Raw genomic sequence first — 115,343 nt, 5'->3', positions numbered from 1 at the left:
AATATCGAAAAACGCAACGTGCTGGTGCAGGTCGGCGACGGTTTGGCCGCCGTCTACAGCGTGGCGGGCAAGGTGCGTTCCCGTGGCCTTGAGCTGGACGCCAGCGGCCAGCTCACCGACAACTGGAGCCTGATCGGCAGCTACGCCTACACCGATGCCGAGGTGACTGAAGACCCGACGCTCAAAGGCAATCGCCTGCAAAACGTGGCGAAAAACACCGCGTCATTGTCGGCCGTGTATGACTTCGGCAGCATCCTCGGCGGCGACCAACTGCGGGTGGGCGCCGGGGCACGTTACGTGGGCGAGCGGGCCGGGGACGCGGCCAACAGCTTCGAACTGCCGAGCTACACCGTGGCCGATGCGTTTGCCAGCTACGACACCAAAATCGACGGGCAGAAGGTCAAGTTCCAGCTCAACGTGAAGAACCTGTTTGATCGCACCTACTACACCTCGTCGGTGAACACCCAGTTTGTGTCCATCGGCGATGCGCGGCAGGTGTCGGTTTCCAGCACCCTGCAGTTCTAAGACAGGCGATATCCTGTGGCGAGGGAGCTTGCTCCCGCTGGGCTGCGAAGCGGCCCCTGCTCTTTGCTTTAAGCGCATGGGACTGCTACGCAGTCCAACGGGAGCAAGCTCCCTCGCCACAACAGGTCAGATCCCACAGCAGCCACGCTCGCCACAACGGCGTTGAGCTGGTAGCGTTGCCGCCACTGAATATTTTGCGGGAAAACGGTACTGATGCAGTTGGGTCGATGGATACACACCAGCGCGATGCTGGTGGGCTTGAGTTTGTTACTGGGTGGTTGCGCCACGCCTTCGAAGACGGCTACCGGCCAGAGCCTCGACCAATTGCTGGCCGACCCGGCGCTGCAGGGTGCTTCGGTCTCGCTGATGGTGCGGGACGCCAACAGTGGCGCCACGCTGTATGAGCACAACCCGCGTACGCGGCTGGTGCCGGCTTCCAACCTCAAACTGCTGACCACGGCCGCAGCCATGGATGTGCTCGGGCCGCAGTACCGTTTCGCCACGCAACTGCTGAGCAACGGCATTCGCCAGGGCGACCGTCTGACCGGCAACCTGTACCTGCGCGGCCTGGGCGACCCGACCATTCAGTTCGCCGATTACCAGGCGTTGGCGGCGCAGTTGGCCAGCCAGGGCGTGCGTCAGGTGCAGGGCGATCTGGTGTTTGACGACACCTGGTTTGACGCCGAGCGGCTGGGTGTCGACTGGTCCCACGATGATGAAACCACCTACTACGGCGCACAGATTTCGGCGCTGACTGTGTCACCCAATACCGATTTTGATGCCGGCAGCGTGCTGGTCACCGCCAAGGCGCCAGCACGGGCCGGGCAGGCCGTGAGTGTCGACATCTTCCCGCCGACCAACTACCTGCAACTGAGCAACCGCGCGGTCAGCGGGCCGGGCAACACCTACGGGATCAACCGTCGCCATGGCACCAACCTGCTGCAACTCAGTGGCGCCGTGGCGCCGGGGCGACAGAGCGAGCAGCTGGTGAGTGTGTGGGAGCCAACGCAACTGGTGGCCAACCTGTTCGAGCAAGCGCTGGCGCAGCAAGGCATCACGGTGCTTGGCCGTCGAGTGATGGGCGGCGCAAGCCCGGCGGCGGTGACGGTACTGGCCGAGCATAAATCGGCGCCGTTGCAGGAATTGATTACGCCGCTGCTCAAACTCTCGAACAACAACATGTCCGAAGCCTTGCTCAAGGCCATGGGCCGCCAGACGGCCAACAGCGGCACAGCGGCAGCGGGTGCGGTGGCGGTGGCCGGGTTTCTCAAGCGCCAGGGGCTGGACACGGCGACGCTGAGCCAGGTCGACGGCTCGGGCCTGTCGCGGCGTAACCTGGTGTCGTCACAAAATCTTACCGACCTGCTGCTGGCCGCGAGCAAGCAGCCGTGGTTCAACGCCTGGTACAACGCGTTGCCGATTGCCGGTAACACCGATCGCATGACCGGCGGCAGCCTGCGTTATCGCCTGCGCGGTACCGCGGCCGAGAACAACCTGCATGCCAAGACCGGCTCCATGGGCGGCGTGTCGTCCTTGAGCGGTTACATCACCGATACCAAAGGGCGCAAGCTGGTGTTCTCGATGCTGAGCAACAATTACGTGGTGGGCGGCGCGCAGGTCAAAGCCGTGGAAAACCGCGTGGCGTTGGCCCTGTCACGCTGGGACGAGTGATTCAGGGCTGATAGCCCATGCGCCAACTCACGGCCCGGGTCGCCGCCAGCAAGCGCTGCGCCGCCGGGCCATCTTCATCGGCATGGAACAGTGAGGTGGGGCCGACCACGGTCATCACCGCCGCCACGTGCCCGACCGCATTGAACACCGGCGCCGACAACGCATCGACGCCGGGCATCAGCAAACCATGCACAAAGTGCAGGCCACGGCTGCGGATCTGTTCACAGGCGCTGGCGTAAGCCTCGTCGTCCGCCAGGGCATGGGCAGTCCCGGCCTGAATCTCGCGTTCGCGCAATTCCACGGTTTCCCGAGAGGGCAGGTAAGCGCTGAACACCAGCCCGGTGGACGAGCTGAGCAGCGGCAACACTGAGCCCAACTGCGTCACCACAGTGACGGCACGCACCGCCGGTTCGATCTGCACCACGGTCGCGCCCTGGTTGCCCCACACCGCCAGAAAGCAGGTTTCGTTCAATTCATCGCGCAGTTCTGCCAGGGGCATCGCGCCGACTTTCAACACGTCCATGCTGCCCAGCGCCGCCAAGCCCACGCGCAACGCCTCGCGGCCCAGGCCGTAGTGGTTGGTGGCGGTGTTCTGCTCGGCAAACCCCGAAGCGATCAGCGCCTGCAAATAGCGGTGGACCTTGCTCGCCGGCATCTGCACATGTTCGGCCAGACGCGACAGCGAGGTGGCGGGGGACAGCTCGGCCAGCGCCTTGAGGATATCGGTGCCCACTTCGGCCGAGCGGACTTTCTGTTTACCGGTGTCGCGGGGCTTTTCCATGGAAGGGCGAGAATCCGAGAGATGAATGGGCGTCTTTATAGCTTGACGGTCGATAGTGATCAAATTACGTTATGCGTAACTGGATTACGATAAAAACAACTTGCGCACAGAGGACGGTCCATGAACCTCGAATACCAGTCGGGTTTCGGCAATGAGTTCGCCAGCGAAGCGTTGCCCGGCGCATTACCGGTCGGCCAGAATTCCCCGCAAAAAGCTCCCTACGGCCTCTACACCGAGCTGTTCTCCGGCACGGCCTTTACCATGGTGCGCAGCGAAGCCCGCCGCACCTGGCTGTACCGCATACAGCCGTCGGCCAACCACCCGGCGTTTATCAAGCTGGAACGGCAACTGGCCGGTGGGCCTTTGGGTGCGGTGACGCCGAACCGCTTGCGCTGGAACCCGCTGGATATTCCCGGCGAACCGACTGACTTTATCGACGGCCTGGTCGGCATGGTCGCCAACTCCGGGTCGGAAAAACCCTCAGGCATCAGCGTCTACAACTACCGCGCCAACCGTTCGATGGAACGGGTGTTCTTCAACGCCGATGGCGAACTGTTGATCGTCCCCGAGCAGGGCCGCCTGCGTATCGCCACCGAGTTGGGCGTGCTGGACGTCGAGCCGCTGGAAATCGTGGTGCTGCCCCGGGGTCTGAAATTTCGCATCGAACTGCTGGATGCCCAGGCACGCGGCTACGTTGCGGAAAACCACGGCGCGCCACTGCGCCTGCCGGACCTGGGGCCAATCGGCAGCAACGGCCTGGCTAACCCGCGTGATTTCCTCACACCGGTCGCTCACTACGAAGACAGCAAAAAACCGACCACGCTGGTGCAGAAATTCCTCGGCGAACTGTGGGGCTGCGAACTGGACCACTCGCCGCTGAACGTGGTCGCCTGGCACGGCAATAACGTGCCGTACAAATATGACCTGCGCCGTTTCAACACCCTCGGCACGGTGAGTTTCGATCACCCGGACCCGTCGATTTTCACCGTACTGACCTCGCCCACCAGCGTGCATGGGCTGGCCAACCTCGACTTCGTGATCTTCCCGCCGCGCTGGATGGTGGCCGAAAATACCTTCCGCCCGCCGTGGTTCCACCGCAACCTGATGAACGAATACATGGGCCTGATCCAGGGCGCCTACGACGCCAAGGCCGAGGGTTTCCTGCCGGGCGGCGCGTCACTGCACAGCTGCATGAGCGCCCACGGCCCGGACGGCGAGACCTGCACCAAAGCCATCAACGTGGCGCTGGCGCCGCACAAGATCGATAACACCATGGCCTTCATGTTCGAGACCAGCCAAGTGCTGCGCCCCACACAGTTCGCCCTTGAGTGCCCACAACTGCAACCTTCTTACGACGCGTGCTGGGCCTCGCTGCCCGCCACCTTCAACCCGAACCGGAGATAACCCATGACTCAGCCAACACTTGCCCGCAGTTGGGTAGCCTCCGCCAACGGCCACCGGGATTTCCCCTTGCAGAACCTGCCGTTGGGCGTGTTCAGCATCAATGGCTCGGCCCCGCGCAGTGGCGTGGCGATTGGCGATTCGATTCTCGACCTGCACGCTGCGCTGGACGAGTTTGAAGGTGAAGCACGCCGTGCGGTCGAAGCCACTGCCGGTGGCCAACTGAACGGCTTTTTCGAACTCGGCCGTGGCCCACGCGTAGCCTTGCGCGAGCGCCTGCTGGAACTGCTCGCCGAAGGCAGCAAGCTGCACACCCGTGAGGCGCAGGTATTGCACCGCGCGGCGGATTGCCAGATGCATTTGCCGGCGAAGATCAATGATTACACCGACTTCTACGTCGGCATCGAACACGCGCAAAATATCGGCAAACTGTTCCGTCCCGACAACCCGTTGCTGCCCAACTACAAGTACGTGCCGATTGGCTATCACGGTCGTGCCTCGACCATTCGCCCCTCGGGCACGGACGTACGTCGGCCTAAAGGCCAGACGCTGCCAGCCGGCCAGACCGAGCCAACCTTCGGCCCGTGCGCGCGCCTGGATTATGAGTTGGAACTGGGCATCTGGATCGGCCAGGGCAATGCCATGGGCGACTCGATTGCCATTGGCGACGCCGCTGAACATATTGCCGGTTTCTGCCTGCTCAACGACTGGTCGGCACGGGATATCCAGGCTTGGGAATACCAGCCGCTCGGCCCGTTCCTGTCGAAAAGCTTCATCACCAGCATCTCGCCGTGGGTGGTCACTGCCGAAGCGCTGGAGCCGTTCCGCAAGGCCCAACCGGCACGTCCCGCAGGTGACCCGCAACCGCTGCCGTACCTGCTGGATACGCGTGACCAGGCCACGGGAGGCCTGGACATCGAGCTGGAAGTGCTGCTGACCACCGCCGCGATGCGCGAGCAAAACCTGCCGGAACACCGCCTGGCCCTGAGCAACACCCAGCACATGTACTGGACCGTAGCGCAGTTGGTTGCACACCACAGCGTCAACGGCTGCCAGCTGCAGGCCGGTGATTTGTTTGGTTCGGGCACCTTGTCCGGGCCGCAACCGGGGCAGTACGGCAGCTTGTTGGAAATCACCGAAGGCGGTAAAAAGCCGATTGAACTGTCCTCCGGCGAAGTGCGTAAATTCCTTGAAGATGGTGACGAAATCATCCTGCGCGCCCGTTGCAACCGTGAAGGTTTTGCCTCCATCGGTTTCGGCGAATGCCGTGGCACCGTGAGCGCAGCACGCTAAGAGGGCAGGGCGATGCAACTCTATACCTACTACCGTTCTACGGCGTCGTACCGGGTGCGCATTGCCCTGGCGCTCAAGGGCCTGGACTTTACCGCCGTGCCGGTTAATTTGCTGGTGCCGCCGGGCGGCGCGAATCGCCAGCCCGACTACCTGGCGATCAACCCGCAGGGCCGTGTACCGGCGCTGCGTACCGATGAGGGTGAACTGTTGATCCAATCACTGGCCATCATCGAGTACTTGGAAGAGCGTTATCCACAGACGCCGCTGCTCTCCAAGGACTTGGCGGCCCGTGCCCATGAGCGGGCGGTGGCGTCGATCATTGGCTGCGATATCCATCCGTTGCACAACTCCAGCACGCAAAACCTGCTGCGCAAATGGGGGCATGACGAGCCGCAAGTGCTCGAGTGGATCGGGCATTGGATCAGCCAGGGCCTGGGCGCGGTGGAACAGTTGATTGGCGATGAAGGTTTTTGTTTTGCTGACCAGCCGGGGATGGCGGATGCGTTTCTGATCCCGCAGCTGTACGCGGCTGAGCGCTTCAAGGTGCCGTTGGGCGCGTACCCACGTATCGGGCGAGTGGCCGCGCTGGCGGCGCAGCATCCGGCGTTTGTGCAGGCGCATCCGGCGAATCAACCTGACACCCCTGACACACCCTAAATCAATGTGGGAGCTGGCTTGCCTGCGATAGCGGTCTATCAGTTGATAATGCACTGGCTGACACACCGCTATCGCAGGCAAGCCAGCTCCCACCGTTTGATCCGCGTCATCCTTATAAAAATAACAGGTACCTTGCGATGCACAATCAGATTGCCAGCTTTCGCGCGGCACTCGACGCCCGTGCGGTGTCGCGCTACCAGTGGTTGATTCTCCTGTTGCTGGCGCTGCTGCTGGTAACCGACGGCTATGACGCCCAGGTGCTGGGCTACGTAGTGCCTGCATTGGCCAAGGATTGGGGGCTGGAAAAAGCCGCGTTCGGCCCGGTATTCAGCGCCAACCTGTTGGGCCTGACCCTGGGCTCATTGCTGGTAACGCCGCTGGCCGACCGCTTCGGCGTGCGCCGCATCCTGCTTGGCTGCGTACTCATCTACGCGAGCCTCACCGTGCTGATGGTGTTCGCCAATTCCCTGACTACCCTGATGGCTGCGCGGTTTATCTGCGGCATCGGCATGGGCGGCGCGATGCCCAGCGCCATGGCGTTGATGTCTGAATATTCCCCGCCGCGCATGCGCACCCTGATGGTGACCCTGGCCGCCTGCGGCTTCTCGTTCGGCGGCGCGGCGGGTGGGTTTGTGGCGGCCGGGTTTATCGAAGGTTACGGCTGGCAGGCGGTCTTCCTGGCGGGCGGGGTGACGCCTTTGCTGCTGTTCCCTTTCCTGGTGTGGTTGCTGCCGGAATCCTTGCCGCGTTTGCTGCGGGATGCGCCGCCGTATGCGCGGTTGCAAAAGGTCACGGCGCGCATGCTGCCCGACTGGCAGCCGCCGCTGGCGAGTGGGGCAGAGAACCTTCAGGAGCAGGGCAGCAAACTCACGGTGGTGGAGCTGTTTCGCAACGGCTATGCGCGCCCGACCTTGCTGATTTGGGCGACCTTTTTTGTCAGCCTGATCCTGCTGTATTTCATGATCAGCTGGCTGCCGACGCTGCTGCTGGAAAGCGGCCTGGCGTTGAAGCAAGCGAACCTTGTGACCTCGATGTTCCTGTTTGCCGGCACCTTGGGCGCCATCGGCATGGCCTGGTTTGCCGACCGCCTGAAAAGCAAAGTGCGGTTGCTCTCCGGCGTGCTGGCGGCGGCGGCGGTGTGCACGATTTTGCTCGGGCTGAACCACGACAACCCGCGTTATCTGGTGGCCTGCGTGTTCGCGGCCGGCTTCTGCATTATTGGCGGGCAGCTGACGCTCAACGCCTTCGCCAGTAATTTCTACCCCGCGCACGTGCGCGCTACCGGCACCGGGTGGGCCTTGGGTGTGGGGCGCTTCGGTTCAATCCTGGGGCCGCTGTTTGGCAGCCTGTTGCTGGCGATGCATATTCCGGTGGAGCAGATTTTCTTCTTCTGCGCGATTCCGGCGGTGATTGCGGCGCTGTTGATCATTCAAGTGCGCTCGCCTGGCTCCAACGCGCCGCAGGGCCCATTGCACAGCGAAATGCTCAAGGCGCCGGCCAATCACTGATTTTTTGGCTGGGCAGGTTCTGTGGCGAGCGGGCTTGCCCCGCGTTGGGCTGCGAAGCGGCCCCAAAACCCGCCACTGCGGTTTGTCTGGAAAAATGCGGTGACTGTCTTGGGGCTGCTGCGCAGCCCAACGCGGGGCAAGCCCGCTCGCCACAATAAATCCTGATCGCCAAAAATAAGTAGTTCAGTGCACCACGGTGTTAGGTGGCAAATGCCCCAGCCGCTCGGTCAGGCGCAGGCGCTGGATCGGGTCTTCGCTCAGCAACAGGGCGTGTTCCAGGTCAAAGCGCTCGGCGCTCGGGCAGTCCAGGCGCTGGTAAAGGCTGGCCCGCGCCAGGTAATCCGCAGCGTTGGCATTGCCCAACTCCAGCACGCGCTCGGCGTCGATCAGGGCCGACAGCGGGTGGTCATTGGCCAGGTGCAGTTGGCGCAGGTTTCGTGACAGCCGTTGCAGGATCGAACGCGGTTCGGCGGTGAGCAGGTGCTCGGCCTGCAACTTGAGGTTTGGCCCGTACTGGCGGTGCAACAACTCGCGGCAGTCGTTGGGGTACAGGCGCCGGCCACCGCAAGGGTCCAACAGGTGGTCGGCACCGGGCACCCGCAGCAGGAAATGGCCGGGGAAATTAACCCCCGCCATGGGGATATCCAGGCGCCGTGCCATCTCCAGCGCGATCAGGCCCATGGCCAAGGGTTGGCCGCGTTTGCGCAGCAGTACCTTGTCGAGCAACGCGGCGGCGGGGCGTAGCGGTGTGGAATCATCCTGGGCAAACCCCAGGTCATTCATGCGCCGCAGCAACGGCTGGCCGAGTTCATCCGCCGGCAGCATGGGCATGCCTACGCTGATCTGTTGTTGCAGCAAGGTCAGGTCTTGCAGGATCAGCAGGGGTTGCACGCTCGGATCGTGTTCAGCCGCCATCCACAACGCGGCTTCAAACAGCGCAGGCGGTGAGCGGTCCAGGCAGGCGAAAAAGGCTGTGCGGGGATTCATTGCATTCTCCGGCGGATGCCCACGTTTTAGCCTTGCTGTGAATTTTCGTCCAGTAACTTAGGAAATGTCCTGCGGGCTTATGTCCTGATGCCTATGAAATCTGGCGGCTTATTCCAGCGTGATTCAGCAGTTTTCTACCGCAAGCCTATACTGGGGCCTCTACCAGAAGTGATTCGGGAGCCCATTGATGTTTGCGCTCATGCACAGCACCCGCCTTGAATCGCTGCACCTGAGCGTCGACCCGGTCACCGGGTTGAAGGCCGTCATCGCCATCCATAACAGCCGCCTCGGCCCTGCTTTGGGCGGTTGCCGTTATCTTGCTTATCCCGACGATGAAAGCGCCGTAGCCGATGCCGCACGCCTGGCCCAAGGCATGAGCTACAAAGCCGCCCTGGCCGGCTTGCCGGTGGGCGGTGGCACGGCGGTGATTATCCGCCCCGTACACGTGGAAAGCCGCGCCGCGTTGTTTGAAGCGTTTGGCCGTTGTATCGAAAAACTCGACGGCCGTTTTGTCACCTCGATCGACAGCGGCACTTCGGTGGCCGACATGGACTGCATCGCTCAACACACCCGTTTCGTCACCAGCACCACGGCCGCAGGCGACCCGGCACCCCATGCCGCCATGGGGGTGTTCACCGGCATCCGCACCACCGCCATGGCGCGCCTGGGCAGTGACAACCTCGAAGGCCTGCGCGTCGCGATCCAGGGCCTGGGCAATGTCGGTTTTGCTTTGGCCGAACAACTGCACGCGGCGGGTGCCGAACTGCTGGTCAGCGACATCGACCACGGCAAGGTGCAACTGGCCATGGAGCAGCTCGGCGCACACCCCATCGCCAATGATGCGTTGCTCAGCACGCCGTGTGACATCCTGGCGCCGTGCGGTGTCGGCGCGGTGTTCAACCGCCATACGGTCGGCCAACTGCGTTGCGCCGCCGTGGCCGGTTCCGCCAGCGCGCAATTGACCACCCTGGACATTGCCGACCAACTGGAAGGGCGCGGTATCCTCTACGCCCCGGACTACGTGATCAATTCCGGTGGCCTGATCTACGTCGCCCTCAAACACGCCGGCACCGAGTTGCCCGCCATCACCGCACACCTGTCCAACATCGGCACGCGCCTCACCGAAATCTTCGCCCATGCCCAAGCCGAAAAACGCTCCCCCGCGCGGGTAGCGGACGAGTTGGCCGAGCGCCTGCTCTACAAATAGGCCAGGCATTAAAAAGGCCCTGAATCAATGATTCAGGGCCTGTTCAATTCGGGCTTTATTCTGCCGCTGGGTTCAGCAACTCGGACAATGCGTCCGGCTGGCTCTTGAACGCCTTGGCAAACACATCGCGATTCTTCGCCATGTAGATCCCGGCTTCCTCCACCTGCTGCTCGCTCAGGGACGGCACGGCTTTTTGCAACACTTCTGCCAGCAACTCAGCGAGTTCAAGCATCTTGTCATGACGGTCAGCTTCGGCTTTATCCATGAACAAACGCTCCAGATCTCGGCTGCTGCGGTATACCACTTCGACGGCCATTCACCACCTCACATGCCTTCACGATAGTTGTCTTTTGCGACTACTGTATTTATATACAGCTAAAAGAGTAAGTCAAACCACTGTGTTTGGGTAGCAGTTTTTTAATGTAGCCGGTAAATAGGGGGTTTGCCGTGTCTCATGTCACCCCGCCATCATCTTATACCTGCCACTGGCCTTTTTTCTGCATGCAGAACAACCGTCACGTCCACCCCGCATTATCCGGTCGAGTCGACCTAAGGAAGCATCATCGTGAAAATCAACTGGGCCGAAAAGCTGCGTCAGCAAGTCCATGGGCTGGCCGAGTCGCTGGGCAATCTGTTCGTCGAGACGTTCCACTACCTGGCGCTGTTCGCCATTGGTGCCGTAACAGCCTGGGCGGCGGTGATGGAGTTTTTGGGGATGCTGGAGAACGGGCACATCAAGATCGATGACATCTTGCTGCTGTTCATCTACCTGGAGTTGGGCGCAATGGTCGGGATTTATTTCAAGACCAACCACATGCCCGTGCGCTTCCTGATCTACGTGGCGATCACGGCGCTGACGCGCCTGCTGATCTCCAACGTGTCGCACCACAACCCGCCGGACGTCGGCATCATCTACCTGTGCGGCGGCATTCTGTTGCTGGCGTTCTCGATTCTGGTGGTGCGCTACGCTTCGTCGGCGTTTCCGTCGGTGAAGGTCGAAGGCCCGCGTCGCAAAGGCGAGGCGAGCCTGGAAACCGAGAAGGGCGAGCTTTAAAGCCCGACGCTGAAGGGCAGGGTGCGGGCGGGCGGTGGCTGCAAGAGTTTGTGGCTGTCGCCGTCCGTCATCACCGCCAGAATCTCCATGGCGCTGTGGCCCTGCTCGATGGCGATGCCGAACTGAATGCTCTGCACCAGGCGTTTGAGCCGCTCTGGGTCGTTGCGTTGTTCGGCGCTGATCATGCGTTTGGCCACCACCCCCGTCTCGTCCGAGAGGGTGAGCATGATGCTGCCGTCGAGCCGTTGGATGCTCAGGTTGACGCGGTAGGTGGGTGTGAAGGTGTCAGTGATGATCTGAAAAGGATTGTCCATGGTGCGTTACCGCCTGATAAGAACATGCAGTCATTGACGACCGGTGTCTGGTTAAGTTCGCATTGCCTGACCACCGGCCACTCCGTCGCTGAGGTTTCACAAGGTCCGTTTGCCTCGTTAGCTGTACAGCAAGGGGCGTGCCGTATAACGCTCTACCAGGCGCTGTAATACCCATGTGGGAGCGGGCTTGCTCGCGAAAGCGGTGTGTCAGCCAATAAACACTTAGCTGAAGGAGCGCATTCGCGAGCAAGCCCGCTCCCACATTTGATTAGTGGTGTTCTTAAGATCGTGTTCGATTTCAGGGCAAAACCGAAAAAACGATCGCAGACAGCGCAATCAACCCGATCAGCACCACAAACACATTCGACACCTGGCCCGAATACTGGCGCAGAGAGGGCACGCGGCGGATCGCGTACATCGGCATCAGGAACAACAGGCACGCGATGATCGGCCCGCCCAGGGTTTCGATCATGCCCAGGATGCTTGGGTTGAAGGTCGCCACGGCCCAGCAGGTCAGCACCATGAACAGCGCGGTGCAGCGTTCCAGCCCTTTGGATGACATCGAACGGTTACGCCCACGCAGGGATTTGACGATCAAACCCTGGAAGCCTTCGCTGGCGCCGATGTAGTGGCCGAGAAAGGACTTGGTGATGGCCACCAGTGCGATCAACGGCGCGGCGTAAGCAATCACTGGCGTCTGGAAGTGGTTGGCGAGGTACGACAGGATCGAAATGTTCTGCGCCTTGGCGGCCGCCAGGTCAGCCGGCGACAGGGCCAGCACGCAGCTGAAGCAGAAGAACATCACCGTCAGCACCATCATGCCGTGGGCGGTGGCGAGAATGCCGCTGCTTTTGCGTTCGGCCTGTGGGCCGTAGACGCGCTTCTGGTCGACGGCAAAGGCGGAAATGATCGGCGAATGGTTGAAGGAGAACACCATCACCGGGATCGCCAGCCACAGCGTCTTGAAGAACAGCGGCAACGGCATGCCTTCACTGGCGGAAGCGAAGAACGCGCCGTTCCAGTTGGGGATCAGGCTCACGGCCAGCAACAGCAAAGCGGCGACAAAGGGGTACACCAGCACGCTCATGGCTTTGACGATCACGCCCTGGCCGCAGCGCACAATGGCCATCAGGCCGAGGATCAGCACCAGCGACAGGATCGCCCGAGGCGGCGGGGCCAAGTGCAGTTGGTGTTCCATGAAGCTGCTCAGGGTGTTGGTCAGCGCCACGCTGTACACCAGCAGGATCGGGAAAATCGCGAAAAAGTACAGCAGCGTGATCAGCTTGCCCGCGCCGACGCCGAAGTGTTCTTCGACCACTTCGGTGATGTCACCGGATTTGCCCGACAGCACAAAGCGCGTCAGCCCACGGTGAGCGAAGAAGGTCATCGGGAAGGCCAGCAACGCCAGCACGATCAGCGGCCAGAAGCCGCCAACGCCGGCGTTGATCGGCAGGAACAAAGTGCCGGCGCCAATGGCGGTGCCGTAGAGGCCGAGCATCCAGGTGGTGTCGTGTTTGGTCCAGCCGGTGGTGACAGTGTTGTCTACAGCGTTATCTACAGCAACAGCAGGGTTTTCAGCGGCAGGTGTACGTACATCAGTCATCGATATTGCCTCGTTATTATTTTTGCGCGGGCTCACGTAGGGGGCGGGTAAAAGTGCTCCGATCAGCACTCCACCCAGCTGACCGCCAGGCCGCCCCGTGAAGTTTCTTTGTATTTGTCATGCATATCGGCGCCGGTATCGCGCATGGTGCGGATCACCCGGTCGAGGGAAATAAAGTGTTTGCCGTCACCGCGCAGGGCCATTTGCGTGGCGTTGATCGCCTTGACCGCCGCGATGGCGTTGCGCTCGATGCACGGCACTTGCACCAGGCCGCCGACCGGGTCGCAGGTCAGGCCGAGGTTGTGTTCCAGGCCGATTTCGGCAGCGTTTTCCAATTGCTCGGGCGTGGCGCCGAGGATGTCGGCCAAGCCGGCGGCGGCCATGGCACAAGCTGAGCCCACTTCGCCCTGGCAGCCGACTTCGGCGCCGGAGATCGAAGCGTTTTTCTTGCAGAGAATGCCCACGGCGGCAGCCGCCAGGAAGAAGTTGACCACATCGTCATCCGACGCATCGGCGTTGAACTTCATGTAGTAATGCAGCACGGCCGGGATGATCCCTGCTGCGCCATTGGTCGGCGCGGTGACCATGCGCCCGCCGGCGGCGTTTTCTTCGTTGACGGCGAGGGCGAACAGGTTGACCCATTCCATCGCCGACAAGGTGGAAGTGATCACGTTGGGTTTGCCGATTTCCAGCAGGCTGCGATGCAATTTCGCCGCCCGGCGCGGTACGTCCAAACCGCCTGGCAAGATGCCTTCATCGCGCAGACCTTGCTCCACGCATTCACGCATCACCGACCAGATATGCAGCAAGCCGCTGCGGATTTCTTCGTCGCAGCGCCACGCGCGTTCATTGGCCATCATCAGCTCGGAAACCCGCAGGCCGTGCTTGTTGCACAAGGCCAGCAGTTCGACGGCGCTGGAAAAGTCGTAGGGCAATTCGACGTCGCTGGCAGGCGCGATGCCCGAGGCGGCTTCGGCCGCTTCGATGATGAAACCGCCGCCCACCGAGTAATAGGTTTGCTCGCTCAGCAGGCCGTTTTCGCCATAGGCGTGCAGGGACATGGCGTTGGGGTGGTAGGGCAGGCTTTCGTCGAGCAGCAGGAGGTCGGTGTGCCAGTTGAAGGCAATCTCCTGTTTGCCGGCAAGCAGCAGTCGGCCGGATTCGCGCAACTGCTGAATGCGTGCATTGATTGACGTGGGGTCGACCGTGTCTGGCCATTCGCCCATCAACCCCATCACGCTGGCGCGGTCGGTGGCGTGGCCTACGCCTGTGGCGGACAGCGAGCCGTACAGGCGCACTTCAATACGTCGCGTATCGGCCAGCAATTGCTGGTCGGTCAGGGCTTGGGCGAAAGTCGCCGCTGCGCGCATCGGGCCGACGGTATGGGAGCTGGACGGGCCGATGCCCACTTTGAATAGATCGAAAACACTGATAGCCATGCTAAAGCCTTACAAGCAATGGAGTAGAAATCGCTGCCATGTTTTGTAGAGCAGGCGGAATTGGCGCGATACTGAGCCTCTGGATCGGCACTGACCAACGAATTATCCTAAGACACCCTTTAGCAGGACTAAACGCTATGACTCGCCCTCTCCATGGCCAGACCTATGTCTGGCTGCACGTGTTTTCCTGCGCCGCGCGGCATTTGTCGTTTACCCGTTGCGCCGAAGAACTGCACATCACGCCGGGGGCGGTGAGCCAACAAATTCGCCAGTTGGAAGAGCGCTTGGGCTTTCGACTGTTTCATCGGCGTGCCCGTGGCGTGGAGCTGAGTGCCGAGGGGCAAAGGCTGGCGGCGACCGTCGGCGAGGCCTACGGCAGCATCGATGCGGAATTGCAGCGGCTGGACGCGGGGATGATCAGCGGCACTTTGCGCTTGCGCTCGATCCCGTCGTTTCTCGGCAAGTGGTTGACTCCGCGTTTGCCGCGTTTGCAGCAGCGCTTCCCGGATATCCAACTGCGCATGGTCGCCGAAGACAGCAGCATCGCCTTGCACGAGGGCGACTTCGACCTGGCCATCGACTTGAACGACGGCAGCTACCCCGGCCTGTTATCCACAGCCCTGCTCGATGAACAGATCTTTCCGGTGTGCGCGCCGAGCCTGCTGCGCGGGAGGCCGCCGTTGCATGGCCCGGCGGACCTGGTGCATTTTCCGCTGTTGCACGACATCACCGCTTGGCGTGGGAGTTATGAATACGCCGAGTGGGAGTTTTACCTGAATGCTATCGGCTACCACGACGCCGACGTGCGCCGCGGCCACACCTTCAACCGCAACCACCTGACCATCGAGGCCGCCATCGCCGGTATGGGCGTGGCGATTGCGCGGCGCACCTTGCTTAACGATGAACTGGAGCGCGGCACCTTGATCGTGCCCTTCGGCCTGGCCGTGCCCAACCACAAACGTTATGTGTTGCTGTATGCGCCGGGCGCGTTGAGCCATCCCGGTGTGCGTGCGGTGCATGACTGGCTGGTAGAGGAAGCGGGGATTTTTCGCGGATTGCACCCGTTGGGAGAGGGGCAATTATAAGGTTCGCTGGGCGTAAGAAGATGTAACTAACTCCCCACCCTAACAGCGTTTATGCTCGTAGTCAGGGTTAATTTGTAATGTGGGATTTATCTTTGCAAAGGGGTTGAAATGTTCTGCGCAGTGCTCAATTGTGTAATCAAGAGGTCATGGTTTCACCACCCCGGTGTCGCAGTTGTGACCTCTCGCGAGCTAGCTGAAATAAGGGAAGAACTATGCAAATCCAAGTCAATAGCGATAACCATATTGAAAGCAGCATCCGACTGGAGGAGTGGGTACGAACTACCATTGAGAGCACGCTCGAACGTTATGAAGAAGACCTGACCCGTGTTGAGGTCTACCTGAAGGATGAGAACGGCGATAAGCCCGGCCCCCACGATCTGAGTTGCCGTCTGGAAGCACGGCCAAAGGGCCATCAAGCACTGTCGGTACTGCACAAGGCCGATACGCTGGAACAGGCGATCGATGGCGCCGCCACCAAGCTTGAGAAAGCGCTGGAGCATCTGTACGGCAAACTGCGCGGCAAACCACGCGCCGTAGGGCAGAGCTTGCCGGATACCAAGGTCGACGAGGCCGAGTTGGAAGAGGAATTTCTGGAAAACGAACAGGCTGCGCTTAACAGCTGATAGCTGAGTGTTTTTTCAACCCCAATAAAACGGGCCTGCATCTGCAGGCCCGTTTTCGTTCAGGGCCGCTGCTGGAAAAAGTACCGGCTCAAGATCGCCAGCCCGCACGCACCCAACCCCGCAAACAGCATGGCCCAGCCGGCGCCGTGGCGCAGTGCGGCCTGGGCGTCTGAAGGCGCCAGTACCAGCGCGTCCAGTTTGCCCGCCGCAATGTTCTGGCTGATAGCCGGCCAATCCAACGCCGTGGTGGCAGGCAGCAGGCTGGAGAGGTGATGGCCAATGCCCAGCAGCAGCACCAGCCCCATCAACGCGATGTTGAGGGCCAAGGTGATCAGTCGCGCGCTGAGATCGATACCCGAGGCCATGCCCGCACGGTCAGCCGACACGGCGCCGGTGGTGGTGTTGGTGGTCGGTGAGTTGGTCAGCGCCAGTCCCACGCCCGCTAACACGCAACTGAACAGCACCCAGACGATACTCGGCTGCTGCGCGCCATTGACTGCCGCCATGGTGATAAACCCTGCACCCATCAAACCCAGGCCCAGCGGGATAATACGTTCGGCGCCGTAGCGCAGGGCCAGGCGTTCCGCCAGCGGCGGCACCAGCAAGGTTGGCAGCGTATAAGCCAGCAAGGCCGCGCCGGTGGTCAGCGTGTCGTAGCCCAGGCCGGCCTGGAAGTAGAGTGGCAGGTAGATCATGAAGGGCCAGAAACTGAAATTCATGCCGATCGACCCCATCAGCGCGCCATTGAAACGCTGGATGCGGAATACCGAAAAATCGAACATCGGGTGCGCGCTGCGTCGCTCAACAAAAATGAACAGCAGCAGCCCGACCAGCGACAAACCAGCCCAGCCGAGCATCGCCGGACTGCCGAAGCCGTTTTCGCTGCCCTGAGTAATGAAATACACCAAGGCGAACACCGACAGCGTCAAGGTCAGCATGCCGGCGATATCCAGCCGATGGCCGGCCGGGTCGCGGGATTCCTGCACGCTGATGCGCAGCAGCAGCAGGGTCAACAGCGTGAGCGGCACATGCACCAGGAACACCCAGCGCCAGTCCGCGACCGCCAGAATCAGTGCGCCGATCATCGGCCCGAAGCCGAGGCCCACGCCTGCGATCACGCCCCATATCGCGAAGGCCCGCGCGCGCGCCGCCGGTTCGCGGAACTGGTGCGACAAAATGGCGAACTGGCAGATCATCATCGCCCCGGCGCCTATACCTTGAACAAAGCGCGCCGCGATCAGTGCGGAAGCATCATTGGCCAGCCCGCAGGCCAGCGAAGCCAATCCAAACAGCCACAGGCACAACACCAGCATGCGCCGCCGTCCAAAGCGGTCGGCCAACGTACCCGCCGCCATCAAGACGCTGGTGCAGGCCAGGGTGTAGGCGTTCATGATCCATTGCGAATCCTGAAAACCGGTGCCCAGTTGCCGTTCCAGGGTTGGCAGGATGACCGGCACACTGGAGATCTCCAGCCCGAACATCAGTGCCACAAGGCACACGGCGGTGAGTGCCAGGCCATCTCTGGCGGTGCGCGGGGCACTGACGGCGGATACGGCGGCGGCGGGCGGCATGGGATATTCCTTTTGCTTGAGAGAGAGCGCTATTCTCGCGGGAGCAGAATTCTTTATTCGTGATAAGTTTTCCTTTGATAAGGGAATTAAGGGCGACAATTAAGCATGGCCACTCCCCGTTTTGATGGTGTTGAGCTCTTTCTGCAAGTCGTCGAGAGCGGCAACCTGACCGAGGCTGCCGAACGACTGAACCTTACGCGTTCGGCCGTGGGTAAAGGCCTGGCGCGCCTGGAAGCACGCTTGGGCACTCGCCTGTTGCAGCGCTCCACCCGCCGCCAGCGTCTGACGGAAGATGGGCAGGCGTACTACGAACATTGTTTGCGTGCGCTGGCAGAGCTGGAAGCTGCCGAATCGGTGCTGGAGAGCGGCCGGCAACAGCCACGCGGGCGTTTAAGGGCGAGCTTGCCTTTGGCTTTCGGCCATCATTACGCAGCGCCAGCGTTGTGGGGGTTGATGGACCGTTACCCGGCGTTGGAGATCGAGATCTCGTTCTCTGACCGGTTGATCGATCTCGCACAGGAAGGCTTCGACGTGGCCGTGCGTATTGGTCCGCTGCCGGACACTGACCGCCTGAGTGCGCGTCGCCTGGGCGAACAATCGGTTGGCCTGGCGGCTTCGCCAGCCTATTTGCAGCGGGTCGGGCCAATCACCGCTATCGACGACCTCGCCGCACACCGAGGCATTGCCTACCGCTGCAATACCTCGCAGCGTCCCGGTGTGCCTTCGCTGTTAATGCTCGACGACCTCCAGGCCGTGGCCGATGCCGCGATTGCGGGCGTGGGCCTGGCCTGGTTGCCGAGCTGGTTGATTGCGCATTACGTGCTGCGCGGGCAACTGGAAGCGGTACTGCCGAACCACCGCGACCAGCCTGCGCCAATCCACGTGATCTGGCCGACGGCCGCACACATGCCGGCCAAGACACGCTGTGCCATTGACGCCTTGGTGGCGGGCACCCCGAGTTGCCTGGCAGGCAGTTAGAGTCGGCCAACGTAGATCTCAACGACAAAGCTGATCCCCTGTGGGAGCTGTCGAGCTTTAGCGAGGCTGCGAAGACGGTGGGTCAGGCAGCTTATGTTTCGCCAGTGCCGCCGCCTTGGCCGCCTCGCCGGGGCTCGACAGCTCCCACATTGGATCTATGTTGCTGGTGGGATTTGTGTATGGCGCGATGGCTCTGTGAATTGAGATCTAACCAACACAGCCGATTCCCTGTGGGAGCTGTCGAGCTTTAGCGAGGCTGCGAAAGCGGTGGGTCAGGCAGCTTATGTTTCGCCAGTGCCGCCGCTTTCGCAGCCTCGCCGGGGCTCGACAGCTCCCACATTGGATCTTTGTTGCTGGAGGATTTGTGTATGGCGCGATAGCCCTGTGAATTGAGATCTAACCAACACAGCCGTTCCCCTGTGGGAGCTGTCGAGCTTTAGCGAGGCTGCGAAAGCGGTGGGTCAGGCAGCTTATGTATCGCCTGTACCGCCGCCTTCGCAGCCTCGCTGGGGCTCGACAGCTCCCACATTTGAATTGTTTCGCTGGTGGGATTTGCGCCCGCCGCGATAGCCCTGCGAACTGAGATCTAACCAACACCGCCATCCCCTGTGGGAGCTGTCGAGCTTTAGCGAGGCTGCGAAAGCGGTGGGGCAGGCAACTTATGCATCGTCTGTGCCGCCGCCTTCGCAGCCTCGCTGGGGCTCGACAGCTCCCACAGTTGAACTGCTGCGCTGGTGGGATTTGTGTATGGCGCGATGGCCCTGTGAATTGAGATCTAACCAACACAGCTGATCCCCTGTGGGAGCTGTCGAGCTTTAGCGAGGCTGCGAAAGCGGTGGGTCAGGCAGCTTATGTTTCGCCAGTGCCGCCGCTTTCGCAGCCTCGCTGGGGCTCGACAGCTCCCACATTGGATCTTTGTTGCTGGGGGGATTTGTGTATGGCGCGATGGCCCTGTGAATTGAGATCTAACCAACACAGCCGATCCCCTGTGGGAGCTGTCGAGCTTTAGCGAGGCTGCGAAAGCGGTGGGTCAGGCAGCTTATGTATCGCCAGTGCCGCCGCCTTCGCAGCCTCGCTGGGGCTCGACAGCTCCCACATTGGATCTTTGTTGCTGGGGGGATTTGTGTATGGCGCGATAGCCCTGTGAATTGAGATCTAACCAACACAGCCGTTCCCCTGTGGGAGCTGTCGAGCTTTAGCGAGGCTGCGAAAGCGGTGGGTCAGGCAACTTGTGTATCGCCAGTGCCGCCGCATTCGCAGCCTCGCTGGGGCTCGACAGCTCCCACATTGGATCTTTGTTGCTGGGGGGATTTGTGTATGGCGCGATGGTCCTGTGAACTGAGATCTAACCAACACAGCCGATTCCCTGTGGGAGCTGTCGAGCTTTAGCGAGGCTGCGAAAGCGGTGGGTCAGGCAGCTTATGTATCGCCAGTGCCGCCGCCTTCGCAGCCTCGCTGGGGCTCGACAGCTCCCACATTGGATCTTTGTTGCTGGGGGGATTTGTGTATGGCGCGATAGCCCTGCGAACTGAGATCTAACCAACACAGCCGATCCCCTGTGGGAGCTGTCGAGCTTTAGCGAGGCTGCGAAAGCGGTGGGTCAGGCAACTTATGTTTCGCCTGTGCCGCCGCTTTCGCAGCCTCGCCGGTACCTAAAACGCGATGGAGGTCTGCACGTACACCGTGCGCGGTTTCCCCCACGTATTTGCCTTTGTTGTTATCGTCGAACGAGCGCGTGAAGTACTGCTTGTTAAAGATGTTTTTCACACCGACCGCCACGTTCAAATCCGACAGTTGCGGGCCGAAGTCATACGCTGCGCGGCTGCTGAACAGCATGTAGCCAGGGATGCGTCCGTTGGCGCCGTCGGCGGTTTCCGCCTGGGTGTTGGCGTTGTCGGCGAACTGGCTGCTCTGGTAGCTGCTGTCGAGGTTGAGCTTCCAGCGGCCCTCGGTATAACCCACGCCCAGGGTGCCTTTGTGCTTGGACGAGAAGGGCACGCGGTTGCCTTTGTTTGGGCCGTCTTCGCGGATGGTCGCGTCCACATAGGCGTAGGTGGCGTACACGTCAAAGCCCGCAAGCGCCGGGCTCAAGCCGTCGAGGGCGTAGTTGATGCTCGACTCGATACCTTGGTGGCGCGTTTCGCCACGGGCGATCACGGTGTCGTTGGTCTGGTTGCTGTCGTACTGGTTGTCGAAGTTGATCAGGAATGCGCCGATTTCCGCACGCAGGCTGCCGTTGTCGTAGCGCGTGCCGAGTTCCCAGGTGCGGGCTTTTTCCGGTTTCACTTCGCCGCTGCTCACGCGGTTGGGCATCTGGCTGTATTGCACGCTGCCGAACGAACCTTCGGTGTTGGCGTAGAGGTTCCAGTCTTCGGTGACGTGATAGAGCACATTCAACGCCGGCAGCGCGGTGTTGTAATCGCCTTTGTATTTGACGTTGCTCAGGTTGTTGGTCTGCTGGGATTCGATCATCTCGTAGCGCACGCCCGGCGTGATGGTCCACTTGCCGATATCAATGCGGTCATCGATGAAGAACGCGTTGGCTTCGGTGGCGCCACGGGTGTCGCGGTCGTTGCGGCTGTTGGTGTTGGGCAGTTGCTGGTTGGCGCTGATCGGCGTGCGGTAGCGCATCTCGTGGCCGGCTTCGCTGATATAGCGATAGCCGACGCCCACTTCATGGCTGGTGGGGCCGAGGTCGAAACCTTGGGCGAAGCGTGTTTCCAGGCCGCGTACCCAGTATTCGCGCGGGGACAACGACAGGAAGTTGCCCTGGTCCAGGTAGCCATTACGCAAGGTGGTGGTGAAGAAAGTGTTGGCGGTAAATTCGCGGCGGTCTTCCTGGTAGCGGTAGCCAGCGTTGAACATGGTGCGGCGGCCCCAGAACTTGTCGTAAGGGCGGGTGGACTGGTACGGGTCAGCCTTGTAGTCCTTGACGTTCAAGCCGCCGGGCATATCGGCCTGGCCTTCGTAGTACTGCGCCATGGCGTTGAAGCTGTTGGCGTCGTCCAGCTGGTATTTGCCCTTGAGGATCAGGTCGTCGATGCGCGTGTTGCTGTTTTCGCGCCAGTCGCCGCCACGGGTGCCGGAGTACAGGATTGCGCCACCCAGGCCGTTGTCGGCAGTGCCGCCAGCCAGCAGGTTGCCGGTGGTCTTGAAGCCGTCATGGCTGGAGGACGGGCTGGTCTCGGTCTGCAAACCGCCTTTGACGGTCGGCGCATTCGGGATTGCGCGGGTCACGAAGTTGACAATGCCGCCGACGTTCTGCGGGCCGTAGCGCACGGCACCGCCGCCACGAACGACGTCTACTGCGTCCATGTTGCCCATGCTGATCGGCGCGAAGGACAGCTGCGGCTGGCCATAGGGCGCGAAAGGCACCGGAATGCCGTCCATCAACACGGTGGAGCGCGAGGCCAGGCGCGGGTTGAGGCCTCGAATGCCAAAGTTCAGCGCCATGTCATGGCTGCCGGTGCCGTTGTTTTCCGGGGCGTTGACGCCGGGGATGCGGTTGAGCACGTCGCGGGCCTGGGTGGCGCCTTGGCGTTCGAATTCTTCGCGGCGGATCACATCACGGGCGCCAGGGTGCTCGAACACATTGGTTTGCGCGGCATCACCAAGCCAGTCGCCGACCACGCTGGAGGTTTGCAGCTCCACGGTCGCAGGCGCACTGGCCGGTTGCAGGCTGTAGGCCTTGTCGCCCTCGGCGCGGGCTTGCAGGCCAGTGCCTTCCAGCAATTTTTGCAGGCCTTCGTCGGCGCTGTAATTGCCCGACAAACCACGGCTCTGCAGGCCGGCCGTGACGTGGGAACCGAACGAAATCAGCACGCCAGCTTCGCGACCAAATTGATTCAGCGCCGCTTCCAGCGAAGCCGGTGCGATGTGATACGGCTTGGCCTCGGCCGCCATCACCTGAGGCAGTACGGTGAAACTGAGGCTGGCGCCGAGTAACAGTTGGCGCAAGGTGCGGGCGAGAAGGGTCGGCTGCTGGGGCATGACGTGCGGTCCTGGGAAGGAAGGATCAAGGTGGCTTTCCTTCTCTGTCACGCGAGGTGTGGAAAACGGCTCACTGTTATCGAAAAAAAATTTCAGGCGCGTGCCTGGACCGTCACCCAGTAACGGGTAAAACGCCGCACTTTGACCGGCAGGCTGACTGCCAGCAGGTCGAGAATGCGCTCGCTGTCGGCCAATGGATAACTGCCGGACAACAGCAGGTTCGCCACTTGCGGGTCGCAGTTGAGCTGGCCCCGGCGATAACGGCCCAGTTCGGTAAGGAAATCTTCCAGGCGCATATGCGCCGCCACCAGCATGCCGTCGGCCCACGCGCCGCTGTTGGCGTCGGTCGGGCGCGGTGTGTCCCAGCCTTTGCGGGTGAAATTGACCTGGCGCGCGGCCTCGACCGTCAACGGCAAACCGCTGTAGTTGTTGGGCATCACCTCGACGTGGCCGTCGAACACTGCCAGTTGGGTATGGTCATTGAACTGGCGCACGTTCAGCCGGGCGGCCTGGCTGCTGAGCAAACCCTGGCCGGTGAGTACGCGCAGCGGCGTATCGCCTGCGCGTGCAGTCAACAGGATCTCGCCTTCGAGCACGCGGATCAGGCGCTGCTGCCGATCAAAATGCACATCCACCGCACTGCCGGTATTGAGCTGCAACTGGCTGCCATCGGCCAGCAGCACCTTGCGACGCTCGCCGACAGGGCTGCGGTAGTCGGCGCTCAGCGGCGGCAAAATATGCTGTTGGCGCAAGCCGCAGGCGGCCGCCGAACCCACGCCGAGAATCAGCAACAGCTTCAGGGCCTGGCGGCGGCTGCTCGATTGCGGCGCGTTCAGCGTTGCGTGAGCGAGAGGCGAGGGCATGCCCCGCAGGCGTTGGTTGACACGTTGGATATGGTCCCACGCGCGCTGATGTTCACTGTGGGCATTCAGCCAGTGCTGCCACGCCGCTTGCTGACGTGGGTTAAGCGCGCCTTGCTGCATTTCCATCAGCCAGTGCACGGCCTGTTCGGCCACTTGCGTGGAAAAGTTCATAGGGCGAAGTAGCAGCGCATCGCTGCTTTATTCAGGTGGCGCTTGACCGTGGCGATGGAGATGCCCAGTTCGGCACCGATTTGTGCGTAGGTCAGGCCGTCGAGCTGGGCCAGCAGGAAGGCGCGCTTGACCTGCACGGGCAGGCCGTCGAGCAGTTGGTCCAGCTCTACCAGGGTTTGCAGGATGATGGCGCGCTCTTCTTCCGAGGGCGCCACGTGTTCGGGGATCTGCGCGAGGGCGTCGAGGTAAGCGCGTTCCAGGTCCTGGCGGCGGTAGAAGTTGCACAGCACGCGCTTGGCTATGGTGGTGAGGAAGGCGCGTGGTTCGATCAGCGTGGGGGCTTCGCGGGCGGTGAGCACGCGGATAAAGGTGTCTTGCGCCAGGTCCGCCGCGCTTTGCGGGCAGCCGAGCTTGCGTCGCAACCAGCCGGTAAGCCAGAGGTGATGGTCGTGGTACAGGGCTTCGACGGTGTTGGACGGCTGCAACGCGTTCACTCCGAAAGTATCAATGTACTTTAGAGAACAAGAATTGTTCGCATTGTAAGGGGCGTGATACGCATTCGGCAATCCATGCGGGCAGGTGATTCATCCGTTCTCTTTTGCTTATGAGAATATTTATCATTAATATTGCGCGCTGATGAATCTGGCGTCTCCCGCATGAAAAGCAAACCCTCACTGCCCGTCACCTACCGCCTCGCCGTCACCTCGCGCGCGCTGGCTGCCGTGGTCGGCGGCTATCTGATGGCGTCTCTGGCCGCCGTGTGCCTGGCGCTGTGGATGCCCACCTCGCGCGCCGATGCGGTGATCACCGGGATGATGAGTTCGTTTGTATTCTATTTGCTGGCGGTTATCTGGTGCTTCGCCTGCCGCACAGCCTCGCGCGCCTGGTTTGGCGTGATGCTGCCCAGCGCGTTGTTTGCCACCCTGGCGGGCGTGGGTTTTTGGATGGCACGCACATGAAAGAGGGCTTTCGCCAGGCGATGGCCTGGTTGCACACCTGGGCCGGCCTGATCTTCGGCTGGCTGCTGTTCGCGATATTCCTGACCGGCACCCTGGCCTATTTCAAGGACGAAATTACCCACTGGATGCAGCCCGAAGTGCAGGCGTATCCCTTGGACGAAGCGCGCAGCCTTGCCGCTGCGCAAACCTATCTGCAGCAACAGGCGCCCAACGCCGCGCGCTGGTTTATCACCCTGCCCAACAGCCGTGACCCTGGCCTGTCGGTGATGTGGCAAGACAAGATCGACCCCGGCAAACGCGGCAACTTCATCCAGAAAGTCCTCGATCCCGTTACTGCTGAACCCGTCCAGGCCCGAGAAAGCATGGGCGGCGATTTTTTCTACCGCTTCCACTTCCAGCTGCAAATGCCTTACCCGTGGGGCCGCTGGCTGTCGACCATCGCCGCCATGGTGATGTTCGTCGCGCTGATCACCGGGATCATCACCCACAAGAAAATCTTCAAGGACTTCTTCACCTTCCGCCCGCGCAAGGGCCAGCGCTCCTGGCTCGACGGGCATAACGCGGTGGGTGTGCTGGTGCTGCCGTTTCACCTGATGATCACCTACAGCAGCCTGGTGATCTTCATGAGCATGGTGATGCCCGCGCCGATTCTCGCCTCGTACGGCAACGACAGCCGCGCGTTCTTTAATGAGGTGTTCCCCAATACTGACAATGCACCGGCACTCGGCCAGCCGGGCAAGTTGCTGCCGTTATGGCCGATGTACGAGCAGGCGCGCACACAATGGGCCGGTGGGCATGTGGGCCGATTGGTGGTCAACAACCCTGGCGATGTGAATGCGTCGGTGAATGTGGTGCGCGCCGGCTCCGACCGCGTGGTGCATGACTTTGGCAGCAGCGTGTCATTCAACGGCACCACCGGCGAGTTGCTGCGGGTCAGTGGCGAGCAATCGCTGCCGGCGGCGATTGGTGGCAGTTTCTATGGCCTGCACATGGGCCATTTCGCCGGCCCGGTGCTGCGCTGGCTGTACTTTATCTGTGGCCTGGCGGGCACGGCGATGATCGGCACCGGCCTGGTGATCTGGCTGGGCAAGCGCCAGCTCAAGCACGCTAAAACCGGCGTAATGCCGTTTGAACTGCGGCTGGTGGAAGTGCTCAACATCGCCAGCATGTCTGGCTTGATGGTCGCCATCGCGGCGTTTTTCTGGGCCAACCGCCTGTTGCCGGTGAGCTTCGCCGAACGTTCCGATTGGGAAATACAAACCTTCTTTATCGTCTGGGGCCTGAGCTTGCTACATGCTGTAGTGCGCCGTGGTCGCCAGGCTTGGGTCGAACAACTGAGCTTCGCTGCGCTGCTGTTTGTGGCGATCCCTCTGCTCAACGCGCTGACCACCTCACAGCACTTGGGCACGTCATTGGCCAAGGGTGACTGGGCCATGGCCGGCTTCGACCTGACCTGCCTGGCCAGCGGCCTGTTCCTCGCCTGGGCGGCGTGGAAGATGCAGCACCGAACGCAACCCAAGGCCGAACGCGTGCGGTCAATCACACTCAAGCAGGAGGCGCACTGAATGCTGCTCGCGCTATTGATGTGTTACACCGGGTTTACCGCGTTGTGCCTGGCCACCGACCGCCATCACGGCGAGTTGCTGCACAGCAAGCCGTCGCCCGCGCGGCGTTCAAGCCTGCGCATGGCCGGTTGGTTGTTGCTGGGCGTGTCGATCTGGCCCGCCGTCGCCGCTTCAGGCTGGGCCCAAGGGTTGGTGGAGTGGTGCGCGGTGTTGATGCTCAGCGCGCTGCTGCTGGTGTTGCTGTTGCCGTATCGACCCAGGCTGGCCTTGATCCTGGCGGGCGCCGGCCTGCTGGCCAGCCCTGTCGCGGCCTTCGCCTTAATCTGAGCCTGTGATGATGATCAGCACGCCACCCGAATCCCAGGACAGCCCGCACACCGATGCGGCCGGTGGGCGTGCGCATTTTTTGCAGGTGTTTTTGTCCCAGCGTTCGCAAATGGAAGCCCTGGTCAGCCGCCGGGTGGGGTGTCGCGCCACGGCGGCTGATTTGGTACAGGATCTATTCCTGCGCTTCTGGCGCCGCCCGCTGGTGCAGGTCGAAGAGCTCAGCACTTACTTGCTGCGCTGCGCCGGCAACATCGCCATTGACCACTTGCGCAGCGAAGGCGCCCGTGTGCGCAGCAGCGAAGGCTGGCTGCCGGAGCAGCAGGACAATCAGGGCTCAGAACCCCAGGCGGCGCTCGAAGCGGGCAATGATCTGCGCCATGTCGAAGCCGCCTTGCGCAGCCTGCCGGAGCGCACGCGGCAGATTTTTTTGCTCAACCGCATCCACGGCCGCAAGTACGCAGAAATCGCCAGGGCCATGGGCTTGTCCCAAAGTGCCGTGGAAAAACATATGATGCGTGCCCTTGAAGCCTGCAAGGCCAGCCTTCGCGAACCATTGCCCCCACGCACGCCAGGGAAAGCACCGTGAACGTCACCCCCACGCCCGCCCAGGAACAGGCCGCGCTCGACTGGCTGAGCCTGTTGCACGACCAGCCCAGCAGTGGCGACCAGGCCACGTTCAGCCGCTGGTTGCGGGCCGATCCTGCCCACGTCGAGGCCTATTCCCAGGCCCAGGTGCTGTGGGAGTTGAGCGAAGTACCGGCGCGCACACTGGCAGGCGAAGACGCCCTGGCCTTGCAGGGTTACCTCAATGCGATGAACAGTTCGAAACGTTCGCGCACCCTGCGCTGGTCTGGCGCCTTGGCCATGGCCGCGTGCCTGCTGGTGATGGTGTCGATGGGCGCCGGTTGGCAGCCGTCGCGTTGGGTGGATGATTTCGGCGCCGATTACGTGACCGCGCCGGGTGAGGTGAAGACCGTGACCCTGGCCGACCAGTCCCAAGTGACCCTGGATGCCGACAGCGCCATCGCCGTGGATTTCAGCCACGGTCAGCGGCATATCCAGCTGCGTCGCGGTGCCGGTTTTTTCAGCGTGACCCACACCGGCCAGTCCTTTGTGGTCGAGGCCGGCAGCGGCGAAGCACGGGTGTTGGGCACACAGTTCGAAGTGCGCCTGCAACCGGCTGGCGCGCAGGTGACGGTGTTGTCCGGTCGGGTTGGCGTGACGCCGTCCAGGCAAGGCCAGCAGCAGGTTCTGACGGCGGGCCAGCAAGTGGCTTACGCCGACGGTGTGGCCGAAGCGATGCACGCGGTCGACAGTGAATCCCGCCTGGCCTGGCGTGACGGCTGGCTCAATTACTACAAGGCGCCGTTGGCTGACGTGGTCAAGGACCTGAGCCGTTACTATCCGGGGCGCATTCTGTTGCTGAACGACGAGATGGGCGCCAAGCGTGTCAGTGGCAGTTTTCCGAGCAAGGACCCAGTCGCGGTTTTGAATGCCCTGCAGGCGGTGCTGGGGTTTGAACAGCACTCGCTCTTGGGTCGCATGATTGTGTTGCGCTAGACACGATCGGTTTGCTGGCCACTGCCGTTTACAACTATTTTTCTCGCGATCATTTCCTGGCGACTGCTACAGGTCAGGTATCGCGCTGTCTGTAGATCCTTCACTTAACCTTCATCCTAATTGCCCAAACCTGTCACCAAACCGTTACACGCGCCAAGGATCATCCTCGGATTCCTGAGCAGGTGGTCAGGAAGACTGGCGTCGCCGTTCACCCGGTTCTGACAGCCAGTACCGCCCTCCATAACAACAGATAGATGCACGTAAGGGATCTACTTGTGAAGATCAACACACTCTCTGCCCTGCTTTTTGCATCGGGCCTAGGTAGCTTTGCGCCATTGATTTTGGCAGACAGTACGCAGGACGTCGGCTCGGTGGACATCGCCGGCAAACAGACCCTGGGCAATGGCCACATGATCCGCGAAGAAAGTGCCAAGGCGCGGTCGACGGTGACCAAGGAAGCCATGGACCAGATGTCGTCGACCGCCAACGCCATCGACAAGCTCAAATACACGCCGGGCATCAACGTTTCCAGTGATGACGCCAGTGGCACCAGCGGCACCAACTTCACCATGCGCGGCATGAACTCCGACCAGATCGGGGTTTCCGTCGATGGCGTGCCGATCAACGATTCGGGCAACTACAGCGTCTATTCCAACCAATTGGGCGACCCGGAAAACCTCGCGGAAGTGTTCGCCACCCAAGGTTCCTCGGAAGCCGACGGCCCGCACATCGGCTCCAGCGGCGGCAACATCGGCATGATCACCCTTCGGCCGACCAAAGAAGCCGGGGTGTTTGCCAAGCAGATTGTCGGCGCCAACGACTTGCGCAAGACCTTCGTGCGGGTCAATACCGGCGATTTCGGCGGCCTCAAGACCTGGGTCTCGGCCTCGCACCTGGAAGGCGACAAGTGGCGTGGCAAAGGCACGCTGCGCAGCGACAAGGTCGAGTGGAGCAGCCTGTTTGAAGACGGCAGCGGCAACTCCACACTGGCCACCATCAAGTACAACAACCAGGAAAACTACAACTACAACTCCTTGAGCAAGTCGCAGTTCGACACCGACGGGCGGCGCAAGGATTACTCGGAAACCCCGGTGTACAAGTCTGGTTTGCTGTCGTCTTCCTACAAGCTCAACCGCAACCCCTTCGAAAGCGTCAACGCCACGCTCACCCAGCGCTGGCAGCTGCAGGACAACCTGGCGCTGACGGTCACGCCGTATTACTACTGGGCCAACGGTGGCAGCTTCAGCGGCCAGACCGCATCAAACCTGGGGCCGAAGTCCGACAAGGCCGGCAACTACGACCTGAGCAACCTCAAATCGCTCAACTACTACCGCCCTTCGTGGACCGAAACCTGGCGCCCGGGCGTCACCGCCAAAATGAAGTGGGACATCAACGAAGAACACAGCCTGGACTACGGCTACTGGTATGAGCGCGCACGCCAGCGCCAGAGCCAGCCGTTTATCGGCATCAACGGCGAAGGCGCACCCGATGATGTGTGGGGCGACTACAACGGCGGCGGCCAGGTGGTCGACAAGAACGGTGCGACGGTACAAGGCCGTCATTACTACACCATCACACCGTCGCAAAAGCTCTGGGTGCAGGACAGCTGGCAAGCCACGCCAGACCTGAGTTTTGTCGGCGGCGTGGCCTACCAGTACGTCGAGCGCGACGGCAACAACCTGGGCAGCCTGTACGATAAACCGGAAAAACGTAACACCCGTTACCACCAGTTTCTGCCGAACTTCAGCGCCAAGTACCAGGTCGACCAGAGCAACCAGGCGTTCTACAACGTCACCCGCAACATGCGTACGCCGCCGAACTACGTGCTGTACAACAAGGGCGACTCCGTAAGCCTCAAGCCCGAGTTGAGCTGGAACCAGGAACTGGGCTGGCGCTTCACCGAAGACGATATTGCGCTGAGCGCGACGCTGTTCTACATCAGCTTCAAGGACCGCCAGTTGTCGACCACCGACCTCAACGGCGACTACGCGGTGATCAACGTCGGCAAAGTCGACAACAAAGGCCTGGAGCTGGAGTGGAGCGGGCTGTTGCCGCATCACTTCAACTACTACGCGTCCTACACCTACACCCAGTCAGAACAGAAAGACAATCTGCTCAGCAAGAACGTGTTGTTGCCCACCGCCGGCAAGCAACTGGCCAACGTGCCGGAAAACATGTTCAACCTGGTGTTTGGCTACGACGACTCGCGTTTCTACGGCAACGTTGCGGGCAAATACGTCGGCAGTTTCTACGGCGATTTGACCAACGACGAAAAAATCGCCGGGCGCACGGTGGTGGACCTGAATGCCGGTATTTACTTGCCGGTGGACAAGAAGGTCATCAAGTCCGCGACCCTGCGGCTGTCGATGCTTAACGTGTTCGACAAGGAATACCTGAGCTCGGCGCGCACCGTGTCGTTCAACTCGGCGCCGGTAAACGGCCTGGCGCCGAGTACGGCGTATTACAACGTGGGTGAGGAGCGTACGGCGATGGTGTCGCTGGAAGCTAACTTCTAAAGACGCTGCAGAACTGAATGTGGGAGCTCGCTTATGTGGGAGCTGGCTTTTTGTGGGAGCTGGCTTGCCTGCGATGCAGGCAACTCGGTCTGTCAGTTACTGCGCGGTGATGCTATCGCAGGCAAGCCAGCTCCCACACAAGCCAGCTCCCACACAAACGGGCTCCTGCAACGGCGGGGTTACTTCAAGGCAGCCATAATCGCTTCCGGGTTGTAATCGCGAATGAGCGTACCATTGACCTCCCACAAACGGAATCCCGCCGCCGCCCAGCGCCTCATACGCCTTGCGCGCCTGGGCATCCTTCTCGATATCGAACGCTTGGTACGGCACGCCTTTCTGGTCCAGAAAACGCCGTATCTGCTTGCAGTAGCCGCACCACTCGGTGGAGTAGAGCACCACGCGTGCCGAGGCGCGTAACTGCTCCGACACCACCTGCGAGGGGTTGAACAGCCGCTCGATCTTGCCCCAGTTCTGGATGACTACCACCACCAGCAACACCAACAGGACTTTCTTGAGTACCCCGCCCAGCATCAGTTACGGCGCTTGAGCTGGTCGGTCAGTTGGGTCGGCAGGCCCTTGATGATCAAGGTGCCGGCGGCTTCGTCGTATTCGATCTTGTCGCCCAGCAGGTGCGCTTCAAAGCTGATGGACAGGCCTTCGGCGCGGCCGGTGAAGCGGCGGAACTGGTTGAGGGTGCGTTTGTCGGCCGGAATTTCCGGTGACAGGCCGTAATCCTTGTTGCGGATATGGTCGTAGAACGCTTTTGGCCGATCTTCATCGATCAAGCCCGACAGTTCCTCCAGGCCCATCGGCTCGCCAAGCTTGGCCTGGCTGCTGGCGTAGTCCACCAGGGTTTTGGTCTTTTCGCGGGCGGACTCGTCCGGCAGGTCTTCGCTCTCAACAAAGTCACTGAAGGCCTTGAGCAGGGTGCGGGTCTCGCCCGGGCCGTCGACGCCTTCCTGGCAGCCAATAAAATCGCGGAAGTACTCCGAGACCTTCTTGCCGTTCTTGCCCTTGATAAACGAGATGTACTGCTTGGACTGCTTGTTGTTCTGCCACTCGGAGACGTTGATGCGCGCCGCCAGGTGCAACTGGCCCAGATCCAGGTGGCGCGACGGGGTCACGTCCAGCTCATCGGTCACTGCCACGCCTTCGCTGTGGTGCAGCAGGGCGATGGCCAGGTAATCGGTCATGCCTTGTTGATAATGAGCAAACAGCACGTGGCCGCCGGTGGAGAGGTTGGACTCCTCCATCAGCTTTTGCAGGTGCTCGACCGCCGTGCGGCTGAAGGTGGTGAAATCCTGGCCACCGTCGAAATACTCCTTCAACCAGCCGCTGAACGGGTGCGCGCCGGACTCGGCATGGAAGAACCCCCAGGCCTTGCCTTGTTTGGCGTTGTAGCTCTCGTTGAGGTCGGCCAGCATGTTCTCGATGGCGGCGGATTCGGACAGCTCCGAATCGCGGGCATGCAGAACTGCAGGTGTGCCGTCGGGTTTTTTGTCGATCAGGTGAACAATGCAATGACGGATCGGCATAGGCTTCTCGGCTGGTTGAAGGGGAGCGGTGGGCCTCCCCAAAAAGTCGCCCAGTGTACCGCACCCATTGGTCAAGACGCGCCTGCAAGGCGGTTTTGGACGACCTCCGACGGCCCATATGCCTTTTTTTCACGGTTTAGAGCGATAAAGCTGACCAAATGGGTATGTTGAGGCGGATATTTCCCCGTCTCTGTGCTAGTTTTGCCCCGTCTTACGCCAAGTCTCGGCGTTAAGCGTGCATTCAGCATCTGTCAGGTCGAACCAATCCCCGTTTCAAGCATCTATAACCCCGATCTCCGTGGTTGTAGGCCTGGGGTGCCAGGCCATGACGGTCGGGCTCGACGGCTGACACTGCACTCTGCAATCCATATGAATTTGATAGGGAAGGAACACCACAATGGCTATTACTAAAGACCAACTGATCGCTGACCTGGCTGAAGCAGTAGACGCACCGAAAACCACCGTGCGCGCTCTGCTGGACCAACTGAGCCAAGTTGTTGCTGATCAGCTGGAAAACGGCGGCGAAATCACTCTGCCAGGCGTTGGCAAACTGAAAGTGACCGAGCGTCCAGCCCGTACTGGCCGTAACCCTTCGACTGGCGCTGCCATCGAAATCGCTGCCAAGAAAGTTATCAAGCTGGTTGTGGCCAAAGGCCTGACCGACGCTGTTAACAAGTAAGACGCAGCAAAAAAAAACCGTGCCTCGGAGCGATCCGGGCACGGTTTTTTGTTGCCTGCGATTTGTGCAGGGCTTTCTGTGGCTAGTCGCGAACCCAGCGCTGGCGCCAGATCTGCTGCTCGTTCTTGGTCTGGAAGGTCCAGGCCACAAAACGGCTTTGCTTCTGGCCCTGGGACATCTCCACCACCTGGCTTTCCAGCACGCCGGCTTTTTTCAGGGCCGTCTCGATCGCGGGCAAGTTCGACGCTTTTGATACCAGCGTGCTGAACCACAGCACCTTGTGGGCAAAATGCGCGCTCTCGGCGATCAGTTGCGTCACAAAGCGGGCTTCGCCGCCTTCACACCACAGCTCCGCCGATTGACCGCCGAAGTTCAGCACCGGCAGCTTGCGCTTGGGATCGGCCTTGCCCAGGGCGCGCCATTTACGCTCGCTGCCCTTGGTGGCTTCGTCCATGGACGCGTGGAAAGGCGGGTTGCACATGGTCAGGTCAAAGCGCTCACCCGGCTCCAGCAAGCCCAGCAGGATCTGCTTGGGGTTGGGCTGCTGGCGCAACTGGATGACCTTGCTCAGGTCATTGGACTGCACGATGGCCTTGGCGGCGGCCACCGCGATAGGGTCGACCTCGGAGCCGAGGAAATTCCAGCGGTACTCCATATAGCCGATCAGCGGGTAGACGCAGTTGGCGCCCATGCCAATGTCCAGCACCTTGACGATGGAGCCGCGCGGAATCTTGCCGTCGTTGACGCTGGCCAGCAGGTCGGCGAGGAAATGCACATAGTCCGCACGCCCCGGTACCGGCGGGCACAGGTAATCCTGCGGGATATCCCAATGCTGGATGCCATAGAACGACTTGAGCAGTGCCCGGTTGAACACCCGCACCGCGTCCGGGCTGGCGAAGTCGATGCTCTCTTTGCCATACGGGTTGATGATCACGAATTTCGCCAGTTCCGGCGTGGTCTTGATCAGCGCCGGGAAGTCGTAACGGCCTGTGTGGCGGTTGCGCGGGTGCAGGGTAGCCTCTTTGCGCGGCGCGACGGGCTTGGCCGAGGCGGCGGTTTTAGGCTTCTTGCGCGGAGGTTTGGGTGTGCTGGGGGCGGTCATTGGCTGCGTCGATTCTGGGTTTGTTTCAAAAGTGGCGGGTATTGTCACACATTCCGAAGTTGACCTCGGTTTAAATGTGGGAGCGGGCTTGCTCGCGAATGCGGTGTGTCAGTCACTGAATGTGCTTCTGACACACCGCATTCGCGAGCAAGCCCGCTCCCACCCTGATTGGGTTTTCAAACCCCCCAAAAAAAGAGACCCGAAGGTCTCTTTTTTTTTCACAGGTTCCAGCTTACAGACTGGAAATCCGCGCATGTTGCTCGGCCAGCTTGCCCAAAGCCTGTTCCGCTTCAGCCAACTTGGCGCGTTCTTTCTCGATCACCTCAGCCGGCGCCTTGTCGACAAACGCCGCGTTGGACAGCTTGCCGCCCACCCGCTGCACTTCACCTTGCAGGCGCGCGATTTCTTTGTCGAGGCGGGCCAGCTCTGCACCCTTGTCGATCAAACCGGCCATCGGCACCAGCACTTCCATCTCGCCGACCAATGCGGTCGCAGACAGCGGCGCATCTTCGCCGGCAGCCAATACCGTGATCGACTCCAGCTTCGCCAGCTTCTTGAGCAGCGCGTCGTTCTCGGTGAGGCGACGCTGATCTTCGGCACTGGCGTTCTTCACGAACACTGCCAACGGCTTGCCCGGCCCGATGTTCATCTCGGCACGGATGTTACGCGTGCCCATCATCAGGGTCTTGAGCCATTCGATATCACTTTCGGCCGCCTCATCGATGCGCGCTTCATTGGCCACCGGCCAAGGTTGCAGCATGATGGTCTTGCCTTCGATACCGGCCAGCGGCGCGATGCGCTGCCAGATCTCTTCGGTGATGAACGGCATGAACGGGTGCGCCAGGCGCAGCGCCACTTCGAGTACGCGCACCAGGGTGCGACGGGTGCCGCGCTGGCGTTCGATCGGCGAGTTTTCGTCCCACAGCACGGGCTTGGACAGTTCCAGGTACCAGTCGCAATACTGGTTCCAGATGAACTCGTACAAGGCCTGTGCGGCCAGGTCGAAACGGAACTGGTCAAGTTGGCGGGTTACTTCGGCTTCGGTGCGCTGCAACTGCGAGATGATCCAGCGATCCGCCAGGCTCAGCTCAACTGCTTCGCCGTTCTGGCCGCAGTCTTCGCCTTTGTCCAGCACGTAGCGCGCGGCGTTCCAGATCTTGTTGCAGAAGTTGCGGTAGCCTTCGACGCGGCCCATGTCGAACTTGATGTCGCGACCGGTGGACGCCAGCGAGCAGAAGGTGAAACGCAGGGCGTCGGTACCGTAGCTGGCAATGCCATCGGCGAACTCGTCGCGGGTCTGCTTCTCGATCTTCTTGGCCAACTTTGGCTGCATCAGGCCCGAGGTGCGTTTCTGCACCAGGGTTTCCAGGTCGATGCCGTCGATGATGTCCAGCGGGTCCAGGACGTTGCCCTTGGACTTGGACATCTTCTGGCCCTGGCCATCACGTACCAGGCCGTGCACATACACGGTCTTGAACGGTACTTGCGGCGTGCCGTCTTCGTTCTTCACCAAGTGCATGGTGAGCATGATCATCCGGGCAACCCAGAAGAAAATGATATCGAAACCGGTAACCAGCACGTCGGTGGAGTGGAATTTCTTCAGGAACTCGGTCTGCTGTGGCCAGCCCAGGGTCGAGAAGGTCCACAGGCCCGAGCTGAACCAGGTGTCGAGTACGTCGTTGTCCTGTTGCAGGGCGATGTCCGCGCCGAGGTTGTGCTTGGCACGCACTTCGGCTTCATCGCGACCTACATAGACCTTGCCCGACTCGTCGTACCAGGCCGGAATGCGGTGGCCCCACCACAGTTGACGGCTGATGCACCAATCCTGGATGTCACGCATCCACGAGAAGTACATGTTTTCGTACTGTTTAGGCACGAACTGGATGCGGCCGTCTTCCACGGCAGCAATCGCAGGCTCGGCCAATGGTTTGGTGGACACGTACCACTGGTCGGTCAGCCACGGCTCGATTACGGTGCCGGAACGGTCGCCCTTCGGCACTTTGAGGCCGTGGTCGTCAACGCTCACCAGCAAGCCGGCAGCGTCAAAGGCGGCCACGATCTGCTTGCGCGCTTCGAAACGGTCGAGGCCGGCGTATTCGGCCGGGATCTTGCCGTCGATGCTGTCGTTCAGCGTGCCGTCCAGGTTGAACACCTGGCAGGCCGGCAATACGGCGGCGTTTTTGTCGAAGATGTTCAACAGCGGCAGGTTGTGGCGCTTGCCGACTTCGTAGTCGTTGAAATCGTGGGCCGGGGTGATTTTCACGCAGCCGGTGCCAAATTCAGGGTCGCAGTAGTCGTCCGCGATGATCGGGATACGACGGCCGACCAATGGCAGCTCGACGAATTTGCCGATCAGCGCCTGGTAACGCTCGTCGTTCGGGTTAACGGCAACGGCGGCGTCGCCGAGCATGGTTTCCGGACGCGTGGTGGCGACGATCAGGTAGTCGTTGCCCTCGGCGGTCTTGGCGCCATCGGCCAGTGGGTACTTGAGGTTCCACAGGAAGCCTTTCTCGTCATGGTTTTCCACTTCGAGGTCGGAAATTGCCGTGTGCAACTTGGTGTCCCAGTTGACGAGGCGCTTGCCGCGGTAGATCAGGCCGTCTTCATGCAGGCGCACGAAGGCTTCTTTCACCGATTCCGACAGGCCGTCGTCCATGGTGAAGCGCTCGCGGCTCCAGTCCACAGACGAACCCAGGCGACGGATCTGACGGCTGATATTGCCGCCGGATTGGTCTTTCCATTCCCAGATTTTTTCCAGGAATTTCTCCCGGCCCAAGTCGTGACGGTTCTGGCCGGTGGCTTCGAGCTGGCGTTCCACCAGCATCTGCGTGGCGATACCGGCGTGGTCGGTACCCGGTTGCCACAGGGTGTTACGGCCCTGCATGCGGCGGAAACGGATCAACGCATCCATGATCGCATTGTTGAAGCCATGGCCCATGTGCAGGCTGCCAGTGACGTTCGGTGGCGGAATCATGATGGTGTAGGACTCGCCGGCACCTTGCGGGGCGAAATAGTTCTCGGACTCCCAGGTGTTGTACCAGGAAGTTTCAATGGCGTGCGGCTGGTAGGTCTTATCCATGCGCGGCGGGACCCTAGTTGGCATTTATTCAGGAAAGCCGACAAGTATAACGGGGGATAAGGCGCAGGGCGAGGCGAAGACGGGCTAGAGATGTACGTTGAGCAAATGTGGGCGCAGGCAAGCCAGCTCCCACAGGGATCTATGCAGGGCTCAGGACTGGTATTGGCTTAATAGCCGCTCCATCCGCGCATCCATCCGCCGTTTGATCTCGGCTTCAATATGCGGCGCAAAGTCGTCGATCACATCCTGCATGATCAGTTGCGCGGCGGCGCGCAGTTCGTTGTCCAGGTGCAGCAGCAACGCATCGGGGGCTTTTTCAGCGGAGGGTGCCGGTTCTGCAGCAGGTGCCGGCGCGACAGGCTCAGGTGCGGCAGGTTTGCCACCGACCATGTCGAACAACAGTGGAATCTGTACCTCGCTCTCGACCGAGTTGGTCAGCAGCGGCGGTTGCAACTCATCATCACCGAGCAATTGACGGATCGACTCCAGGTCGTCCAGCAAGTGGTCGTCTTTTTTCAGCGGGTTTGGAGTGTCCATCGTGTGCTCAAAGTCGTTGTAGCCGGTGATCTTGCAAAGGATAGCCCTGTTCGCGGTAGAAACGGAAACTCTCCCGCGCAGCCTGACGAATAGCCGGGTCTTCGACCACCACTTCCGCCACGCGGGCAAACGCCTTGGCAAAGGCCGGTACTTTCACGTCGAGGTTAACCAGCAAGTCATGATGATCGCCGCAGCTGTCGCCCAAGCCCAGCACAATCAGGCCTTCGGGTTCGGACTCGGCGGGGCCGTGGGGCACGAAGCTTTCGCCCTTGAAGCGCCACAGACGAGCGTCAAGGTCTTCACGCTGAGCGGCATCGCTGCAATGCAGATAGATGCGGTGGCCCATGCGCCAGGCTTTTTCGGTGAGTTTGCAGGCAAAGTCCAGGCGCGCGGAGGGATCGGCGCTCGGCAATATATAGAAGTCGACTTGGGTCATTGCGGTTCCTGAGACCGGGGCGCCATGCAGGCCACCCCGGAATCTTCAGTTTCAGGCTTTGGCGCGATCCAGCAGGTACTGGGTCAACAGAGGAACCGGACGGCCACTGGCGCCCTTATCCTTGCCGCCACTGGTCCAGGCCGTACCGGCGATGTCCAGGTGCGCCCAGTTGAAGTTCTTGGCGAAGCGCGACAGGAAGCAGGCAGCGGTGATGGTGCCGGCTTTAGGGCCGCCGATGTTGGCGATGTCGGCGAACGGGCTGTCCAGTTGTTCCTGGTACTCGTCGAACAGCGGCAGTTGCCAGGCCCGGTCGTCGGCAGCCTTGCCGGCGCTGAGCAGTTGCTCGATCAGCTCGTCGTTGTTACCCAGCAGGCCCGAAGTGTGAGCGCCCAGGGCGACTACGCAGGCGCCGGTCAGTGTCGCAATGTCGATCACGGCCTGTGGCTTGAAGCGTTCGGCGTAGGTGAGGGCATCGCACAGCACCAGACGGCCTTCGGCGTCGGTGTTGAGGATCTCGACAGTCTGGCCGCTCATGGTGGTGACGATGTCACCCGGGCGTGCAGCACCACCGCTCGGCATGTTCTCGGCGCAGGCCAGGATGCACACCAGGTTAATCGGCAGCTTGAGCTCCAGCACGGCACGCAGGGTGCCGAACACGCTGGCGGCGCCGCCCATGTCGTACTTCATTTCGTCCATGCCGGCGCCCGGCTTGAGGCTGATGCCGCCGGTGTCGAAGGTGATGCCTTTGCCCACCAGCGCGTAAGGCTTCTCGGACTTCTTGCCGCCGTTGTATTGCATCACGATCAGGCGTGGCGGCTGGTCGCTGCCCTGGCCCACGGCATAGAACGAGCCCATGCCCAGTTCCTTGATCTTCTTCTCGTCCAGCACTTCAACCTTCAGGCCCTTGAACTCTTTGCCCAGCGCCTTGGCTTGTTCGCCCAGGTAGGTAGGGTGGCAGATGTTCGGCGGCAGGTTGCCCAGGTCGCGTGTAAACGACATGCCGTTGGCGATGGCGGTGGCGTGGGTGACGGCGCGCTCGACTTCAGCCTGGGCGGCCTTGATGGTCAGCAGGGTGATTTTCTTGATGGCGCGCGGTTCGGCCTTCTGGCTCTTGAACTGGTCGAAGACGTAACCGCCGTCCACCAGGCTTTCGGCCAGCAGGCGGGTCTTGCCGTAGCTGTCGCGGCCTTTTACAACGATTTCGTCGAGGGCCAGTGCCGCATCGGTACCGCCCAGGCCTTTAAGGGTGGCGAGGATACCGCTGATGATCTTGCGGAACGGGCGGTCGCCCAGTTCGGCGTCCTTGCCCACGCCCACCAGCAGAACGCGGTCGGCTTTAAGGTTGGGCAGGCTTTGCAGCAGCAGGCTTTGGCCGACTTTGCCGGCCAGGTCGCCGCGCTTGAGGACCGCGCTGATGGCGCCGCCGCTCAGTTCGTCCAGTTGCTTGGCGGCGACGCCGAGCTTGCGCCCTTCGCCGACGGCGACCACGAGGGTGGCGGTTTTCAACGTTTCGGGGCTAACGCTTTTTACAACCAATTCCATTTTCGGGTCCCTTATTTAAGGTCTGTGAGCCTGGCGTCTGTACGCAGGCTTTGATGCTCGGCAGCTTTGTAAACCGCCTGCGACAAAGGCCGCAGTTTGAACCTCGCCAGAGCAGCCTGACAACCCTTGCAGCACGCTTTGTGCACGCGCATGAGCAAGCACCGTGACAGGCGAGTCCAATCACAGGATAATGCGCAATCTTTTTAGCCGGCCCGTGCATGCGGGTCGACTCGGTATGCTTGCTTGTTTGGCCGCCTTAGCCTGACAACCCTGGAGTGTCTGGTTTGATCGTCTTCCGTTATCTGTCCCGCGAAGTCCTGCTGACCCTGAGTGCCGTGAGTGCGGTATTGCTGGTCATCACCATGAGTGGTCGTTTCGTCAAATTCCTCGCCCAGGCGGCCTCGGGCGCCCTGGATCCGGGCTCGTTGTTCCTGATCATGGGCTTTCGCCTGCCGGGTTTCCTGCAGTTGATCCTGCCCCTTGGCCTGTTTCTCGGCATTTTGCTGGCCTATGGCCGGCTTTACCTTGAAAGCGAAATGACCGTGCTCTCGGCCACCGGCATGAGCCAGCAGCGTCTGCTGGCCATGACCATGGTGCCGGCCACCGGCGTTGCGCTGGTGGTGGCCTGGTTGAGCATGAGCCTGGCGCCCCAGGGGGCCATGCAGTTCCAGCTGCTGCTGAACAAGCAGGACGCGATGACCGAGTTCGATACCCTCGAGCCCGGGCGCTTCCAGGCGCTCAACGATGGCACGCGGGTCACCTATACCGAAACCATGACCGACGATCGCTCTAACCTGGGCGGTGTGTTCATCTCGCAGAAAAACCTCGGCCTGAACCAGAAAGACCGAGGTATTTCGATTCTGGTAGCCAACAGCGGCCGCCAGGAAATACGCGCTGACGGCAACCGCTACCTGATCCTGGAAAACGGCTATCGCTACGACGGCAGCCCTGGGCTGGCGGAATATCGCGCGGTCAAATACGACACTTATGGCGTAATGCTGGCCAAACCGGACATCAGTGAAGAGGTCACCGACCGCGATGCACTGCCGACGCTATCGCTGATCGGTAATCCCGACCTGCGCTCCGTTGCCGAGCTGCAATGGCGAGTCTCGCTGCCGCTGCTGGTGTTCATCGTGACGTTGATGGCCGTGCCGCTGTCGCGGGTCAACCCGCGCCAGGGCCGCTTCCTCAAGCTGTTGCCGGCGATCCTGCTGTACATGGCTTACCTGACCATCCTGATTTCTGCCCGTGGCTCCCTGGAGAAGGGCAAGCTGTCGCCAGCCCTGGGCCTGTGGTGGGTGCACGGGATCTTCCTGGCGATCGGCCTGGGGCTGCTCTACTGGGAACCTATCCGTTTGAAAATGAAGAGCCGTCGTGGCCTGAAGGAGTTGGCTCGTGGCTAAGCTCGACCGCTACATTGGTAGCAGCGTACTGATCGCCATCCTGGCGGTATTGGGCATCATCCTTGGCCTGGCTTGCCTGTTTGCCTTTATTGATGAAGTGAGCAACGTCACCGACACCTATACGGTCACCAACGTACTGAGCTACGTGGCGCTGACCGCACCGCGTCGTCTCTACGACATGATGCCGATGGCGGCGCTGATCGGTTGCCTGATCGGCCTGGGTAGCCTGGCCAGCAGCAGCGAACTGACCATCATGCGAGCGGCGGGCGTTTCCATCGGCCGCATCGTCTGGGCGGTCATGAAACCCATGCTGTTGCTGATGGCGTGCAGTGTGTTGATCGGTGAGTACGTAGCGCCACCGACCGAAGCCACAGCCCAGGCCAATCGTGCCCTGGCCCAGGGTTCGGGGGATGCGCAGAGCGCCAGGCACGCGCCTGTGGCACCGCCAGGGTGATGAGTTTATCCACATCAACGCCGTGCAGCCGGGCGGTTTGTTGGTGGGGGTGACGCGTTATACGTTCGATAAAGAGCGGCATATGCTGAGCTCCAGTTTCTCCAGGCGTGCGCAGTACGACGAGGGGAAATGGGAGCTGTACGATGTCACCACGACGTACTTCCGTAATGTGGGGCAGGGCACCAAGGCCTACACCGAAGTGATCAATGTGCCGTCCGAACAGTGGGACATTGCCCTGAAGCCGGAACTGCTCAATACCGTGGTCATGATCCCGGAAAGCCTGCCGATCTCCGGTTTGTGGAGTTATATCCACTACCTCAAGGATCAGGGCCTGAACAACGGCCGTTACTGGTTGGCATTTTGGGTCAAGGTGTTGCAGCCGCTGGTCACCGCCGCACTGGTGTTGATGGCTATTTCGTTCATCTTCGGTCCGCTGCGTTCGGTAACGCTCGGCCAGCGGGTGTTTACCGGCGTGCTGGTGGGCTTTACCTTCCGCATCGCCCAGGACCTGCTTGGGCCGTCGAGCCTGGTATTCGGTTTCTCGCCGCTGTTTGCGGTGCTGGTGCCGACGGCTATTTGTGCCGTGGCCGGGTTCTGGTTGTTGCGCCGGGCCGGTTGATACCGCGCTTATACACAAAAAATGCCCCGCTCCTATGAGCGGGGCATTTTTGTTCTGGTCAGCAAAGATGACGCCCGGCCCGAGCATCAGGTACAATTCCCGGCTATTTTTCAGCGGGCAATCTGCCTGCAGCCTTTTTGAGTGTTGATCCGTGAGTGATTTGAGTCATATCCGCAATTTCTCCATCATCGCCCACATTGACCATGGTAAGTCGACGCTGGCCGATCGATTCATCCAGATGTGCGGCGGCCTTGCCGAGCGTGAAATGGAAGCCCAGGTACTGGACTCCATGGACCTCGAGCGCGAGCGCGGCATCACCATCAAGGCCCACAGCGTTACCCTGTACTACACCGCAAAAGACGGTATCAAGTACCAGCTGAACTTCATTGACACCCCCGGCCACGTTGACTTCACCTACGAAGTCAGCCGTTCGCTGGCGGCCTGTGAAGGTGCCTTGCTGGTGGTCGATGCCGGCCAGGGCGTTGAAGCCCAGTCCGTGGCCAACTGCTACACCGCGATCGAGCAGGGCCTTGAGGTCATGCCGGTACTGAACAAGATCGACCTGCCCCAGGCCGATCCTGACCGCGTTAAAGAAGAAATCGAAAAAATCATCGGCATTGACGCCACCGACGCCGTCGAGTGCAGCGCCAAGACCGGCCTGGGCGTTGACGAAGTGCTCGAGCGCCTGGTCAAGACCATTCCTGCGCCTACCGGCAACTACGAAGATCCGCTGCAAGCGTTGATCATCGACTCTTGGTTCGACAACTACCTGGGCGTTGTTTCCCTGGTACGCGTGCGCCACGGCCGTGTGAAAAAGGGCGACAAGATCCTGGTCAAATCCACCGGCAAGATCCACCTGGTGGACAGCGTCGGTGTGTTCAACCCGAAACACACTGCTACCACCGACCTCAAGGCCGGTGAAGTGGGCTTCATCATCGCCGGTATCAAGGACATTCACGGTGCGCCGGTGGGTGACACCCTGACCTTGAGCTCCACCCCTGACGTCGACGTGCTGCCGGGCTTCAAACGCATCCAGCCACAGGTTTACGCCGGCCTGTTCCCGGTCAGCTCCGACGACTTCGAAGATTTCCGCGAAGCGCTGCAGAAGCTCACCCTCAACGACTCGTCGTTGCAGTACACCCCGGAAAGCTCCGACGCCCTAGGCTTCGGCTTCCGCTGCGGGTTCCTGGGCATGTTGCACATGGAGATCATTCAGGAGCGCCTCGAGCGCGAATACGACCTTGACCTGATCACCACGGCGCCAACGGTTATTTTTGAGCTGGCGCTGAAAACCGGTGAAACGATTTACGTCGACAACCCGTCCAAGCTTCCGGATCTGTCCTCCATCGAAGACATGCGCGAGCCGATCGTGCGGGCCAATATCCTGGTTCCGCAGGAGCACTTGGGCAACGTTATTACCCTGTGTATCGAAAAACGTGGCGTGCAGCACGACATGTTGTTCCTCGGTACCCAGGTGCAGGTGACCTACGATTTGCCGATGAACGAAGTGGTTCTGGACTTCTTCGACCGTCTCAAATCCACCAGTCGCGGCTATGCTTCGCTGGATTACCATTTCGACCGTTACCAATCGGCTAATCTGGTGAAACTGGATGTGCTGATCAACGGCGACAAGGTGGATGCACTGGCACTGATCGTGCACAAGGACAACGCGCACTACAAAGGTCGCCAGTTGACCGAAAAGATGAAAGAACTGATTCCGCGCCAGATGTTCGATGTCGCGATCCAGGCCGCCATTGGCGGGCAGATCATTGCACGGACCTCCGTCAAGGCACTCAGAAAGAACGTACTGGCCAAATGCTACGGCGGTGACGTAAGCCGTAAGCGCAAGCTGCTTGAGAAGCAAAAGGCCGGTAAAAAACGCATGAAGCAAGTGGGCAACGTGGAAATTCCACAAGAAGCCTTCCTTGCAGTGCTCAGGTTGGATAGTTAGGTCCTATGTCACTAAATTTCCCGCTGTTGCTGGTCATCGCCGTTGCCGTTTGCGGACTCCTGGCGTTGCTCGATCTGGTGTTCTTCGCCCCGCGTCGGCGGGCGGCGATCGCCTCGTATCAGGGCAGCGTCAGCCAGCCCGATGCGGTGGCGATCGAGAAACTGAACAAAGAGCCTTTGCTGGTTGAATACGGCAAGTCGTTCTTCCCGGTGTTGTTCATCGTGCTGGTGCTGCGTTCGTTCCTGGTGGAGCCGTTTCAGATCCCTTCGGGCTCGATGAAACCCACCCTGGACGTGGGCGACTTCATCCTGGTGAACAAGTTTTCCTACGGGATCCGCCTGCCGGTGCTCGACAAGAAGGTCATCCCGGTCGGTGATCCGCAGCGCGGCGATGTGATGGTGTTCCGCTACCCAAGCGACCCGAACGTCAACTACATCAAGCGTGTCGTCGGCCTGCCGGGCGATGTGATTCGCTACACCAGCGACAAGCGCCTGTTCGTCAACGGTGAGTCGGTAGCCGAGAAGTTGATCGGCACCGAGCCGAACACCCTGGGCAGCGCTGAGCTGTATCAGGAAAAACTCGGCGCGGTCGAGCACCAGATCCGCAAGGAAATGAGTCGATACCGCTCGCCGCCAGACACCGAATGGAAAGTGCCGGCCGGGCACTACTTCATGATGGGCGACAACCGCGACAACTCCAACGACAGCCGGTATTGGGATGACCCTAATATTCCCAAGGACCTGCTGGGCATGGTTCCCGACGAGAACATTGTCGGCAAGGCCTTTGCGGTCTGGATGAGCTGGCCGGAGCCCAAGCTCAGCCACCTGCCGAACTTCTCGCGGGTCGGGCTGATCAAGTAATACAGGCGGCGCTGTGAACACAGCGCCGAATGCTTTTCTGGGGTTGGGACAATCAATGGCCCAACCCCTTGCTGTACCAATCAGGATTTGAATTTGAACACTGCGTCAATCGTCGATGGCCGCCGGTGCCACCAAACAGATATGGGTAAACCGTGAGCGTTTCTCTAAGCCGTCTCGAGCGCCAGCTCGGCTACACCTTCAAGGATCAGGAATTGATGGTCCTTGCCCTCACACACCGCAGCTTTGCAGGGCGCAATAACGAGCGCCTGGAATTCCTCGGTGATGCCATCCTCAACTTTGCCGCCGGTGAGGCGCTGTTCGAGCGTTTCCCGCAAGCGCGCGAAGGCCAGCTGTCACGCCTGCGTGCACGCCTGGTCAAAGGCGAGACACTGGCCGTGCTGGCCCGTGGTTTCGGCCTGGGCGAGTACCTGCGCCTGGGTTCCGGCGAACTGAAAAGCGGCGGTTTCCGTCGCGAGTCGATCCTGGCCGATGCCCTCGAAGCGTTGATCGGTGCGATCTACCTTGATGCAGGCATGGAGACCGCCAAAGAGCGCGTAGTCGCCTGGCTGGCGTCGGAGATCGAGAGCCTGACGCTGGTCGACACCAACAAAGATCCCAAGACCCGCCTGCAGGAGTACCTGCAGTCGCGTGGTTGTGAACTGCCACGCTACGAAGTGGTGGATATCCAGGGTGAGCCGCATTGCCGCGTGTTTTTCGTGGAATGTGAAATCACCTTATTGAATGAAAAAAGCCGAGGTCAGGGTGTGAGCCGTCGTATTGCCGAACAGGTAGCGGCCGCTGCAGCACTGATTGCCCTGGGCGTGGAGAATGGCCATGACTGATTCAACCGCAACACGCTGTGGCTATGTTGCCATCGTCGGCCGCCCGAACGTGGGCAAGTCCACGCTGCTGAACCACATCCTCGGCCAGAAGCTGGCGATTACCTCGCGCAAGCCGCAGACCACCCGCCACAACATGCTGGGCATCAAGACCGAAGGCACCGTGCAAGCGGTCTACGTCGACACCCCAGGCATGCACAAAGGTGGCGAGAAGGCGCTGAACCGCTACATGAACAAAACCGCTTCGGCGGCGTTGAAAGACGTCGACGTGGTGATCTTCGTGGTCGACCGCACCAAGTGGACCGACGAAGACCAGATGGTTCTGGAACGTGTGCAGTACGTCACCGGCCCGTTGATCGTCGCGCTGAACAAGACCGACCGCATCGAAGACAAAGCCGAGCTGATGCCGCACCTGAGCTGGCTCCAGGAACAACTGCCGAACGCCCAGATCATGCCGATTTCGGCCCAGCACGGCCACAACCTGGACGCCCTGGAACGCGTGATCGCCGAGCACCTGCCGGAGAACGAGCACTTCTTCCCGGAAGACCAGATCACCGACCGCAGCAGCCGCTTCCTGGCTGCCGAACTGGTACGTGAGAAAATCATGCGCCAGATGGGCGCCGAGCTGCCGTACCAGATCACCGTCGAAATCGAAGAGTTCAAGCAGCAGGGCAAAACCCTGCATATCCATGCGTTGATTCTCGTTGAACGTGACGGCCAGAAGAAAATCATCATTGGCGACAAGGGCGAGCGCATCAAGCGCATCGGCACCGAAGCGCGCAAGGACATGGAATTGCTGTTTGATTCCAAGATCATGCTTAACCTGTGGGTGAAGGTTAAAGGTGGTTGGTCCGATGATGAGCGCGCGCTGCGCTCCCTGGGCTACGGCGACCTGTAACCCTTCGCCTGATGGCGGACGGGCGTTTTGTGGCGAGGGAGCTTGCTCCCGCTGGGCCGCGAAGCGGCCCCAACAAGGCCGGCGAGTTTTTTCAGCTATAACTCGATGGCTGGTATAGGGGCTGCTTCGCAGCCCAGCGGGAGCAAGCTCCCTCGCCACAAAAGCGCTCTCCTTCTTTAGAGATTCCCCGTCTCATGTCCCAAACCCCACCTCCCAGCCAACTTGCCTACGTCCTGCACAGCCGCGCCTATCGCGAGACCAGCGCTTTGGTGGATTTCCTCACGCCCCAAGGCCGCTTGCGCGCGGTGTTGCGCAGTGCGCGGGGCAAGGCGGGTACGCTGGCACGTCCGTTTGTGGCGCTGGACGTGGAGTTTCGTGGCAAGGGTGAGTTGAAAAACGTCGGTCGCCTGGAAAGTGTCGGCAACTCGGCCTGGCTCAATGGCGAAGCGCTGTTCAGCGGGCTTTACCTTAATGAGCTGCTGATCCGCCTGCTGCCCGCCGAAGACCCACACCCCGCAGTCTTCGATCACTATGCCGCCACGCTTTTGGCCTTGGCCGAAGGGCGCCCGCTGGAGCCGCTGCTGCGCGCCTTCGAATGGCGGCTGCTCGATGACTTGGGCTACGGCTTCGAACTGAGCAATGACCTGCACGGCGATCCCATCGCCGCCGACGGCATGTACCGCCTGCAAGTCGACGCCGGGCTTGAGCGCGTGTACCTGCTGCAACCGGGCCTGTTCCAGGGCACCGAACTGTTGGCCATGAGCGAAGCGGACTGGACGGCGCCAGGCGCCTTGTCCGCGGCCAAACGCTTGATGCGCCAGGCGCTGGCCGTGCATCTGGGCGGGCGCCCGCTGGTCAGTCGCGAGTTGTTTCGAAAGCCCTGACAACCCCGTGTATGCTGTGCAGCGTTTCTTTCCCTTTTCAGGAGCGCTTCCGTGACCACCAGCAATCGCATTCTTCTTGGCGTCAACATCGACCACGTCGCCACCCTGCGCCAGGCCCGGGGCACCCGTTACCCCGACCCGGTCAAGGCCGCGCTGGACGCCGAAGAAGCGGGCGCCGATGGCATCACCGTGCACCTGCGCGAAGACCGCCGTCACATTCAGGAGCGCGATGTACTGGTGCTCAAGGACGTGCTGCAAACCCGCATGAACTTCGAGATGGGCGTCACCGAAGAAATGATGGCGTTCGCCGAGCGCATCCGCCCGGCGCACATCTGCCTGGTGCCGGAAACCCGTCAGGAACTCACCACCGAAGGCGGCCTCGACGTGGCCGGCCAGGAAGCGCGGATCAAGGCGGCGGTCGAGCGCCTGTCTAAGATCGGCAGCGAAGTGTCGCTGTTCATCGACGCCGACGAGCGCCAGATCGAAGCCTCGCGTCGCGTTGGCGCGCCGGCGATCGAACTGCACACCGGCCGTTACGCCGATGCCACCACGCCCACCGAAGTGGCCGAGGAACTGCAGCGCATCATTGACGGCGTCAAGTTCGGCCTCAGTGAAGGCCTGATCGTCAACGCCGGCCATGGCCTGCACTACCACAATGTCGAGGCCGTGGCCGCGATCAAGGGCATCAACGAGCTGAACATCGGCCACGCGCTGGTGGCGCATGCGCTGTTCGTCGGTTTCAAAGGCGCGGTTGCCGAGATGAAAGCCCTGATTCTGGCGGCTGCCAAGCACTGATCAGACACAAGATATTTCCTGTGTGTGCGGGCTTGTGTGGGAGCGGGCTTGCTCGCGAATACGGTGGGTCAGCCGATACATGTGCTGACTGGCACACCGCATTCGCGAGCAAGCCCGCTCCCACATTGGCCCATTCTCATCTTTAGATCCCTGGCGTTTTCGCCATGCGGCAATGCGAAGCCTTACTGTTTAGCCGATGCAGGTGTATCGTATCTGCCCTTTGCGGGCCCCTGGCCTGCGGCCGATACGTGAGGTTGTTGTGTCCCGATCCTTTTCCCGTCGACAAATCCTGGGTGGCCTGGCAGGCCTGGCCGTCGTGGGCGTCGGTGCCGGGGGCGCCTATCGCTACTGGCTGGGGAAAGTCGCCGAGGCGCAAGCGGGTCACGATTACGAACTGATCGCCGCACCGTTGGACGTGGAGCTGGTGCCCGGCCACAAGACCGAAGCCTGGGCGTTCGGCCCCTCGGCGCCGGGTACCGAGTTGCGGGTGCGCCAGGGCGAGTGGCTGCGGGTGCGTTTTATCAACCACCTGCCGGTCGCCACCACCATCCACTGGCACGGCATTCGCCTGCCGCTGGAAATGGACGGCGTGCCCTACGTCTCACAACTGCCGGTACTGCCCGGTGAATATTTCGACTACAAATTCCGCGTGCCCGATGCCGGCAGCTACTGGTATCACCCGCACGTGAACAGCAGCGAAGAACTCGGCCGTGGCCTGGTCGGCCCGTTGATTGTCGAAGAGCGCGAGCCCACCGGTTTCAAGCACGAATGCACCTTGAGCCTGAAAAGCTGGCACGTGGACGAAGAGGGCGCATTCGTCGCCTTCAGCGTGCCCCGTGAAGCCGCGCGTGGTGGCACGGCCGGGCGATTGTCGACCATCAATGGCGTGCCCCAGGCGGTGATTGACCTGCCAGCCGGGCAGATCACTCGTGTGCGCTTGCTCAACCTCGACAACACCCTGACGTATCGCCTCAATATCCCCGACGTTGAAGCGCAGATCTACGCACTGGACGGCAACCCTATCGAGCCGCGCCCCTTGGGCAAGGAATACTGGCTAGGCCCGGGCATGCGCATTTGCCTGGCGATCAAGGCACCGCCCGCCGGTGAAGAACTCTCCATCCGCAATGGCCCGGTGCGCCTGGGCACTTTCCGTTCAGTCGCCAATACCGACGCGCCGAGCGAATGGCCGCCAGTGCTGCCTGCCAACCCGATTGCCGAGCCGGACCTGGCCAATGCCGAGAAACTCAACTTCAATTTCGAGTGGGTCGGCAGCGTGTCGGTGGATGACGGCAAACCGCCGAGCCTGTGGCAGATCAATGGCAAGGCCTGGGACATCACCGACAAGACCTGCGCCGACCGCCCGATTGCCAAGCTTGAAAAGGGCAAGAGCTATATTTTTGAATTGAAGAACATGACCCAGTACCAGCACCCGATTCACCTGCACGGCATGAGTTTCAAGGTGATCGCCTCGAACCGCCACAAGGTCATCCCGTATTTCACCGACACCTACCTGCTCGGCAAAAACGAGCGTGCGCGCGTGGCGTTAGTGGCCGATAACCCAGGCGTGTGGATGTTTCACTGCCACGTGATCGACCATATGGAAACCGGCCTGATGGCCGCCATCGAGGTGGCGTGATGCGCCAGATTCGCCCCGCGGCGATTATCGACCGCAGCCGTGACCAGCACTTTATGCGTGAAGCCCTGGCCCTTGCCGCCCAAGGCGCTGAATTGGGCGAAGTGCCCGTGGGCGCGGTGCTGGTGCAGGACGGTGAAATCATCGGCCGTGGCTTTAACTGCCCCATCAGTGGCAACGACCCCAGCGCCCATGCCGAAATGGTCGCCATCCGCGCCGCCGCACAGGCGATCAGTAACTATCGGCTGGTGGGCAGCACGCTGTATGTGACGCTGGAACCGTGCAGCATGTGCGCTGGTTTGATTGTGCATTCGCGCATTGCACGGGTGGTGTATGGCGCGCTGGAGCCCAAGGCCGGGATTGTGCAAAGCCAGGGGCAGTTTTTTACCCAGGGCTTTTTGAATCACCGGGTGCTGTATGAAGGCGGGGTGTTGGCCGAGGAATGCGGCACGGTACTGAGTGAGTTCTTCAAGGCCCGCAGAGCAAAGCCCACACTCTAAAGAACACCGAGGAGCCAGCTCCCACATGTTGATCCCCATTTAGTCAGGGAAATCAGTGTTTATTTCTTGGCGATAATCACCGCCCGCATCGGCGCCGGCAGCCCTTCAATGGTCTTGCTGTGATCATCCGGGTCCAAAAAATCACTCAGCGACTGATACTTCATCCACTCGGTGCCACGCTGTTCCTCAACCGTGGTCACGCTCACATCCACGCAACGCACATCGCTGAAGCCTGCGCGGCGCAGCCACAACATCAGCGCCGGCACCGACGGCAGGAACCACACGTTGCGCATCTGTGCGTAGCGGTCTTCCGGCACCAGCACTTGCTGCTGATCGCCGTCCACGACCAGGGTTTCCAGCACCAACTCGCCGCCTTTGACCAGGGTGTCCTTGAGCGCCAGCAGATGTTCGATCGGCGAACGGCGGTGATAAAACACGCCCATGGAAAACACCGTATCGAAGCCTTCCAGGTTCGACGGCAGGTCTTCAAACGGGAACGGCAAGTGCCAGGCCTTCGGCTCGGACAAGTAGCGCTGTACCGCCTGGAACTGGCAGAAAAACAGCCAGTTCGGGTCCACGCCAATCACGCTGTCGGCGCCCGCGCCGAGCATGCGCCACATGTAATACCCGTTGCCGCAGCCCACATCGAGGATGCGCTTGCCCTTCAAATCCAGGTGCGGCGCCACCCGTGACCACTTCCAGTCCGAACGCCATTCAGTGTCCACATGCACGCCGAACAGGTTGAACGGGCCTTTGCGCCACGGGCTCAGGCCCATCAGCGCGGTGTGCATTTGCGCGCGGGTAGCGTCGTCGCAATCGGTATCCAGCGTCAGGCCATTGAATAAATCGACGTCGCTGGGCTGGATCTGCGGCAGTGCGTCCAGCGCACTCTGCCAGCGCTCCAGGTCGCCATGACCCTTTTCCATCTTGCTGTCGAGCTGCGCTTGCAGGCCCTGGGCCCACACGGCCAGAGGAGTGCCGACCAAATGGCGGGCGAGGGGGGACAAATCAATCATGGCAAGGCAATCAACGAGGCAAAGTTAAGACACTGGAACCACGGCACGACTTTCGAGAACCCGGCCGCCAGCAAGCGTTCGCGGTGTTCTTCGAGGCTGTCGGGCTTCATGACGTTTTCGATGGCGCTGCGCTTCTGGGCAATTTCCAGTTCGCTGTAGCCGTTGGCGCGTTTGAACGCGATATGCAGGTCGGTGAGCAGCGCGTGTTCTTCGGGATCGTTGAAACGCAGCTTTTCCGAGAGGATCAACGCACCGCCCGGCAGCAGTGACTGGCGGATACGCCCGAGCAACGCCAGGCGTTGGTCGGGCGCGATAAATTGCAGGGTGAAGTTCAACGCCACCACCGAAGCAGGCTGGAATTGCAGCGCGAGAATGTCGCCCTCGACCACCTCAACCGGCAGCAACTCCTGGAACATCGAGTCTTGCCCGTTGAGGTATTCGCGGCAACGCTCGACCATCGCTGCGGAGTTATCCACCGCAATCACTCTGCAGCCGTCGGTACGCACATGGCGACGCAAGGCTTGGGTCACTGCGCCAAGGGACGAACCGAGGTCGTAGAGCACGCTGCCCGGCTGGGCAAATTGCGCCGCCAGCACGCCGAGGTTCTCGACGATGGTCGGGTAGCCCGGCACCGAGCGCTTGATCATGTCCGGGAACACCCGCACCACGTCCTCGTTAAAGGCGAAGTCCGGCACCTGGGGCAGGGGCTGGGCGAATAGGCGATCGGGTTCTTTGCTCACGGTTGTTCCGGCGACGAGGGGGAAAGGCCGGCATTTTAGCCAAGTTGGCCCTCGTGTGCGCGGGTTGTCTGATGGAAAGCCGAGGCCGTGATGCCCCACTGGCCGAGCCAGTAGGTGATGATCAGCAAATACGGCGCCGCATCGAAGGCCAGCACAAACCGATTGATGCCGATCAGCGTGTCGGAAAACACAAACGACACCGCCCCCGCTGCCGCCAGCCAGGCCGAGCGTTTCGGCACCTCACTGCCCAACCGCGCCAGTGCGCGCCAGAGCATGGCACTGATCACCAGCGCGTAAACCACCACGGGCACCAGCAAGTCGCCCAGGCCGTGGGAAATCAGGATGCTCAACAAAATCGCGCCGACCACCAGCGCCAATACCAAGGGCAACACCGCCAGGCGGCGGCAATCGCTGAAATACGCTTTCAAATACGCCAGGTGCGCAAACAGGAACGCGCCCAGGCCAAAGATAAACAGGTCGCCCGGCCAGGCGAGCAGCACATCGCCGACCAGGGAAAAAATCAACCCCAGGCTGATCCAGCGTCGATAGTCGGTGGGCGGCGCATCATGCAACCAGCCCAGCAGTGCCAGCACCGGCAGAGGTTTGACCAGCAGGCACAACAGGGTTGCGTGGGTGGTCAGACCATAGATAAAGGTGCCGGCGCCCATCAGCGCGAGGATCAGCCATGGCATATCAGTTCACCGTAATGGCGCAGTCGAAGGTTTCGGCAGGTTCGGCTTCCGGCTCCCAGGGCTGCTGGGACGTCAGGCGCAAACGGCCTTGGCCGGCTGCGAAGGCCTGGAAGCGCCACGTCGACTGGCCGCCGCCCCCGATCACACCGGATTCGCTGCTGCTGTAGACCTCTGGGCTCAATGCACGCAACACGCCGCCGGCGGAATCCTGGATGGCCCAGCGGTAGCCGGTGGTGGGGTTGCTCGGCAAGGTGAGGATCAGGTTTTGTCCGGTTTTAAGCTGGAGCGGGCAGGCGCTCTGGTTATCCACGCTGACGTTTTGCTTGGGGGCACTGGCGCATCCGGCCAGCAGGGCAAGGCTCAAGGGGAGAAACAGGCGGGCAGCGGTCATGGGGGCTCCGTTCATTCACGACGAAGGGCGAGCATAACCGAAGATGAGACAAGGTGTGACAAGCAGAAAGTGGTAGAAACCTTTGTGGCGAGGGAGCTTGCTCCCGCTGGGCCGCGAAGCGGCCCCGGCTTTTTTGGGACTGCTGCGCAGTCCAGCGGGAGCAAGCTCCCTCGCCACAGGGTTGGAGTGAATTTTTAGAAGAGCACTTTCGCCACATCCGCAAAACGCTTGGCAAAGTGCACGGTCATGCCTTCCTTCAGGTACTCCGGCAACTCCTCAAAGCTGCCACGGTTCGGCTCCGGCAAAATCAGCTCATGAATCTTCTGGCGCCGCGCCGCAATCACCTTCTCGCGCACCCCGCCAATCGGCAGCACATGCCCGGTCAAGGTCAGCTCGCCGGTCATGGCCACGCCTTTTTTCGGCGGTTGGTTGCGTGCCAGCGACAGCAACGCACTGGCCATGGTCACACCCGCGCTCGGGCCGTCTTTGGGTGTGGCGCCTTCCGGCACGTGCAGGTGCACGAAGGCTTCATCGAAGAACTTCGGATCGCCGCCAAACGACTTCAGGTTCGAGCTGATGTAGCTGTAGGCAATCTCGGCGGACTCTTTCATCACTTCACCCAACTGCCCGGTGAGTTTGAAGCCGCGATTGAGCGTATGAATGCGCGTCGCCTCAATTGGCAAGGTCGCGCCGCCCATGCTGGTCCAGGCCAGGCCAGTGATCACACCGGTGCCGGACAGCACTTGCTCGTTGCGGAACACCGGCATGCCCAATGAGCTTTCCAGGTCCTTGTTGCCGATCTTGATCACCGAGTCCGGCTCATCCAGCAACTTGACCACTGCCTTGCGCACCAGTTTGCCCAGCTGTTTCTCCAGCTGGCGCACCCCGGCTTCCCGCGCATAACCGTCGATCAAGGCACGCAGGGCGCCGTCGCTGATGGTCAGGCTGGTTTTCGCCACGCCGGCTTTTTCCAGCTGCTTGGGCCACAGGTGGCGTTTGGCGATGGCGACTTTTTCTTCGGTGATATAGCCCGACAGGCGAATCACTTCCATACGGTCCAGCAACGGGCCGGGGATCGAGTCCAGGGTGTTGGCGGTGCACACGAACAGCACTTTGGACAGGTCCAGGCGCAGGTCCAGGTAGTGGTCGAGGAATTCGACGTTCTGCTCCGGGTCCAGGGTTTCCAGCAGCGCCGACGCCGGGTCGCCCTGGAAGCTCTGGCCCATCTTGTCGATCTCGTCGAGCATGATCACCGGGTTCATCACTTCCACATCTTTAAGCGCCTGCACCAGCTTGCCCGGCAGGGCGCCGATGTAGGTGCGGCGATGGCCCTTGATTTCGGCCTCATCGCGCATGCCGCCGACACTGAAGCGGTAGAACGGCCGGCCCAGGGATTCGGCGATGGATTTACCCACGCTGGTCTTGCCCACGCCTGGCGGGCCGACCAGCAGTACGATGGAGCCGGCGACTTCGCCTTTATAGGCACCTACCGCCAGAAACTCGAGGATACGGCTCTTGATATCGTCAAGGCCGGCATGGTGCTTATCCAGCACCTTGCGTGCGTGTTTAAGGTCGAGTTTGTCCTCGCCATACACGCCCCACGGCACGGAAGTGGCCCAGTCCAGGTAGTTGCGCGTGACCGCGTATTCCGGCGAACCCGTTTCCAGGATCGACAGTTTGTTCATTTCTTCGCTGATGCGTTTCTGCGCCTGGGTCGGCAGCGTTTTGCCCACCAGCCGCTGTTCGAACTGTTCGACATCGGCGCTGCGGTCATCCTTGGTCAAGCCCAGCTCTTGCTGGATGACCTTGAGTTGTTCCTTGAGGAAGAACTCGCGCTGATGCTCACCGATCTTGCGGTTCACCTCGGCGGAAATCTCTTTTTGCAGGCGCGCAACTTCAACTTCCTTGCGCAGCATCGGCAGTACTTTTTCCATGCGCTTGAGCATGGGTACGCAGTCCAGCACTTCCTGCAACTCGTTACCGGTGGCCGAGGTCAACGCGGCGGCGAAGTCGGTGAGCGGCGACGGGTCGTTGGGGCTGAAGCGGTTGAGGTAGTTCTTCAACTCTTCGCTGTACAGCGGGTTGAGCGGCAGCAGTTCCTTGATCGCGTTGATCAGCGCCATGCCGTAGGCCTTGACCTCATCGGTCGGCTCGGTGGGCTGGTGCGGGTATTCGACTTCCACCAGGTACGGCGGGCGATGGTGCTTGAGCCAGGTCTTGATGCGCACGCGGGTCAGGCCCTGGGCGACAAATTGCAGCTTGCCGTTTTCGCGGCTGGCGTGGTGCACCTTCACCAGCGTGCCGTACAGCGGCAGGCTGGAGGTGTCGAAGTGGCGCGGGTCTTCGGGGGGCGTGTCCATGAAAAACAGCGCGAGCGAGTGGTGGTCGGATTTGCTCACCAGCTCCAGGGTTTCGGCCCACGGCTCTTCGTTGACGATAACCGGCAATACCTGCGCCGGGAAAAACGGCCGGTTGTGGATCGGGATGATATAGACCTTGTCCGGCAGGTTTTGCCCAGGCAGGGCCAGGCCGGTGTTGGACGAGGTTTCGTGTTCAGCATTTTCGGGGTCGGCGTAATCGTTCAGGTCGATGTCCGGGAATTCTTGCTGGTCGCTCATGGGGCACCTGCATAAGGAAGTATGCAGGTTAGATGGGGCGGGGTTGCGGTGGTTTCAATGGTGGGCGTGAGATAGCAACATATTGCATGAAATTTCCGCCAGCATCGCTGAACCCTGTGGGAGCTGGCTTGCCTGCGATAGCGGTGTATCAGCGACTGATAAGTTGACTGGCCCACCGCCATCGCAGGCAAGCCAGCTCCCACCTTTCAGATCGGGTGAAGTCAGCTGATTTTGTGCAGGTAGGCCGGCAGCGGCTGCTCCGGTAACACCGACAGCACCTTAAGGCGCTGCAACATGCGCTGCCGCGCCCGCTGCAAATGCTCGCGCAAATTCAGCGCCGCCGCATCAAATGCTCCATGCAGCAACAACTCCAGAATCAAGCGATGTTCGGCGAGCATGGCAGGATCTGCGCCGATCCCCAGTAAACGGTAAAAAATCCGACTGATGATCATCGGGCTCTGGCCCTGGCGGATCAGCGCGGCGATCTTGCGGTTTTGCAAACCCGCCAGGCAGCGTTGGTGCAAGTCTTCTTCGATCTGCTCGAGGGTTTCCAGGCTGCAGTGCGGGCTTTGCTGGGCGTCCAGTACGCGCTGCAACATCGCTTCGAGCAACTCACGGTCCAGGTTTGGCGCGCTCTGGCGCAGCGCCTCGGGTTCCAGGCAGGCGCGCAATTCGTAGTCTTCGGTGACTTCCCGCGCGGTCAATGGCCCGGCCAGCCACTGGGAGTAGGGTTCTTTTTCCACCAGGCCACGGTCGCGCAGGCGCATCAGCGCTTCACGTACCACGGCGCGGCTGACGCCGTAGTGGTCGGCGGCGGCTTGCTCGTCCAGCCGGTAATGGCCAAAAGCGATGCAGGTGGACAGTGCCGCGCCGATTTCCTCGACGATCCGCTCACCCAGCGGCCGCGTATCCACCCACTCAGCCTCGCCATCAAGGCCCAGATGCGCCTGACTCAGGGGCAAGCGCAGCGGCTCCATGGCCAGGCCTTCGGGGTTGATCAAGTAACCCCGGCCATTGAAGCGGCAGATCAGGCCCTCATCATGCAGCAGGTCCAAAGCCTTGCGCACCGGCACGCGGCTGGTGCCGAACAGTTCGGCCAGAGGCGCTTCCAGCAGTACCAGCCCATGGCGCGCGGTGCCGTTGACGATCGCATTACGCAACACTTGGTGAATCATCGCGTAACGGGAGGCCGAGGCGGACACTGCTTTCATCGTGTTCTCTTGGGCGTGTAGGAAAGTGGCCGGGGATTCTCTCATAGATGAGCCTGTCACTCCGCGCCACAGTGGTGGCACTTTTTTGGGGCCGGAAAGACAAAAACGTTACTTTTCGCACCAAAATGTATTTATTAATAAAAGATACATTATTTCAATTGGGGCTAGTCTCATCACTCAGGTCGCTTTTTTTTGCATACCGAAAAACCACCTATCCCGCAGTTGTTGGCGATAAACCTCACGAACACGACAACACCTGCAAAGAGACTGGCACGAAATCTGCCTTTGTAAAATGTACATTTTATTAATATGTACGTTTTACGAGGGTCATCTCGATGTCAGACGCCACCTCAATGGCCCAGGACTTTGCCAGCGGTCGCAACGACCCGGTGCAGGCGCTGGAACAGGCACTCGTCCACGCGAGCATGGCGCCCAGTGTGTTTATTTCCCTGACCGCTGGGCGCGCACGCCGTGAAGCCGAGGCGGCAGCCGCGCGCTGGCGTGCCGGTCAGCCCTTAAGCTTATTCGACGGCGTGCCACTGGCCTGGAAGGATTTGTTCGACGTGGCCGGCAGCATCACCACCGCAGGCGCGGCCTATCGCCGCAACGCCGCGCCAGCCTTGATCGATGCGCCCAGTGTCGGGTTGTTGTGCCGCGCCGGCATGGTCAGCATCGGCAAGACCAACCTCAGCGAACTGGCGTATTCCGGGCTGGGCCTGAACCCGCATTTCGGCACGCCCCATAACCCCAGTGGCAGCGATCAACCGCGTATCCCCGGCGGCTCGTCGTCGGGCTCGGCGGTCGCGGTGGCGGCGGGGATCGTGCCCATCGCCATGGGCACCGACACGGCCGGCTCGATCCGCATCCCCGCAGCGCTCAATGGCGTGGTGGGCTATCGCAGCAGCTGTCGACGCTACAGCCGCGACGGCGTATTCCCGCTGGCGCACACCCTCGACAGCCTCGGCCCGCTGACCCGCAGCGTGCGCGATGCGCTGGCCATCGACGACCTGCTCAACGGCCGCACGCAACAGCACGTCGCCCGTAGCCTCAAGGGCCAGCGTTTTGTGCTTGAGCAAGGCGCGCTGGAAGACATCGAACCCGCCGTGCGCAATAACCTGCTGCGCGCAGTGGACCCGCTCAAGGCCGCCGGTGCGTTGATCGAGGTGCGCGCATCAGCCACCTTCCAGGCCACCCTCAACCTGATCAAGCAGGACGGCTGGCTCGGCTCATTCGAAGCCTTCGCCCTGCACGAAAAACTGTTGGACAGCAGCGATGCCGAGCAACTCGACCCGCGTGTACGCCGGCGCCTGGAGGCCGCACGTGAATTGCCCGCCAGCCAACTGTTGCACCTGATCGACGCGCGCCGCCGCTTGCAGCTCCAACTGGTCGATGAGCTCGACGGTGCCGTGCTCATTACCCCGACGGTCGCCCATGTCGCCCCGGCGCTGGCACCGCTGCAAGCCGACGACGAGCTGTTCGTCAAAACCAACCTCGCCACCCTGCGCCTGACCATGCCCGGCAGTTTGCTCGACATGCCTGGCGTCAGCCTGCCCAGCGGCCGTGATGCCCTGGGCTTACCCACCGGCCTGCTGCTCAGCACGCCGAGTGGCGAAGACGCACGCTTGCTCAGGGCCGCGCTGTCGGTCGAAACCACCCTGAATTTTTAAGGAGACACACCATGGCTAAAGACATTCTCTGTGCATTTGGCGTCGACGTAGACGCCGTCGCCGGCTGGCTCGGCTCCTACGGCGGTGAAGACTCGCCGGACGACATCTCCCGCGGCTTGTTCGCGGGTGAAGTCGGCGCGCCACGCCTGCTCAAACTGTTCGAACGCTACGGCCTGCGCACCACCTGGTTTATCCCCGGCCACTCGATGGAAACGTTCCCCGAGCAAATGAAGGCGGTGGCCGACGCCGGCCACGAAATCGGTGTGCACGGCTACAGCCACGAAAACCCGATTGCGATGACGGCCGAACAGGAAGAAATCGTCCTGGATAAATCCATCGAGCTGATCACCCAAGTCACCGGCAAACGCCCGACCGGTTATGTCGCGCCCTGGTGGGAATTCAGCAAGGTCACCAACGAGCTGCTGCTGAAAAAAGGCATCAAGTACGACCACAGCCTGATGCACAACGACTTCCACCCGTACTACGTGCGCAAGGGCGACAGCTGGACCAAAATCGATTACAGCCAGCACCCGGATACCTGGATGAAACCTTTGGTGCGCGGCGAAGAAACCGACCTGGTGGAAATTCCGGCCAACTGGTACCTCGACGACCTGCCGCCAATGATGTTCATCAAAAAAGCCCCCAACAGCCACGGCTTCGTCAACCCGCGTCACCTGGAAGAAATGTGGCGCGACCAGTTCGACTGGGTCTACCGCGAGCACGAACACGCGGTGTTCACCATGACCATCCATCCCGACGTGTCCGGTCGCCCGCAAGTGCTGTTGATGCTCGAGCGCCTGATCGAACACATCCAGAGCCATGCCGGCGTGCGCTTCGTTACCTTTGACGAAATCGCCGACGACTTTATCCGCCGCCAACCGCGTACCTGATCTGAGTCATCCGTTACCTGTGGCGAGGGAGCTTGCTCCCGCTGGACTGCGGAGCAGTCCCATTTTTAGGGTCCCTTCGGGCTGGTGCGCCAGCCCGGCCCAGCGGGAGCAAGCTCCCTCGCCACAGGTACAGGTTCCACCTTAGCTAGTCGGCATTTGCCCCCAACCCTGCGAGGCGCGATTTATGTCCATCTACAACAAGCTTGACCTGACTGGCTGGAAACCCCGGCAACTGACGTCCCAGGAGGTGCGCTTTGCTACCTGGATCGCGTTTTTCGCCTGGGTGTTTGCGGTGTATGACTTCATCCTGTTCGGCACCTTGCTGCCGGAGATCGGCCGGCACTTCGGCTGGGGTGAAGTGGAGCAAGCTGAAATCGCAACGTGGGTGGCGGTGGGTACGGCGGTGGTCGCCTTTGCGATTGGCCCGGTGGTGGACAAGTTGGGCCGGCGCAAAGGCATTATTTTTACCGTGGCAGGTTCCGCACTGTGCTCGGCGCTCACCGCGATTGGCGGTGCGTGGGGCAAGTCGCCGCTGATTCTGATTCGTTCGCTGGGCGGCCTGGGCTATGCCGAGGAAACCGTTAACGCCACCTACCTCAGCGAATTGTATGGCGCCTCGGAAGACCCGCGACTGACCAAGCGCCGTGGGTTTATCTACAGCCTGGTGCAGGGCGGCTGGCCGGTGGGCGCGTTGATCGCGGCCGGGTTGACCGCGCTGTTGCTGCCGATTATCGGCTGGCAGGGCTGCTTCATCTTTGCAGCGATCCCGGCCATCGTGATCGCAATCATGGCGCGCAAGCTCAAGGAGAGCCCGCAGTTCCAGATCCATCAGCGCATCAGCGAACTGCGTAAAAGCGGCGCGGTAAAAGAAGCGCAAAACGTCGCCGTGACCTACGGCGTCGACTACGACGAACACAGCAAGGCTGGCCTTAAAGCCGCCTTCCGTGGCCCGGCCCGGCGCGCCACGCTGGTGATCGGCGCCGCGCTGTTGCTCAACTGGGCGGCCATCCAGGTGTTCAGCGTGCTCGGCACCTCGGTGATCGTCAGCGTGCACCACATCTCGTTCGAAAACTCGCTGATCATCCTCGTGCTCTCCAACCTGGTGGGCTACTGCGGTTACCTGACCCACGGCTGGATGGGCGACAAGATCGGCCGCCGTAACGTCATCGGCCTGGGCTGGATGCTCGGCGGCCTGGCGTTTGCCGGGATGCTGTTCGGCCCTAGCAATATGCCGATGGTGGTGGGGCTGTACAGCCTGGGCCTGTTCTTCCTGATCGGGCCGTACTCGGCGGCGTTGTTCTTTATCAGCGAGAGTTTCCCGACCAGCATCCGTGCCACCGGCGGCGCGATCATCCATGCCATGGGGCCGATTGGAGCAGTGGTCGCAGGGTTTGGCGCCACCCAGGTGTTGTCCGCCGGCAGTGACTGGCAGACCGCCGCGCTGTGGTTCGGCGCGCTGCCGTGCTTCTTGTCCGGCGCGCTGATGTTTGCCGCACGCCATGTGCGCCCGGAAACCGTTCAGTAAGGAGTGTTAGATGAGCCGTAAAGTTGCCTTGATTACCGGTGCCGCCAGCGGCATCGGCCAAGCCCTTGCCGTGGCGTATGCGCGCAGCGGCGTGGCGGTGGTCGGCGGGTATTTCCCCGCCGATCCCCATGACCCGCATACCACCGTGGCCCTGGTGAAAGACGCCGGTGGCGAATGCTTGATGCTGCCGCTGGACGTAGGCAATAGCGCCTCGGTAGACGCCCTGGCCGAGGCCGCCGTGCAGCACTTCGGCCGCCTCGATTACGCCGTGGCCAACGCCGGCTTGCTGCGCCGTGCGCCGTTGCTGGAGATGACCGACGCGCTGTGGGACGAGATGCTCAATGTCGACCTGACGGGGGTGATGCGCACTTTTCGCGCGGCAAGCCGGCACATGAAAGAGGGCGGCGCGCTGGTGGCGATTTCATCGATTGCCGGCGGTGTGTATGGCTGGCAGGAACACAGCCATTACGCAGCAGCAAAAGCCGGTGTGCCGGGCTTGTGCCGTTCGCTGGCAGTGGAGTTGGCGGCGCTGGGGATTCGTTGCAATGCGGTGATTCCGGGGTTGATCGAGACGCCGCAGTCGCTGGATGCGAAGAATTCCTTGGGGCCGGAAGGCCTGGCCAAGGCTGCGCGGGCAATTCCGTTGGGTCGGGTAGGGCGGGCGGATGAGGTGGCGTCGCTGGTGCAGTTTTTGACCAGTGAGGCGTCGAGCTATTTGACTGGCCAAAGCATCGTCATCGACGGCGGCTTAACCGTGCGCTGGCCCGACTGACCGTACTCGATCTAAACATGTGGGAGCTGGCTTGCCTGCGATTAGCGGTGGGTCAGCACCACATGGGCTGGCTGATCCACCGCTAATCGCAGGCAAGCCAGCTCCCACAGGAGACCGTGTTTGCCTTAGGAGATTTGTGTATGTCTCAATTGAACAACCGTCGTGCCGTAATCACTGGCGCAGGCAGCGGCATCGGTGCCGCCATCGCCCGTGCCTACGCCGCCGAGGGCGCACGCTTGCTGCTGGCCGACCGTAACGCCGCCAGCCTCGCCGAAACCGCGATTACCTGCCGCAACCTCGGCGCCGAGGTGGTCGAGTGTCTGGCCGATGTGGGCAGCGTTGAAGGCGCCCAGGCCAGTGTCGACCGTTGCGTCGAACACTTCGGCGGCATCGATATTCTGGTCAACAATGCCGGCATGCTCACCCAGGCACGCTGCGTCGACCTTTCCATCGAGATGTGGAACGACATGCTGCGCGTCGACCTCACCAGTGTGTTTGTCGCCAGTCAGCGCGCCCTGCCGCACATGCTGGCGCAGCGCTGGGGCCGCATCATCAATGTGGCCTCGCAACTGGGCATCAAGGGCGGCGCCGAGTTGACCCACTATGCCGCGGCCAAGGCCGGAGTGATCGGCTTTACCAAATCCCTGGCGCTGGAAGTGGCCAAGGACAACGTGCTGGTCAACGCCATCGCCCCCGGCCCGATCGAGACGCCGTTGGTGGGTGGCATCAGCGCAGACTGGAAGCGCGCCAAAGCCGCCGAGTTGCCCCTGGGCCGCTTTGGCCTGGCTGATGAAGTGGCGCCGACCGCCGTGCTGCTCGCCAGCGAGCCGGGCGGCAACCTGTTTGTCGGCCAGACGCTTGGCCCGAACTCCGGCGATGTCATGCCATGAGTGAGGTGTAAGCATGTGCGGACTCTGCGGCCTGCTCGGTGAAGACCTGCACTGGAGCGACCCCTTGGGCGATGAGCTGCCCAGGCGCCGCGAGCGCCTGCGCCGCATTGCGGCGATCAATCAGGTGCTGGCGGTGTTCCGGCTCAAGGTCGAAGACTTCCAGGGCGCGTCCTATCTGTTGTTGGGCGCTACCGGCAAGCAGGCATTGGCGACTGGCCTGGAGCAACTCTGGCAGGCGGCTGAGAGCATGCTCGGTCGCCCGTTGGACCCGCTCGACCCGCGTGTGCTTGACCATCTGGAGTCGTCATGAGCATTGCCCTTAATGTCATCACCGGCTTCCTCGGCAGTGGCAAAACCACGCTGCTCAAGCGTTTGCTGCAAGGCGAAAGCCTCGGTGATACCGCGCTGTTGATCAATGAATTCGGCGATATCGGCATCGACCATCTGTTGGTGGAAGAGGTCGCGCCAGACACCGTGCTGCTGCCCAGCGGTTGCGTGTGCTGCTCGATTCGCGGCGAGTTGAAAGACGCGCTGCTCGGCCTGTTGCAACGCCGTGAGCGCGGTGAGATCCCGGCCTTCAAACGCGTGATCCTGGAAACCACCGGGCTGGCCGACCCGGCGCCGATCCTCGCCACCCTGAATAACGACGTGCAACTGCGTGGGCGTTTTCACATTGGCCTGGTGATCACCTTGGTCGATGCCAGCCACGCCGAGCTACAGGAGCGCTTGCACCCTGAGTGGTTGGCCCAGGTGGCGGCGGCAGACAGGCTATTGCTGAGCAAGACTGATCTGGCTGGCGACAGCGATTCACTGCGCACGCATTTACAGGCGCTTAACGCTGGCACCCCAATCCTCAATACTCATGAGATCCACAGCGGCGACCAACTGTTGCTCGGCGAAGGTTTGCGCAGCGCCGAGCCCGCCGCAGAAGTCAGCCGCTGGCAACTGCACCGCACCACCACGGCGAGCCACGGCGCTGCCCAAGTCTGCTGCCTGACGTTCGAGCAACCGCTGGACTGGGTGGGCTTCGGGGTGTGGTTGTCGATGCTGTTAAGATGCCACGGCGAACGAATCCTTCGCGTCAAAGGACTGCTTAACGTGAATGCAAGCTCGGCCCCCATCGTTATCCATGGCGTGCAGCACTGCCTGCATGCCCCGGTGCATTTGCCTGCATGGCCAGGCGCCGACCGCCAGTCACGCCTGGTGTTTATCCTGCGTGGCCTCGACCCGGCGCTGTTGCGACGCTCGTTTGAGGTGTTCTCACGGCGGTTTGCGGCATGATCACACTGCGTGTCCTTGGTACTTCCGTGACCTTGCTGGAATGCCTGCGCGTGCGCGCCGAACAGGAGCTGGGCATCCGCCTGGTGTACCAGGTACACGATGTAGCGCAGGCCCAGCGCATTGCGGTGATGCAACCCGAGAGTTACGACCTGTACGACCAGTGGTTCCACAACGTCGACTTCGTGTGGCCGGCGCGGGCGATCCAGCCCATCGACACACGGCGTATTGCGTTGTGGCATGAGATCAATGACCTGCCCAAGCGCGGCCGGCTGTCGGCCAGTGACCGCCTGGGCAGCGGCAGCGTGCCCAGTGAGCGCCTGTTCGTGCAGCACGACGGCAGCCTCGGCAGCACAGTGACCGAACGCATCAGCATGCTGCCGCTGACCCACAATGCCGACAGTTTTGCCTACCGCCCCGAGCGCTTGCCCGACGGCTTCAGCCACGGTAATGAAAGCTGGGGCTGGCTGCTCGACCCGGCCTGGCGTGCGCGTACCGCGTTGCAAAGTGACGCGGCGATTGGCGCGCTGGATGCGGCGTTGGCGGTGCAGGGCGCGGGGCTGGCGCAGTTCAAGGACATCGGCAACATGAGCATCGAAGAGATCGATGTGCTGGCCGACATCCTGGTGCGCAAGCAGAAGGAAGGGCACTTCGCCGCGTTCTGGTCCGATGATGAAGAAGCCGCGCAGCTGATGCTCAGCCCGAGTATCGATATCCAGAGCCTGTGGTCGCCGACCTTGATGCGCCTGCACCGTGCGGGTGTGAAGTACCGCTTGGCGGTGCCGCGTGAAGGCTATCGCGCGTGGTTTGGCGGTTTGTCGTTGTCACGCCATGCCCAAGGCCCAGTGCTGGATGCGGCGTATGCCTATCTCAATTGGTGGTTGTCCGGCTGGCCGGGCGCGGTGATGGCGCGCCAGGGTTACTACATCGGCAACCCGGCGCGCACCCGCGACCATTTGAGCAGTGCCGAGTGGGATTACTGGTACGCCGGCCTGCCGGCCCGCGAGGAATTACTGGGCAGTGACGGGTTGCCGTTGATCGACATCGGTGACGTGCGCGATGGCGGCTCCTACGAGCAACGCATGGGGCATATCGCGGTGTGGAACTCGGTGATGGATGAGCACAATTACCTGGTGCGGCGTTGGGGCGACTTTATGCGCGCGCGGGCCGTGGGCTGATCCGCCGTCAAGAGGCGTCGGCGGCAGCGATATGGTTAGTGTGACCGTTCAGGCGCCAATCAAGTTTCCGTCATTGTTGGCAATGAGCCGCAGGCGTAGCGGGTATTTGAAAGTAATAATGAACATCGGAGCTGACAAATTCGCCCGTTCACGGCGCAACAGGCGTAGTGGCTGTAACGTCTGTCGCGCCGACTGTTGGCGTACGCGGTGAGTGTGCGAGAGCAGAGACACACGCTGGCCGGGAAGTGCTATTGATTACACGTTCGTCGTGATTGATGAACAGGGCTTTATTGCTCGAATATTATCCCAGCGGCACTTTAGAAAGAGGCGCGATATATCGACTACGTGCGTTGTTTGCCACGCCTCGGTTTTTAAGTCTTCATCGATCTTCGTGTTGAGCGTGATATAGCGATCGGCGGGGTCATTGAGAAATACACACGCGGCGGCATTGACCACGGTGGCGTCAGTCGGTGCCCCATCGCCTTCATGAAATCTCAGCCGTACCAGGTCGGGTTTGCCATCCAGGTCAAGGTCTTCGGTAAAAATCTCAAGGTAGCGGTTAAACGGGCGATCAATCTTCCACCACTTGAACTGGAGAAAACATTTGGCCAGGGCGCGGGCCAAGGCAGCATCGACGCTATTGTTAACGCCGCTACCATTAATGTCATCGGCCAGCACCCACTTTAAACTTCCATGGTCGTGTTCCGACGTATTCATGACTAACGCTTCAGCGACGGCTTTAGGGCGGACGCCATCAAAAAACTCCAAGTAAACCGCATCAATTACGTTGTTGTCGTAATCGTCCTGAGCCGTGATCTTCAAATAGCGCATTGCAACGTCCTTGAAAAAAAGAAAGTCGATATTTTCATTGTTTTTATAATAAGGCCATGAGCGTTATTGGACTGAAATTGCCAGAAAGTGCGTATTCGTTTGTATGATTTTTAGGTTTAAAGTCAACGCGACGTCGCCAATAATATGACAGTCTGCTTTCATCTTTCATTGGGTTTACTTATTCAAAGTCCCAGCTAATCTTCAACCACCCACTTTCCAACACACACTGGAATTTTTTGACGCCAGGTCAGCCGTCGCCAAGGATGCGTATGACAAAAGGACGCAGTGGCACAGAGAGGCGAGCGCGGCCGCAGGGTCCGGCCATGCAGTGGCGCCACACGTTCCAGACCCGTATCGCCGGGGTGCTGGCGCTGTTGTTGCTGGTGGTGGTGGCGGCCACTTACTTTGCGGTCAAGGCTGCCACCACCCGCGCCGTGGAAAACCAGGCTCAGGTTCAGCTCGACACGGGCATCCAAGTTTTTGAGCGCCTGTTGGAACTGCGCGGGCGCCGCCTGCAATACGGGTTGGACTGGCTGACCGTGGACGGTCCTTTCAAACAAGCGGTGATCGACGCCAAGGCCGATTCGATCCTGGCTGCATTGCGCCGGCATGGCACCGGGATCCACTCCACCGAGGTGTTTGTGCTCGGCCTGGATGGCAAGGTGATGGTCAGCACCTTGCCGGTGTTGCTACAGGGCGAACTGTTTCCTTATGCACAGGCCCTGCGTCATGCGCGGCGCAGTGGCCAGCAAATGCTCATTGTCGCCATGGACGGCCAGCCCTATTTACTGGTGCAGGACGAAGTGCTCGACCCGCAGCCTATCGCCCGCGTGGTCATGGGCTTGCCCATGGACAAGCTGTTCGCCAATGAACTGCGCTCCATGAGCAACCTTGAAGTGTCGTTCCTCAGTGAGCAGGACGGCCGCGTCGGCCAGCTGTTCAGCACTCAGCCGGAGGCCTATCAAGACACCGTCATCAGCCTGATGCGCGACAGCCACCCCAACCCTGAGGCGCAGATCAATGGGTTCCACGGGCAACGTGTACTGAGCCAGGTGCTGCCGCTGGCCAACACCGGCGATGGTGATCAAGTGCGCGTGTTGCTGCAAAGCCCGCTGGATCATGCGCTGGAATCCTTTGCGCCGCTGGACCGGCAGTTCCTCGGGATTGCCTTGGCGGTGCTGCTGGTGTCGCTGGTGGCCGCATTGTTTTTGGCACGGCGTGTGTCGCGCCCGCTCACTGCCTTGGTGCAGGCCGCTGAACGCATTGGTGCCGGTGACTACCGCACGCCGGTGCGGGTGCGCAGCCACGATGAATTCGGCTTGCTGGCCCGCGCCTTCAACGCCATGCAAAACGGCATCGCTGTGCGCGAACGGCAACTGGCGCATAACGCCCTGCATGATCCGCTCACCGGCTTGCCCAACCGCGCCCTGGCCATGGAGCGCCTGGGCAGTGCGATCAGTGCGCGGCGGCCGGTGGTGTTGCTGTACCTGGGGATCGAAAACTACCGGGTGATCAACGAAGGCTTCGGCCCTCAGGGCGTCGAAGAAATGCTGCGTGAAGCCAGCCGCTGCCTGTCCATGAGCCTGTTGGCCAGCGACACCGCGGCGCGCATCGCCGGCAGTGAGTTTTTGCTGTTGCTGGAAAACACCGAGATCGACCGCGCCGTAGCCCGTGCCGACCGCCTTTACGGGCTGCTTACTGAGCCCCAACGCATTGGCAACGACGAGGTGCGCCATGAAGTCAGCATCGGCATTGCCGCGTACCCCGCCGACGGCCAGCAGGTCGAAGAGTTGATCAGCCGCGCGGCCATTGCCCGGCATGATGCGGCGAGCCTGCCGGGGCATTTGCAGATCTACCAGCAAGACCGCGACCTTGCACACCAGCGCCAGATCACCCTGATCCGCGACCTGCGCCGGGCGGTGGTCGAGGGCGAATTGTTCCTGTGTTACCAGCCCAAACTCGACCTCAAGCACGGCCACGTGCGCCAGGCTGAAGCCTTGTTGCGCTGGCAGCACCCGACCCTGGGCCAGGTCTCGCCCACCGAATTCATTCCTTTGGCCGAGCGCACCGGCAGCATGGGCAGCCTGACCTTGTGGGCGATTGAGGAAGCGATCCGGCAAATGGCCGAGTGGTCGCAGCGCGGTTTGCCTATTCAGCTTTCGGTGAATATTTCGGTGGACGACCTGGCCGATGATGACTTGGCCGTTCGCGTCACGGCCTTGTTGATGCAATACGACGTGGCGGCTGAGCAGTTGATTTTCGAGATCACCGAAAGCGCGATCATGCATAACCCGCAACAGGCCCTCAGTGTGCTGGAGCAACTGCGTGGCTGCGGCATCAGCTTGTCGGTGGATGACTTTGGCACCGGCTATTCATCGCTGGCGCAATTGCAGCGTTTGCCGGTGCAGGAATTGAAGATCGACCAGTCGTTTATCCGCAACCTCGACAGCACCAGTGGCGACGGCGTGATCGTGCGTTCGACCATTGAGATGAGCCATAACCTGGGGCTCAAGGTAGTGGCGGAGGGCGTGGAATTCGAGCCCAGTCTGAAGTTGCTCAGGCAGTGGAAGTGCGACACCGCCCAAGGTTATCTAATCAGCCGGCCGTTGAATGCCATGGCGTTCGAGAGGTGGATGCGGCGCGAGCGGGTGGTGTTGTAAATCTTCATCGCCAGGCATTCCTGTGGGAGCTGGCTTGCCTGCGATAGCGGTTGGACAGACACCTGAATGGTGAAGCCGTGCTCGGTCAAAAGGTGGGAACGGGCTTGCTCGCGAATGCGGTGTGTCAGTCACCTGATGCTTTAACTCAAAGACCGCATTCGCAGGCAAGCCAGCTCCCACATTGGATCCCCACAGGGCACAAAAAAGGCGGCTACCCGTGAAGGTAGCCGCCTTTGTTTTACCGCCGGTTCAGCTTAATCCGGCAGTTTGAACGCCATCACATAGTCACCCTGCTTGGTGCCCAGCGAGCCGTGACCGCCGGCCATGACCAGCACGTACTGCTTGCCGTCCTTGCCGGTGTAGGTCATCGGTGTGGTCTGCGCACCTGCAGGCAGGCGGCCTTCCCACAGTTGCTTGCCGTTTTTAACGTCATAGGCACGCAGGTACTGGTCGAGGGTGCCGCTGAGGAACGCGACGCCACTGGCGGTGGTGAACGTACCGCCCAGGCTAGGCACGCCCATGGTCAGCGGGATCGGAACCGGCGAGCTGTCGCGCACGGTGCCGTTCTTGTGCATCCAGATTTTCTGGTGGTTGGTCAGGTCGACCGCCGCCACATAACCCCACGCTGGCGCCTGGCACGGCAGGCCCAAAGGCGACAGCAGTGCTTCGAGGATCACGCCGTACGGCGCGCCTTTGTTTGGCTGCACGCCTTCGGTTTCGCTGACGCGTGGGCCTTGCTTGGCAATGTCGGCCGCCGGGATCAGTTTCGATTTGAACGCCATGTAGCTCGGGTTCACGAAAGCAATCTGACGCACCGGATCAACCGAGATGCCGCCCCAGTCGAACACGCCGAAGTTGCCCGGGTAAACGATCGAGCCTTGCAGCGATGGCGGGGTGAATGGGCCGTCGTAGCGCATGGATTTGAAATCGATACGGCACAGCATCTGGTCAAACGGGGTCACGCCCCACATGTCGCGTTCTTTCAACGGCGGCGGCATGAAGTTGAGGTCGGACTTCGGCTGGGTCGGCGAGGTGTGATCACCGGCCACTGCGCCTTGCGGTACCGGGATTTCGTTGATCGGCACCACCGGCTTGCCGTTGCTGCGGTCCAGCACGTAGATGCTGCCCTGCTTGGTCGACGCCATGACGGCTGGCTTGACGCCGTCAGCGGTCTTGATATCGATCAGCGAAGGCTGGCCGCCCACGTCCATGTCCCACAGGTCATGGTGAGTGAACTGGAAGGTCCACTTCACGTGGCCGCTGTCGATGTCCAGAGCGGTCAGGCCGGCGCTGTATTTTTCCGAATCTTCGGTACGGTCGCCGCCGTATTGGTCAGGCATCTGGTTGCCCATCGGCAGGTAAAGCATGCCGAGTTTTTCGTCGACACTGAACATGGACCACATGTTCGGCGAGTTGCGGGTGTAAGTCTTGCCCTCGGCCAACGGGGTGGTGTCGTCCGGGTTGCCGCTGTCCCAGTTCCACACCAGTTTGCCGGTGTGCACGTCGAACGCACGGATCACGCCGCTAGGCTCGTCGGTGGAGACGTTGTCGGTCACGTGACCGCCGATCACGACCAGGTTCTTGGTCACGGCCGGTGGCGAAGTGGAGTAGTAACCGCCGGGGGCGAAGCTGCCGATGTTGGCACGCAGGTCGACCTGGCCTTTGTCACCGAAGTCTTCGCACATCTTGCCGGTGTCGGCGTCCAGCGCGATCAGACGGGTGTCGGCAGTCGGTACGAAGATGCGTTTCGGGCAGACGGCGCTGACGGGTGCAGTGCTGGCGGTGCCGGTAGGGCTTTGTTCGGAGGCGTAGACGGCGTCATCGTGATACGACACGCCACGGCAGGTCATGTGCGCCCAACCCTTGAAGTTCGCGGCACCCTGGCTGCTGATCTTCGGGTCGAAACGCCAGATTTCCTTGCCGGTGTCCGGGTCCAGGGCAATCACCTGGCTGTGCGGCGTGCACACATAGAGCATGCCGTTGACTTTCAGCGGGGTGTTTTCTGCGGTGGTTTCACCGGGATCGCCTGGGCCAGGGATGTCACCGGTACGGAAGGTCCACGCCGGCACCAGCTTGTGGGCGTTTTCCGGGGTGATCTGCGCCAGTGGCGAGTAACGATCACCGAAGGCCGAGCGGCCATAGGAGTTCCAGTCGCCATCGGCCTGGGCTGGTGCAGCGCTGGCCATGCCAGGCGCGGCGTCGCGGTCCAGTTGGCCGGTCTTGACCATCTCACCGGGGTTGGTGAACTGGCTGGCCAGGGCGGCAGCACCGGCCAGCACCACGGCTACGCTCAGCGCGCCAGTGCCCAGTGGCGCGGGTTGACCACGCAGCAACGGACGGCGAAACCACGGCAGCAGCAAGACGATGCCCAAGGCGAACAGCAGGGCCAGGCGCGGCACCAATTGCCACCAGTCCAGGCCGACCTCCCACAGTGCCCACACGGTACTGGCGAACAGCACCAGCGCGTACAGGCCCAGCGCTGCGCGGCGGTTAGCCAGCAGCAACACGCCGGTGAGGGCGATGCCGATACCGGCCAGCAGGTAGTACAGCGACCCGCCGAGCATGCTCAGCTTGACGCCGCCGGCCAGCAAGGCCAGCCCCATGATCAGCAGCAAGACGCCTAGCAGCCTGGGCAGCAGGCGGCTTGGGCTTGAAGCACCATCAGTGCTCATAGTGTGTTTCTCCGTGACGTTGGAATTATGTAACCCCGTGCTTCACTGTAGATGACGATTCGGCGCGGGCTAGGTTCAGCGTTAATTTGGGTTTTTCTGGGGATAAGTCAGTTATCCACAGGCGGGCGATGGAATCCCACGCGCGGGTCGGTTTAAGACAGCGCTGTCTTCAAGGCAGGGAACATTTGGCAAGATGGGATCGACCGCAGGCGTGAAACGTTTCAGTTTGTTGCGGCAAGGATAAAGCGCCTTCTCGTTTTGAGAAAGCGTAATTAGAGAGATGCATCATTTCAGATCTGGTAACAGTGACAGAACGTCGCTGCAAGAATGCCTGTAGAGCCTAGGGTCTGTGGGAGCTGGCTTGCCTGCGATGCAGACACCTCGGTACATCAGGTACACAGCGTTGATGCCATCGCAGGCACGCCAGCTCCCACAGAAGCCGGCTCACACAGAGGAGTTGCGCTGCTGCTTTCTAGAAGGTAGTGCGCACGCCGAATTGCACGCTGCGCCCAGGCGCCGGTGCTATATCGCGCAGGATCGAGCTGGCATAACGTACGGTCTGGTTAGTGAGGTTTTCGCCATTGACGAACGCCAGCCACTGGCTGCCACCCATAGTGAAGTGGTAACCGGCGCTGGCGCCCAAGGTGGTGTAACCGTCGGTGCCGCTTTCGTTGTCCGGCACACGCCCTTGGCCTGCGGCGTGTTCCACGTCGATCCGCGCTTGCCAGCGGTCCAGCTCCCACAGCAAGCCGCTGTTCAGGCGCAAAGGCGCAATACGTGGCAAGGCTTCGCCAGTGTCCAGGTTGGTGGCGCGGGTGTAATCGCCCGACAGCTCCAGGGCGAACTTGCCGTAGGCGCTTTCGCCGAGTTTCCAGTGATCCTGGGCTTCAAAGCCTGCGAAACGCGCACGCACGCCGGAGTATTTGTACTCAGGGTTACCGCCCGCGTCCTCTTCACCTTCATCGTTCAGCGTGCGCCCTGTGCCCAGCAAACCGATGTAGTTGGAGAAGCGACTGTAGAACACGCCAAAGCTGCCCTTGTGCGTGCCATTGTCAAAGCGCAGTGCCAGGTCGCTGGACACGGCTTTCTCTTTTTTCAGGTTGGCATCACCCAACTCGTAAGTGCCGGTGGCGACGTGGGCGCCGTTGGCATACAGCTCGTAGAAGGTGGGTGCGCGCTCGGTGTAGCCCAGTGTCGCGGCGAGCGACCACACAGGTGTGAGGCTGTACACCGCGCCGGACGACAGGCTGCCGGCGGTAAAGTCATTGGATTTATCGGCACCGGCAAAGCGCGCATTGCCCTTGGCGTTCGGGTCGACATGGGTGTGTTCGACGCGCCCGCCCAGGCTGAGCTTGAGGCGCTCGGTAGCCTGCATCTCTTCGAGAATAAACAGCGCGCCGGCGTTGGTATCGGTCTGCGGCACAAAGGCTTCTTCGCCCAGGGCCGAGAACTCATTGCGCGTCACTTGGGCGCCGACCACGCCATCAAACGGGCCGATTGGCTGGTGGCGCGCTTCAACGCGAGCTTCGTAACCCTTGTTCTTGAAGATCGTGCCGGTTTCGCCGCCTTCGATTTCACGGTGTTCGTAATCGGTGTAGCCCGCGTCGAGTTTCACCGAGGTGAACGGGCCTTGCAGGTTGCGGATCTCGGACGCAAAGGCGTAGTGATCCTGCTTCATGCGGATGCGCACGTCTTGCTCGGCGGGTGAGCCGTAGTTGCTGTCGTAGTTGCTGTAGGACAGCCCGGCATAACCGTCGTCCCAGGTGTAGGAACCGCCGACCGCGCCGCCATCCTGGCGCCCGTCGCTGTTGCCCAGTCGGCCATTTTTGCCGGGGCCGTCTTCGGTCTCGGGGGCATGGCGGCTGCGGGCCTGGCCTGGGATTTTAAGGTCGTTGAATTGCCGCGCGTTTGCGTCCAGGTGCAAGGCGAAGGTGCCGTTGCCGGCTTCCAGTTTGCCTGCGCTGCTGCGGGTGGTGTCGGCACCGCCGTAACGCAGTTCCCCGGCGCCATGGATGCCTTCAATGGCCTCGGTGGGAATGCGGTTGTCGAAGGTGTTGACCACGCCGCCGATGGCGCTGCCGCCGTACAACAGTGCAGCCGGGCCACGCACGATTTCGATGCGGTCGACGTTGATCGGGTCCAGCGGCACGGCGTGATCATAGGACAGCGACGAGGCATCCAGCGCGCCCACGCCGTTGCGCAGAACGCGAATACGGTCGCCATCCTGGCCACGAATGATCGGGCGGCTGGCACCTGGGCCGAAGTACGACGACGACACGCCTGGCTGCTTGTTCAGGGTTTCGCCGAGGCTGCCCTTTTGCTGCAGGGTCAGGTCGTCGCCTTCGAGCACCGTGGTGGGCGAGGCGAGTTGTGCGCTGCCCAGCGGGTTGCCGGTAATGACTTGGGGTTGCAGTTCCAGGGCGTGGGCTTCGGAGCCGATCAGCAGGGCGGCGGCGAGTGGGGTCAAGCGCCACAGAGAAGAGAGGGGCATCAAACATTCCTTGGTAAAAGGCACAGAAAAGAGAAGGCTTAAAACGGTATCGGGCTTGATAAGTATCGTTACAATATAACATCTCTTTTTTGCCTGAAAAGGGGAACTTTTTCCCAAGGGCTATATTCAATGCAGTGCTTCCACCTCTACGTCCCGTCGGCTAAGGTGCGCGGCTGTGTTTCCTCTTTTTGCAAAAGGCCTGGCATGACCGCGACAAACAACGACCCACTTCACGGCGTGACCCTGCAGCACGTGCTCACCACTTTGGTGGAGCACTACGAATGGAGCGGTCTGGCCGAACGCATTGATGTGCGCTGTTTCAAGAGCGACCCCAGCATCAAGTCGAGCCTGACCTTCCTGCGCAAAACACCGTGGGCGCGGGAGAAAGTCGAAGGCTTGTACGTCAAGCTGATGCGTACCAAACGCCCGCTGGATTGAGGCCATGAAGCGGTACGTGGCCACGGCGGCGTTGGCTGGCTGGACAGGGCTGGCGATTCAGCAATACCTGATTTTCTATTCACGCTGGGAGGCCGGCGCGAGCCTGTTGGGCGGGCTGATCAACTTTTTCAGTTTCTTCACGGTGCTGACCAACACCCTGGTGGTCGTGGTGTTGAGCTATGCGCTGATCAATCGCGAGTCGGCGGCGAAGCGCTTCTTCCTGGCGCCTACCGTCAGCAGCGCTATTGCTACGAGCATCGTCGTGGTGAGCCTGGCCTACAACCTTTTACTACGGCACTTGTGGAGCCCCACCGGCTTTCAATTTATCGCCGACGAATTGCTGCACGACGTGCTGCCGGTGCTGTTTGTGATTTATTGGTGGCGGTGTGTGCCCAAAGGCACGTTGCGTTTCAAGCACATTGGCGGGTGGGTGATCTACCCGTTGGTGTACTTCGCGTATGTGCTGCTGCGCGGGCATCTGCTGGGGCAGTATCAGTACCCGTTCATCGATGTGGACAGCCTCGGTTATCCACAGGTGTTCGTGAATGCCGGGGGGATTTTGGCGGGGTTTGTCGGGATTGCGTTGGCGGTGGTGGGGTTGGACAAAGTTCTTAAACGGGCAGCGTAAAAATGTGGGCGCTGGCTTGCCAGCTCCCACATTGGATCTTCAGTGGGCTTGAGGGCTTTACTCTTCTTCGCTGCCTTCTGCACGCCAGTAACCCACGGCCTTGAGGAACTCCTCATTGATCTTGTGCGTGTCCAGCAACACACGGCGCACCTGGCGCGACAGCTTGGTTTCCGTCGCGACAAAGCTGAACAGTGAGCCGCCCGGCAGGCTCAGGTTGCGCACTGTCTCAAGCAGGTCGTCCTGGCCGCGCACTACCCAAATCACCTGCACATCGGCGGCGCTGTTGAGTGGCTGCTGCTCCGCGTTGTTGGCGATTTCAATCACCGCCAACACCTTGCGCCCGGCCGGCAATTCTTCCAGGCGACGGGCGATGGCCGGGATCGCGGTTTCATCACCGATCAGCAAGTAGCTGTCGAAGATATCCGGCACGATCATCGAGCCACGCGGCCCACCGATATACAGGTGCTGGCCGACTTGTACCTGATCGGCCCAGGTGGAGGCAGGGCCATCGCCGTGCAGCACGAAGTCGATATCCAGCTCGCCGATGCTCAGGTCGAAGCGCCGTGGCGTGTAGTCGCGCATGGCCGGTTGCGGGCCGTCGCCCTTGATGTTGAACGTCGGGCTTTCCAGCGCGGCCTGTTCGGCGGCGTTCTGTGGGAACAGCAGCTTGATGTGGTCGTCACTGCCCAGGCTGATAAAACCGGCTAGTTCCGGCCCGCCGAAGGTGACGCGGCGCATGCGTGGGGTGATGTCGACCACCCGCAGTACTTCGAGGCGGCGGCGTTTGATTTCGTGGGTAACGCGATGGATCGCTTGAGTATTCATTGGTTTTTCCCGTCGGCAATGGCTTGAGCGGTGCCGTTGAGCAGCGCCGCGACACGAACGATTTCTTCCGGGCTCCAGCGCCCGTGGTGCGAATGCAAGGCGTGGCGCAGGTTATGCACCGCCTCGTGGATTTGCGGTGGGCGGTCGTGGCCACGCAGCGAGCGCTTGCTGACATCAATGCGCATGCGCACGCCTTCCAGGGCAACGGCTTGCTCGCTTAAGAAGAGACGACCGGCGTCGGTGATTGTGTAGCGTTTTTTTCCATTCTCGGCGTTGCCACTGATCAACTCGCTCTCTTCGAGAAAGGTCAGGGTGGGGTAGATCACGCCGGGGCTGGGGCAGTAGGCGCCGTCGAACAGGCTTTCGATCTGGCGGATCAGGTCGTAGCCGTGGCAAGGCTGCTCGGCGATCAAGGCCGGCAGCAGCAGCTTCAGGTCGCCAGGGGCGAATACCCGCGGGCCGCGGCCGCCGCGTTTTTCAAACTCGCTGCGAGGCTCATGTCGCATGTGTCTATCCTCTGTCATATTTAGATATAACTTAAGATATATCTTTATGTGGCGATAGCCCGAGACGACCAACGGTCGTGAGCAACGTCAACCCGCTCAATTTCGATGGGCCATGAACGATAACGGAAAGTTAGAGTTATAACTTTAATTAGAGCTTATACTCAATCCCGCAGACTGGTGTTCTGGTCTTTGTATATACTTACTTTTGTAATACCGTTCTTACAGTGGCTTCTTATTGCTGCTCTTGTGCTCAAGTAGTCCAATTCTTACGGCTATTTTTAAAGTTTTGGCAAAATGCCATCTTTTTCACACGGTCCCTGTTTACAAGGGCTACGCGCATATTGGAATGCGCCTGCATACCTGTTTTTAGTTTGAGTTGACTATTGTCAGGCATTGCACGGTTCAACTAACCGGCACTGTCATTCGTTGTTTAAGGCTCTCTTTTCGACGAACCCATTACTCTTGTCAACTATAGGTATTGACCATGTTCAAGAAGTTTGCTGTTGCTGTTCCCCTGGCTGTTCTGGCGCTGTCTTCCTCGGTAACCGCTATCGCTGCCGGTGAAGCCAGCCACACCGTCAACCTCAAGGCAAACATCCCGACCACCGTGTTCCACGCCCAGCCGCGTGATCCGAACTGGGGCCGTGACGAGACCATGACCTACAACCTGGTCAGCGGTGAATTGGCTCCCCTGAGCGCCATCTACGACATCAAAAACACCAACGGTTCGGTTGCCGCCTACATCGAAGGTGGCCCGGCGGTGCTGTTCAACGGTGATGCCGCGCAGAACATCCCGGTTACCACCACCCTCAACGGGGTGACCCTGACCGGCACGCCACAGGAAGTGGTCAACGAAGCCGACTCCACCCCAGGTGTGGGGGCGGAAATGCGCATCGCTGCCGCCAAGCCTACGGCGACTCAGCGCGGTGCCTACACCACCACCATTCCGGTGGTGTTCGACGCGGTACTGCCAGCCCTGTGATGCCAATGAGTGCCTGTTAATCACGGGCATTCGCTTGCAGGTCGGCTGATTCCCTCCTCTGTCCGCCGACCTGATTTTTTTATCTCTTGGCATTCAGGGTATCCGTTCATGTTTCCGATGACGCCTATCGCGGCTGCGCTTGCGCTGTTGATGTGTACGAGTGCGCTGGCTGCACCTGCTGCCTCCGGCGCTGCAACCCCTGGCAGCTTGATTACCCAGGCCCAAGGCCTGCCCGCAGGTTTCAGTGATCACTTTTTCGACGTGCCGTTGGCGGTGCGGGTGGACCTTGATCAGCAACTGCTGGGCGAGGCTCTGATCGTGCTGTCACGGGATGATCGCGTGACCTTGCTCGAATTCACCGACACCGGCGACAGCAAAGTCCCGGCCGCTACCCGTGATACCTGGCAAGCCCTGTTGGAAAAAGGCGTGGCCTTGGGCGCCTGCACCCAGGCCTGCCCGGAAAAGATGATCTCGGCGTTCTACAACCTGGAAAACTCCCAGCTCGCGATCCTCACCCAGGACGTCGAACGCAGTGACGACACTCCGCGTTTCTATGACCAGCCCGAAGGCGGCAGCCTGGGGCTGATCATTAACAACCAGCTCAACCTCAACGGCAGCCAGGAAGACAGCCTGGGCGGTCGCTATGGCTTGCAAGCCAGTTCCAGCGTGGGTAACTGGAGCCAGGTGTTCAATTTGCAACTGGCACGCCAGAGTGGCGCCGATGAGCCAATGCGCCATGCCATTCATGAGCTGTACACCCAGCGTGAACTGCAGGGGCAGTTTTTGCGCCTCGGCCATTTCACCCCCAATTCCGATGGCCTGACCCGTCAATTGCGCAGCTTCGGCGCCAGCCCCGATACGGCGCTGGGCCTGATGTATGGCAGTTCCGACAGCCTGGCCATCAACCATTCCAAGCCCAGCGTGTACCCGATCTACGTTACCGCCAACCGCCAGGCGGCGGTGGAGATCTACCGCAACGGCTTGCTGATCAACACCCAGGCGGTGGCAGCCGGCCTGCAAACCCTGGACACCCGGCCACTGCCCGGCGGCATCTATGAAGTGGAAGTGCGCCTGGTGGAAGACGGCCTGACCACCAGCACCACCCAGGAGCTGGTGTACAAGCCCAGTAACTGGCGCAACGCCGAAGACCGCTGGCGCTACAACCTGTTCGCCGGGCGCGAGACCAAGTTGTTCAGCAACTGGGATGAGCAAGCCTCGGGCGCGATGACGGCCGGTGCGTCGCTCAACTATCTGGTACACCCGCGCGTGATCCTTGGCCTGTCGGCCCGCCAGGTGCGCGAGCAACTCCAGTACGGCGGGTCGATGGACTGGACGGTGGCCAATAACACCAGCGTCTATGCCAACCTGTACCAGACCCAGGAACATGGCACCGGCATGGACCTGCAAGGGCTCTACACCTTCGGCGCGACCAACCTGGTGTTCAGCCACAACCGCAGCTGGCTCGACACCCGCGACACCTACGAAACCCTGCCCGACGGTACACGTCTGCGGCGTAATACCTTTGTCGGCGAGGCCAGCAACACCGCGCTGTCGGTCAACCATCGACTGGACGCGAAAAACACCCTCAACATGCGTCTCTCCCACAGCGAGGGCAATGTGGAGGGCGCCGGCCTGGACCTGGGCTGGAGTCGCCAAGACAATCTGTTCGGCAGCGACGCCAACTGGCGCTTCTCGGTGTTCGACCGGCCTGGTAGCGCTGGCACCAACGATGCGCGCAATCGCGGCGTGGACGTGAGCGTCAGCATGAACCTGGGCCGCGATGGCCGGCAGATTTCCGGCAGCATCGGCACCCGTACCGCTCGTAACGGTGGGCGCGACAATAACGCTTCGGTGACCCTGCGCCAGGACCTCACCGACCACGTGCTGCAAAGCGTCTCGGCGACTGCGATCACCGATACCTACGGCGTCGGCCTATCGGGCATGACCAGCTTCAGTACGGACGTGGTCAGCGGTGACGGCTTTATCCAGCGCAGTTCCTTCAATGGTGATTTGAGCGGTGGACTGAACCTCAACAGCACCTTCGTCGCCGGTGCCGGGAAAATGCTCCTGAGCAGCCAGTACCAGGGCAACGGTGCCGGGATGATCATCGACGTGGAGACCGACCTCGACGAAATCGCCCTGCGCGCCGACGACTTGGGCGGTGGCGGCGCCATCTTGCGCCCGGGGCGCAACTACGTGCCGGTGTCGGCCTACAAGAGCAGCAGTGTGAGTTTCGATTTTGAAGGCAATCACCCGCCAGCCGCCAATATCCAGCCGACCCGCACCAGCTATCACCTGAACAAAGGCGGCGTGGACTACCGGAAAATCACCGTGATGAAAACCGTCACCGTGCTCGGCCGGTTGTTGGATGAACGCGGCGCGCCGCTCAAGGGCCATCACGTGATCAACCACGCCAGCCGTGGGGTCAGCGAAGTGGACGGGTTTTTCTCGATGGAAATGAGTTCCAGCGCGCCGACCCTGCTGGTGCGCTACCAGAACCAGTTGCTCTGTCAGTTCCGCCTGGACCCAAGCAATGCACCGAACGAAAACGACGTGTTGATGATTGGTGACTTGCGTTGCACGCCGGACACCTTGGCGGAAGCCACCGTTAAAGGCGAAACCGCCAGTTGACGGGGTTTGAATAATGGAGCCGGAGATTTTATGAGAGTTATCGCAGCGTTAAAACGCACCATCGGGCCGTGTACGCTGGCGGTGGTGTTGGGGTCGTTCAGCCAGCCAGCGCTGGCCATCGTGGAGGATATTACCGCAGTCTTTCGCCCTGACCCCTCTAACCCCATGAGCAATAAATTTACTAACACCACGCCGCAAAGTGGGTTGTGCCCCTGGCACGTTCCGGCCCGATGTGAGGCGGTCAATACCTTTAGTATCCGCAACACCGCGTTCCGGGCCTACTCAACCGGACCCATACCAGCCTATCCCGACGACCCGCGCCAGAGTGCCTATTTCAAAGTGCCTTCAGCGTTTCGCGATCTGCAAGTGACCCACCGGGGCACCGGCAGAGTGGAAACGGTACAGATGCGAATGGCGGGTATCGGTGGCCGCTGGAATGCTCCTGTATCGGCTTGGTTTACAGCGGACTCGTCATGGAACCGCTACTGGTACGGGGCGCCCCCGCCGTGTATGCCGATCAATTACATTGCGGCATCGACCAGCTTCGCGCTGTTTTTCTGGATCGTGCCTGAAAACGCCGGGGCTTGCAGTGTGACCAACGGTTATGCCATTGAGCGCATGAGCTACACCACGCTTGAGTATGGTTATGAACTCAAGACCCCCAACCCGTTGGGGATGGACGCCGGGGTGTATGAGGGGAGCATCACCTACAGCATGGGGCCGGGCGGTGACCTTGATTTCGGTGATGCGATGATCCCGGATGACAACACACTCACCTTCAACTTCACCCTGTCGGTGGAGCACAGCCTCAAGGTTGACCTGCCGCCAGGCGGCAACCGCATCGAATTGCTACCCGAAGGTGGCTGGCAAGCCTGGCTCAATCGCGGGCGCCAACCGACGCGTCTGTTCCGTGACCAGACCTTCGTCATTTCCGCCAGTGGGCGCTTCAAGATGCAGCTCGAATGCAGCCTTGCGGTGGGCAACACCTGTGGCCTGCGCAACGGCGCGGGGGATCAGGTGCCGTTGCAGATGGCTGTCAGCCTGCCATTTGGCATGCAGGACCAGGCCGGGCAAGCCGTCAACAAGCTGCCCCTGCGCCTGGATGGCGTGGGCACCGAGCTGTTCCAGCCGGCGTTTTATGTGAACAACCGCGCAGGAAAACTGCACTTTGAAGTCGAAAACAGCGACGTCAAAGACATGCTCGAGCATCCGGGCAGCACCTATTCGGGCGTGGTCACGGTGATCTGGGATTCAGAAGTCTGAGTGGGCATTGGCCGCATATCAGCCGTTGGCTGGGTTCAATCTATAAGGCGTAATCAAACATGAAACATGCAGTGTTAGCAGTGGGGCTGTTCCTGATGTCGTTGGGCGCTTATGCGGGGCCGGCGATCAATGTCGGGGTGGTCTACGACTATCTGGACGGCGACCGCAGCTCTTACCTCAAGCGGGTCTACAACGGCGGCACCAGTACCGCCTTTATCAAGGTCAATGTGCTGGAGATCGTCTACAACGCCGACGGCACGTCCCGGGAAGTGCCCGTCGCGTCGATGACCGACGCCAAAGGCAGCACCACCAACCGCGACGGCCTGATGGCCAGCCCGGCGCGCCTGATCGTACCGGCCGGCGGGCGCCAGGGCACACGGTTGCTGTACATGGGCCAGCGAGACAAGGAGCGCTATTTCCGCGTGCGCTTCATTCCGGTGGTGCCGGAAAAGGAAGATGACTTTGCTGTCACCGATGCCGAGCGCGCCGAATACAAGGACGCCCTGGCAGCTGGGGTCAACGTCATGGCGGGTTACGGCACGGTGTTCTTTGTGCGCCCGCAAGACACCCGCTTCGACACGCAGATCAGCGAAACCGCCAACCAGTACACCTTGCGCAACGCTGGCAACAGCGTGGTGGTGCTTGATGAGTTCCGCGATTGTGCGGTGGCAAACAAAACCGACTGTGAAGCCACCACCAAACACCACATCCTGCCCGGTCGCCAGTTGGTGCTCGAGAAAAAGCCGGAGCGCCAGTTCAACTTCCAGATGATCGAAGGCCGCCACAAAAAGCCGATGTCGGTCAGCAGTAACGGGTGATGACTATGTTCAAGCAACTGACGGTACTGGCGGTACTGATGGCGCCCGTGCTGATGGGCGAGCGAGCGCTGGCGATCCAGGAGCGCCATAGCTTTGATGTGTCGGTGACCATCCCGATCCACGAAGCTTATGTGTTGCCTTCAGAACCGGATTGGATGGCGCATGACCAAGTGCTGGCCTGGGACCTGGCGACTGCTCGGTTGGGCCGCCTGCGCAAGAACTTCGACGTGAAAAACATCAATGGCGGGGTGACCGCGCGCCTGGGGGATACGCCTTACCTGTTGAGTGGCCGCAACCGTATCGAACTGCAGGTGTTGTTCAACCGGGTGCCGCTGACGCTGGATTCGGCCCAGGTGCTCAGCGCCGATGAGGCACGTGCCGGCCGCCGCGCGGAGCTGGAAATTGCCGCCATCGAACCGGCGGACGGTTACAAGGGCGGCGAGTATTACGGCACGGTGCAGCTGGTGTTTGATTTTCCGGCGCCTTGATCAAGTCCATTTCTTACGGCGCACCGCGCGGTTCAACGCTTCGCGGGTCAGATCTCGCAGCCACTGGTTGTGACGGTATCCCAGCCGCTGTCCAGCAGCATCTGATTCACCAGCCCGTCACCTTCTTCAAGTCTGGCGACTGCGTTGATCAGGTTCGTGTTCACCGTTTCCAGCGCAAGCAGTTCGGGTGGCAATGCCCTCATGCTGATGGAGGAACCATCAGCGTGGGGTGGGGCCGGGTTGTGTCGGCGGTAGCTATTCAAGGTGTTGGTCAAGCACGCGCGTTCAGACCGGAGCCTGGGTGGACGGGCCTGTCGCCGACAGGTCAATAGGGGTTGTTTGCGGTGGTGTAGAGGGAATTCCCAGGCGCTCAAGGCGTGCTGTATGAGCGGGGTTGTGCCTGAGGAAAACGCCTCCTTTGGGTGATACGTATTTCATCCAGGAGTCGATGTGAATGCGGTGCTCAAATGCATAGTTCATTACCTCTGCTTTTGTGATGGGCGTGGTTCTCGGGATTTCCGGTCGCAGGTACAACCTGTCCCAGTCCTGGAGATGTTGGTCGGTGATCTTGCTTCTTACACCCGATGGGAGATTGGCGAGTCTTATTGAGCGGGTCATGCCTGGCTCGGTCAACTTACCGCCCCTCGTAACGTACCTTGCCCACACCGTTGGACTGATACGATGTGCTCTGAAAAAGGCGTCTGCGGCTGCCTCGGTTTCATCACCGAGCCCTACCCAGGTGTTGAAAAGCTCGTCGGTAAACTTTGCGTACCCTTGCGTGGGCGCTGGGCTGAGTCTGGCTAGTCCCGCCGCGTTTATCTCGCCGCTCTGCTTTACAAATTTGTTCCACGTCTTGACTGGGATAGCCCTGCTTCTAAAAAAATCTGCGGGGTTCAGCGTTGTCAGTGGGTTGGCTGACTGGGCATTGGCAACCACGTGAGCGTTCCAATCCCTGAGCGCAACGGCGACTGCACTGTCGGCTTTTGGCCCTCCGCCGGGCACACGGTTCAGCGTGTCCAATGCCCAGTGTTGGTTGGCGAGTTTACGCAGCTTGAACGGCGTGACCCCACCGCGAGGGGTGAGTACCGGGGCCACCAGCCCATGGGGGTCGTAGAGGTTGAACGAATTCTGTATCCGAAACACCTGCTCTTTACCTTGCCCATCGGCGGCGCGGACCAACCATTGGGTGGGGTTGCTGGCCGTGCGATAGATGCCTGTGCCTTCGGAAAGAGACGAGCCGGCCGGAATGCCACCCTTGACCACCAGGGTGGGGGACGCTTGTTGGAAGGCTGTCTCATAGGCCGTCAGGTCGGGCTTGCGCGTGTTTCTCGCGGGCCTGAGCAGCATCTGCAACGGCTTGATACCAATACCGGCAGTGCGTGTGGCTCCGGTGACCGTGGTGGTGGCCGTGGCTAATTCGAACAGGACCTGGTCCTTCGCCCCGCGACGTACAATCAACCCTGCAACGTTTTGCCCCACTTTGCGTAGCGCCTGAACGGTGGTTCTGCCCATCCGGCCCACCCACCTGAAGGCGGAAGAGGTCAGATGCCCGGCCCAGGGGAACCCACCCAGTACAGTCGTGACCACTTCAACGCCGAACATCACTTTGTTAAACGTGGATTGGTAGGCCAACTCCTCGTTGGTCACGCTTTCAGTATCGGTCTTGTCCAGCAAGTACAGGTAGTTCTGCTGGTACAACCCCTCCAGCACATCGCCGGGATGGGCGACCAGGCGATGATTGAGCAAGCGGGTGTTCGCCGGTAAACGTGCCTGCAGGTAAGCCTGCCAGGCCGAAGTGCGCATCAGCTTGATCAGTTCAGCTTCGCTGGCGATTTCCCTGAGCTCCACGCTGTCGGGCGCATGTGGGGTATAGAGCACCCGCATTGCATCGACGGCGGTGGAGAGTATCAAAACCCCGTTCACAGTCTGCCCACCGCGCCCCTCGGGAGCGTCACTGGCGGGATTGAACATCAGGGCATTGGCGATGATTGCCTGCCCGTCGACTGGTTGACGGGCCTTGGGGTCTGTAGCGGCGAGCACTGCCGCGATCCAGGCGGCGCCCTTCTTTTGAGCGGGGTCACTGGCCAATACTGTGCTGTAGGCATCCGGACTCAAGCGGGCCAACAAGGCCGCATAGTCCAGGGTCGCCGCCTGGCTCGCCATCCAGGCGTTTTTCACGGCTGTCCTGGTCTGGGGTGCGAGGTGTTTTTTGAGGATGTTCTCGGTGTACTCGTGGCCGATATTCAGTTCTTTGACCCACAGTTCGAGGCGTTCCTTGTCCAAGGTGATGACTTTACCTTGGGCGTCACGCAGCCAGTTGCCCTGCGCGGTAGTCAGGTTGGCTTCCAACGTGTCGTCTTCTGTCCAGGATAAGCTCCTGCTCCATGGCTTGTTGTTTTGCAGCAGCAGGTTGGTCAGGCTTACGCGACTGGGCACCACTTGTTCATGCACTGAGCCAAAACCGGCACCGGCACTGATACGGGTTCGCGTGGTACGGATGACCATCGTCTGGTCCGGGTCAATGACCTGTGCGGGATAGTCTGGCAGGAACGCGCGTATCTTCAGCCGCACCTGTTGCCTGGCATACTCGGCCAGCGTGGGAATCAGCGCGCTCCATTGTGTGCTCAGGTCGTGCTGTTTCTCGTCGGCGGTGCGCAGTTGGTCTTGCAGCGCCTTCTGGTCCGCTGGGCTCAGGCGCTTTTCCCAGTCCGGCCGCCAATGCTCCAGCAGCCTTTGGTTGCGTGCCACAAAGGCCTCTGCCATGTCCAACAGCTCGACCAGTTCTACACGGCCATTGCTCTGGGGATCCGGTTCCCCTTCGGCCAGGCCCAGGATGGCTTCGATGTCAGACTGCTGCTTGTCCAGTAACGCTTGAATGCTGTCGGCGACAAAATCACTTTCTATCGGTGCAAAGGTGTTGCGCAGGTCGCTGCCCCATAACCCGGTTTTGCCCCGCAGTACCAACAGCGGCAAGCTGGCGATCAATAATCTGCCCGTGTCATCAGCGGTATCGATGCGCACCTTCAGGGTGTCGTGCAGTGTTTGCAGGTTGGCAAATTCTTCAAAGCCCTGGCTCGGGGTATACAGCACAACCGTGCCCGCTAACGCCCTGTGGGTGCTGAGGTTTTTGTGCCCGTAGGGCCAGTGGGGAAGTACCGGGCGGGAGTCGTCGCTGGAGGTCAGGACGAAGCTGCCGGCCAGGCGTACACCCTCTGCGTCACCGGTGTTCAGTGTTAATTGATACACGCCTGGTCGGTTTCCGTGGCTGAAGCGGGCTTCACGTCGGGCCAGGGTCGGGTAGTGCAGCGCGTGATCAATCAGCCGTTTGGCCTGCGGGCTCAACGTATTGTCGGCCATACCCAGGCGCGCCTGTACATCCAGGGCTTGACGGTGTACCTCTATCAGCCTGGCTTGTGGGCAGGCCAACTCAGGCGCTATGGGCGTATGCCAGTAAGTGGTGATGTGTGCGGTCAATTTGGCCAGCAGGGTCTGCGCCAGGGCCGTCAGTGTTCCGGTATAGGGGATCTGGTCGGCAGCGCTGAAAGCCGTGGCGCTGCTGAAGACGCCTTCGGTGTGGTGCGCTTGTTCCTGGGGTTCATCTTCCCAGCGCAGTAAAGCGCAAAGCGCCTCCAACATGCTTTGCGAAGATTCAAAATGGCGCTGGCCGTCGCTGTCGGTGCGGTAGCGGTTGACATGAAAAGCGGTCTCGTGGGCCTGTTGTGGGAAGGTCTCCTTGAGCAGGGCTGACAACACGCCCTCCAGCGAAGGGTGTTTGTCTAGGGCCAGTACGTATTCGATCTGCTGGTTGAGTGAGTGCCAAAGCTGTATCAACTGCGCCTGCTGTTCAGGGTCCGGCGGGGTGTGGGCGAGGGCGGGCAGGGTCATTGGGTCTACCGGTGCAGGCACGCGGGCGCTCAAGCTCGGGCTGCCTTTGAGCGGCAGTGCCAGGGTGGCACTCAGCGCGGTCGCCAGGGTTTCAAACGTGGTAGGGAGGGCGCTGAAGGCTTGGTCGATATCGGCCTCTTGCTGGTCACGCTGGGCTTGCAGGCACGCATTGAAGACAGGGCCGGTGATCGGCGTGTAGCGCAAGTTCTGCCCACTGCGTAACCCTTCATCGACAAGGTGCCGTTGGGTGAGTGCGACGTTGGTGAGCAGCCGGCTTTTTTCGGCACCCGCCACCAAGCGTCTGCGCAGAGTGTTCTCCATGACGGAGAAATGCTCGAATACTTCCACCCCAAATTGCGGGGTGTAAAGGACAGTCGGCCGGCTCCCGTGTAATCGCTCGGTGAGCACGAAGCAGCCGTTCAGTGCCGCCGACCATTCGGGCAGGCCCGTTGAGTACAGGGTGATCGCCACCACCTGCGGCCGTGTGGCGGTGCCCGAGGTTTCATGGTGCACCAGGTTGTCGATCAACTGCCGGCCCTCGGTGTGCATCTTCAGGTGGGCCTTGGCTGCGGTAACGTCCGCCAGGGCTTGAGTGTCCGTGGGTTTTTTCTGCAACGCCTGCTCGGCCTGTGTGACCTCTTGCAGTGCGTCGTGGGTTTTCAGGTCTGACTCAAGCACAAACACTACGCGTTGTTTCTGACTGATGGCCTCAAACACGCTCAGGGCGCCGGTGAGTGTCTGGGCAGACGTCCAGAACACGTCGAGCCTGCGCGAGTACAAAGCCAGGCTGTCATGGCGCAGGTTGCTGATCAGTTGATTGAAGGCCGTGACCTCAAGGGCCGTTATGTCGCCGTCGCGGCCAGCGTCGTGGGCGCTTGCGTAGAAGCCCACTGCCTGCGTGACTACGCCGGTTTGTGGCTCTTTGGTGTGTTCGGTCGGTTTTTTGCCGGTGGCAATAGCCTCTTGCAGAACCTGGGTCAGGCTACGCGTTCGGGTGACACGGGGCTGCCGTGCGGGGCTGTCCTGGGCGTCCGTGACCTGAGCGTCGTACTCATACTCGTTGAGAAACACCGCATCGGGATCCAGCGGGGTGCCGGGTACGAGGTTGGCCAGCGCCTGGCGCAAATGGGCGGCCATCAGCGTGGCGAAGTCCGGCTGGGCATCGAGCAGATGCTCGATGGCGGTGAGACAGACCGGCAACCGGCGTAACAGGTCTTCGGTTGGGGGCAGTGGAAGTGAAGACATAACCTGGGTTTCCTGTAGCAATAGGGTGAGGGCACCCACGTGAATCGAACAATCGACTCGACCTACACTACTTATCCCGGGTAACGGGGCGGCCATACATAACCACTGCATGGGCTTTTCATCTCTGCATTCAACCGAGGTGTGGACTAGCCACGGGCTGGCACAACGTCTGGCTGCCCGGCTTCAAGTACGGCAGCAAAAGCGGCGCCATGCCTTTGAGCACTTGTACGGGAAGCGCCGAGGTGAATTTGAAGTTTTGTGCCGAGCTGCCCGGCACAAAGGCGGTGAGCGTGCCGAAGTGCCGGTCACCGATATAGAACACAAAGGTGGCGGTGCGGTTGATCGCCTTGGAACTGAGCACCCGCCCACCGGTGCCGATGGCTTCGATACGGTTGTCGCCGGTGCCAGTCTTGCCGCCCATGGCCAGCGGTGCGCCGTCGTCCAGCTTGAAACTGCCGGCCACACGTTTGGCCGTACCGGCATCCACCACCTGGGACAAGGCCCCGCGCAGTGCTCGCGCCACTTCGAGCGGCATCACCCGTTTGCCTTCGGCGGGGTCGTTGATCACTTGGGTTTCATACGGTGTATCAGCGGCAAAGTGCAGGCTGTCAATGCGCACCACTCGCGCACGCACGCCGTCGTTGAGGATGATCCCCATCAATTCCGCGAGCGCCGCCGGGCGATCGCCGGAGCTGCCGATGGCCGTGGCCAGGGAGGGCACCAGATGGTCGAACGGATAGCCCACCGCCTGCCAGCGCTGATGAATATCGAGGAAGGCTTCGACCTCGAGCATGGTCCGGATACGACTGTCGCGGGCGCTCTGATGACGGCTCTTGAACAGCCAGCTGTAGACTTCCTGGCGCTCGAACTGGCTGGCTTTGACCACCTCACTGAAGGTTGCCTCGGGATGATTGAGCAGGTAGCCCATCAGCCACAGGTCCAGAGGGTGCACCTTGGCGATATAGCCCTGGTCGGGCAGGTCGTAGTTGCCGGGGCCGTAAGCGTTGTAGAGATTTTGCAGGCGCTCATCGGTGAGTTTCTCATTGGTTTTGATGCCGTTCAGGTGCGCGCGCACGAACAGCTCGAAGCTGTCCTGGCTGGCGTTGGGCAACAAGTAACGGTGCACGGCGGCCAGGCGGATCGGTGTGGGGCGCAGGCCGTCGAGGAAGGTGTCGAGGCGCGCCTGGGTGTCTTTCTTCTGGTACTTCTTCCAGAACTTGCGCAGGAACGTCGTGCCTTCGCGGTCGGCGAAGTCGGCCAGGTATTCCTGGCGGCGCGGGTTACTGTCGTCCTTGAGCAACTCGGCGCTGTTGTTGGCGCCCGAATAGGTGCTGAAGCGCACCAGGTCACGCATCAGGCGAATGAACGGCAGGTTGATCGACTCACGCAATGCATCGCGCAAGGTCGGGTTGCGGCCGTTGTCTTCGTTACGGAAATTGTGGAAGTGGTGCAGGCCGCCACCGGTGAAAAAACCTTCGTTGGGGCTGGCCGAATAAGTGCGGTTGAGGGCAGCGTCGAGCATGTTGGCCAAGTATTTATCCGGAGTCTGGATCAGGTAGTCGACGGCCCAGCGGCTGATGCGGTCCTGTTCGGCGATGTCGACTTTCTTCAGTGCGGCGCTCGTTTGGGCGGCGTACTTGTCGTGCAGCTCGGTGATGATTTGCAGGTAGGTGGTCAGCACTCGCAGCTTGGCCGTGGAGCCTAGCTCGAGTTTGCTGCCTTCGTTGATATCGAAGGGCTGGTCGGTGTTGTCGGTTTGTACACGTACCCGTGAGCCATCCGGTGTCAGCTCGAACAGGGTGAAGCTGTAACGCACCTGGGATGTGCTGGCGGGCGTCAGCAGGCGTTCGCCGAGCACGCCGACCTGGCGTGCGTAGTCCGGCTCGGCGAGGCGTTTGAGGTAATCGGTGACCTGAGCCTGCAACGGCGCTTGCAGAGTGCTGGTGGCCGAGAGATCGAGGCGGTCCAGATCATACAGCGGGCGGTCGAGCAGGGCGGCGAGGCGAGCGCGGGCCATGCTGATGCCTTTGGTCGTCTCGATGGGTTGCATTGTGGGTTGTTGCACCCAGTCGCGATAACTGAGCTTGGATGTCAGTGCTGCCTGCAACAGCGCAGGGGCAATCACACCGTTGTGGGCCAGCAGTCGCAGATGGCTGTCGGTGAGTTGGGCCAGCTCTTCACGACCTTTGGCCAGGTAGTGAGAAGGGCGGCGCTGGGCAATGATCAACGACAACACCTGACGCAGGGCCAGACCTTGCTCGCTATTTACCGGGCCGACCAGCGCCTGGTTGACCTGGTTGAAGTCGGCGCCGTACCACACTCGCAGCCCCTCGGCCAAACCGTGCACTTCGCCATGGCCGGGCACTGCCGACAGCGGCACGCTGTTGAGGTAGTCACGCAGGATATTCTGCCGCGCCGGTAAGGTTTGTGGCCCATTGCGATAGGCCCGCACGGCGGCAGAAAACATCTGTCGCAGTTTCTCGGTGCCCGACACGGTCAGGCCATCCGGAGAATGGCGGTATTTTTCCAGCTGCGTGGCCAAGGTGCTGCCGCCGGCACTCTGTCCCGGCAGATGCAGGGCCTTTGCCACTTGCGACCACGCGGCGTTGGCAAAGCGCGGCCAGTCAACGGCAGGGTTGGCCTGGGGTTGAGTGGGGTCGAGCAGGTCGCGGTTTTCAATAAACAGCAGGCTGCTGATGACCAGAGGCGGAATGGCGTCGAAGCGCTCATACAACTGTTGCGGGTACTTGTACTGGTAAAGCGGCTCGGCTCGGCAATCCGTGATGGACAGCCCGGCCTGGATCTTTTCCGCGTAGGGCACGAACAGGCCCTTGGCGCTGTAGTCCATCAATTGCGGCGAAAAGCGTGCCTGGGCCTCGATCACATAACCACGCTTGAGCAAGCGCGGCAGGAACGTGCCCAGGTCGCTGTAACCCAGGCGCCGGTCGAATGGGCCGGCACCGGGATAGGTGATGGCATCGCTGGGGCCGGGTTGTACCTGGTAGGTGAGGGTACGGGCCAGGCGGCTGAGTTCCTGGGCCTGCAGGCGTGAAGTGCGCATCTCTTGGGTGGCGGCAAACCCCAAGGCCACCAGCGCCATCAGTACGATCAACCAGAACAGCCGCCGTACATAACGGGGCCGGGGTTTATTTTGGGGTAAAGGCGCTGGGTCCGGACTGCCTTGTAGTTTCGCAGCCTTGCTTGATTCGGTTTGCCACAGTGCGCCCATAGTCGATTGACCCCTGCACGCAGATTGATCGGACTTGCCTGAAGCTTAGTCGCGGGTAGTCGGTTGGGGGGAAAATGTGTTCATGGCAGCGGATATTTAATGCTGGTCTTCAGTATGTTCAGCCAGATCGGGTCATTGGCCGGTGCCCAGCGAGGGCTCAGGCCATCATGGAAAAATACCCTCTTGTCCTCCAGGTACCAGACGGTCATTTTTATCTGCAGTTGCCGCATATAGTCCTGCGCCGGACACGTAATGGACGCCCAGGGGTCGCAGATATGCAGGTTCGCCCAATCGGCGCCCTGGAAATCCAGGGTCTGGGTCAAGCCCGCAGGGACCGTACCCACTACCACAAAGGTATGGCCCCGGCAGCTCCACACCTGAGCGACGCCACCATTGGTTCGGATCATTTCACACGCCACATGGGCCATCTGGTCACAATTGCCGGCACCCGTCTTGAGAATGACCTCGGTGTAGTTCGGGTGACCGATCTGGCTGTATTCCCACATCACAACGGGTTCAGCTTCTTTCAGTCGCAGGGTTTCTTGCGGGGGTTCACCTACGACGTTGGCGGATCTCAGGCCGGTCCTCTCCAGCATGGCCTGGGTGCTGGCGTTGGCTTGCTGGGCGAGGTACTGATTGTGCTGGGCACCCAGGCCTGGGTTTGGTGGCCAGATGTCCAATTGGACCGGGCGCGAGGCGACACTGATGTCCAGGCGTCGCCCCTGATCCGAGGCGTTGAGCAGCAATTCGCGCTGTTTCATGACACTCAGGGTGCTGGCTTTCTGGCGGATTTTTTCGATTTTTGCGGGCAAGAAGCCGCGCCTGCTCAACTGTCTGTACAGGACCTCCAGGGTCGGAAGTGTCACCAGTGGTTGGTCGGGAATCATCCCGCCTGCGCGTAAAAACTGCGTTTTGGTGTCGCAATAGGCCCTGATCAGGGCGGCGTCGTCGCCGCCTCGGCTGAAATTCAATTGGTGGAAGTGCAAGGTGTCGGCGCCGCTGGGCGTTGCGTTTGTGCGGTAAAAAACACCCACATCGGGCTCGGCCACCCAGTAAGATGTTGTCGTGTTGGGTAGGGTGATCTCCAGCGCCCGAAGGGTTCTACGGTCCTTGATGAGCTTCACCAGCCTATAGATTTCCACCACTTGGGTTTTATGGGTGAGCAGGTTGTCCAGGTCGTCTTCGGGCAAGCCGAACTGCGGCTCGTTGTCAATGCGCCTGCCTCTGACCCGCGGTTGGTAGATCAATACTGAGGGTTGGGGTTGAGGGGTCAGCTCGAAGCTGTCGTAGTGCGGAGTGACATCATGCACGTTTCGGTAATAGACCAACTGGCGTTTGTTGCCATCGATCATCGGCGCCGGCTGGATGCGAATATGGTCGAGCGCCTGGACTCGACGTTTATGAATCGAATCCTTAAAGGCGTACAGCCTTTTGGTGAAACAGATGAGGGGCACCCCCGGGCTGCGCTTTGCTCTGTCGACGGGGCAGACCGTGTCGAAGTGGTCGGTGAGCCTGGTATGGGCCGCTGAGGTGAGTTCGTCCAGCTGGCTGGGGTGTTTATGGGACAAACGCCAGACGCGGTCCTGGTCCAACAAGTCGGTCGCGTCGGCGCGTTGAATGAGCAAGGGCGTCGTGTCGAAAAAGGGCTCTACAACCAGCGCCTTGTAGCCGTCGACGAAGCTGACCGGGGTGACGGCCATCGTGGTGTCCAGTTGAAAACCTTCCAGCGCAGGACCGTATGGCCTTGCACTGAAGGGGTCAAAGGCATGCCAGGCGTTGGCCCGCCTGATCGCCAACAGAGGCGTCAACCCCTCAGGGTGCATCAGCGCGCCAGACCTGATGTCGGCGCGGTTGATCAGCCGGGCGTAATCCATCGTCGTTCCGTGGGCCAGACGTTGTTGGGCATGACGCAGTGCGCCGGCCAGTGCCCGCTGGCCTGAGTGGTTTAACCTGGCCAGGCCATAGGCCGTCAGGCGCACCACCGATGGCACCGCCTCCAGTGGGTTGAGCAACTCATTGATAAAGGTGGCACTGAGTCTGGTCAGTTGCAGCAGTTTCAAGTAGGCCGGTGCGGGCTTGACCAGGCGGCCCCAGCCGCTGGTCATGAAGCCTTTGGTCGGCATGACCAAGCCAAGCATGTCGAAAAAACAGCCCAGGGTGCCATCGAGCACGCGTTTGATTTCCCCGGAGGCGAGATCATGGCCGCAGGTCCAGAAGGGTATGAAGCCCAGCAGCGCCTCTAACAACTGCTCGCTGTTTTTTTTTCGCTCTTCAAGGGTGGTCAAGCCTTTGGCCTGGGCCACCCAGCTATCGACATCAACGAAAAAGTGGTGATTGACGATGGTGCTCGCCAACGTGAGGTTTCTTGGCGAGTCGAACACCAGCGGACGGGCAGTGGCCGGGAGCCCCGCGAAATGCCAGAGTCGATCCACGATAACGGTGCAATACTTGCCAGGTGTGGGTGGGCTGCCTTTGAAGTAGGCGCCCTCATCAATGGCCAGGCGACTGCCCTCATGCAAATACGCGATCGGTCGTGTGCTGTGGGGGGAGCCGGTGGTGACTTTGAGTGGGCGGCCTCCCAGTTCCAGGGTGGCGGGAAGGCGGGTGTTTTGTTGCACTTGATTGAGCAGGGGAAACAGTTCGTAGTCATGGAAGGTGTTGCCTGCCGTACAACGCAGGATGAAGCCGAACCGGCCGGTACGGGCCATTTTCTCTCCGGGCCCTTCCTCAATCTGCGGCTTGCTGGCGGCTTGCCTCACCACGAGCAGTTGTACTGCCCTCTCGTGCAAGCGCTTGCGGTCGGCCAGTGGTAACTGCGACAGCAGGTAACTGATCGCTTGGATATACGCTTCTTTGAGTCGTTGCGTGTAAGCCACTGCGGCCTCACTGAACAGCGCGTTGATATCGCGTAATTGGGCAAAGCTTTTTTTAAGCAGCGTGAGGTCGAGTTCGGGGTCGGTTGAACGCCATTTATCATCAACGGGTTGCAGGTGGCCGCCCATATGCAGATCCACCAGCGACTGAAGCTTTACGCCCGTGGTCGGCCTGTAGGAGGGGAGCCGAGAGGGGCCTTGTCCTTCTTGCAGGCATTTTTTCTTCAGCCTGCGGTGGTTGGGGAAGACGCGTTTAAGGTCCGTCGAGGCCAGGCTGCGGCGCGTGATGAGCTTGCTGCGCAAGGTTCCGGCTGCGTCGTGCAACGTCTTTATACGGGCCCTCAGGCGTTCTTTGACGGCGTCGAGTTCATCGGTTCGATAGGTCTGTGCCGGTCGCAGTTCGCCATGGACGATTGCCCAGTCGATCAGAGTGGCGGTGGCATAATGCTCGCGCCACAAGCGTTCCTGGTCCGTCGCCGGCTCCTGGATGGCAAGGGCGATGATGTCGTTGAACGCCAGCTGTCGTGTTGATCCGCAGGCGAGCTCTTCTGCCAGCATCACGCCTTGTTTGAACAGCATCCAGGCGTGGGAGGTCATGAAGTACAGCGAATCAGGGATGCCTTGCACCAAAAACTCCGGTGCGGCACCCGCCAGCAACAGGTGTGCGGCCAACCCTGTGGTTTGAGGCGTCGCAACACCGGCTTCAATCAGGTACAGCTCAAGTGAGCGGCGCAGGTCTGCATAGCGACGTCCATGGTAATCGCTGTGGTTCAGGTTCAGGCCGGCGAGGGTGTATCGCGCTTGCGCGGCCTGCGGGTCGAGATTGAGGATCAGCGCGGCAAGCACCAATGCGTTTCGACTGGCGTTGCTGGTCGTTTCACCGGGGGCGTGTCCAAACCAGCCCACGGCGCCGAGCAACGAATCGGCCAGCTTCTGCGCACGGGGAGCGGCAAGCAGTTGTTGCAGTTGTTCATCCGGTGGCCCAGGCGGCAGATCGGCGGCCAGCAGGTTGAACAATTCCGAGCTGGTTTGTGAGACAAACGTGGCGCTGATATGGATCACCTTGGCGCGTTGTTCGGTTGAAAGGGTCAGCGCGCCCGGTAGTGGCCTACCCAGGGCCTCCCAGTAATTGCCCAGCTGGGGGCTAGCGAGCCGGGTGGTTTCGAGGCGTTGTCGATACTGCCGCAAGGCGACGTCGGAATGCGCCAGATCACTTACGGGCGGCACCGGCACCGGTTCGCTGCGCCGCAGTTGTGCCATCAGCTCCCAGGCCGCCTCGCGATTATCCGGCAACGGCAGGTCGTGCAAGCTGAGCCACTGTGCGAGGCTGAATTGGCCGTCCTGATGGACGAACAGGTTCATGGCCGCAGCGCAGGCTTGCAAGCGTTCAAGGCGATCGCCCAGCGGCAGCTGCGACAGTTGTTCATGGCTGATGTCTACCCGTTGACCCCAAGGGCCGGCGCCTTTGATCGAGTGTTGCTGGGGGTCAAATTCGTACAGGCCGGGGGTCAGTGCATCGGGGCGAGTCAAGGCGAGAAACTGCGGATGCTCAGTGATCTCCCCGAGTAACGTTGCGGCGGTCTGCATGCTCACGGCCCAGAACGAGCCGCCATCCAGCGGGAAACGGCAGCGGTACACACTCAACAGGTTGAATGTGTGTTCGTTCAGGTCGTCTTCGATGATCTGTGCATGCAGTGCATTGGCTGCCGCGTGCAGATCCTGATTCAGTCGCTCGAACGCGTCCGCGAGCGCAGATTCGGTCCTACCCAGTGCGTCAATCAGCACGCCGCGTTGGGCAAGCGTAGTCGGTTGGGGGTAGCCGTGGAACCGCAGCACCTGACGGGCGCTCAGTGACAGGTTTGCGGCAGGGTAGGCCAGGCCGATGGCATCAGGGTCGATGATCAGGGCGATGGCCCGAATGGGCGGCGCGAGCTGCTGCCAGCCGCTGGCGTCCTCATAGGTGAAGGTGGCACCGTTGGCATACAGAGTGCCGTTGCGCACGTTCACTTCCATCGGGTTAAAACGCCGCTGCCCGGCCCAGGCCACGAAAGAGGGGTGGCCGAGGGCTTGGCGATAGAGCCCAAGCCAGCAGCCGAGGGCGCTGTGGGTCGGCACCGGGAGTGAGTCTGCGGGAGCGTAGGGTTCGGTCTTGAGGTGTGCAATCAGGGTGTCCAGCATTTGCCGATCGCCGTCCTGACGCTGGGATGGCGTCGGCTGCTCATGCCGGGTGGTCAATTCAGTCATCCGTGAAGTCTCGTTGAAGGTCATCACAGAGCGTGCCGGTTGCGGGCGCAGTCTTCACCGGGACCTTTCGCCTTTTTCCATGGGTTGTATCGCTATGGCGTGAAAGCCTTGAGATAGAGCCATCGCAGTGACCATTGGGCGATGGTAGGGGCATGACGATGCACCCTGGCTGTGCAATACTCGCCGCCGTTTCGCCCCGTGGCCTTTCACGCGGGATCAGCTAATGCCCCTCCATAAACCGGCTTTTTCCCGCGAGGTACCGCTGAAATTGGCGTGTTTTATAGTGAAAGGCCCTGTGTCGAGGTTTTTATACTGCACGGCCCGCTGATCTTGCCCGGCAAGAAGGGTCCGTCCATGAGGCGGCCCCGGTTTCGACAAGGGCACAGGCTTACCGGCCTGCACCCCGGAAACTCGACGGACAATCCAATAACAAAATGAGGTTGTACCTTTATGCCAGTCGGCAACCCACTGCCCCATGGCGAGACCGCTCAAGGCGGCCCGCTCAAACGCGAACTCGGTGAACGGCATATTCGCCTGATGGCCCTTGGCGCCTGTATCGGTGTCGGCCTGTTCCTGGGTTCGGCCAAGGCCATTGAAATGGCCGGCCCGGCGATCATGCTCTCGTACATCATTGGCGGCCTGGCGATCCTGGTGATCATGCGCGCCCTCGGCGAAATGGCGGTGCACAACCCTGTCGCCGGCTCGTTCAGTCGTTACGCCCAGGACTATCTCGGCCCCTTGGCGGGCTTTCTCACCGGCTGGAACTATTGGTTCCTGTGGCTGGTGACCTGCGTGGCGGAAATCACCGCCGTGGCCGTGTACATGGGCGTCTGGTTCCCCGACACCCCACGCTGGATCTGGGCCCTGGCGGCGTTGATCAGCATGGGCACGATCAACCTGATCGCGGTCAAGGCGTTCGGTGAGTTCGAGTTCTGGTTCGCCCTGATCAAGATCGTCACGATCATTGCCATGGTCATCGGCGGCGTCGGTATCATCGCGTTTGGTTTTGGCAATGACGGCGTGGCGCTGGGCATTTCCAACCTGTGGGCCCACGGCGGCTTTATGCCCAATGGCATCACGGGAGTGTTGATGTCCTTGCAGATGGTAATGTTCGCCTACCTGGGCGTGGAGATGATCGGCCTGACCGCCGGTGAAGCGAAGAACCCGCAGAAGACCATTCCCAGTGCCATCGGCTCGGTGTTCTGGCGCATCCTGCTGTTCTACGTGGGGGCGTTGTTTGTGATCCTGTCGATCTACCCATGGAATGAAATCGGCACCCAGGGCAGCCCGTTCGTGATGACCTTCGAGCGTCTGGGCATCAAGACCGCTGCGGGCATCATCAACTTCGTGGTGATCACCGCTGCGCTGTCGTCCTGTAACGGCGGCATCTTCAGCACCGGGCGCATGCTCTACAGCCTGGCGCAGAACGGCCAGGCACCTGCCACCTTCGGCACCACCTCGAGCAACGGCGTACCGCGCAAGGCGTTGCTGTTGTCGATCTTCGTACTGTTGCTGGGTGTACTGCTCAATTACATGGTCCCGGAAAAAGTCTTTGTGTGGGTCACTTCCATTGCCACGTTCGGCGCGATCTGGACCTGGCTGATGATCCTGCTGGCCCAGCTCAAGTTCCGCAAAAGCCTGAGCCCGACCGAGGCGGCTGGCCTCAAGTACCGCATGTGGTTGTACCCGGTCAGTTCCTACCTGGCGCTGGCGTTCCTGGTGATGGTAGTGGGGCTGATGGCGTACTTCCCCGATACCCGTGTGGCGCTGTATGTGGGCCCGGTGTTCCTGGTGGTGTTGACCGTGCTGTTCTATGTGTTCAGGTTGCAGCCAAAGACCGTCGCTCAAGGGACGGTGCGTTCCGCGTCCTGATGTGTGTCTCGTGACAAAAAGCCCCACCCCGTTCTACCGTTGGGGTGGGGCTTTGACTGCCGTATTTTCTGCACGATCCTCTATTTGCGGTGCGGTGCCTGCCGCCCCTCGGGCCCGATATCGCGAGCACTGCGCCTGTGTATAACGCGGGGCATCCGGTTCCGCGCGTTATCGCTTGCTCATATCTATCTATCCCTCCAACGATAATTCATTCCCTAGGCTGGCTGCTTCGACAGCAACCTTTGAAGAGTGATTTCATGTCTGAAAGTAATCCACTGCTACTGCCCTACGACTTGCCACCGTTCTCTGCCATCAGAGCAGAACACTTGATGCCCGCCATTGAGCAAATCATCGCTGATAGCCGCAACACCACCGCCACGATCATTGCCAGCCAGTCGTTATTCCCCACCTGGGACGACCTGGTGCAAGCCGTGGAGGCACTGGAGGCACGCCTGGATGGCGTTCTCAACGTCATTGAACTGCTTGACTCTATTCCCCAAGAGTCGGCCTGGAAACAGGCATCACACCGCAGTTATGAGCTTGCAATGCAGTACCGCGCCGAATTGGCCGCGAACAATGACCTGTATCAGCTCCACCGCCAACTTGCCGATAGCCCGATCGCAGCCCTTTTCAATCAACAACGCCAAAGCGCGTTGCGTAAAATACTGCGCAAGTACCACTTGGCTGGCCTTGATCTTTCTCCCGAGAAGCAGCTAAGGCTGAAAGCGTTGAACCTGCAAATCGACACATTCAGTCAGGAGTTCCTGCGCCGTGTGAGAGAGTCCAGCGACGCATGGCGTAAGCACATTCAAGACAAGGCGCTGCTGAGCGGACTGCCTGACGCAGCCCTGGCGCGCATGGAGGCCGCGGCTCGGGCTGCAAGCCTGGATGGCTGGTTATTAACCCTTTCCGAGCAGTCCTTTCAGGAGGTGATGAGCTACGCCGACCATCGAGCCTTGCGCCAGGAAATGATGATGGCTTACTACAGCCGTGCCGTGGGCACCGGTCCCGACGACATTGCCACCGACAATGAACCGGTTCTGACCGTGTTGCTCGACAGCCGTCACCAGAAAGCACAACTGCTCGGCTATGCCAACTTCGCCGAACTGGCGTTGGTGGAACAAATGGCGGAGACGACCGATGAGGTCACTGCATTTGTGCATCAACAGATTGATCAGGCACGCACGACATTTGCCTATGAAGCACAACAACTTCAACGCTATGCCGCGCAACGCGGTATCGATGCGCTGGAACCCTGGGATTACAACTATTATGCGGAAAAAATTCGCCAGGACGTGGCGGGTGTCTCCCAGGACGCCGTGCGCAAATACTTCCCACTGGAAACGGTGCTGCAACGCTTGTGCGCGTTCACCAAAATGCTGTTCGGCGTTGAGCTGATTGAACAAACCACGGTCGATACCTGGCACCCGGATGTGCGGGTATTTGAGCTCAGGGAGTACGCCGAGCCCATCGGGCATTTGTTTATTGACGCCTATCGTCGCGTGGCAGGCGGCGCGATCGGCATCGCCTCGGGCTTGCGCAATCACCGGATGACGGCCGAGGGGCGTCCACAGCGGCCGATAGCCGTGCTACGCAGTCAGTTGCCACGACCGATAGCGACCCAGCCTTGCTTGCTGGATCATCTGCAATTGAGGGTCTTATTGCATGAATTCGGCCACTGCCTGCAGCACCTGTTGACCGTGGCCCCCTATCGGGCGATTTCCGGTATGGGCCAGTTAAGTCATGACGCGGCGGAATTCTTCGGCCAAGTGCTGGAGCAATTCTGCTTTACCCCATTGTTCCTGACCTGGCTATCCGGCCATTTTCAGACGGGAGATTCCTTGCCTGACGATATGGCCACTCAAATGTGCCGATTTGTTCACACCCAGACCAGCCAGGAAACCGCCAGTATTTTGCTCACGAGTCTCGTCGACTTTGAGTTACACCGTACCTATGGCGACGGGCGTACACCTCATGAAGTTTTCACCCATGCCAACGTTGAAGTCGGGCATTTGCAATGGCCTGATGGCGCCCGTCCGATCAACAGCTTCGCACAACCGATGGGTAGCTATGGGGCCAAAATGTATTCCTACAAGTGGTCTGGTGTGCTGGCTCGCCAGGCTTTTGAACGGTTTGAGCGTGATGGCCTGTTCAACCCTGAGACCGGGAAAGCTTTTCGTGATGTGTTTATCACTGAGGGCGATACCCGTACGTTGTTGAGCTCACTTGCGCTTTTCCGGGGTGAAGGCGAGTGGTGTGTCGAGCATTCCACTGGAGCATGACGCGCCGTTGTATATGTAGTCCCACGGCTGAAACTTGAAACACCAGAGTGATCTTCAGCAGCCAATCCGGCCCGGAGAGCACTCAATGAGCACTGACACCCCACCGTATTTTTTCAGCGAAACCCAAACCGATCGCACGCAGCTAACAGAGCGCCAACGCTCACGCAACTTTACCCTCAAGGACCTTGACTGGTTCGACTCGGTCTATCTGGCCACCGATGCTTTGCGGCGGGCACAAAAAACGCCGATGCACGTGCAAACCCTGCAACTGAATGTGCCCGGTCAACCGGCTATTGAATTGGCGGGTGCATTCGTCATGAGCCCCGCCCCAGAAGGCGGGGTTGTTCTCTATACACCCGCTCGTGGTCTGGAAAAACTGGAAAGCCATGAAACACTCAAGACGCAACTGAAGTCGTGGCTCAAAGACGCGTCGCAGCGCCAGGCGTTGCTTGATTACCTTTCCATCTCCCAGCAAGTCACTCTGACGCCGACTGCAACCCTGACGATTACCGCACATACCGTGGCTGGCGCTGTCTTCGAAGCACAACATACGACCCTCTCCAATAACGTGCTCGAAAATGCTCGTTTGATGCGCGAGGAGTTGCTCAAGCTGCCCAGTTTCACTTCGCTGCTGGATGAATACATTTCCTCCAAGTTGGCGCAGTCTTTTACGGGGGGCGATCAGCGCCAAATCCAAGTGCAGAGTTATGTCATCGACGCATCCAGCGAATCGGGCAATTCTGATTCACCAACGCCCCGACACACGAGCACCCGCTCCTTGAGCGAAACTGTGCTCAGGTATTTCGTCGCCAATGCCTGGCCTGCGGGTGAAACCCGGCGCTACTACAACCCCCGGCAGCCTACTCAGGAAGCTGATGATCAGTTGCGTTGGGACGTATCAGTCCAGGGATTGGCCCGGGGCTTGAAAGCCTATATGAAGCAACAGCCCAAGACATTTTGGACGCTGCCGGCCGCCGCCGGGTTCTCGCGGCTACAACTGTTTACCCATGCCATGGCCAATGCCTTTTTCACGGTGGCGCTGGAGCAACAACAGCAAACTGCGATTACGGTTGAGCAGCGTCTGCAACTACAGGCGTTGCCGCTCAAGGCTGCGCTGCCCGCGACAACGCTTGCTCCTGCGATCGATGTTGAAAAGGCACTGCTGAGTGAGCCTGAACAGACCCCCGCCGAGCTGGCAGGCACACTCATCATCAGCAGTAACAAAAGCGACGATGGCTCGCCCTGGCTGCTCTATACCCCTCAACAAGGCCTGCAATCGTTTACCGAGTTGGGAGCACTCAAAACCCACCTTCTTGAGGGTCTCAACTCCCGGCAACCTGCCGATGCCTGGAGAAAGCACCTGTCCCGGCCGGAACGCTATAACGAAGTCGACCTGCTGGCCTGCGACGTCACCAAAAGCCCCATCACCGGGGTTATTTTCCAACGCATCATGGAGGGCATCATTGACAAACAAGGTCGCAACCTTGAATACGCCCTCGATCAATATCGCCTGAGCCAGGGCACGATGGACCTCGATGCCCTGGTCGACCATGTGCTGGATGTACGTGGCATGATTGACCCAACATTACTGACCTTCGAACCCATGGGGCGTTGGAGTACCCAGTTGACAGAGACCTGGACGGCGACGGTGACTGAACCCAGGATTCCACCAACGCTTGCTGCAATGCGCACAACGGTGCATTTACTCGAAAATGTCACCGCCGAAATCGAACAACACCTATCGTTTCGCTCCTCGCTGGAGCGTTCCGTTATCACCTATCTCAATACCAGACTGTACGCTATCAAGCAGCAACACTTGCAGGCTGCGTGCCTCTCGGTACGTCAATACAGCAACCCTTCGAATGGCACTGACAAACCTCAACTGCTCTCATCGAGCCGTATGGTCGACTATTTTCTGGCGCGTTTATGTGGCGAAGCGGGCCCACTCATCGATCCGCTTAACGCTCACGTCTACTCAACCGCTCCTGGCAAACCCGCCACTAAAGTCTCAAGTATGGACGCCACTGCCTTCAATACGCTGATCACCAGTGCAGTCGGTGGGTTTAAACAGTACCTGCGTAGAACCCACAGCGTGTCCCCCAACATGCAGCCCTTGCTGAGAAAGGCAATGGAGATGGGCTTGACAGGGGAAGTGCAAGTCAGGCTTTGGAACAACGCCTTATTGCCCCGCGACTACGAAGTGCTGTTGACCGTGTTAGGTATTTACGCCAGAGACTTACGCCCTGGCGTCAATGGGTTCCGCCCTGATGCGTTTTCTTTGCAGGTCGTACCGACTGGGCAGAATACGCCGCTGGTACTCAATAACTGTTTCGTGCTGACCGAGCGCGGCGGGCTTGATCCTCAATATTCCGGCCGCACGCTGCTGTGGACGCCCGCGTTGGGCCTGGAAACTTTCTCCTCATTGAATGACTTCAAAGCAGAGATGGATCGACGCCTGGCAATCCCGAACGAGCGACAGGCTTTCCTGGCGAACCTGGCGCCACCGGACTGGGACGCACAACCGAGCTATGCATTCAGTTCCCTTGAACTGATCGAAGACAACCTCGTTGAGCACTTGCAACGAACCTACGTTCAACAAAAAGACCGTGAATTGGCCCGAATTCTGTCCATGCAGCTGTCGGTCGATCAGTTGCGTAAGCTCTGGCAGGTTCAAGCCACACAAAGCCTGGCGCCCACCAACGTGCAGCGCGCCAAAGACATGGTCCAGGCCATGATCCGGCAACAGGGTTTGCAATGGTTGGGTAAAGCCCGTGCTGTGGATCAGCAGCTGTACGTCGAATTGCTGGAGCAGTATCGAAACAACGTCACCGACAATCAGGATTACCTGCACGGGATCGACTCACTGGCTCAGTTCACGCTCAAGAAACTCAGCACGCTACTCAAGGACCTTGGCGCTCAGGGCAGCGTCACTCCTGATGAAATCGAAGTCGGGCTGCCGGCGCAGGGCAGTACGCCTGCCCGCAACCAGTCGCTGCTGGACTATGCCTTGAGCCATCAATCGTATTGGAACGATGAGGTGCCTCTCTTCGCCAGCACCGGTACAACGCCGTTGCCATCCACCCTGGATGCGCAGACGCTGAAAACGCGGATACAGGCGTTGAACATCAACGCGGCTTACCAAACGTACATCAAATCCTTCCTGGGCCCTGCCAGCCCGGACTTTGAGCAACGCTCTACGCGATTCGCCAAGCAACTGCCGTGGCAATTGATGCAATACGCTCACGGCATGAGGTTGCAAGACCAGCTTTCACCGACGGCCTTCGGGCTCATTCAACAGATCATGGACATGCCCGATGCGATCGCCCGTGCGACAGTGGTGGATGCCAACGCCATGATCCGCCCTCTGGAACTGTTGGTCGATGACGGGAAGAAAACCATCAAGATTCCCGGCGCTTATTTGATCGGCTCCGCCTCCGGTGACGAGGGGCCTCAAGTCCTGTATGCCCCCTATAGCCCAGGCTACACCCTCAAGGAATATACCGTTGAGGCTGCACTGTGTGCTGAGTTGACGGCCGCCGGCGCCTTACAGCGTTGGGTTCGGCAGGTGGTCCCGGCCGTTGACCAAGCGGCACTGACAAGCGCACTGGAGCAACCCCAGGCCAGCACTACTCTGCAGCTGGCAAGCAACCCCATCAACGCTGCGCTGTTCAAGCAGCTGTTTACCGACAATGTCGAGCTGCTGACAACGTTGCTGGGCTGCCAAAAAGCCGCTGATGCAGGCACTGCCTGGGATACGGCCAAGGCCGTGTTCTCTGAGGGCGTGCAGGCGGCCACTGTATTTTTTGCCGGCAAACTGGCCTACCCCCTGGTGGTCTGGCAGAGCTATAAACTGTTCAAGGCTGCTGCCGAAGAGTTGCAAAACCACCAATGGCATGAGGCGCTGGGGCATTTCATCGGGGGTGTCGCCTTGCTGGCCGGTTTGCGCAATTCCATGCCTCCCGTATCAGAGGGCGGCATGCCCACGGCACCCGAGCCGATCCCGCCGCCTTCCACACCTGAGACCTCTGTGGTGTCCTGGCCCGCGCTGGACATTACCGCTGCTTCCCGCACCCGGCTCCAGCGTTTCGAAGTCCTTGAGCCGGGCTTGGCCAACCTGATCAAAGACACCTCACTCAACCTTTACCGATCGACCTCCAACCATTACTACGCGGCGGTGGCAGGGAAAGTGTTCGAAGTTATCAAGCATGGCCAGGGTTGGCGCATCATCGGTGATGGCGAAGTCGGTCCTGAGGTACAGCGCAACCCTCGACAACAGTGGATGCTCAGTAGCGCAGGCCCAGTGCTGACGGGGCGACGGACAATTGCACGACTACTTAATCGCTTCTACTCAGAGCCATTTGCGCGCTCCAGTATGAATGTATTGGCCAGCGGGATGCGCGAGATACGAGCGCTTTACGCTCGGGAATCCTGGGTTATCACCGATGCACTCGCCTTGGCGACGTTTTATGCAAAGAACGCCCAGGAAAATTTGCGCCTGATCGCACAAACACCCCTTGCTGCACCTGAGCTGGTCAAACAGATCAAAGCGTTTTTCGGCTTGCAGACGCTCGAGGTCGAACACCTTGAAAAAATTCAGGAGATCGTCGATACGGTCTGCACTGCGTTGATGGAGCCCTCACTGACCTCCTTGGACTCAACGCGATTTGTCATTGGCCATTCGCGGTTGCCGGCTCTTCAGGGCGGACACACGTTGATGGCCTTTACGATTGTCCCTGACCCCCTTCAACTGGTGTACTTGACCGAGGTGTTTTTCAATCCAGGTCTGAAATACAGTCATTTGTTGATAAAGCCGTTCTATGTCAGCGTCCATGCCCGCGCGACCACCCTCATTCACGAAATCACTCATCATGTATGTGAGACGTTGGACTTGGCTTACGTGCATTCAACCCATCCCTTTGATGACCTGATTGATCCCCAAACCCCTGAGGGCCGTAGCACTAAAGTAACCCTGGAAAACCGCCATCTTTCAAGGCTGTCGCTCAATACCCCGACCCGTGAGTTGTTCCAGGTTGTCGATATTGCGACCGGCATCAAAACAGACCCTGCACAGGGCACGTCAACACAGCATGTGCTCGACAGGCTGCTCACCGTTACCGGCGCCAAAACCCTCGCCGATGCGCGGCGAGTTTTCCGTACCGATCCGCTTAAACGCATCCTTACGGTACTTAACAACGCCGACTCCGTCGCCTACCTGATTGCACAAATGGGGCGTCGAAAAGAGATACCTGTTGGCTTATGACTACAATGTCAGGTCATCGCCCAGGCGTTTGCTCCTGCGCAGCGAGGCGGGCATTAACCTATTTGGCTTGTCTCGCTTGAGGGGCGTGGCGCCTGGTTGAGGTGTTTGTTGAACTCCATCCAGGCCGCGAGGGCCGACATCAGCACCACACCGAGCAAGGCGGTGAGTAATTGCATGACCACGGCGTCATCCGCCTGGGCATTGAGCATGTCCGCCAGTGGCGCCAGCACCACGCCCAGGCAGAACACTTCCAGGGAATAACGGCCCATCTGGCAAATCCGTTCAGCCAGACGGTTTTGCGTCCATTGCGGGTTTGGCAGCAGCTTGGCGGTGACATAGGCCAGCGCCAGGAAGTGCACGAGACGCACCGGTGACAGGTTGGTCTTGCTGATGGGGTACAGCAGGTTGCTGAGCGCGGTGGGCATCACCGCATCATGGACTTCAGGCCAGAGCCACGACAGCGTGATCACGCCGGCCACCACCACATACAGCGCCGCCGCGACGAACAGCGGCTGGCGCTGCAAGGGGCGTGTCTCGGGCGCGCTGGGCCGCTGGCTGTAAATCGCCGCGGCGCCCCCCAGCACAAACAGCAATTGCCAGGTGACCGGGTTGAAATACCACACGCCATCGGCAATGGCGCGCAGGTTCCAGCCCATCCACGGCGCCATCAGGTATACCACCAGAGAGACACTCACCACGGCCCAGGGCGCGCGCACCATCAGCGGCAGCACCACGGACAAACCAGCCAGCAAGACGATGTACAACGGCAACGGATCCATCAGGTTGGGCTTGAAGCGCAACAGCAGTTCATCGGTCAGTGCCTGTTGCGGGTGGGTGACGAAGTGCGTCAGGCCCATCTCCGCCACCAGGTCGCGGGTTTCTACATGGTTGTTGGCGAAGAACACGATACCCATCAGCATGGCCAGCAGGAAAATATGCACCACATACAACACCCAGGTGCGACGCAGGATTTTCAGGCAGGCCATCCAATAGCCTTCGCGCTGCATGACCTTGCCGTAGGCCAGCACCGAGGCGAACCCGGCGAGAAACACGAAGACCTCCGCTGCGTCGCTGAAGCCGAAGTTGCGCAGAGTGATCAGGCCGAGAGGGTTGTGGGGGACGTGATCCCAGAAAATGAAGATCAACGCCAGGCCCCGAAAAAAATCGATGCGCGGGTCGCGTCCGTTCAGCATGGCAGCGGGCTCTTGAACAAGTAGTTGAATAACGATAGGTGAGCGCGCGCGTTGTCGTACGCCGCACGTCGGGCGGACGAAGGTTGGCGGTATTTGTAAGCAATTGCAAAGGTTGGGTATTACTGAATGTCTCCATGCGGCGGACGGGCTACCTGTCAACTTTGACAGTAGACGCAATAGGCCCGCCATGGCTTGCTAGGCCAGCCGCCACAGGACAACTTTATGCGCCGAGTATGGAAGGGATTCTCCAGCTACACGGTCATTGGTATCGCCAATACGGTGATCCATTGGCAGCTGTTTTTTGTCTTCAGGGTCGCCTTTGAGATGAGCCAGGCGGCGAGTAATTTTCTTGCCTTCGCGGCGGCGGCGTCGCTGTCCTTTTACATGAATGCGCTTTACACCTTTTCCATGCCGCCCTCATTGCCGCGTTATAGGCTGTTCATGCTCTGCATGGGCGGCTTGAGCCTGGTGGTGGGCGGGCTGGCCGATCGCTGGAGCATGCCGGGCATTGTCACCGTGCTGGTGTTTTCGCTGATCAGCCTGGTGTGCGGGTTTTTGCTGTCGCGCTGGGTGGTGTTTCGCGAGCGTGACCAATGAAAATCTCGCTGGTGGTGCCGCTGTACAACGAGGAGCAGGCCGTGGACGGGTTTTACCGCGCGGCGCGGCAGGAGCCTTTATTGCGCAAGCATACGGTCGAGATTGTATTTATCAACGACGGCAGCACCGACCGTACCGCTGAACGGGTCCACGCGCTCGCCATGGCTGACAGCGACGTGATGTTGATCAACTTCTCGCGCAACTTCGGCAAGGAAGCCGCCTTGTTCGCCGGGTTGGAGTACGCCACGGGTGGCGCGGTGGTGCCCATGGATGTGGACTTGCAAGACCCGCTCGAGGTCGTTCCGCAATTGCTTGCCGAATGGCAAAAAGGTGCCGATGTGGTGTTGGCCAAACGCCGCAACCGCGCCAGTGACGGTTACCTCAAGCGCCACACTGCTTCGCTGTTCTACCACCTGCTCAACCGCATCGCCTACACCCACATCGAGGAAAACGTCGGCGATTTCCGGCTGATGGACCGCAAGGTAGTCGACGTGATCAAGGCCCTGCCCGAGCAGCAACTGTTCATGAAAGGCGTGTTGTCCTGGGCCGGCTTTACCGTGGCCATCGTCGAATACGACCGCGCCCCACGCGCCACGGGCCAGAGCAAGTTCAACGCCTGGAAACTCTGGAACCTGGCACTGGACGGCATCACCTCATTCAGCACCTTGCCGCTGCGGCTGTGGAGTTATATCGGCGGGTGTATTTCGCTGGTGGCATTGGTGTATGCGGGGTTTTTGATCGTCGACAAAGTGTTGTTTGGCAATGACGTGCCGGGGTATCCGTCATTGATGACCGCGATTTTGTTTTTGGGCGGGGTGCAACTGATTGGGATTGGGATATTGGGGGAGTATGTAGGGCGGATTTATATGGAGGCCAAGCATCGGCCGAGGTATGTGGTGAAGGAAGTTATACGTGAACCCATAAAGGAGGGCATGCATAATGTGGGCTAAGCAGGTATTAACTAAGAAGCAGGTACTGGTTTTTTTCTGTGTGGTGTCATTAGCCTATGTATATCCTATTATTCGTGCCGACTATGCCTATGTCGATGATAGTTGGCGTGCATTGTTGTTGGAAGGGGCGAATTGGAGAGATCAGGGTCGGATTTTGCTGGAGGTGCTGCATAAGTTTTTAACGTTTACAGGAGGCACTACCAATATATTTCCCTTGCCGTTATTAATTGCCACCTTCGTCATGGCGTTGGCTATGACACGTCTAACCTTCTGGTATTTCTCACGGCCGGATATCTTTGCTTGTCTGGTCATATTGCCAATTATCTGTAATCCGTTTTTTTTAGGTAACATTACCTATCAGTATGACGGCCCCGGTATGATGTTGGCAGTGGTGGCTGTTATCTATGCAATCACTTGTATGCAGAGAAAAGCGCTTGTGCGCGGGCTGTTGTCGGCCATATTAATTGCTGTATCGCTAGCGTTGTATCAGCTGACGATCACTTTGTTCGTCGGACTTTGCTGTATCGAATTTCTATGGAGTGTAAGAAATAGGGTCGAGGTGAAGAAAATTCTAATAATGTGGGTCGAGCGCGGTTTGCAATTGTTGGGGGGCGGGTTGATCTATTACTTCACAGCTCATCAGCTTGTTACGAGCAGTCGCGGCAACAGCCTCCCCTTTGACTCACGATGGTTGGGTGTAGTGAGCGATAGGTTTGTGTTTGCCATGGACAGTGTTTACGCGTTGGTCAACACTTGGAATATTGGTATTTTTGTAATTTTGGTGATCACTGCAATGGTTGGGTTTGTTTTTTGGCTGAAAAACATCCCCACTTTAGTGGGCGGTCAGTTGGGCAGGGGCGTTTTGTTGGTTGGGTTCATAAGCTCGATCGGGGTATTACTGTTGTGTGTGCCTGGAGCAATGCTGTTTGTAACCGAAACTAATCAGGATGCGAGGAATTATATTGGTTTTTCTGCACTGTTGATGTTGTTGTTTTTGCTCGTCTACGATGTCTTGGAACGGGTGTGGGAGGTGCTAAAGTTACTGCTGGTGATACCGGTTTTGCTGATGTTTTCATTTTGCTATGCCTATGGGCAGGTGTTGATTGCCAAGAAAGAGTTGGAGTCGGCCGTTGCGCAGTACATTGCTTACGATATAGTTGCTCATGAGCAGCTTAGTGCGGCTAAAATATTTTATTATATTGGCCCGCGCACGGCTGGTAATTGGCTTCCACGAGGGCATGCGGCAATGACCTATATGCCGACGCTAAGATTTATCTTGAGCGGTTCGAATACGTTGCTGCATCCACAGTTTATGACAAGGCTGGGTATCAATAATGTGGTGGAGGGTGATCGCGCTGTCTATGAAGCTGCCGTTGCATCAGGCAAGCATTACCGCCGAGTAGTAGACAGAAAGTTCTATTCGATCGACCTGACGGACCAGGGGGGGTTTATCCTATTCAAGGAAATCCTGGATCCGGAGGACTACACGCTGCAAATCAACGAAAAATGAGCCTGGGCGTAGGCGCCGCAAATGGGCATCGTCAGTGTTTATGCCGCTATCACTTCAAGCGTAAATAAACTCTGTTGTCGACTCCAAGTTTGGACTCGTCTCTAGATATCCATTATTACCAACGTGCCATGGCTCCCTGCAACCACGGCATGCGCAACCCCTGCTTCCACAAGGTACATCTGCCCGGCGCTCACCCGAATCTCTTGATCACCAATGCTCAGGCGCAACTGACCGTCGATCACCAGCAACCCCTCATTGTAGTCATGGGTTTCCTCTTCATAAGCTTGCTCATCCATACGCAACACCTTGATTCGCGCCGGGCCGACCTGGCCCAGTCGCGTGGATTTCCAGCTGTCGGGGAGTTGCGCGGCAATGGCGCTGAAGTCGAATAACGGCATGTGAAGCTCCTTGTTTCAACGATGCCGTCGGTGGTCCGGTTCAGCGGTCAAGAGTGTTCGGATATTTATGCGGCAGCCACTTCATGCGGCTCAAAACTGTCCGCCCGCGCCATCTGCCACATGCGCGAATAGAACTCGCCGTTCACCTCGCCGGTGAGCAACTCGCCAGGCTTGAGGAACACATGCAGCTGCGAGAACAGTTTGATTTCGGTCGCCGACATGCGCCGCACCAAATGCTTGGCCGACAATTGCGACGGATGATCCAGGCCGGCCGCAGCGAGCATTTCCGCCAAGGCGTGCAGCGTGTTGCGGTGGAAGTTGAACACCCGCTGGGCTTTGTCGGGCACCACCAGCGCACGCTGGCGCAGCGGGTCTTGAGTGGCCACGCCCGTCGGGCACTTGTTGGTGTGGCAGCTTTGCGACTGGATGCAGCCAATGGCGAACATAAAGCCGCGCGCCGAGTTGGCCCAGTCCGCGCCGATGGCCAGCACGCTGGCGATATCGAAGGCGCTGACGATTTTGCCGCTGGCGCCGAGCTTGATCTTGTCGCGCAGGTTCAGGCCCACCAGGGTGTTGTGCACAAACAGCAGGCCTTCACGCAGCGGCACGCCGATATGGTCGGTGAACTCCACCGGCGCGGCGCCGGTGCCGCCTTCCTTGCCGTCGACCACGATAAAGTCCGGGAGGATGCCGGTCTCGAGCATGGCCTTGGCGATGCCCATGAACTCCCACGGGTGGCCCAGGCAGAACTTGAAGCCCACCGGTTTGCCGCCGGACAGTTCACGCAGTTGCGCGATGAACTGCATCATCTCGATCGGTGTGGAAAACGCGCTGTGGCGCGACGGCGAGATGCAGTCCTCGCCCATCATAATGCCGCGCGTTTCAGCGATTTCCTGGGTGACTTTGTGCTTGGGCAGGATGCCGCCGTGGCCGGGTTTGGCACCCTGGCTCATCTTGATTTCGATCATGCGCACTTGCGGGTTCTGCGCCTGCACGGCAAAACGTTCCGGGTCGAAACGGCCATCGCTGGTGCGGCAGCCGAAGTAACCGCTGCCCAGTTCCCAGGTGAGGTCGCCGCCGTTTTCGCGGTGGTAAGGGCTGATGCTGCCTTCGCCGGTGTCATGGGCAAAGTTGCCGAGCTTGGCGCCTTGGTTCAACGCGCGAATCGCATTGGCGCTCAACGAGCCGAAGCTCATGGCCGAGATGTTGAAGACCGAGGCCGAGTAGGGCTGTGTGCACTGCGGGCCGCCGACCATCACGCGAAAGGCGCTGGGATCGCTGAGCGGCGCGGGGCGCATGGAATGGCCGATGAACTCGAAGCCCGACTGGTACACGTCGATCAGGGTGCCGAAGGGTTTGTCGGCGGTTTCGTTCTTGGCGCGCGAGTAGACCAACGAGCGCTGAGCCCGGGAGAAGGGCAGGGCGTCGCTGTCGGATTCGAGCAGGTATTGGCGAATCTCCGGGCGGATGGCTTCCACCAGGTAACGGATATTGCCCAGGATCGGGTAGTTGCGGCGCACCGCGTGGGGGCTTTGCAGCAGGTCGAAAAGACCGATCAGGCTGAGGACGCCGGTGACCAGGGTGATGGGCCACAGCCACTCATGTTCGATAAAAGGCAGGCTGGCGAGGGTGAAAATAACGCACACGGCAAAGAAGGCGTAACGGCTTAGCAACGACAGGCTCATACGGTTTTTCCTCAGGTTCAACTCTATAGGTCGATCGGCCATTCTGCGCCTGTACGGAAACCATAGACAACCTGTGGGAATAATCAGTTTGGCCGCACCTGTAGGACAGACTGGCCCGGAATAGACAACTGGCGGCTATCGGTGACCTCGAATTGCGCCTGGTGGGTGGCGGTCGAGTCGGCCCCGACGAAGACGGTAAAGGTGCCCGCTTCGACCACTGGCGAGAGGTTCATATCCAGGAGGGCGAAGTCCTCTTGATCGAGGGTGAAGGTCACGTTCCGCGCCTCGCCGGGGGCCAGGTGCACTTTTCGAAACCCACGCAGTTGGCGGACGGGGCGGGTCACGCTGGCGACGTCATCGCGCAGGTACAACTGGACGATTTCGTCGCCGGCACGCTTTCCGGTGTTGGTGACGGTGACCTCGACGGTCAGGGTTTGGGTGGACGCAAGCCGGGTGCTATTCAGTTTGGGCGTTGAGTAGCTGAACGTCGTATAGCTCAAGCCAAAGCCAAATGGGTAGGCTGGCGCCTGATTGATATCCATGTAGTTGGAACTGTACCTGTCGGGCGAGCCGTCGGCATTGCTGTTGGGGCGGCCGGTGTTTTTATGTGCGTAGTAAAGGGGGATCTGCCCGACGCTGCGTGGGAAAGTGATCGGCAATTTGCCGCTGGGGTTTACATCGCCAAACAGCACATCCGCCACGGCATGCCCCATTTCGCTGCCGAGAAACCAGGTTTCAAGCAATGCAGGTGCCTGTTGAAGGGGCAACGTGAACACCAATGGGCGACCGTTCATAAGGATGACTACCACGGGTTTTCCGGTGTCCAGAAGCGCGCGCAATAACGCCTCCTGGCCGCCGGGCAAGCCAGGTTCGGCGCGGCTCTGACCTTCGCCGCTTTGCTCGGCATTTTCGCCCAGTACGGCGACCACTACGTCGACGTCGCGGGCGGCTTTTTCGGCCGCCGCGATACCTTGGGTGTCGGCGTTGCCGGGGGAGGCTCCGGGCAGGTAGGTTACATCGGTGTTGGTGGAGACGGCGTTTTGTATGCCTTGCAGAACGGTTACCGCGCCGATGGGTGTGCCTGGCCAGGACGCCGGGCCGATGGAGGCGGCAGCATCTGTGGCCAGGCTGCCGACCACCAGCACCCGGCTTAGTTTCTTCGACAGAGGCAGCAATTGACCGCTGTTTTTCAGCAATACGATAGACTTTTGCCCCGCCTCACGGGCCAGAGCACGATGCTGCGGCAGGTCCGCGCTATTGGCTTCGCGGATCGGGTCGCTGTAGCGGTAAGGGTCTTCAAACAGTCCCAGGCGCTGCTTGGCCTTGAGTACGCGACGCACGGCTTCATCCACGTCTGCCATTGAAACCTGGCCGTTGCGTATGAGCGTCGGCAGGTGTTGCCGGTAGGTCTGGCTGGCCATTTCGATATCCACGCCAGCGTTAAAGCCCAGCCATGCCGCATCGGATGGGGTGCGGGCGATGCCGTGCAGGATCAGTTCCTCTATGGCGGTGTAATCGCTGACGATAATACCGGTGAAGCCCCACTTTTGACGCAACAGCCCTGTCAGTAAAGCCTTGTTGCTGTGCATGGGCGTAGCGGCGACCTCGCTGAAGGCGGGCATGATCGCGTCGACGCCCGCGGCTACGGCCGCCTGGAAGGGGGGCAGGTAGATCTCCCGCAAGGTTCGTTCCGACAGATCGGCGATGTTGTAATCCCGGCCGCCCTCGCCAGCCCCATAGGCAACAAAGTGTTTAGCGGTAGCCATCATGTACGAGGTGTCAGGCGGGCCTGAGCCGTGAAAACCGCGCACTCGCGCAGCGGCCAGGATCGAGCCGAGAAACGGGTCTTCACCTGCACCCTCCACCACGCGCCCCCAGCGTGGGTCACGCGTTATGTCGACCATGGGTGCGTAGGTCCAGTGCACACCGCTGGCGGTGGCTTCAACAGCCAACGCGCGCGCACTTCGTTGCGTCAGATCAGGGTCCCAGGCCGCAGCCTCCGCCAGTGGCACCGGGAACACGGTGCGAAAGCCATGAATGACATCAAGGGTAAACAACAGCGGTATATGCAAGCGTGAACCTTGTACGGCCTGTACTTGCAGCTGGCGAGTCAGGTCGGCACCGTAGGCTCCGATGACAGAACCGACGGTTATCGTTGGCCGTTCTTCCAAGCCGTTTTGATCAACGACAGTGCCGGTCGGTGTTTCCTTGATGCCGAGCAGGCTGAGTTGGGCGACTTTTTCCTCCGGCGTCATTTGCGCCAGTAGGCGTTCGACAACATCATCCTGGGCGGTTGCTGCCAAGGCCAAAAAGCTCAGTAATAGCATCAAGAGGCGAGTAGACATGGGCATCAACGCTGGCCGAAATATGCACATAAGTGTTCAGCGCGCAGGCAAACCCAGCTACTGTCAGAAATAACAGTTCATCAACGGTTTCAGACAAACGGTCAGGCGTTTTGCGCCTGAAGAAAGATCGAGAACAGCTCCGACTGGGATTTGATCCCCAGCTTGCTGTACATGTGTTTCTTATGGACTTTCACGGTCTCCACCGAGATTTCCAGCTTGCGGGCGATTTCCTTGCTGGAGCAACCGCTGAGCATCAAGCGGCCTACATCCAGCTCGCGGGCGGTGAGTTGCGCGCCCCAATCATCCTTTTGAATCGGCGGTTGCGGCGCGCTCACCTGGTTCAGTTCATGGGGCAGGCGCTGGCGCAGCAGGCTCAACACCCACGGCTGGATCAGTGACAGCAGGGCAATTTGCTGTGGGTCAAAACGCTGTTTCGAGCCCAGCGACAGGCACAGGGTGCGCCCGTCCGGCAGGTGGCAATTGAACTGGATTTCATCGGCCACCACGTTCAGGCGAAAGTAGCGCTGGTAGTACTCGGTCAGCTCGAAATGCTCCGGCGCCACTTCCGCCAGGCGTAACAGGCCGGTGCGCGCGTGTTCGCGGCTGGCGATGTAGAACGGGTCGAGGAGGTACAGGCCGTTGAGGTAGTCCTGGAACAAATGGTCCGGCGCGCCGTCGGCGCCTGGGCATTCGGCGAACACCAGCGGGCGGTGCTCACTGCTGAACAGCAAGGCGACCCAACTGTCGGACGGCACGTACTGGTCCAACAGCCGCACAAGCTGGGTCCAGAAGTTGGGCTGGTCCAGGGCGTCTATCATTTGCCCCACCGAACGGTGCCAGGCGATGTCTTGCAGCGTCATGCTCATCAATCTACCCCTATCGGGTTACCCCCGCCGCGTAATTCCCTGGCCGGTGTTGGCTGCGCATACTGCGGCACGGATAAAGAACAAGGAATACCCATGAAGGTCGAATTTGCCCAATTGGCAGGCCGCGATAACGGTACAGCTTACAACCTTGAGCGCGCCTTGGCGGCCATTGCTGCGTGCGCCGCCGACACGCAACTGATCGTCTTCCCGGAAACCCACTTGATGGGCTTCCCGTCGGCCGAGACCGTCGCCGCGATCGCCGAACCGGTAGACGGCCCCACCGTACAAGCGGTTATCCAGGCGGCCCGTGCGCGCAATATTGCCGTGGTTATCGGCATGGCCGAGCACGACGATGGCCAGTTCTATAACACCACCTTGCTGATCACCCCCGAAGGCATCGCCCTGCGTTATCGC

Annotated in this window: 85 protein-coding genes and 3 pseudogenes (2 of these 88 cut by a window edge); 51 read left to right on the top strand and 37 right to left on the bottom strand. The window is 60.4% G+C overall.

Going from position 1 to position 115,343, the window contains the following annotated elements:
* Both QF043_RS23460 and dacB read left to right on the top strand, forming a co-directional pair.
* Positions 1 to 525, top strand: partial view of a TonB-dependent receptor gene (locus QF043_RS23460; protein WP_307420357.1) — the end only. The gene continues 1,890 nt to the left of window position 1, outside the view; 525 of the gene's 2,415 nt are visible here — the last part of the coding sequence; the start codon falls outside the window, past its left edge; it ends in the stop codon at positions 523 to 525.
* 213 nt (positions 526 to 738) lie between these two features.
* On the top strand, positions 739 to 2,196 hold the full coding sequence (dacB, locus tag QF043_RS23455) for a D-alanyl-D-alanine carboxypeptidase/D-alanyl-D-alanine-endopeptidase (RefSeq protein ID WP_307420356.1): 1,458 nt from the start codon (positions 739 to 741) through the stop codon (positions 2,194 to 2,196).
* 1 nt (position 2,197) lies between these two features.
* Here dacB and QF043_RS23450 read toward each other — a convergent pair whose 3' ends face one another.
* Complete coding sequence (locus QF043_RS23450) at positions 2,198 to 2,977, bottom strand: IclR family transcriptional regulator (protein ID WP_056858918.1); 780 nt, start codon at positions 2,975 to 2,977, stop codon at positions 2,198 to 2,200.
* A 120-nt stretch (positions 2,978 to 3,097) separates the two neighbouring features.
* On the opposite strand from QF043_RS23450, the gene hmgA reads away from it, so the two are divergent.
* The 4 genes from hmgA to QF043_RS23430 all read left to right on the top strand — a co-directional run bounded on the left by hmgA (position 3,098) and on the right by QF043_RS23430 (position 7,836).
* Entirely contained in the window at positions 3,098 to 4,381 is a 1,284-nt protein-coding gene (gene hmgA, locus QF043_RS23445) for a homogentisate 1,2-dioxygenase (protein WP_307420354.1), read from the top strand.
* 3 nt (positions 4,382 to 4,384) lie between these two features.
* Entirely contained in the window at positions 4,385 to 5,671 is a 1,287-nt protein-coding gene (fahA, locus tag QF043_RS23440; protein WP_307420353.1) for a fumarylacetoacetase, read from the top strand.
* Positions 5,672 to 5,683: 12 nt separating this feature from the next.
* Entirely contained in the window at positions 5,684 to 6,328 is a 645-nt protein-coding gene (gene maiA / locus QF043_RS23435; protein WP_307420352.1) for a maleylacetoacetate isomerase, read from the top strand.
* A gap of 137 nt (positions 6,329 to 6,465) precedes the next feature.
* Entirely contained in the window at positions 6,466 to 7,836 is a 1,371-nt protein-coding gene (locus QF043_RS23430; RefSeq protein ID WP_307420351.1) for an aromatic acid/H+ symport family MFS transporter, read from the top strand.
* Between the two features lie 183 nt (positions 7,837 to 8,019).
* On the opposite strand, the gene QF043_RS23425 is transcribed toward QF043_RS23430, so the two are convergent.
* On the bottom strand, positions 8,020 to 8,823 hold the full coding sequence (locus QF043_RS23425; RefSeq protein ID WP_307420350.1) for a SirB1 family protein: 804 nt from the start codon (positions 8,821 to 8,823) through the stop codon (positions 8,020 to 8,022).
* Between the two features lie 187 nt (positions 8,824 to 9,010).
* Between QF043_RS23425 and QF043_RS23420 the strand changes: the two genes are divergently transcribed.
* Entirely contained in the window at positions 9,011 to 10,030 is a 1,020-nt protein-coding gene (locus QF043_RS23420; RefSeq protein WP_200430902.1) for a Glu/Leu/Phe/Val dehydrogenase, read from the top strand.
* Between the two features lie 55 nt (positions 10,031 to 10,085).
* Here the strand turns inward: QF043_RS23420 and QF043_RS23415 are convergent, their stop codons facing one another.
* Positions 10,086 to 10,346, bottom strand: a complete 261-nt coding sequence (locus QF043_RS23415) for a YebG family protein (RefSeq protein WP_003188807.1) — start codon at positions 10,344 to 10,346, stop codon at positions 10,086 to 10,088.
* Positions 10,347 to 10,595: 249 nt separating this feature from the next.
* On the opposite strand from QF043_RS23415, the gene QF043_RS23410 reads away from it, so the two are divergent.
* A complete protein-coding gene (locus QF043_RS23410) occupies positions 10,596 to 11,084 on the top strand; it encodes a phosphate-starvation-inducible protein PsiE (RefSeq protein WP_056858911.1) in 489 nt (162 codons plus the stop codon).
* On the opposite strand, the gene QF043_RS23405 is transcribed toward QF043_RS23410, so the two are convergent.
* From QF043_RS23405 to QF043_RS23395, 3 genes are all read right to left on the bottom strand, one after another.
* A complete protein-coding gene (locus tag QF043_RS23405) occupies positions 11,081 to 11,398 on the bottom strand; it encodes a DUF3509 domain-containing protein (RefSeq protein ID WP_058419385.1) in 318 nt (105 codons plus the stop codon). The genes QF043_RS23410 and QF043_RS23405 overlap by 4 nt on opposite strands.
* Positions 11,399 to 11,696: 298 nt before the next feature.
* Positions 11,697 to 13,001, bottom strand: coding sequence for a serine/threonine transporter (locus QF043_RS23400; protein ID WP_307420348.1), 1,305 nt, complete (start codon positions 12,999 to 13,001; stop codon positions 11,697 to 11,699).
* Positions 13,002 to 13,063: 62 nt separating this feature from the next.
* Positions 13,064 to 14,440, bottom strand: a complete 1,377-nt coding sequence (locus QF043_RS23395) for an L-serine ammonia-lyase (RefSeq protein ID WP_177024302.1) — start codon at positions 14,438 to 14,440, stop codon at positions 13,064 to 13,066.
* Between the two features lie 137 nt (positions 14,441 to 14,577).
* On the opposite strand from QF043_RS23395, the gene QF043_RS23390 reads away from it, so the two are divergent.
* Together QF043_RS23390 and QF043_RS23385 are read left to right on the top strand one after the other, a co-directional pair.
* Positions 14,578 to 15,525 (top strand): LysR substrate-binding domain-containing protein, encoded by a 948-nt coding sequence (locus QF043_RS23390; protein WP_017135169.1) that lies wholly within the window; start codon positions 14,578 to 14,580, stop codon positions 15,523 to 15,525.
* A gap of 212 nt (positions 15,526 to 15,737) precedes the next feature.
* Entirely contained in the window at positions 15,738 to 16,148 is a 411-nt protein-coding gene (locus QF043_RS23385; protein WP_307420347.1) for an HPF/RaiA family ribosome-associated protein, read from the top strand.
* Between the two features lie 59 nt (positions 16,149 to 16,207).
* Here the strand turns inward: QF043_RS23385 and QF043_RS23380 are convergent, their stop codons facing one another.
* Positions 16,208 to 17,719 carry an MFS transporter gene (locus QF043_RS23380; protein ID WP_307420346.1) on the bottom strand — a complete coding sequence of 504 codons (1,512 nt, stop codon included), beginning with the start codon at positions 17,717 to 17,719 and terminating at the stop codon, positions 16,208 to 16,210.
* A 105-nt stretch (positions 17,720 to 17,824) separates the two neighbouring features.
* Here QF043_RS23380 and QF043_RS23375 point away from each other — a divergent pair, with 105 nt between their 5' ends.
* Entirely contained in the window at positions 17,825 to 18,697 is an 873-nt protein-coding gene (locus tag QF043_RS23375) for a LysR family transcriptional regulator (protein WP_307420345.1), read from the top strand.
* Positions 18,698 to 20,349: 1,652 nt separating this feature from the next.
* Here the strand turns inward: QF043_RS23375 and fecA are convergent.
* The 3 genes and pseudogenes from fecA to QF043_RS23360 form a co-directional block, all read right to left on the bottom strand.
* A pseudogene (fecA, locus tag QF043_RS23370) lies at positions 20,350 to 22,687 on the bottom strand (TonB-dependent Fe(3+) dicitrate receptor FecA).
* 92 nt (positions 22,688 to 22,779) lie between these two features.
* The gene (locus QF043_RS23365; RefSeq protein WP_307420344.1) at positions 22,780 to 23,721 is read right to left on the bottom strand and encodes a FecR domain-containing protein; all 942 of its coding nucleotides are present in this window, start codon (positions 23,719 to 23,721) and stop codon (positions 22,780 to 22,782) included.
* On the bottom strand, positions 23,718 to 24,206 hold the full coding sequence (locus QF043_RS23360; protein WP_307421492.1) for a sigma-70 family RNA polymerase sigma factor: 489 nt from the start codon (positions 24,204 to 24,206) through the stop codon (positions 23,718 to 23,720). The genes QF043_RS23365 and QF043_RS23360 overlap by 4 nt, the downstream gene beginning before the upstream one ends.
* A gap of 171 nt (positions 24,207 to 24,377) precedes the next feature.
* On the opposite strand from QF043_RS23360, the gene QF043_RS23355 reads away from it, so the two are divergent.
* The 6 genes from QF043_RS23355 (at position 24,378) to QF043_RS23330 (ending at position 30,648) form a co-directional block, all read left to right on the top strand.
* Complete coding sequence (locus QF043_RS23355) at positions 24,378 to 24,680, top strand: DUF3649 domain-containing protein (RefSeq protein ID WP_056858902.1); 303 nt, start codon at positions 24,378 to 24,380, stop codon at positions 24,678 to 24,680.
* Positions 24,677 to 26,245: a PepSY domain-containing protein gene (locus QF043_RS23350; protein WP_307420343.1), complete on the top strand. Its 1,569-nt coding sequence runs from the start codon at positions 24,677 to 24,679 to the stop codon at positions 26,243 to 26,245. The genes QF043_RS23355 and QF043_RS23350 overlap by 4 nt, the downstream gene beginning before the upstream one ends.
* Entirely contained in the window at positions 26,246 to 26,572 is a 327-nt protein-coding gene (locus QF043_RS23345; RefSeq protein WP_307420342.1) for a DUF3325 domain-containing protein, read from the top strand.
* Positions 26,573 to 26,579: 7 nt separating this feature from the next.
* Complete coding sequence (locus QF043_RS23340; RefSeq protein ID WP_056858899.1) at positions 26,580 to 27,158, top strand: RNA polymerase sigma factor; 579 nt, start codon at positions 26,580 to 26,582, stop codon at positions 27,156 to 27,158.
* Positions 27,155 to 28,132: a FecR family protein gene (locus QF043_RS23335; protein ID WP_307420341.1), complete on the top strand. Its 978-nt coding sequence runs from the start codon at positions 27,155 to 27,157 to the stop codon at positions 28,130 to 28,132. The genes QF043_RS23340 and QF043_RS23335 overlap by 4 nt, the downstream gene beginning before the upstream one ends.
* A 275-nt stretch (positions 28,133 to 28,407) precedes the next feature.
* Positions 28,408 to 30,648, top strand: coding sequence for a TonB-dependent receptor (locus tag QF043_RS23330; RefSeq protein WP_307420340.1), 2,241 nt, complete (start codon positions 28,408 to 28,410; stop codon positions 30,646 to 30,648).
* 179 nt (positions 30,649 to 30,827) lie between these two features.
* On the opposite strand, the pseudogene QF043_RS23325 reads toward QF043_RS23330, so the two are convergent.
* A pseudogene (locus tag QF043_RS23325) lies at positions 30,828 to 31,179 on the bottom strand (glutaredoxin family protein).
* The gene (gene yejK, locus QF043_RS23320; RefSeq protein ID WP_003171997.1) at positions 31,179 to 32,183 is read right to left on the bottom strand and encodes a nucleoid-associated protein YejK; all 1,005 of its coding nucleotides are present in this window, start codon (positions 32,181 to 32,183) and stop codon (positions 31,179 to 31,181) included. Before yejK ends, QF043_RS23325 begins: the two are co-directional and overlap by 1 nt.
* Before the next feature lie 397 nt (positions 32,184 to 32,580).
* Between yejK and QF043_RS23315 the strand changes: the two genes are divergently transcribed.
* The gene (locus QF043_RS23315; protein WP_003188840.1) at positions 32,581 to 32,862 is read left to right on the top strand and encodes an HU family DNA-binding protein; all 282 of its coding nucleotides are present in this window, start codon (positions 32,581 to 32,583) and stop codon (positions 32,860 to 32,862) included.
* Between the two features lie 82 nt (positions 32,863 to 32,944).
* Here the strand turns inward: QF043_RS23315 and rlmF are convergent, their stop codons facing one another.
* The 5 genes from rlmF to QF043_RS23290 all read right to left on the bottom strand — a co-directional run bounded on the left by rlmF (position 32,945) and on the right by QF043_RS23290 (position 39,558).
* Positions 32,945 to 33,964, bottom strand: a complete 1,020-nt coding sequence (gene rlmF, locus QF043_RS23310; RefSeq protein ID WP_307420339.1) for a 23S rRNA (adenine(1618)-N(6))-methyltransferase RlmF — start codon at positions 33,962 to 33,964, stop codon at positions 32,945 to 32,947.
* A 232-nt stretch (positions 33,965 to 34,196) separates the two neighbouring features.
* Positions 34,197 to 37,043 carry a valine--tRNA ligase gene (locus tag QF043_RS23305; RefSeq protein WP_307420338.1) on the bottom strand — a complete coding sequence of 949 codons (2,847 nt, stop codon included), beginning with the start codon at positions 37,041 to 37,043 and terminating at the stop codon, positions 34,197 to 34,199.
* A gap of 150 nt (positions 37,044 to 37,193) precedes the next feature.
* On the bottom strand, positions 37,194 to 37,580 hold the full coding sequence (locus tag QF043_RS23300) for a DNA polymerase III subunit chi (RefSeq protein WP_307420336.1): 387 nt from the start codon (positions 37,578 to 37,580) through the stop codon (positions 37,194 to 37,196).
* A gap of 7 nt (positions 37,581 to 37,587) precedes the next feature.
* Positions 37,588 to 38,016, bottom strand: coding sequence for a DNA polymerase III subunit chi (locus tag QF043_RS23295; RefSeq protein ID WP_307420335.1), 429 nt, complete (start codon positions 38,014 to 38,016; stop codon positions 37,588 to 37,590).
* Between the two features lie 51 nt (positions 38,017 to 38,067).
* Positions 38,068 to 39,558: a leucyl aminopeptidase gene (locus tag QF043_RS23290; protein ID WP_056858890.1), complete on the bottom strand. Its 1,491-nt coding sequence runs from the start codon at positions 39,556 to 39,558 to the stop codon at positions 38,068 to 38,070.
* A gap of 284 nt (positions 39,559 to 39,842) precedes the next feature.
* Between QF043_RS23290 and lptF the strand changes: the two genes are divergently transcribed.
* The 10 genes and pseudogenes from lptF (at position 39,843) to tadA (ending at position 50,394) form a co-directional block, all read left to right on the top strand.
* Positions 39,843 to 40,961, top strand: a complete 1,119-nt coding sequence (gene lptF, locus QF043_RS23285; RefSeq protein ID WP_307420334.1) for an LPS export ABC transporter permease LptF — start codon at positions 39,843 to 39,845, stop codon at positions 40,959 to 40,961.
* Positions 40,954 to 42,034: pseudogene (gene lptG / locus QF043_RS23280) on the top strand (LPS export ABC transporter permease LptG). Before lptF ends, lptG begins: the two are co-directional and overlap by 8 nt.
* A gap of 151 nt (positions 42,035 to 42,185) precedes the next feature.
* The gene (lepA, locus tag QF043_RS23275) at positions 42,186 to 43,985 is read left to right on the top strand and encodes a translation elongation factor 4 (RefSeq protein WP_003210439.1); all 1,800 of its coding nucleotides are present in this window, start codon (positions 42,186 to 42,188) and stop codon (positions 43,983 to 43,985) included.
* 5 nt (positions 43,986 to 43,990) lie between these two features.
* On the top strand, positions 43,991 to 44,845 hold the full coding sequence (gene lepB, locus QF043_RS23270) for a signal peptidase I (RefSeq protein WP_017136294.1): 855 nt from the start codon (positions 43,991 to 43,993) through the stop codon (positions 44,843 to 44,845).
* A gap of 152 nt (positions 44,846 to 44,997) precedes the next feature.
* Positions 44,998 to 45,687: a ribonuclease III gene (gene rnc, locus QF043_RS23265; RefSeq protein ID WP_017136295.1), complete on the top strand. Its 690-nt coding sequence runs from the start codon at positions 44,998 to 45,000 to the stop codon at positions 45,685 to 45,687.
* The gene (gene era, locus QF043_RS23260) at positions 45,680 to 46,582 is read left to right on the top strand and encodes a GTPase Era (RefSeq protein ID WP_034102340.1); all 903 of its coding nucleotides are present in this window, start codon (positions 45,680 to 45,682) and stop codon (positions 46,580 to 46,582) included. Before rnc ends, era begins: the two co-directional genes overlap by 8 nt.
* 194 nt (positions 46,583 to 46,776) lie before the next feature.
* Positions 46,777 to 47,466: a DNA repair protein RecO gene (gene recO, locus QF043_RS23255; RefSeq protein ID WP_307420333.1), complete on the top strand. Its 690-nt coding sequence runs from the start codon at positions 46,777 to 46,779 to the stop codon at positions 47,464 to 47,466.
* A 51-nt stretch (positions 47,467 to 47,517) separates the two neighbouring features.
* On the top strand, positions 47,518 to 48,261 hold the full coding sequence (pdxJ, locus tag QF043_RS23250) for a pyridoxine 5'-phosphate synthase (protein WP_305457998.1): 744 nt from the start codon (positions 47,518 to 47,520) through the stop codon (positions 48,259 to 48,261).
* Positions 48,262 to 48,520: 259 nt separating this feature from the next.
* The gene (locus QF043_RS23245) at positions 48,521 to 49,897 is read left to right on the top strand and encodes a multicopper oxidase family protein (protein WP_307420332.1); all 1,377 of its coding nucleotides are present in this window, start codon (positions 48,521 to 48,523) and stop codon (positions 49,895 to 49,897) included.
* On the top strand, positions 49,897 to 50,394 hold the full coding sequence (tadA, locus tag QF043_RS23240) for a tRNA adenosine(34) deaminase TadA (RefSeq protein ID WP_307420331.1): 498 nt from the start codon (positions 49,897 to 49,899) through the stop codon (positions 50,392 to 50,394). Before QF043_RS23245 ends, tadA begins: the two co-directional genes overlap by 1 nt.
* A gap of 59 nt (positions 50,395 to 50,453) precedes the next feature.
* Here tadA and cmoB read toward each other — a convergent pair whose 3' ends face one another.
* The 6 genes from cmoB to QF043_RS23210 all read right to left on the bottom strand — a co-directional run bounded on the left by cmoB (position 50,454) and on the right by QF043_RS23210 (position 57,062).
* Positions 50,454 to 51,410: a tRNA 5-methoxyuridine(34)/uridine 5-oxyacetic acid(34) synthase CmoB gene (cmoB, locus tag QF043_RS23235; protein WP_307420330.1), complete on the bottom strand. Its 957-nt coding sequence runs from the start codon at positions 51,408 to 51,410 to the stop codon at positions 50,454 to 50,456.
* Positions 51,407 to 52,150 carry a carboxy-S-adenosyl-L-methionine synthase CmoA gene (cmoA, locus tag QF043_RS23230; RefSeq protein WP_307420329.1) on the bottom strand — a complete coding sequence of 248 codons (744 nt, stop codon included), beginning with the start codon at positions 52,148 to 52,150 and terminating at the stop codon, positions 51,407 to 51,409. The genes cmoB and cmoA overlap by 4 nt, the downstream gene beginning before the upstream one ends.
* A gap of 35 nt (positions 52,151 to 52,185) precedes the next feature.
* Positions 52,186 to 52,842, bottom strand: coding sequence for a lysoplasmalogenase (locus QF043_RS23225; protein ID WP_307420327.1), 657 nt, complete (start codon positions 52,840 to 52,842; stop codon positions 52,186 to 52,188).
* A gap of 1 nt (position 52,843) precedes the next feature.
* Entirely contained in the window at positions 52,844 to 53,233 is a 390-nt protein-coding gene (locus QF043_RS23220; protein WP_056858879.1) for a protease inhibitor I42 family protein, read from the bottom strand.
* Positions 53,234 to 53,427: 194 nt separating this feature from the next.
* On the bottom strand, positions 53,428 to 55,851 hold the full coding sequence (gene lon, locus QF043_RS23215; RefSeq protein ID WP_305458010.1) for an endopeptidase La: 2,424 nt from the start codon (positions 55,849 to 55,851) through the stop codon (positions 53,428 to 53,430).
* Positions 55,852 to 56,072: 221 nt separating this feature from the next.
* The gene (locus QF043_RS23210; RefSeq protein ID WP_307420326.1) at positions 56,073 to 57,062 is read right to left on the bottom strand and encodes a GntR family transcriptional regulator; all 990 of its coding nucleotides are present in this window, start codon (positions 57,060 to 57,062) and stop codon (positions 56,073 to 56,075) included.
* A gap of 335 nt (positions 57,063 to 57,397) precedes the next feature.
* Between QF043_RS23210 and QF043_RS23205 the strand changes: the two genes are divergently transcribed.
* The 8 genes from QF043_RS23205 (at position 57,398) to QF043_RS23170 (ending at position 65,262) form a co-directional block, all read left to right on the top strand.
* Positions 57,398 to 58,729: an amidase gene (locus QF043_RS23205; protein WP_307420325.1), complete on the top strand. Its 1,332-nt coding sequence runs from the start codon at positions 57,398 to 57,400 to the stop codon at positions 58,727 to 58,729.
* Positions 58,730 to 58,740: 11 nt separating this feature from the next.
* A complete protein-coding gene (locus tag QF043_RS23200; protein WP_010212857.1) occupies positions 58,741 to 59,619 on the top strand; it encodes a polysaccharide deacetylase in 879 nt (292 codons plus the stop codon).
* A 184-nt stretch (positions 59,620 to 59,803) separates the two neighbouring features.
* Positions 59,804 to 61,144, top strand: coding sequence for an MFS transporter (locus tag QF043_RS23195; protein WP_069786160.1), 1,341 nt, complete (start codon positions 59,804 to 59,806; stop codon positions 61,142 to 61,144).
* 10 nt (positions 61,145 to 61,154) lie between these two features.
* Positions 61,155 to 61,916: an SDR family NAD(P)-dependent oxidoreductase gene (locus QF043_RS23190; RefSeq protein ID WP_307420324.1), complete on the top strand. Its 762-nt coding sequence runs from the start codon at positions 61,155 to 61,157 to the stop codon at positions 61,914 to 61,916.
* A gap of 140 nt (positions 61,917 to 62,056) precedes the next feature.
* On the top strand, positions 62,057 to 62,806 hold the full coding sequence (locus QF043_RS23185) for an SDR family NAD(P)-dependent oxidoreductase (protein WP_219337861.1): 750 nt from the start codon (positions 62,057 to 62,059) through the stop codon (positions 62,804 to 62,806).
* A 13-nt stretch (positions 62,807 to 62,819) separates the two neighbouring features.
* Positions 62,820 to 63,116 carry a hypothetical protein gene (locus QF043_RS23180; RefSeq protein ID WP_307420323.1) on the top strand — a complete coding sequence of 99 codons (297 nt, stop codon included), beginning with the start codon at positions 62,820 to 62,822 and terminating at the stop codon, positions 63,114 to 63,116.
* Entirely contained in the window at positions 63,113 to 64,087 is a 975-nt protein-coding gene (locus tag QF043_RS23175) for a GTP-binding protein (RefSeq protein ID WP_307420322.1), read from the top strand. Before QF043_RS23180 ends, QF043_RS23175 begins: the two co-directional genes overlap by 4 nt.
* Positions 64,084 to 65,262 (top strand): PotD/PotF family extracellular solute-binding protein, encoded by a 1,179-nt coding sequence (locus QF043_RS23170; protein ID WP_307420321.1) that lies wholly within the window; start codon positions 64,084 to 64,086, stop codon positions 65,260 to 65,262. The genes QF043_RS23175 and QF043_RS23170 overlap by 4 nt, the downstream gene beginning before the upstream one ends.
* Positions 65,263 to 65,517: 255 nt before the next feature.
* Here QF043_RS23170 and QF043_RS23165 read toward each other — a convergent pair whose 3' ends face one another.
* On the bottom strand, positions 65,518 to 66,093 hold the full coding sequence (locus QF043_RS23165) for a hypothetical protein (protein ID WP_307420320.1): 576 nt from the start codon (positions 66,091 to 66,093) through the stop codon (positions 65,518 to 65,520).
* Positions 66,094 to 66,416: 323 nt separating this feature from the next.
* Between QF043_RS23165 and QF043_RS23160 the strand changes: the two genes are divergently transcribed.
* Positions 66,417 to 68,753 carry a bifunctional diguanylate cyclase/phosphodiesterase gene (locus tag QF043_RS23160; protein ID WP_307420319.1) on the top strand — a complete coding sequence of 779 codons (2,337 nt, stop codon included), beginning with the start codon at positions 66,417 to 66,419 and terminating at the stop codon, positions 68,751 to 68,753.
* A 254-nt stretch (positions 68,754 to 69,007) separates the two neighbouring features.
* On the opposite strand, the gene QF043_RS23155 is transcribed toward QF043_RS23160, so the two are convergent.
* Both QF043_RS23155 and QF043_RS23150 read right to left on the bottom strand, forming a co-directional pair.
* A complete protein-coding gene (locus QF043_RS23155) occupies positions 69,008 to 71,425 on the bottom strand; it encodes a glucose/quinate/shikimate family membrane-bound PQQ-dependent dehydrogenase (protein WP_307420318.1) in 2,418 nt (805 codons plus the stop codon).
* Between the two features lie 472 nt (positions 71,426 to 71,897).
* Positions 71,898 to 73,916, bottom strand: coding sequence for a TonB-dependent receptor (locus tag QF043_RS23150; protein WP_307420317.1), 2,019 nt, complete (start codon positions 73,914 to 73,916; stop codon positions 71,898 to 71,900).
* Between the two features lie 204 nt (positions 73,917 to 74,120).
* Between QF043_RS23150 and QF043_RS23145 the strand changes: the two genes are divergently transcribed.
* The gene (locus QF043_RS23145) at positions 74,121 to 74,354 is read left to right on the top strand and encodes a VF530 family protein (RefSeq protein ID WP_305458036.1); all 234 of its coding nucleotides are present in this window, start codon (positions 74,121 to 74,123) and stop codon (positions 74,352 to 74,354) included.
* A gap of 4 nt (positions 74,355 to 74,358) precedes the next feature.
* A complete protein-coding gene (locus QF043_RS23140) occupies positions 74,359 to 74,982 on the top strand; it encodes a Pr6Pr family membrane protein (protein ID WP_307420316.1) in 624 nt (207 codons plus the stop codon).
* Between the two features lie 57 nt (positions 74,983 to 75,039).
* On the opposite strand, the gene QF043_RS23135 is transcribed toward QF043_RS23140, so the two are convergent.
* Complete coding sequence (locus QF043_RS23135) at positions 75,040 to 75,807, bottom strand: siderophore-interacting protein (protein WP_307420314.1); 768 nt, start codon at positions 75,805 to 75,807, stop codon at positions 75,040 to 75,042.
* The gene (locus QF043_RS23130; RefSeq protein WP_307420313.1) at positions 75,804 to 76,313 is read right to left on the bottom strand and encodes a PadR family transcriptional regulator; all 510 of its coding nucleotides are present in this window, start codon (positions 76,311 to 76,313) and stop codon (positions 75,804 to 75,806) included. Before QF043_RS23130 ends, QF043_RS23135 begins: the two co-directional genes overlap by 4 nt.
* Positions 76,314 to 76,797: 484 nt before the next feature.
* Between QF043_RS23130 and QF043_RS23125 the strand changes: the two genes are divergently transcribed.
* From QF043_RS23125 to QF043_RS23105, 5 genes are all read left to right on the top strand, one after another.
* Complete coding sequence (locus QF043_RS23125; protein WP_032877593.1) at positions 76,798 to 77,295, top strand: CS1 type fimbrial major subunit; 498 nt, start codon at positions 76,798 to 76,800, stop codon at positions 77,293 to 77,295.
* Between the two features lie 108 nt (positions 77,296 to 77,403).
* Entirely contained in the window at positions 77,404 to 79,926 is a 2,523-nt protein-coding gene (locus tag QF043_RS23120; RefSeq protein WP_307420312.1) for a CS1-pili formation C-terminal domain-containing protein, read from the top strand.
* Between the two features lie 30 nt (positions 79,927 to 79,956).
* Entirely contained in the window at positions 79,957 to 81,189 is a 1,233-nt protein-coding gene (locus QF043_RS30865; protein WP_373460724.1) for a hypothetical protein, read from the top strand.
* 59 nt (positions 81,190 to 81,248) lie between these two features.
* Positions 81,249 to 82,007, top strand: a complete 759-nt coding sequence (locus QF043_RS23110; RefSeq protein ID WP_307420308.1) for a molecular chaperone — start codon at positions 81,249 to 81,251, stop codon at positions 82,005 to 82,007.
* A 5-nt stretch (positions 82,008 to 82,012) separates the two neighbouring features.
* On the top strand, positions 82,013 to 82,495 hold the full coding sequence (locus tag QF043_RS23105; RefSeq protein ID WP_307420307.1) for a CS1 type fimbrial major subunit: 483 nt from the start codon (positions 82,013 to 82,015) through the stop codon (positions 82,493 to 82,495).
* Between the two features lie 47 nt (positions 82,496 to 82,542).
* On the opposite strand, the gene QF043_RS23100 is transcribed toward QF043_RS23105, so the two are convergent.
* The 4 genes from QF043_RS23100 to QF043_RS23085 form a co-directional block, all read right to left on the bottom strand.
* Positions 82,543 to 82,770, bottom strand: coding sequence for a hypothetical protein (locus tag QF043_RS23100; protein ID WP_307420306.1), 228 nt, complete (start codon positions 82,768 to 82,770; stop codon positions 82,543 to 82,545).
* A 10-nt stretch (positions 82,771 to 82,780) separates the two neighbouring features.
* Positions 82,781 to 87,625: a hypothetical protein gene (locus QF043_RS23095; RefSeq protein WP_307420305.1), complete on the bottom strand. Its 4,845-nt coding sequence runs from the start codon at positions 87,623 to 87,625 to the stop codon at positions 82,781 to 82,783.
* 130 nt (positions 87,626 to 87,755) lie between these two features.
* Complete coding sequence (locus QF043_RS23090; protein ID WP_307420304.1) at positions 87,756 to 90,854, bottom strand: transglycosylase domain-containing protein; 3,099 nt, start codon at positions 90,852 to 90,854, stop codon at positions 87,756 to 87,758.
* 80 nt (positions 90,855 to 90,934) lie between these two features.
* A complete protein-coding gene (locus QF043_RS23085; RefSeq protein ID WP_307420303.1) occupies positions 90,935 to 95,971 on the bottom strand; it encodes a hypothetical protein in 5,037 nt (1,678 codons plus the stop codon).
* A gap of 450 nt (positions 95,972 to 96,421) precedes the next feature.
* Between QF043_RS23085 and QF043_RS23080 the strand changes: the two genes are divergently transcribed.
* From QF043_RS23080 to QF043_RS23070, 3 genes are all read left to right on the top strand, one after another.
* Positions 96,422 to 97,843: an amino acid permease gene (locus QF043_RS23080; protein WP_307420302.1), complete on the top strand. Its 1,422-nt coding sequence runs from the start codon at positions 96,422 to 96,424 to the stop codon at positions 97,841 to 97,843.
* Between the two features lie 257 nt (positions 97,844 to 98,100).
* Positions 98,101 to 100,125: a M3 family metallopeptidase gene (locus tag QF043_RS23075; RefSeq protein ID WP_307420301.1), complete on the top strand. Its 2,025-nt coding sequence runs from the start codon at positions 98,101 to 98,103 to the stop codon at positions 100,123 to 100,125.
* Positions 100,126 to 100,210: 85 nt separating this feature from the next.
* A complete protein-coding gene (locus QF043_RS23070; protein WP_307420300.1) occupies positions 100,211 to 105,385 on the top strand; it encodes a dermonecrotic toxin domain-containing protein in 5,175 nt (1,724 codons plus the stop codon).
* A 53-nt stretch (positions 105,386 to 105,438) separates the two neighbouring features.
* Here the strand turns inward: QF043_RS23070 and QF043_RS23065 are convergent, their stop codons facing one another.
* Entirely contained in the window at positions 105,439 to 106,578 is a 1,140-nt protein-coding gene (locus tag QF043_RS23065; RefSeq protein WP_307420299.1) for an OpgC domain-containing protein, read from the bottom strand.
* A 222-nt stretch (positions 106,579 to 106,800) separates the two neighbouring features.
* Between QF043_RS23065 and QF043_RS23060 the strand changes: the two genes are divergently transcribed.
* The 3 genes from QF043_RS23060 to QF043_RS23050 are packed head-to-tail and all read left to right on the top strand — an operon-like array spanning position 106,801 to position 109,635.
* Positions 106,801 to 107,175, top strand: coding sequence for a GtrA family protein (locus QF043_RS23060; RefSeq protein ID WP_307420298.1), 375 nt, complete (start codon positions 106,801 to 106,803; stop codon positions 107,173 to 107,175).
* Positions 107,172 to 108,125: a glycosyltransferase family 2 protein gene (locus QF043_RS23055; protein ID WP_307420297.1), complete on the top strand. Its 954-nt coding sequence runs from the start codon at positions 107,172 to 107,174 to the stop codon at positions 108,123 to 108,125. Before QF043_RS23060 ends, QF043_RS23055 begins: the two co-directional genes overlap by 4 nt.
* The gene (locus QF043_RS23050) at positions 108,115 to 109,635 is read left to right on the top strand and encodes a glucosyltransferase domain-containing protein (RefSeq protein WP_307420296.1); all 1,521 of its coding nucleotides are present in this window, start codon (positions 108,115 to 108,117) and stop codon (positions 109,633 to 109,635) included. Before QF043_RS23055 ends, QF043_RS23050 begins: the two co-directional genes overlap by 11 nt.
* Positions 109,636 to 109,736: 101 nt before the next feature.
* Here the strand turns inward: QF043_RS23050 and QF043_RS23045 are convergent, their stop codons facing one another.
* The 4 genes from QF043_RS23045 to QF043_RS23030 form a co-directional block, all read right to left on the bottom strand.
* Positions 109,737 to 110,033 (bottom strand): cupin domain-containing protein, encoded by a 297-nt coding sequence (locus tag QF043_RS23045; RefSeq protein WP_138816654.1) that lies wholly within the window; start codon positions 110,031 to 110,033, stop codon positions 109,737 to 109,739.
* Positions 110,034 to 110,098: 65 nt separating this feature from the next.
* A complete protein-coding gene (locus QF043_RS23040; RefSeq protein WP_138816652.1) occupies positions 110,099 to 111,718 on the bottom strand; it encodes an FMN-binding glutamate synthase family protein in 1,620 nt (539 codons plus the stop codon).
* Positions 111,719 to 111,801: 83 nt separating this feature from the next.
* Positions 111,802 to 114,063, bottom strand: a complete 2,262-nt coding sequence (locus QF043_RS23035; RefSeq protein ID WP_307420295.1) for a glycoside hydrolase family 3 N-terminal domain-containing protein — start codon at positions 114,061 to 114,063, stop codon at positions 111,802 to 111,804.
* 101 nt (positions 114,064 to 114,164) lie between these two features.
* Complete coding sequence (locus QF043_RS23030) at positions 114,165 to 114,929, bottom strand: LuxR C-terminal-related transcriptional regulator (protein ID WP_307420294.1); 765 nt, start codon at positions 114,927 to 114,929, stop codon at positions 114,165 to 114,167.
* A gap of 93 nt (positions 114,930 to 115,022) precedes the next feature.
* Between QF043_RS23030 and QF043_RS23025 the strand changes: the two genes are divergently transcribed.
* Positions 115,023 to 115,343, top strand: the 5' portion of a protein-coding gene (locus tag QF043_RS23025) for a carbon-nitrogen hydrolase family protein (protein ID WP_307420293.1). Its footprint extends 501 nt past the window's final position; the window shows 321 of its 822 coding nt (coding positions 1–321); it begins with the start codon at positions 115,023 to 115,025; its stop codon lies beyond the right edge, outside the window.

This window comes from Pseudomonas sp. W3I7 (assembly GCF_030816095.1).
Classification (GTDB): domain Bacteria; phylum Pseudomonadota; class Gammaproteobacteria; order Pseudomonadales; family Pseudomonadaceae; genus Aquipseudomonas; species Aquipseudomonas salomonii.
This window is presented reverse-complemented; position numbering and strand designations above follow the sequence as displayed.

Coding starts and splice junctions, on each gene's coding strand:
- QF043_RS23125 (WP_032877593.1), top strand. CDS start 76,798: ATGTTCAAGAAGTTTGCTGTTGCTGTTCCCCTGGCTGTTCTGGCGCTG.
- fahA (WP_307420353.1), top strand. CDS start 4,385: ATGACTCAGCCAACACTTGCCCGCAGTTGGGTAGCCTCCGCCAACGGC.
- QF043_RS30865 (WP_373460724.1), top strand. CDS start 79,957: ATGAGAGTTATCGCAGCGTTAAAACGCACCATCGGGCCGTGTACGCTG.
- QF043_RS23290 (WP_056858890.1), bottom strand. CDS start 39,558: ATGGAATTGGTTGTAAAAAGCGTTAGCCCCGAAACGTTGAAAACCGCC.
- QF043_RS23425 (WP_307420350.1), bottom strand. CDS start 8,823: ATGAATCCCCGCACAGCCTTTTTCGCCTGCCTGGACCGCTCACCGCCT.
- QF043_RS23295 (WP_307420335.1), bottom strand. CDS start 38,016: ATGACCCAAGTCGACTTCTATATATTGCCGAGCGCCGATCCCTCCGCG.
- yejK (WP_003171997.1), bottom strand. CDS start 32,183: ATGCCGATCCGTCATTGCATTGTTCACCTGATCGACAAAAAACCCGAC.
- QF043_RS23080 (WP_307420302.1), top strand. CDS start 96,422: ATGCCAGTCGGCAACCCACTGCCCCATGGCGAGACCGCTCAAGGCGGC.
- QF043_RS23395 (WP_177024302.1), bottom strand. CDS start 14,440: ATGGCTATCAGTGTTTTCGATCTATTCAAAGTGGGCATCGGCCCGTCC.
- QF043_RS23075 (WP_307420301.1), top strand. CDS start 98,101: ATGTCTGAAAGTAATCCACTGCTACTGCCCTACGACTTGCCACCGTTC.
- QF043_RS23050 (WP_307420296.1), top strand. CDS start 108,115: ATGTGGGCTAAGCAGGTATTAACTAAGAAGCAGGTACTGGTTTTTTTC.
- QF043_RS23430 (WP_307420351.1), top strand. CDS start 6,466: ATGCACAATCAGATTGCCAGCTTTCGCGCGGCACTCGACGCCCGTGCG.
- QF043_RS23195 (WP_069786160.1), top strand. CDS start 59,804: ATGTCCATCTACAACAAGCTTGACCTGACTGGCTGGAAACCCCGGCAA.
- QF043_RS23035 (WP_307420295.1), bottom strand. CDS start 114,063: ATGTCTACTCGCCTCTTGATGCTATTACTGAGCTTTTTGGCCTTGGCA.
- QF043_RS23300 (WP_307420336.1), bottom strand. CDS start 37,580: ATGGACACTCCAAACCCGCTGAAAAAAGACGACCACTTGCTGGACGAC.
- QF043_RS23180 (WP_307420323.1), top strand. CDS start 62,820: ATGTGCGGACTCTGCGGCCTGCTCGGTGAAGACCTGCACTGGAGCGAC.
- recO (WP_307420333.1), top strand. CDS start 46,777: ATGTCCCAAACCCCACCTCCCAGCCAACTTGCCTACGTCCTGCACAGC.
- QF043_RS23405 (WP_058419385.1), bottom strand. CDS start 11,398: ATGGACAATCCTTTTCAGATCATCACTGACACCTTCACACCCACCTAC.
- QF043_RS23110 (WP_307420308.1), top strand. CDS start 81,249: ATGAAACATGCAGTGTTAGCAGTGGGGCTGTTCCTGATGTCGTTGGGC.
- QF043_RS23150 (WP_307420317.1), bottom strand. CDS start 73,916: ATGCCCCTCTCTTCTCTGTGGCGCTTGACCCCACTCGCCGCCGCCCTG.
- lon (WP_305458010.1), bottom strand. CDS start 55,851: ATGAGCGACCAGCAAGAATTCCCGGACATCGACCTGAACGATTACGCC.
- QF043_RS23160 (WP_307420319.1), top strand. CDS start 66,417: ATGCAGTGGCGCCACACGTTCCAGACCCGTATCGCCGGGGTGCTGGCG.
- QF043_RS23400 (WP_307420348.1), bottom strand. CDS start 13,001: ATGACTGATGTACGTACACCTGCCGCTGAAAACCCTGCTGTTGCTGTA.
- rlmF (WP_307420339.1), bottom strand. CDS start 33,964: ATGACCGCCCCCAGCACACCCAAACCTCCGCGCAAGAAGCCTAAAACC.
- QF043_RS23450 (WP_056858918.1), bottom strand. CDS start 2,977: ATGGAAAAGCCCCGCGACACCGGTAAACAGAAAGTCCGCTCGGCCGAA.
- QF043_RS23170 (WP_307420321.1), top strand. CDS start 64,084: ATGATCACACTGCGTGTCCTTGGTACTTCCGTGACCTTGCTGGAATGC.
- QF043_RS23040 (WP_138816652.1), bottom strand. CDS start 111,718: ATGAGCCTGTCGTTGCTAAGCCGTTACGCCTTCTTTGCCGTGTGCGTT.
- tadA (WP_307420331.1), top strand. CDS start 49,897: ATGCGCCAGATTCGCCCCGCGGCGATTATCGACCGCAGCCGTGACCAG.
- QF043_RS23210 (WP_307420326.1), bottom strand. CDS start 57,062: ATGAAAGCAGTGTCCGCCTCGGCCTCCCGTTACGCGATGATTCACCAA.
- QF043_RS23135 (WP_307420314.1), bottom strand. CDS start 75,807: ATGAATACTCAAGCGATCCATCGCGTTACCCACGAAATCAAACGCCGC.
- QF043_RS23340 (WP_056858899.1), top strand. CDS start 26,580: ATGATGATCAGCACGCCACCCGAATCCCAGGACAGCCCGCACACCGAT.
- QF043_RS23030 (WP_307420294.1), bottom strand. CDS start 114,929: ATGAGCATGACGCTGCAAGACATCGCCTGGCACCGTTCGGTGGGGCAA.
- QF043_RS23070 (WP_307420300.1), top strand. CDS start 100,211: ATGAGCACTGACACCCCACCGTATTTTTTCAGCGAAACCCAAACCGAT.
- QF043_RS23185 (WP_219337861.1), top strand. CDS start 62,057: ATGTCTCAATTGAACAACCGTCGTGCCGTAATCACTGGCGCAGGCAGC.
- QF043_RS23045 (WP_138816654.1), bottom strand. CDS start 110,033: ATGCCGTTATTCGACTTCAGCGCCATTGCCGCGCAACTCCCCGACAGC.
- dacB (WP_307420356.1), top strand. CDS start 739: ATGCAGTTGGGTCGATGGATACACACCAGCGCGATGCTGGTGGGCTTG.
- QF043_RS23220 (WP_056858879.1), bottom strand. CDS start 53,233: ATGACCGCTGCCCGCCTGTTTCTCCCCTTGAGCCTTGCCCTGCTGGCC.
- QF043_RS23355 (WP_056858902.1), top strand. CDS start 24,378: ATGAAAAGCAAACCCTCACTGCCCGTCACCTACCGCCTCGCCGTCACC.
- QF043_RS23065 (WP_307420299.1), bottom strand. CDS start 106,578: ATGCTGAACGGACGCGACCCGCGCATCGATTTTTTTCGGGGCCTGGCG.
- QF043_RS23390 (WP_017135169.1), top strand. CDS start 14,578: ATGACTCGCCCTCTCCATGGCCAGACCTATGTCTGGCTGCACGTGTTT.
- QF043_RS23055 (WP_307420297.1), top strand. CDS start 107,172: ATGAAAATCTCGCTGGTGGTGCCGCTGTACAACGAGGAGCAGGCCGTG.
- lepB (WP_017136294.1), top strand. CDS start 43,991: ATGTCACTAAATTTCCCGCTGTTGCTGGTCATCGCCGTTGCCGTTTGC.
- QF043_RS23145 (WP_305458036.1), top strand. CDS start 74,121: ATGACCGCGACAAACAACGACCCACTTCACGGCGTGACCCTGCAGCAC.
- QF043_RS23365 (WP_307420344.1), bottom strand. CDS start 23,721: ATGAACTTTTCCACGCAAGTGGCCGAACAGGCCGTGCACTGGCTGATG.
- QF043_RS23155 (WP_307420318.1), bottom strand. CDS start 71,425: ATGAGCACTGATGGTGCTTCAAGCCCAAGCCGCCTGCTGCCCAGGCTG.
- QF043_RS23385 (WP_307420347.1), top strand. CDS start 15,738: ATGCAAATCCAAGTCAATAGCGATAACCATATTGAAAGCAGCATCCGA.
- QF043_RS23165 (WP_307420320.1), bottom strand. CDS start 66,093: ATGCGCTATTTGAAGATCACGGCTCAGGACGATTACGACAACAACGTA.
- QF043_RS23120 (WP_307420312.1), top strand. CDS start 77,404: ATGTTTCCGATGACGCCTATCGCGGCTGCGCTTGCGCTGTTGATGTGT.
- QF043_RS23130 (WP_307420313.1), bottom strand. CDS start 76,313: ATGCGACATGAGCCTCGCAGCGAGTTTGAAAAACGCGGCGGCCGCGGC.
- QF043_RS23060 (WP_307420298.1), top strand. CDS start 106,801: ATGCGCCGAGTATGGAAGGGATTCTCCAGCTACACGGTCATTGGTATC.
- QF043_RS23225 (WP_307420327.1), bottom strand. CDS start 52,842: ATGCCATGGCTGATCCTCGCGCTGATGGGCGCCGGCACCTTTATCTAT.
- QF043_RS23205 (WP_307420325.1), top strand. CDS start 57,398: ATGTCAGACGCCACCTCAATGGCCCAGGACTTTGCCAGCGGTCGCAAC.
- QF043_RS23315 (WP_003188840.1), top strand. CDS start 32,581: ATGGCTATTACTAAAGACCAACTGATCGCTGACCTGGCTGAAGCAGTA.
- QF043_RS23345 (WP_307420342.1), top strand. CDS start 26,246: ATGCTGCTCGCGCTATTGATGTGTTACACCGGGTTTACCGCGTTGTGC.
- QF043_RS23350 (WP_307420343.1), top strand. CDS start 24,677: ATGAAAGAGGGCTTTCGCCAGGCGATGGCCTGGTTGCACACCTGGGCC.
- QF043_RS23090 (WP_307420304.1), bottom strand. CDS start 90,854: ATGGGCGCACTGTGGCAAACCGAATCAAGCAAGGCTGCGAAACTACAA.
- QF043_RS23085 (WP_307420303.1), bottom strand. CDS start 95,971: ATGACTGAATTGACCACCCGGCATGAGCAGCCGACGCCATCCCAGCGT.
- maiA (WP_307420352.1), top strand. CDS start 5,684: ATGCAACTCTATACCTACTACCGTTCTACGGCGTCGTACCGGGTGCGC.
- QF043_RS23175 (WP_307420322.1), top strand. CDS start 63,113: ATGAGCATTGCCCTTAATGTCATCACCGGCTTCCTCGGCAGTGGCAAA.
- QF043_RS23105 (WP_307420307.1), top strand. CDS start 82,013: ATGTTCAAGCAACTGACGGTACTGGCGGTACTGATGGCGCCCGTGCTG.
- QF043_RS23420 (WP_200430902.1), top strand. CDS start 9,011: ATGTTTGCGCTCATGCACAGCACCCGCCTTGAATCGCTGCACCTGAGC.
- QF043_RS23415 (WP_003188807.1), bottom strand. CDS start 10,346: ATGGCCGTCGAAGTGGTATACCGCAGCAGCCGAGATCTGGAGCGTTTG.
- QF043_RS23380 (WP_307420346.1), bottom strand. CDS start 17,719: ATGCCGCCCGCCGCCGCCGTATCCGCCGTCAGTGCCCCGCGCACCGCC.
- hmgA (WP_307420354.1), top strand. CDS start 3,098: ATGAACCTCGAATACCAGTCGGGTTTCGGCAATGAGTTCGCCAGCGAA.
- era (WP_034102340.1), top strand. CDS start 45,680: ATGACTGATTCAACCGCAACACGCTGTGGCTATGTTGCCATCGTCGGC.
- cmoB (WP_307420330.1), bottom strand. CDS start 51,410: ATGATTGATTTGTCCCCCCTCGCCCGCCATTTGGTCGGCACTCCTCTG.
- QF043_RS23200 (WP_010212857.1), top strand. CDS start 58,741: ATGGCTAAAGACATTCTCTGTGCATTTGGCGTCGACGTAGACGCCGTC.
- QF043_RS23095 (WP_307420305.1), bottom strand. CDS start 87,625: ATGTCTTCACTTCCACTGCCCCCAACCGAAGACCTGTTACGCCGGTTG.
- QF043_RS23140 (WP_307420316.1), top strand. CDS start 74,359: ATGAAGCGGTACGTGGCCACGGCGGCGTTGGCTGGCTGGACAGGGCTG.
- QF043_RS23305 (WP_307420338.1), bottom strand. CDS start 37,043: ATGGATAAGACCTACCAGCCGCACGCCATTGAAACTTCCTGGTACAAC.
- QF043_RS23375 (WP_307420345.1), top strand. CDS start 17,825: ATGGCCACTCCCCGTTTTGATGGTGTTGAGCTCTTTCTGCAAGTCGTC.
- QF043_RS23190 (WP_307420324.1), top strand. CDS start 61,155: ATGAGCCGTAAAGTTGCCTTGATTACCGGTGCCGCCAGCGGCATCGGC.